Source organism: Haemophilus sp. SZY H56, from assembly GCF_054332415.1.
This window is the reverse complement of sequence record NZ_JBTGNX010000001.1, coordinates 1-115,343: the sequence shown is the minus strand read 5'-3', so window position 1 is coordinate 115,343 and position 115,343 is coordinate 1. Positions and strand designations below refer to the sequence as shown.

Here is a 115,343-nt window from a genome sequence, read left to right as displayed (position 1 = left end):
TCTGTTACATCATGGGCTTGTTGGAAAAAGTGAGGATCACCAATTTCAGCTTGAAGTGCAGTAATTTTCTCTTCCAATTCTTCCAACAATTGCGGTAGCTGTTCTAACTCACGTTGTTCTTTGTAAGAAAGTTTAACGGATTTTGGCTTTTGAGAAACAGCGTCATTTTTAACCGCACTTTCCTGTGCTTTTGGTGCTTCTTTTTTGGATTTTTGGGTCTCTTGCTCTGCTTTCATAGCAAAGTAATTAGCTTGTTGTCCTTTTGCATCAAAGAAACCGCCTACGTATTTATTCAATACGCCGTCACCTTCAAAGAAATAACACTCCGTTGCGACGTTATCAATAAACTGACGATCATGGCTGACAATCAATAAGGTGCCTTGATAATCCGTGAGAATTTCCTCTAATAATTCTAAGGTTTCTACATCCAAGTCATTGGTTGGTTCATCGAGAATCAATAGATTATTAGGTTTCAGTAATAATTTAGCCAATAACAAACGGTTACGTTCACCACCTGAAAGCGCTTTTACGGGTGTCATAGCTCGTTTGGGGGGAAATAAGAAATCCTGCAAATAGCCCAAGACATGACGTTTTATGCCATTGACTTCAATATCCTGCTTGCCATCGGCAACGTTATCCATCACCGTTTTTTCTGGATCGAGATCGGCACGATATTGGTCAAAATAAGCAATGTCTAATTTTGTACCACAATGAATGCTGCCACTCGTTGGCTTGATTTCACCTAATAAAAGTTTAATAAAGGTGGTTTTTCCGCAGCCATTTGGACCAACCAATGCAATTTTATCGCCACGTAAAATGGTCGTGCTGAAATCTTTGAGCAGCTGTTTGCCTTCAATCTCATAGCTCACATTTTCCATTTCAAATACGATTTTGCCAGAACGACTTGAGTTATCTAATTGTAACTTGGCGGCGCCCATCACTTCACGACGTTGGCGACGTTCTTCACGCATAGCTTTTAAAGCTCGCACACGGCCTTCATTACGCGTACGGCGCGCTTTAATCCCTTGACGAATCCAAACTTCTTCTTGCGCTAAACGCTTATCAAAAAGGTCATTTTGCAATGCTTCGACACGTAAGCTTTCCTCTTTAGCGGTGAGGTATAAATCATAGTTACCTGGATAAGACACTAATTTCCCGCGATCTAAATCCACAATACGGGTCGCCATTTTGCGGATAAAAGAACGATCGTGGGAAATAAATACAATACTTCCGGTAAATTCTAATAAGAAGTTTTCTAACCATTCGATTGCATCCACATCCAAGTGGTTGGTTGGTTCATCTAATAACAAGACATCGGGGTTACACACCAATGCACGAGCAAGAGCGGCTTTACGCAACCAACCACCCGATAAATCGGCTAATTTAGTATCAGGATTTAACTCGAGTTTTTGCAATACTTCATTGATTTTATTTTCAAACTGCCAGCCGTTGGCATGCTCTAATTTTGCTTGCACTTGTGCCAGTTGGTTAAGAGTTTGTTCACTATAATTTTGTGTCAACTCTTGCGAAATATGATGGTATTCCTTTAACAAGTCCGCTAAATGCTCAATGCCTTCTGCCACATAATCAAATACATTTCCTTCAGCATGGCGAGGCGGGTCTTGTTCTAAACGTGAAACCACTAAATCTTTTTCATACTGCACTTTGCCGTCATCCATGGTGACTTGCTGTGCAATAATTTTTAATAAAGTCGATTTACCTGCACCGTTGCGCCCCACTAAACACACGCGCTCATTGGGTTCAATATGAAGTTCAGCATGATCAAGTAAAGGATGATCACTAAAAGAAAGATAAGCGTTAGTTAAACTAATTAATGCCACAAAATTGTCCTATAAATTCAAAATATCAATAAAAATAACCGCACTTTAGAGCTGGTGATAAACCTTTAAGGCATAGGCATCTGACATGCCCGCGATATAATCACAAATAATACGTTTTTTACCCTGCTCCGGTGCATTTCTCCAACGATTAGCGGTATTCGTTGGCAATAAACGTTCTGGGTCAGACTCAAAAATCTGGAACATTTCTGTGAGAATACGTTGTCCTTTATATTCAATACGTTGCGTTTCCACATGGCGAATTACATATTTCCACACAAACTTTTTGAACACATTTAATGCCGCAATCACATCTTGTGGTAATTCTGCGTTATAACGTAACAAAGGTTCATCAAAATTGCCGGTGACTTTCCAACGCACATGGGTGATAAAGAAATTCACTAATGCCCCAATGGCATTTTTACGTTCAAAATGATGATTGGAGAACAATCGTTGGCTAACTTGCTCTATATTTTTTGCCAACCAATCTGAAGGAATTGTTTTAAGTTCAGCCAATGCTTCTTGCCACTGATGTTGATTTACTACACCAGTCACAATCGCATCTTCTAAATCATGTACCCCATACGCAATATCATCCGCCAATTCCATAATGCTGCAATCTAATGATTTAAATTGTGTTTTTAAAAACTCAGCAGGATTTGACCGCACTTTTTGAAATGAACCAAACAAAGTGCGGTCATTTTCAGAAAGGTTTTGCAACAACCAAGTAAACATTGTGACGTCATCACGGAATAACCCTTTTCCAGGCTTCCAATCGCTAATTTTGACATAACGCGGATCAGCGTTTTCAGTATGCGGCAACTGGGCATATTGCGGGGAAGATAAGTCTAAAATATTCGGATATTTCACCACACCTAAAATAGCACGACGCGTTAAATTCATCCCTGCTGTTTCAGTATAAGGCTCGAGTTTAGTAATAATACGAAATGTCTGCGCATTGCCTTCAAAGCCGCCATGATTACGCATCATATAATTGAGCGCCACTTCCCCACCATGACCAAACGGTGGATGACCAATATCATGTGCAAAGCACAAACTTTCAATTAAATCATTGCTTGGTAATAAAGGCTTGAGTTGTTTCTGTAATTCACTTTTTTCGATATGAAGCTGGTCTGAAATAGCAACATAACTTTCCGCAAATTTTAATTGGGAAACCAGGCTGCTACCGATTTGTGCCACTTCAAGGGAATGAGTTAAACGAGTACGATAAAAATCATTTTCACCCACCGCGTGAATCTGTGTTTTGGCTTGTAAACAACGGAAAGCAGCAGAATGTAAAATCCGCCCGCGATCACGACGAAATGGTGGTCGGTGATCTTTTTCGCGAGGCGGATCAGGAAGGAAACGTTCAGTCCAAAAATCAGCTAATTGGGTTCTCATAAAAATAAACGAATAACATGGAATACTAAGGGGGCTAAAATTGAGCTCATAATACCGCAAAGTACCAAAGAAATCGAACTATAACTCCCCGCTTTCGGATCAGCTTCCATACAGCTTACTGTGCCGAGTGCGTGAGAAACTGCACCAACAGATAACCCCACCGCTTCTTGTTGTTTGATACCGAGTTTTTTCAAGATGAGATAACCAAAAACCGAACCTTGCAAACCTGCAACAATCACGCCTACGGCTGTAACGGCTGGAATACCGCCTAAATGAGAAGACACTTCCATCGCAATTGGCGTGGTAATTGATTTGGGTAATACGGTCGCCACCATTTCAGGACTCGCTCCTAAAATAATTGCCAAAATAGCGCCAGTAAACATAGAAAGCAAAGAAGCTAATATCACCACAGAAAGAATGATTTTCCACTGTCTCGCGATTTGTTGAAGCTGCTCATACAATGGCAAGGCAAGCGCCACAATACTTAAACCAAGCAAATTATTAATTGGTGTATTCCCCGCCATGTAATCATCATAAGAAATATCCCCAATTTCTAAAATCAGCACGAGAATTGATACCGTTAGGACGAAGGTATTGAAAATCATAGATTTCCAACGTTTACTAATTTGCAATGCGAGCCAAAATCCGAAAATCGTTAAACCGGTATAAAGATAAATTGCATATTGCATAATGAAACCTTACTCTGCTTGAATATTACGTTTTTCTAATACTTTTTGACGTTTATGGGTAAAGGATTGTTTGTAAAACAAATAATTCCCAAGAAATGCGATAATGAAGAGCGTCAGAAAAGTACTAAGAATATTTGGAATAAGTAAAATTTTCCATTGAGCAACAAGTAAATCATAATATTTAATAATGCCTACACTCACCGGCACAAAAAGTACTGCCATGTAACGAATCAATAGACTAGAACCCAAATAAATCCATTCCAAGCGAATGATACGAGTGGTTAATCCGATAAAAAGTATCAATAATCCCCAGATGCTGCCAGGAATTCCAACGGGTACATAGTGCGAAATCAAATTGCCGAGTAGCAACATAATGTATAAAATCACGAGTGAGCGAACAAGTTGAACGCCTTTTTGGAGTAACATATTTCCTCTTTCAACTTATTTAACAATAATTCAAATTTATTTTACGCTTTTTTTGTTAGAATTACCCCCTCTTTTTAGTTAAATTTTGCGATATAGATCAAAGAAATTCAAAATGATTAAGAAATTCTTATTATTTTTAACCATAATTTTGACCGCACTTTGGGGTCAATTTTCAGTCTCTGCGGAACGCCAAATGGCGTGTTGGGTGGTGGGTGTCAGTGATGGCGATACTCTAACTTGTCTCTTACCCACTAAAAAACAATTCAAAGTACGATTACAAGAAATTGATGCCCCTGAGAAAGGTCAGGCATTTGGTAAGAAAGCCAAACAATATCTTTCACAGCTTGTTTTCAAACAAAATGTGACGTTGTCAGTTTCTGGTTATGATCGCTACCAACGTATTTTGGCAACGGTTTATCTACAAGAACAAAACATTAACTTAGAAATGGTGAAAAATGGTATGGCGTGGGTTTATCCGCAATATGCTAAAAATCCAATCTACTTTCAGGCACAAGATTTTGCCCAACAACAAAAAATCGGCTTATGGCGAGATCCCACCCCTATTGCCCCTTATGAATGGCGTAAACAGAAAAAAACACTCAAACACGGAGATAACCATGGCTTTTGATTATCAATCATTTAAAAATGAATTCCCTTATTTTAAATCGCCAAATGCCGTGATTTATTTGGATAATGCAGCGACGGCATTAAAACCTCAAGCACTCATTGATGCAACGACTACATTTTATCAATCGGCAGGCTCCGTACATCGTAGTCAGTACGAAGCGGCACAGACAGCACAATATGAAAATGCTCGTCACCTAGTTAAAACCTTAATTAATGCAGAAGATGAAAAAGCGGTAATTTGGACGTCTGGAACAACTCATAGCATTAATTTGGTTGCCAACGGTTTACTCCCCTCTTTACATGCGGGAGATGAAATCTTAATTAGCCAAGCAGACCATCATGCTAATTATGTTACTTGGCATGAAACAGCGAAAAAATGCGGAGCGAAAATTGAAGTGCTGCACATTTCGGATAATTGGTTAATTGATGAAAATGCCTTGATTGCAGCATTGAATGAAAAAACTAAGTTAGTAGCACTCAATTTTGTCTCCAACGTAACGGGAACGGAACAACATATCCAGCATTTAATTCAACTAATCCGCCAACATAGCAATGCGCTCGTTTTAGTAGATGCCGCTCAGGCTATTAGCCATATACAGATTGATTTACAGGCATTAGATGCGGATTTTATTGCCTTTTCTGCACACAAAATTTATGGACCAAACGGCATTGGTGTATTAAGCGGAAAATTAAGCTCGCTTTCCCTGCTACAACCACTTTTTTACGGTGGAAAAATGATTGACCGCGTATCCCATGAATGTATTACCTTTGCCGATTTACCTTATCGATTAGAAGCCGGTACACCAAATATTGCGGGCGTGATTGGCTTTGGTACAGTGCTAGATTGGCTCAAAAAATGGGATTTTCAGGCTGCCGAGGCGCATGCTATTGAGCTTGCCGAGCAAAGTAAAGTGCGGTTGAAAAACTATCCAAATTGTCGTTTATTCAATTCACCACAACCGAGTTCAGTAGTTTGTTTTGTTTTTGATGGGATTGCGGCATCCGATCTTGCTACGCTCCTGAGCGAACAAAAAATTGCGTTGCGAGTTGGCGAACATTGCGCCCAACCTTACTTAGCCCGTCTTGGTGAGCGTACTACATTAAGACTTTCTTTTGCGCCTTACAATAGCCCGCAAGATGTGGATGCTTTTTTTGCGGCATTAGATAAATCCTTAGAGTTATTAGCATGCTAGAAAACATTAAACAGGCAAAAAATTGGGAAGATCGTTACCGTTTCATTATTCAAGCCGGTAAGCATCTTCCTCAACCCTCTCCAGATGAATTAGCTCAAATGCAATCGATTCAAGGCTGCGAAGCAGGGCTTTGGTTTAAGACCATTCCACAAAATGACGGCACGTTTCAATTTCAAGCTTACAGCGAAGCGCGCATTATGAATGGTTTGTTATGGTTGTTGTTACAAAACATCAATGGACAAACCAATAATCAACTACAACAATTTAATATTCGTCAATTTTTTGATGAGTTCGGTATTGCCTCTCGCTTAAGTGAAACTCGCTTGAATGGTTTAAAACAAATCGAAGAAATATTGCACAATCTGTAATTATGTATCTGATCGAACCCTTTTTTAAATTAGGCGCCTTAGAAAATGATATCGGCCAACAAAGCCGTTTGCTCAATGCAGTCATCGACCAATGGCGTTATAACGGACAAATTATCGGCCGTGAAATCCCGCTTTATTTAACAGAAGAAGAGGGAGAACAAGGTTTTGCGATGCGCGTCATTTGCCCTGAGCAAGATAGCCTTTTACCCGAGAATAATAACCAAACTGTGAATCTGGCGATGGAAAATGCTGAAAAGTGCGGTCTACATTTTCAAGGTTTCCAAATTATTGCCGATGATTTAAATGCAGACAGCACCGCAGAATGTAGCCAACCAGCATGGCAGATTCTCTATACTACACATTTGCAATCTAGCTCCCCCTTGCATAGTGGAGATGATTTTTCTCCAATTCCGCTCTATAAACAGCTAAAAAATCAACCTCATTTAAGCCAAGATTTGATTAAATGGCAGGAAAATTGGCAGGCTTGCGATCAGCTGCAAATGAATGGTTCGGTTTTAGAAAAAGAATCGTTAAACGAAATCGCCGAGGTTAATAGCACGCTCAGCAAACATGGACGCTACCTTGCTACTGAAATTGAAAAAGAAAGCGGCATACCGACCTATTATTATTTATACCGTGTCGGAGGCCATTCTTTAAAATCGGAACAGCAACGCTGTTGCCCGCAATGTGGTGGAGATTGGGCATTAAACGCGCCGCTATTTGATGTGATTTACTTTAAATGCGACCAATGTCGATTAGTCTCGAATGTGTCGTGGAACTTTTTATAACGCTTTCGTCATTTAGGAAAACAAATGAATTATCAAGATAAAAGTCTTCAATCTTTAAAACTCGGTCAAGCAACAGAATATGCGGCGAATTATGACCGCACTTTGTTACAACCCGTGCCTCGTAAACTCAATCGTGATGGCTTAGGCATTACCGAACAACAGCCTTTTACTCAAGGCGCTGATATTTGGACAGCCTATGAAATTTCTTGGTTAAATCCAAAAGGTTTGCCGCAAGTCGCCATTGCTGATGTGGAAATTGATTATCGCAGTGAAAATTTAATTGAATCAAAAAGCTTTAAACTCTATTTAAACAGCTTTAACCAAAGTCAATTTGCTGATTTTGCTAGCGTAGAGCGCACGATGCGAGAAGATCTCAGTGCTTGCGCTCAAGGCGAAGTCAAAGTACGTTTACATCCATTATCCCACTATCAAGGACAAAGTATTGATACTTTCACGGGCGATTGCATTGATGATCAGGATATCGAAATCCACAGCTACGAATTTAATGCAAACATTTTGCAAAATTGTACGTCCGATAATGTGGCGGAAGAAATCTTAGTAAGCCATTTATTGAAATCTAACTGTCTGATCACCAGTCAGCCCGATTGGGGAACCGTGCAAATTCATTATGTAGGTAAACAAATCGATCGCGAAAAACTTCTCCGCTACATTGTGTCTTTCCGTCAACATAATGAGTTTCACGAGCAATGTGTCGAGCGTATTTTCTGTGACTTGATGCATTACGCTAAACCAGAAAAACTCACCGTCTATGCGCGTTATACGCGTCGTGGTGGATTGGATATTAATCCATTCCGTTCTAACTTTGAGGAAATTCCGCAAAATTTACGCTTGGCAAGACAATAAATCACAAAACAAAAGTGCGGTGAAAATCAACCGCACTTTGTGGGGTAGTGACAATATTTGCATAAAGGAAAAGAAAAAATTTGGCGGGAAAAATTTGGCTTAGGGCTTGTGTGGCGCGGAGTTGGGCGATTTTGTGGTCAAATTTATGCAAAAAATGAAAATGGTGAGAAAGGCTGTAAAATGGTTGAAAATTGGGTTTTATTTTGCATAAAAATGAACGGTGGATTTGTGGTTTTTAAACCGTTTTAAAATTTTAAAGACCATTTTAAAAAGGTTTTAAAGTTTTTAATAAATGGGTTTAAGGCAGTTTCTATGTGGAAACTGCCTTTTTTATTGGTTATTTATGGTTGTTTTGGCGCGTTTGGGTGAAATCTAGCGGTTTGTTGTGTGTGATTATGGGTAGAATTAGCGAAAATGCGCCATTATTTGGCGATATTTGAAAGGAACACTGGCATCCGTGCCGTTGTGTTTTAAAATATTAAGAAATTGCTTGTGATGCGGTTTTTGGGGATTTTACCGACATTGATGTCGGTGACATATTAGAAGTCCCGATAACCACGCACAACTTGCCCTATCACGACAAGGCTGTTTGCTTCTTCTGTGTCTAGTTTTAATGGGCGATAGGATGGGTTGTCACTAATTAGCTCTACTCCACCGTAGGTAAATTGTACTTTCTTTACCAGCATTGATCCGTTGTGGTTTAGTACAAATATTTTCCCTTCTGTTAATTCGCGCTTAGAGCGGTCAACAATGATTTCTTCGCCATCCTTCAAGGTTGGGTACATGCTCTCGCCACTTACCAAGAACATGGCGCAATCCTTCGCTTTTAATCGGCGCGATTGTAACCATGCACGTTCAACCTTGGTTGTGCTTATTTCTTCGTAACCATTATTAAACGCCCCACCGCCAGCGGATAGACGAATCTCTCGGCAGTCTTCAATCTCTGCAAAGGTTTCGTCATTGCCAGCCTGTAAATTAATGTCATGCTTTACTATCTGTGGTTTTGTATCGTCCATATCACCAACACCAAGGGCTAACCATTCAAGGTTTACGCCTGAAGCATCTGCAATTTTTATTAAATTCATTCTAGAAGGGTCCGCTTCTCCTTTTACCCAACGCGCCAATGACGCTTGGGCTACGCCAACTGCTCTAGCAAATTCACTGTAATTATTCTTAAAGCTTTTTTCTGCGATCAATTTCATGCGATTTGAGAAGTTTTCATCGTAAATGTTTGGCTTGCTCATCTTTTACGGTTTCCATTTGTTTTTGTTAATCGTAAAACAAATCCATAAGTCTTTGATTTTGTTAAAACTTAAACGTAAAGCGAAAATATTTTTAAAAAATTTAAGTTTTACGGTTGATTTGTTTAAAGTTTTACGGTTTAATACACGCACTAGGTACATAAAAGGAGGTGTATTAAATGAGTGTATTAAGCGACACAAAAAAAGCCGCAGCAAATGATTGGCATCGTGCGGATATTTTGGCGGCGTTGCGTAAAAACGGGTGGTCTTTGCGTTCTTTAGCTCAAGCAGGAAACGTGAGTTACAACACATTAAAGACCGCACTTGATAAGCCTTATCCAAAAATGGAAAGACTTATCGCTAATGCGGTTGGCGTTGCTCCTGAAGAGATTTGGGCTGCGCGTTCTCGGGAACGAATTGAACGTAACCGAAGACCTGTTTTAACGAATAAGTTTTAATCTTAAAGGAATTTAAACGTAAAAGAAACTAAAAGGATCATTTATGAATGAAATTTCTTTGAAAACGCACTATTCGGTGGCGGAGTTGTTGAAACTTAAACTTTCAACCTTACCGCAAGCACACAAAAATGTTTTAGATAAAGCAAAACGCGAAAACTGGGAGTCCCGTAAGCGCGTTGGCAAAGGTGGCGGGATGGAATATGCGCTTTGTTCTTTACCGCAGGCATTGCAAGACGAGATTCGCACAAAGTTTGCAGTATCTATTGTAAAAGCAAAACCAAAATCACTCCCAGCCGATCTCCGTCAGGTGGAATTAAAAACCTTAACGGAAAAACAACGTGAAGTAGCGGGGGCAAGAATGGCGTTAGTTGCCCAAGTGGCACAGCTCGAACAAGCTCAGCCACGTTATAAGGCGATTAAGTTCTTTTGTAAACAAATCAAACATGGTGGCATTTCCGATGATTTGATGAGATTGGTGGAAACCGCCAATAACAAGAAAGGGAAAAATCGCACTTTATCTGAACGCACTTTGAACCAGTGGGTGTTGGATTATGAAAAGGCAGATACGCCTGAAGAACGATTAAAAGCCCTCGCACCAATGCAACGGGTGGCGAAAAAGGCAGAAGAAATTGTGTGGTTGCCTGACTTTTTGGCGGTGTATCGCCAAACCAATGGAATCAATGTTGCAGAAGCCTATCACTATTTTTCGGCTGAATGGGATGCACGTTTTGCAGATGAGCCATTGCGTTTAGAGATGAAACCGAGCATTGACCAAGTTCGTGCTGCGTTGGCGAAATTGCCAAAACACATTAAAGAAATTGGTCGTAAAACAGGTTCTGAACTCCGTGCCCTTAACACTTATGTGAAACGTGACTGGAGCGTGTTGCAGGTAAATGATGTGTGGGTAGGTGATGGCCATGCGATGAAATTGAAAGTCGCCCATCCTGAACACGGTCGCCCATTTATTCCTGAGGTGACATTAATAATGGATGCATCTTGTCGTTTTATTGTGGGTTGGTCGGCAAGTTTGGCGGAAAACGTTCTAGCGGTGGCTGATGCCTTGCGTTATGGCGTGGAACGCTACGGTATACCGGCAATTTATTACTCCGATAACGGTGGTGGTGAGAAAAACTGGATGCTTGATGGTGATATTACGGGGATGTTGCCACGTTTGGGGATTAATCACCAAACAGGGATTCCAGGCAATCCACAAGGGCGTGGGATTATTGAGCGGGTTCACCAAACGATTTTATATCGTATCGCTCGCCAGTTTGAAACCTATCATGGTACTGGAGCAGACCGCGACACCATTCGACAAGTGAGCACCGCAGTTATTTCACTAGATAAGGCAAAGCGTAAAGGATCGGCTCAACTAACACCAAAACAACAATGGGCTGTGGGTAAATTGCCAAGCTGGAATCAGTTTTTAGATGCGGTTCAAGCAGGGGTTGATTGGTACAACAACGAGCATGTGCATAGTGAAATCGGTATGACACCGGCACAAAAACGCCGTCAGTTGATGGAGAAAGTGAACCCTGATGATTTGGTCTTTGTTACACCGGCAGAATCAAGAGATCTATTCCGCCCAAGCGTATTAAGAACGCCTGAGCGAGGTTGGTTGAGATTATTTAATAACTTTTACTTCAGTACGAAGTTGTTAGATGTGGATGGTATCGAAGTGCAAGCATCTTTTGATATACACGACCCAAGCCAAGTGATTGTAAGAAAAAAAGACGGCACTTTTGTTTGTTATGCCGAATTAGATGGCAATAAACGTGATGCGTTCCCAGTTGCCTTTGTTGAGAAAGTTCGTAAAGAGCGTCATGCACGCCGTGCGAAATTGAAACAAGAACAGCTTGATGAGATTAATGCGGAAATGAATCCGATTATTACGATTGAGCATCATCAATCAGGTTTTGAATTGTTGAAAACACAGGCAAAACCTAAAAATGAGAAAACGCCAATTTTCTTAACTAAAGCAGATAAAGAGGCGTGGGAACAAAGAAAAAAGTTAGTAAATGAATAAGGAGAACAAGATGAAAGCACAAGAATTAAAAGCGTTTATGGATGCGAACAAGATGAGCCAAAAACAAGTGGCGAGCTTATTTGATGTATCTATTACGACTGTTAGCCAATATATCAACGGTAAATATCCAACTGATACTAAATGGTTAGATAACAAAGTGGATGAATTATTGGCACGTCATAAGGCGAAAGTGGTTGAAGCAAAATACAACAATGCATTTGTACCCACTCAAACAGCAAAACGCGGTATGGAAATTATGCACTTTGCCCACGCAGAGGGCGAAATTAATGTGATTTATGGAGCTGCAGGATTAGGCAAGACGCAGATGCTAAAACAATATGCGAAAGAACATAGTTCAGCCATTTTAATTGAAGTTGATCCAAGCTGCACACCGAAAGTGCTGTTACGCAAGATTGCTGAAACTGTAGGGGCGACCAGTCGCGGTGTTAATAATGATGTTTTGGCAAGCATTGTGGAAAAACTCAACGGTGCGGAACGTTTGTTAATGATTGATGAGGCCGAGTTACTTTCTACCCGCTCTTTGGAATTTATCCGACGTATTCACGATTTAACAAATTGTGGGGTGATTTTAGCGGGTATGCCTCGCTTGTTGGTGAATTTAAAAGGCAAAAATAATGAGTTGGCACAGCTTTATAGTCGAGTGGGTTTTGCTTGCGACCTTGGCAATGCATTACCTGAAAGTGATTTGGCGATGTTAGCAGAAAGTGCACTTAATACGAGCGAATTTAATGCGGCTTTATTGAAAGCCTGTAAAGGTAACGCACGTCGATTAAGTAAGTTAATGCGCGGCGTTGTACGTTCGGCAGAGATTAACGAGACCGAAATTAGCGCAGAGATGATTGAACAATACAGCAAAATGTTAATTAGTTAAGGAGACGATTATGTTACAGGCAAAAACAACCAAACGCCTAAATAAAAACAACGCTTTAATGTTGGCTTATCTGGAACAAGTAGAAAAAGCAGTGAAACGTTTAAATGAAATGGGACTTACTGTGGTGAATGTGCATTTTGAAAAAATCAAACCAACCGTTCGTGTGATGGCAAATGCGGTGACAGATCGCTTAGAGCGTGAACAACGCGCTTTTGTTTATCAAGTTGGACGCGATGTGGGGAGATACCAAGAAGCACAGTTTGCAGTAGAAGGTATTCGAGTGATTTGGCGTAAGTATTTGAATTAGGAGGAGCGATGGCAACGCGTCGGCAAATTTATGCAGTCTATCGTGGCGAAGAGAATTTGGGTGACGGGACGGCAGAAGAATTAGCAAAGAAACTCAATGTGAGCGAAAAAACGATTTACTGTTCGGCAACCGCCGCCCGACGTGAACGTGATAAAGGTAAGCGGCTTGTAGTGATTAAGTTAGGAAAAGAGGAAATCTAAATGAAAGTAATGATTGAAGGTAAAGAATATTGGCGAGATGCAAAAGGCAATTTAACTCCTGCTGAGTTGGTGAAAGAAATCGACAAAGCACGTGATGCACTCGTGTATGAATGGGTTGAACGTGGTCGTGATTTAAGCAAAGCAATTAGCCATTTTAAAGAAGGCATTTTTGGTGATGTACAAGCCTTTATTGAGCTTTCTGCCGAGAAATATGGCGCGAAAGTGGGAGGCAACAAAGGCAATGTGACTCTTTTCAGCTATGACGGTAAATACAAAATTCAACGCGCAATTAACGAAAGTTTGCAATTTGATGAACGTATTCAAGCAGCAAAAGTGTTGATTGACGAGTGTTTGAATGAATGGAGCGAAGGCTCTCGCCCTGAATTGAAAGCCTTGATTGAGCGTGCGTTCAATGTGGATAAAGAAGGAAACCTCAACACCTCCCGCATTTTGGGTTTGCGCCGCGTCGAGATCCAAGACAGTCGCTGGCAAAACGCGATGCAGGCAATTAGCGAAAGCGTGCAAGTGGTAAGCAGTAAAGCTTATGTTCGCCTTTATGAACGTGTTGGAGAAACCGATCAGTATGTGCCGATTGCGTTAGATGTAGCTGGGGCTTAAAGCTTATTTAAATGCCCTTTAAATCTCCCCTAACCCCTCTTTACAAAAGAGGGGGCGGGATGAGGGGCATTAGTAATAGGTTTTAATCATTAACTAAGGAGCAATGTATGGAAAAACTACGAACCTATAAAGATTTTAGCACGTTAGCTGTTGAAATGGAGCGTGCCGGTGCATGGGCAACTGCTGAGGCTGCTTGGCAGAGAGCGGCTATTGTTGCTCGAAAAAGCGAAAATGAAGAATGGGCATTAAACCGCCAAAAGATGTGTGCGCATTATGTGCGTTATCCAAATAGAAGACCGGAGGTGAGACATGGCTAAGTATGTGGCACGCTTTTATTGTTTGGTTGAGGCAGTTGTTGAAGCTGAAAGCAATGAACAAGTGTTAGATATGTGTGATTTAAATGTGTGTGATGTCAATAAACTGCCACACACGATTACGGAAATTGATGATGTGGTTGAAGTGGAGGAAGTATGAGTGAAAAAAAAGCGCAAGTCACCGAGCAACTGGCACAGATTAGAGAGCAAATTGAAATGGCGCAGGATATGTGGCTCGATAATGACGAAATGGCATGCTTGAAGCTGTTACAAGCGGCAAGCAGAGAAATGAAAAGTGTGGCATGGCGGATTACGCCGATGTTGGGGTGAGTATGGAACAAGACAAACTACTCAGGAAAATCAAAAAATTGTTGGCATTGAGCAAATCAAATAATCCGCATGAAGCAGCAAGCGCGCTGGCTATGGCGCAAAAACTAATGGCGGAGAATCAGCTTAATCAGTCACAAGTTGAATTTAGCCAAGCCCACGCTAAGCAGAAAACCGCCATGAAATCCGCCAGATATGTACACATGCTGATCTCAGTGATTACAAAGGCGTTTGGCGTTGAAGGTTATTTATCTAACGCTTACCCAGGCAATGATTACGGCGAAAACAAAATGCACGTTGTATTTTACGGCGCAGAAGAACGCCCTGAAATCGCATCTTACTGTTTTGATGTGTTATATCGCCGATTACAAGGGGCGCGTAAAGCGTTTTTAGATACGCAAAGCAAGCATCTAAAACGTAGCACGCTGATTGCTCGGGGAGATTCTTTTTGTGAAGGCTGGGTTGTCGGCGTGAATCAAAACGTGAAACAGTTTGCAATGACACAGGAAGAAAAGCAAAAAATGGAAAGCTACAAAGCTGAAGCATTTAAAGAAGAGAAATGGAGCGAAACCAAAGTACGCGAGAAAGGAAACTCAAAAGACTACGGTTTGGCGCAAAGTGCAGGCTATAAACAAGGAAAGGAAGTTACGCTGAATCACGGTGTAAATGGGAAAGAAACGGTTAAGTTGGGGGTGAGAAAATGAGTGACAAAATTTATGAATTTAGACAAGTTGAAGACTTTTTGCAGTTAACCGAAGAACAGTTTAATCGTTTCTTGCCTGATTTTATTCATTGGTTTGCTATTCGCAAAACATTTATACAAAAGAAACAAGTCGCTATCGAAGAGCTTGGTGTTGTTGTGCAGGTTAATCCGGAACCTGTTATTAAGTGGAAGGATGATGGAAAAAATGGGGTTGATGGTTACGAAGTAACGATTAGACACCATCAACATGGCGAAAATGATGTAAAAATCAAGGTAAGAAAAGAAAAATAAAACCCATTTACAGCCCATTAAATCTCCCCTACCCCCTCTTTACGAAAGAGGGGAATGAGTTAGATAAAGTGGGCTGAATAATGTGTTTTAAATCAAGTTTAAAGGAGTTTTAAAAGTGAAATTATGCCGTTGCCCGGTTTGCCATAGTGACATCCATTTGGATGCGCTGTTGGAAGATGATGCTGGGCGAGAGATGTTGGGGATTATTACTAATTTAAAAGGCAATAATGCCCGTGCGTTGGTGAGTTATATTGGGTTGTTTCGCCCTGAAAAATCTGCGCTATCTAATGGGCGTGCGTTGAAATTAATGCAAGAAGTATTAGAGATGTATCAACCTAGTCCATTATTGGCTCATGCGTTGAATGAAACGGTGCAAGCAGTGATGAAAAACCGTCGGGAAACACGCAATATTCAAGCTCTAGCGAATCATAACTATTTGAAGAAAGTGTATGAAGGGGCGAAACCGTTGTTTGCGGTGGTTCGTAATGAAGGCAAAGCCGAAATGCAAAGTACGGTAAAACAGGAAGACAACAATCGCATGGCAGCGATTCAGTATATTGAACGTTATGCTTCTGTTGGGCAGTTGCAATTTGTGGAAAATATGCCTGAGTTTGCGGTTTGGAAAGCCTGGAAAGAGGAACAGGAGAAAGGTTATGCAGCGTAAATCATTAATTGCGAAAATCCATATTGGGAAAAATCAATTGGGGCTTGATGATGAGACATATCGCAGTTTACTTGCCAATGCAACAGGCAAAACCAGCTGTACAGAGATGAGTGACGGTGAATTACACCAAGTCTTGAATGTGATGGCTCAGAAAGGTTTTAAATCCAGTTCAAGCTTTTGGGGAAATCGGCCGTCACCAAGTGAAGATAAGAAAATTTATCTCGCTAAAATTACTGCACTTTTAATCAAACATAACTTACCGAAAGAATATGCCGATGGTATTGCAAAACGATCTTTTAAAGTGGATTTTATCCATTGGTTACGTCCGTGGCAGTTAAAGAAAGTCGTGCAGATGTTGTCAGTGTATGACCGGAATAAAAAGACGTTGTAAGATGAAATTATCAGGTGTAAATTAAAGGCTCTTTGGAGCCTTTTTTATTGGATTTTTTATGAAGAATTTATTTGTGATTATATTGCTTGCCAGCTCTTTTGCTGTCAATGCAGGGGTGTTTGACCATGCAAAAGAAGAAATTAAAATGTTCAAAGATTATCCGTTTGATATTCATAAGAATGATTTTTTAGAGCGATTCAAGTATTTTGGAAAATGTATGGCTTATTCCGAATCTAGAATTTGTGCTCCTGAAGGATATGAATCGCTTTATGGAGCAAAATTTAATATAGTCATTACTTTAGATAAAAATAAAACAAATGGAGTTATTCTTCGTCTAACCGATGCAAGTATTGCAAGAGCTGATTTTTGGGAATTATTTCGAGGATTAATTAAATCAGGTTTTTCTCTTTATCAAGTTGAGGATAAAAATGGTATTGCAAATCGTTTTGACGATATTTTAGCATCAACTAAAACAGGACAGAAAATAAATAATGTTGATTCAAAATTAGATATTCTAGAATCAAAAGAGCGTACATCTCAAAAACTCTTTTATGTAGAAACCGATAAGTTGAATTCAATTTTGAAGTCAGGGCAAAGATTTTCTTCATCAGAAGATATAATTTCTAGACTTCCAAAAGATACAAGATTTATTGAAATGGACGTAATGAGTTTTCACGGTCAGAGTTATTCAGTTGAAATAAAAATATCATTGCCTAAACTGGAAGTTACAAAGGCAGATGACCGCCCTATTGAAAAGTTTTAGTCAAATCCCACTTCGGTGGGATTTTTTTTATCTTTTTTATGCAAAATACCGCCTTTTTCAAATTTCCGTGTGAGAATGAGCAAAAAATAACATTGTGGAGGTGATTATGGTGGAGAATTTGGAAGATGTAGCGGAACTTCTGCCGGAAACTGTACAACAGATGGTTGATTTAGTTGGGTTTCCTGCTGTTGAAAAAATCATTACAAATTTTGGTGGGGCAACCTTTCGATTTACCGATGGAGCGCATTATTTCCCTAAGCTCAAAGCATTAATAGGTTTGGAAAGTGCGGTGAAATTACGCGAAGTTTTTAGAGGTGAATGGGTTTATATTCCACGCTGTGAAACGGCTTTGCGAGTGTTGCGTAATTATCGCTTTAAGGCTGATTTTGATTATTTAACCCAACATTTGAACATATCAGGACGCATGGCCATGCTTGAACTTTGTCCTAAATATCAATTATCGGATCGCAGTGGTTGGGAAATTTTAGCACAAGTACGTAAGCCTGAGGAATCCAGTAATTTTGCCTTGTTTTAGTGCTGAAGTTGCTCCACTCTTCATCTTACTCTCTTTTTTCGATAATACCCTTAATCATTAATAGATTAAGGGTATTTTTTATGTCTTTAAATTTTTCACAGATTTTCAACCGTTTAATTGGTCATGAAGGCGGCTACGTTAATGACCCAAGAGACCCAGGAGGTGAAACCAATTGGGGGATCACTAAACGTACTGCTCAGGCAAACGGTTATCAAGGTAGTATGCGAGCAATGACGCGTGAGCAAGCTTATAAAATCTACTACTCCGCATTTTGGCTACGTTATCAATGCGACAAAATGCCAGAAGCGGTGGCTTATCAGTTTTTTGATGCTGCGGTAAATCATGGATTAGGTAATGCGAGTCGTATGTTGCAACGTGCAGTCGGTGTTGTTGATGACGGTGTGATTGGCAATATGACGATTGCCGCTATTAAAAAAATGGCGATTTCTGATGTGATTATGCGTTTGAACGCTGAACGCCTTGAGTTTTATTGCAAACTCAGCACTTTTACGACATTTGGTAAAGGCTGGGTTCGTCGCGTGGCGGGCAATCTTAAATATGGAGCAATTGACAATGAAGTTTAAATTTTTAGGCGTGTTTAAACGTGTTTTTAATTGGTTACAAAACCGAGTTTTGACAACCAGAAAACTCCCGCAAAATCGACCGCACTTTTATAGTAAAAACGCATGGAGCTATGCCTTTCGTGGGAAACCCACTCCAGCTGAAGTGATTATGTGGAGATTATGTCAATGAATAAGTTTTTTGAATTATTTACCAATAGTGATGGTCGTGCGAGTACGACAGGTTTTATTCAGTTTTTCGGTTTCTTAGTCATGGCCGGTGTGCTGATTTATGCCGTTTATCTTGACCGTTCTACGGTCACTGACTTGTTTTTTTATTTTGCTTGTTTTTGCGGTGGTTCGGCTGCAACCAAGGGTGCTGTAATGGCATATCAAGCCAAACAAAACAAGCCAGAAGAACAGATTACAGGCGAAGTTTATGTCGAACCGGAACAAACGGATAGACCAAGGGGGATTTAATGACGTTACAGATGATTTTAATCGGCTCAGGTACTGCGCTGGCTATTTGTGGTTATGTGGTATTTAAGCTCAAACGTGCAGGGCGTGAAATTGACCGATTATTAAAAGATAACGAGCAGTTGGTGCGTGAAAAAGCAGTCTCCGATACGCAGGTGAAACATTATGAAACGAGAAAACAACATGAAGAAAACAGTCGTAATGCTGACCGTGACACTCTTATTGATGGGTTGCACAAGTCAGGGGATCTCCGTGATTAATGCAAGCTGTGCCGGTTTCTCGTTGATCTCTGCAAGCCGTCAAGATACGACAGAAACCTTGCGTCAAATTAAAGTGCATAACGATACATATCGAACTATTTGTCAGCGAGGTGAAAATGGAAGTACACATTAATGGGATGATGATTTTTAATGGGTTGGTATCTGTTGCGGTGTTCTTTATTGGTGTGTGGTTTAAGAAATTAGACAGTGAGTTTAAAAGCCTGCATGACGAAGTTAAAGAAGTCAAGCGCGATTATGTCTCAAAAGAAGTGGCTAGTATCACCAATCAAAGCATTTTAGATAAATTAGGGGCAATTTCTGAGCAATTGCAGTCCATTACGAAAAAATTAGATAACAAGGCAGATAAATAATGTCAGCAAGAGATCGGAAACGCTTAGAGCAATTAACCGAAAGCGCACAAACAAATGCAAAACTAGATGAAATTTTAGATTTGACCCGTGCAGTCAATCATAAAATCGACCGTTTAGATGGGCGTGTGGATGATATTGATGTCCGTTTAGCTAAGGTAGAAAACAGTATGGCTAAATTGGGTGTGCGATCCGCTTTAGTTGGCGGTCTGGGCGGTTTATTGGTATCGGTTGGATTTGAGCTAATCAAAGCCAAATTAGGAGGCTAGTGAATATGGCACATGATGAAAAAACCAAGGCAGATGTGCGCCGTTATTATGTGTTTGATTGCTTAACGCTGGAATCAGCCGCAGAAAAAGCCAAAGTGTCCTATAACACTGCTCGACGCTGGAAACGTGAAGCTGAAGCTCGCGGCGATAATTGGGACAAAGTGCGTGATGCATCAACAATGGCAAGTGGAAAGGTTGAAGATGTTGCTCGTGGTATGCTTACCACCTTTGTGCTTTATTTTGAAAGTACCATGGATGAGTTGCGTAAGACCGAAGACTTGCCTGTTAGTGAGAAAGCAAAACTGATTCAAGGCTTGGGTGACAGTTACTCGAAAATGGTGGCGAGCAGTAAGCGGTTGTTGCCTGAAGTGTCTGAGTTGGCGACAGCGTGGAAAGTTATTGAGATGGTAACTAATCTAATCAAAACTAAACATTCTGATTTATTGCCTACCTTTTTGTCTGTTTTAGATGACTTAGAAAGCATTGTTAAGCAGGAGTTTAAATAATGGAAAAGCAAAATCAAAGCATTGTGCATAAGCATTACTATTTTCGCTGGATTGTGCAATTTGTCTGCATTGTATGTGCTTTTAAGTTAATGGCTGCCGGTATCAAAGGTTGGGGCTGGCTTTTATTTATTGCGGTAATGTTATAGATGAAATACAAAGATTTCGAAAAACAGCTCGAACAACTACGTGCTGAATTACAGCGCAATATCGAAGCGAATTTTGAAGGTTGGGATGATAAACCGCATGCGATTGCAGAGCGTCGTAAAAAAGTCTTAGATAAAGAAAAAGGGTTTGAATATTTTGTTCAAGCCTATTTTCCGCATTATGTACGTTCTCCACATAAATCCCAGTTACACGAATATCTGTTTAAAAATCTTCCGCTTTCGGTTGAAGAAACAGATAAATCCGTCCGACAAGCTATTGCCGCACCCCGCGGTGAGGCGAAATCCACTATTTGTACGCAATTATTCCCGCTTTGGTGCATGGTATGTAACCTTAAAAATTACATTATTATTGCTATGGATACCAAAGAGCAAGCCTATGGCATGTTAGAAGCCATTAAAGTTGAGGTTGAGTCAAACCCAAGACTTGCTATTGATTTCCCCGAACTTACGCCGGGCAAAGTTTGGCGTGCCGGTGCAATTCTTACGTCTAAAGGGCAAAAAGTGGAAGCGGTCGGTGCTGGGCAAAAGCTACGTGGACGTCGCCATGGAGCTTTTCGTCCTGATTTAGTTGTATTAGATGATATAGAGAACGATGAAACTGTTCAAACACCTGAACAGCGCAATAAATTACACAACTGGATTTTAAAAGCCGTTCTAAAACTTGGTGCCGCCGGTGAGAAATTTGACGTAATTTACGTCGGCACTATTTTGCACTATGACAGCGTATTGAACCGAATTTTAAATACTAAAGGCTGGAGAAGTGTCCGATTTAAAGCCATTTTGCGTATGCCGGACAATATGACGTTATGGGATGAATGGGAAAACATCTATTTGTCTGAAGAAGGCGACGACGACACCTTATCTGACTTATTTTATCAACAGCATAAATCGGAAATGGATGCTGGTTCCGTTGTGTCATGGCTTGCCCGCCCAATTTTATATTTAATGAAAGAACGCGCCAAAGACGGACATTCGGCATTTGATTCCGAGTATCAAAATGACCCGGTCAGTGGCGATGACGCGATTTTTGCCAATAGTCTCCATTATTGGACAGAGTTACCTAATAACTTGATTTATTTTGGTGCGGTTGACCCATCACTGGGTAAAGCAGGTGCAAGCCGTGACCCGTCTGCGATTTTGGTTGGCGGCTATCACAGAGAAACTGGCAAATTGTATGTAGTTGAAGCGCAGATTAAAAAGCGTTTACCCGATTTAATTATTGAGGACGTTATTCGCCTACATACACAGTATAACTGCCATCGTTGGTTTGTAGAGACAGTACAGTTCCAGGAATTTTTAAAAACCGAGTTGGTTAAACGTTCAGCTGCGCGCGGGAAACCTGTGCCTGCTACGGCAACAAAACCCAATAGTGACAAAATGCTTCGCATTGAGAGCTTGCAACCGCATATTGCCAATGGGTTAATTTTATTACACCGCTCACAATCCACCCTTGAATCACAGTTAAGACATTTTCCAAAAGCTGATCATGATGATGGCCCAGACGCACTGGAGATGCTATGGCGTAATGCAGTAAGTAGTTCTGCGGTGATTGAATGGATAAGTATTAGTGAGTTAGATGATAGCGAGTGGGATGAAGATGAATCGGATCTTTATTCTGTGTGGAAACAATAAGGTGAATTTATGGGATTGTTAGACAAATTTAAAAACCTTTTAAAAGACAATGAGACAGAGCCTACGCAAACTGATGATGCGGAAGTTACCGCTACAGGACGAGTGTTAGACGATCATCCTTCAGCCAAAATCACACCATCAAAATTGAAACAAATTTTAGATGATGCAGAAAATGGTGATATTCAGGCTCAGCATCAGCTTTTTATGGATATTGAAGAGCAAGACAGTAGCATTGCGGCAAACATAATGACACGTAAGCGTTCAGTGCTTACGCTTGATTGGCGTATTGTCGAACCACGTAATGCAACACCTGCAGAAGAAAAATTACAAGCAGAAATTGACGAGCTATTTTACCAGTATCCTAACCTTGAAGATTTATTTATGGATCTCATGGATGCGGTCGGGCATGGTTTTTCTGCGCTCGAAATCCAATGGGCACAAGTGAATGGGAAATGGATACCAAAAGGCTTTAAACCTTGCCCTCAGTCTTGGTTTAAATTAGATAAGCACGATAATTTGTTATTACGTACACCAACTAATCCAATGGGCGAACCTTTACGACCATTCGGCTGGGTGGTACATCGCCATAAATCACGTTCTACACAACTTGCACGAGATGGGTTGTACCGCACATTGGCATGGCTTTATATGTATAAGCATTATTCGGTGCGTGACTTTGCCGAGTTTTTGGAACTCTATGGTATGCCTATTCGTATTGGTAAATACGGTGCAGGCGCGACAACAAGTGAAAAGCGCACACTGTTACGTGCACTTGCAGATATTGGTCACAATGCCGCAGGCATTATGCCTGAATCCATGCAGATTGAACTTCACAATGTAGCAAGTGCTGGAGCTGCATCAGGTAACAATCCATTCTTACAGATGGTAGATTGGTGCGAAAAATCTATTGCGCGTTTGATTTTGGGGCAAACTTTAACGTCTGGGGCTGATGGTAAAAGCTCCACCAATGCGTTAGGTAATGTGCATAATGAAGTGCGTCGTGATTTGATGATTAGTGATGCAAAACAGATTGCACAAACTATCACTCAACAAATCATTTTGCCGTATTTGCAGATTAATATTGATCCGAATATTGCCCCTTATCGTGTCCCTTATTTTGAGTTTGATACGAAAGAATATGAAGATTTATCCGTATTTGCGGATGCAATCCCTAAACTTACCGGCATTGGCGTTCAAATTTCAGAGAGTTGGGTGCGTGATAAATTAGGTATTCCTGAGCCACAAGAAGGAGAACTGATTTTAAGCACACCACAAGGCGAGAAAACGGACGAGAAAACTACCGCGCTTTCTGCAGTGTTTAACCACGGTAAAGGCTGTACTTGCGGTTGTCGTTCTGCTGCGTTGTCGGCTAAAAATGGAAAAAAGGACGAACAAGATGAATTGGACGGTTTGATTGATGATGCAATGGTTAATGCAGATTTTAATCAACAGCTTGATCCTATGATGAAACAAATTGTAGGCGTGGTTATGGCAAGTGAAAGCTATGACGATGCACAGGAAAAACTAATCGCACTTTATCCTGATTTAACCAGTGAAAGCCATCAGGCCTATTTGGCAAGTGCGGTATTTTTAGCTGATTTATTAGGAGCTGCCAATGCCGAGCGCACCTAAGTTTGCCATTGGCGTAGAACCAAAACAAGCCATTGAGTTTTTACGCCAAAAGAAAATGCTGGCGGGCAAGGTGTTCACCAAGGAACTGCACGATAGCGCCTTGGCGCGTGCGACGACCATTGCACGCCTTTCCAGCCTTGAGATGACCAAGGATATTTACCAATCTTTAGAAACCGCTATGCGTGAGGGCAAAGGCTTTCATACTTGGAAAAAAGAACTGGTAAGTGAATTTGAACGTAAAGGCTGGATTTTTGGGAAAGATCCGTCTATTCGTGGTATTGATGGGCATTTATTGGCTGATCCAAAAACGGGTGAATATTTTGGCACACCGCGTCGGTTAAATACGATTTATCGTGTCAATATGCAGTCAGCTTATTCGGCTGCGCGTTATCAACGCTTGCGTGATAACGTGGATAATCGCCCTTATTGGCAATATTCCGCCGTGGGTGATGCGCGTACTCGCCCTGCCCATTTAGCATTGAGCGGTAAGGTGTATCGTTATGATGATCCGTTTTGGGCGACATTCTATCCGCCTAATGGGTTTAATTGTCGCTGTACGGTGATTGCATTAGGTGAAAGAGATTTGAAACGTCGTGGCATGGATAAGCCTGACGATAGCTCGGAATTTTTGGTAGAGGTGGAACGCCCTGAGGATAAACAAGGTAATCGAGAAAAGACGGTAGGGTTTAAATTACCTGATGGCACGGTACGCGTGACGGATAAAGGCTTTGATTACAATGTAGGGCGTATTGCGTATAAGCCGAATTTGGATCTTTATCCGGAAAAGCTAGCGCATGCGTTTGCGAAGGTGGAAATGAAAGGTGCGGAGTTTAAGCAAGATTTTGAATTATTGGCAAAGCATGTGGCCGAGATGAAACAAACGCTCACCCCTGACGGAAAAAAACTCACCACTGAGCAGATGTTACAGGTACGTGATAGCCTAACCAAAAACTTTAAATTTGCAGCAGGTGTGTTAAGCGCGGAAAGTAAGGATTTATTGAATAGTAAAACTGGCACAGTGTGGCTTTCTGATGATACTTTGATTAAGCAATTTAATAGCCGTGATGGGCAGGATTTTGGGATTGATGAGTATGCGGATTTGCCAGATATCATCAATTCTCCAGATAAAATTGTAGTCGATGAACTAGGATACCAATTTTATAAGGATGTTAATGGTAAGAAACTGCTTGCAGTATTGAAGGTTTTAAGCAAAGAACCAGAAATTTTTGTACAGTCGTTTAGATTAGTAAGTGATAAGCAATGGAGAAAGGCATTTAAAGAGTAAGCCACTAGGCGGGGCTCGAACCCACCGCACACAGTCCAAGGTACTATTTCAACCTATCGCTTGCGATCCTCGAGATTCATCGCTTTTCTAGTGGCTATGTGACTATACCCCGTTAAATTTTAAAAATCAACGATTATGATAGAAATTGAAATCAATAATGCGCAAGAAGTTGCCATTGTACTAGAGCGACTTGCACAAGCTACCACTCATCGCACCCCGTTAATGCGAAGTATTGCAGGCACAATGGAATCTGCTGTGCTGCAAAATTTTGATGTTGGGGGGCGTCCAAAATGGTTGGGGCTTAAATATCGTCAAGGTACACCGTTGGTTGATACAGAAAATTTGATGGGCAGTATCACGTCTGACTACACTAACGATACCGCTGTTGTAGGAACGAATGAACCGTATGCAGCGATCCATCAATTCGGCGGTAAAGCAGGACGTGGACGGAAAACCACGATTCCTGCTCGTCCATTCTTAAAATTAACACCTGAAGATGAAGCGGATATCATGGAAGATATTCAAGCGTATTTTCAACGTTTAATTAAATAATTCCGCTAAGCGTTCTAAATCGCACGTATAGCGGTTTTATTATTTCAAGGTATAAGTTTTCATCTTTAATTTTTTAAAACGTTTTAAAACGGTTTTAAAGCGTTTTAAAATGGGTTTGTGTTGTTTCTTATAATCTAATCTTTTATTCCTCCAATATCTACTCTTTCAAAAAATTGAAATTATGTGACCGTGCTGAAGTCGCTCATCTCTTTTTACCCTTTCTTATCAAGTATTCTGTCATCCTAGATTGAGTTTTTAAGGATGGTTTCAGATGAAATTAACAGTTGCCGCTTGTAGTTTTGAAATTGACAAAGCGAAGTATGGACGCATCCAGCTTTTGCCTTATGGCAAATTTAGAGCTACTGACGGCAGACCGACAGATGTGGAGGCATGGTATGTAACCGATACGAACGGGGCTGATGTTGTGGCATTAGCTAACAGTCAGAAAAATCCCCTACCCATTGACTACGAACACCAAATCTTACATTCCCAGCAAAACGGCAAAGAGGCGCCTAGCGCAGGTTGGATGGAATATCTCTATTTTAACCCACAAGGAATTTTTGCCGATGTCCGTTGGACGGACAAAGCTGCGGAATACATCAAAAATGGCGAATATCGTTATATCTCTGCCGTGTTTGCTTATGACACGAATGGTTATGTTCGCAAAATCTTTCACGCTGCACTGACTAACAACCCAGCTTTAGACGGCATGGACGAAGTAATGGTTGCCGCCAGTGTGCAACTTTTAAATCAACAAAAGGAAAAGCCAGCAATGGACAAAAAATTACAAGCCGCCTTGTGCGCGTTGCTTGCATTAAAAGCAGACGCCAGCGAAGCGGAAATTACCGAAAAAGTGACCGCACTTTCTGCTGCTAAAGGCGATAGTCCAGTCGCACTGTTAAATGTGTATGCCAAATTAGCAGAAAAAGAACAATCTGTAGCAGCACTCACTGCGCAGGCAGGCAAACCTGACCCAGCTAAATTCGTGCCGGTGGAACAGGTTGCCGCATTACAGGCTGATTTTAATGCGCTTAAAACATCTGTAGAAGCAGACAAGAAAGAGGCATTAATCACAGCGGCATTATCGCAAGGCAAACTGGCTCCTGCATTAAAAGATTGGGCGCAAAGTTTATCTGTTGAAGCATTAAGTGCTTACTTAGAAAAAGCACCTGCAATGGCCGCACTAAGTGGTGAGCCACAAGCAAAAGGCGCCCCAGAGCAGAAAGTGGCAGCGTTAAGTGCGGCAGAGAGTGCGGCAGCAAAAGCGTTAGGCTTAAGCGAAAAAGATTATATGGCAACCTATAAGGAGCAAAAATAATGGATAAATTCAAAAAATCGGAACTTTTAAAAGCTCTTGATGAAGCCTTTAAAAAAGACTTTGCAAGCGGTTTAAACGTGATTAATCCTCAATGGTCAGAAATTGCTATGAAGATTGCAAGTTCTACCGAAACCAATACTTATGGTTGGTTAGGGCATTTCCCAAAATTGCAAGAATGGGTGGGTAAACGTCGTTTACGCAAAATGCAAGCGCAAGGTATGCAAGTATCGAATAAGTTGTTTGAAAGCACTGTTGCTATCCCTCGCACCAATATTGAAGACGACCAGGTTGGCTTATTTAGTCCGATGGTAAAACAAATGGGACAAAGTGCGGCGGAATTACCTGATGATTTAGTATTTGGCTTAATTAAACAAGGTAAAAGCACCCTTTGCTATGACGGGCAGAATTTCTTTGATGACGATCATCCTGTTTTTGCGGAAGTCGATGGCACAGGCAATCAAACCACTCAAAGTAATATTACCAAAGGCAGTGCAGCAGGAAAACCAGCGTTTTATTTGTTGGATACGACGAATGCCGTGAAGCCGTTTATTTGGCAAGAACGCTTAACCCCTGAAATTGAGACGAAATTTGATCCGTCTAAATCTGATACGGTATTTATGGAAGATACCTATATTTGGGGTGTGCGTGCGCGTGGTAATGCAGGTTTTGCATTCTGGCAACTTGCTCACCGTGTAGAAGACAGCGAATTAACTGAAGATGTCTTAATGGGCGTGTTGGCAAAAATGAAATCCTTAAAAGGCGATGGCGGTAAATTATTGAACATTCGACCGAATGTGTTGTTAGTGCCACCTTCTCTTGAGTATGCCGCAAAAAAATTAGTAGAAGCCGACATTATCAATGGTACAAGCAATGTGTTGAAAGGGACGCTTAAAGTGATGGTGTCTTCACAGATTGTGGAGTAATCCGTCTCTTTTCTTGCCTTCCCCCCCACTTACGAGGGAAGGCAAGAAATTACTAGGAGGAAACTATGGCAAAGAAACAGCAAAACAAGACAGACGATGAAGTGAAAACCGACACGTCCGAAAATACTGCAGAAACCGACCGCACTTTAGATAAGCCGGATGACGCGCCCAAAGGCAGTGATGTGATTCATCCTATTGCCTATGCTGTGACGTTACGTGCAATTCATCCGCAAGCCTCTTATGGTCGATGTGGTTATCGTTTTAACAAGGAAAGTGCGGTAGAAATTCCGGCTGGTGATTTAACCGGTGAGCAAGTGATTATTCTTGCGGAAGATCCTTGGTTAGAGCTTGTTCCAGTGTGTGAGGAATAACGATGAATTATGCCACAGTGTCGGATTTTATTTTACGTGTTGGTGAACTCGATGCAATTGAGTTAACTGATCGTGATCGTACCGGTAGTGTTGATACAACAGTGCTGAATGTGGCGTTATCGGATAGTTCTAGCCAAATTGATGGCTATTTGTCAGCGCGTTATGAATTGCCATTACTGGATATACCGCAAAATCTTGTGCGGATTTGTTGTGATTTAACCCGCTATCGTTTGGCATCTATGTCACAGGTGGGTAATACCGATGAGATTATTGAGCGATACAAATTAAGCTTAAAAGAGCTTGAGGCGATTGCTAAAGGTCAAATTTCACTTGGTATTGCTAACTCAAACACAGAAGATGACGGCGATAATGGTGTGATGTTTACTAATCCGAAAAACAGGGTGTTTAGCCGTGATAACGAAAATCGAACAAGCACTTGTTGAGCGTCTGCAAAAAGGATTGGGCCGTCTTGTTAATACGGTGAAAAGCTACGGTGGTGAGCTAGATGACGACAGTTTATCTGTGTCTCGCTTGCCGATTTGCCTTGTCACTTTTGGTGGGGCTCGCATTGAGCGTATGAGTACCAATGCAAGACGACATCAATCTACCGCGAATTTTGTCATTATTTTAGCCGTGCGATCTTTACGCAGTAATGTCGCGGCTAGACAAGGTGGCATTGATGAGCGTGAGGTTGGCGTTAATCAGCTTATTACTGCCGTGCGTCGTTTGTTGGATGCGCAAACTTTGGGGCAATTAGTTAAACCACTAAAACCCACAAGAGTTCGCACTATTTTCAACAATGCCTTATTCAAGGGCGGAGCGATTACCGCTTACTCGATTGAATACGAAGCCGTTTATGATGATTTTCAGCCGCTTGATGATGGGTATTTCCCAGAAGCCACGCAGGATAAAACTAATCCTGACTATGTGTTTAGCGCTTATCGAGCCAAGTTATCCGATCCATTACCGTTACTTGAACAAGTTCAAGGACGGATTTATGACCCAACCACGCAGGCGGAAGAGCCGTTTAAGGTGGAAACTGAGGTAAAAAATGAAAGTTAAAGCAAGACCAGGTATTAAGGTGCCATTTGAAGCACAGCCTTATGCCTATATTGAACAAACGCCGGTTGATATTGAGCCGTCGATTTATTATCAGCGTCGTATTAATGACGGTGATTTGATTGTGATTACTGAAACACGTTCACGCAAAGAACAGGAGAAAGACAATGGCTGAAACTAACATTGATTTTGATAATATCCCGACAAGTATTCGTCAGCCGGGTGTTTATAGTGAATATAATTCGCGCAATGCGGTAAGCACGTTACCAACCAATGAGCAAAATGTATTAATTGTTGCACCAATGGTGAATGGTACTGCGCCTTTTACTGCACCTGTTCAAGTGTACTCTGATTTAGATGCTAAAAATCAATTCGGTGCAGGTTCTTGGGCTCATTTAATGACCCGTGTAGCGATTCAAAATAACCCGTTAATCCGTTTATCCGTGATTGGGTTAAAAGATAGTGATTCAGGTGTGGCTGCAACAGGCACCGTGACGTTAGCTGGTACAGCTACGCTAAGCGGTGTCGTGAAAGCTGTTATTGGCGGTGTAGATTATGCCGTTGCTGTCGCAAAAGGCGAAGCAGCGAACGATATTGCCACCCGTTTAGTCGCAGTTATTAATGCGGGCGATTATTGCCCTGCAACTGCAGCCGTGAGCGAAGGCACCATTACCTTAACAGCAAAATGTAAAGGTGTAATTGGCAATGAAATTTCAATTAATGCAGTTAGCCGCGCTGATGGTATTAGTGTGACCTCAGCTGTATTTAGTAATGGTGCAGAAAATGCGGATTTAACTGCTGCACTTGCATCTGTTGCAGGTCAACATTACCACGTCATTATTTCTCCGTTCGCTGATGATAAAAATGCAAAAGCGTTACGTGAACATTTAGACTTGGTTGCAAGCCCGGTTGAGAAAAAACCTGGTGTGGGTGTATTAGGTTTTAATGGCACATTGGCAAGCGGCACTACGTATATCGAAAAAATCAATGCAAATCGCATTACAGTGGGTTGGTATAAAGGGGCGGTGGAATCTAATGCCTTAATCGCTGCGGGATATGGGGCGGTTATTGCAGGCGAAGAAGACCCAGCTAAACCGTTAAATACGCTTGAGATTAAAGGTTTAATCCCTGTTGATGCCACCCAAACACCATTAAAAACCGAAGTCAATCAGGCGTTATTCCACGGTTTAACCCCTATTACAGTGGTAAATAATCGTGTGCAAATTATGCGTGCAATTACGACTTATACCAAGTCACCAGCGAATGTAGATGATCCAGCATGGTTAGATTTAACCACAATTCGTACACTGGACTATACGCGTAAAGCGATTGAACAGCGTATTGCATTACGTTTCCCACGTGCGAAATTATCTAATCGCACCCCACCAAAAGTGCGGTCAGAAATCCTTGATGTGCTCTATCGTTTAGAGCAACAAGAGATTTTAGAAAATGTGGATGCGAACAAGGGTAAATTGCTTGTTGTTCGCAATGGCCAAGATCCAAATCGTTTAGATACGGCAATTCCAGCGGATGTGGTAAATGGCTTACACGTTGTCGCTAACCGAATTGATTTAATTTTATAGGGGGCGTAAATGGAAAAATATGCAGGTTCGGCTGTCTTGGAAGTTGATGGTATTGAAGTTGAAATTATTGATTTAAACGTTACTAGACAGCCAGGACGAAAATTAGTAAAAACTATGAACTCAGACGGTCATGCTCGTGGATTTTCTAAAGGGATTGCGACTTGGGAGATCTCATTAACAGCTGCTCTGCCGATTGATGGGACAGAGATTGATTGGGATGAGATGAGTGATGCTAAACTCACAGTTTACCCATTAAACCAAGACGATAAACGCACCTCTTATCTCGGCTGTTTTTCTACACAAGTCGGAGAAAAATATTCCGTTGATAATGAAGCTGTGATTGATATCCAAGTGACTGCACTTAAGAAGGTGAAAGAATAATGCGTCTATTGTTAGGTATTCCTTACGGTGATAGTCGTTATTTTGACTTTGACGTGCGATTACTAACCTTGGGTGGTGAATGTGCCGCCCTTGAGAAAGTCGCCGAGCTTGGTTTAGATGAGAAAGAAAAACTCACGAAAGCTGAGCAAATGCTTGTGGACTTGGCTTATTTATCCGAGCAGATTGATATTATCGGCATTGCGCAAGATAAGCTCACGCCACAGTTTTTACTGGATAACCTTGCTACAGATGATTATGTGTTGATTACGCAAGCTATTGCTGATTTGCGAAAAAAGCACATCGACGCTGGGGAAAGCCAGAGCAAAGTCGAAGCCGAATAAAACAACAACATAGTGTGTTTGAAGCTGAGAAAAATTACCGAAGTGCGGTCATTTTATTAGCTAAATTCGGCTTTAGCGCTGCGGAGGTAAGAGCAATGAGCCATACAGAAGTGTCTGCTTGGATTGGTAGTTGGCAAAAATCTCAAGGTATTAAAACACAGGCTGAAGATGGCGATACGGTGCATTACAACCTTATGCGTCGTAAAAATAAAGGGGCGTAAGCCCCTTTTTTTGTAGATTTAAAAGAAGTTTAAAAAGGGTTTAAAAATGGCAGAGTTAAATTTAGCCATGACACTCAAGGCACGCGATCAGGCAAGCCGAGTATTCCGTCAGGCGCAATCCCAAATTACACAAAGTACACGAGCCATGGCAAGCGCCCGCGAAACATTAGGCGTGCGAAGTGAACATAAGATCCAGCAAGAGATTAATCACACTATTGCGGCTTATAACCGTTTGAAACGTAGTGGTACTGCAACCAGCCGAGAGTTAGCTCGCGCGGCTGATGCAACACGGTCAAAAATTGCGGGGCTTAATGCCGAAATGGGGAAAACGTCTTGGGGGCAACGCTTAGGTAATGTAGGCACTGCAATGGCAAGCGTTGGAGCTGGTATGGCCGCAGGTGCGATGGTAATGGCTCAACCCATGAAAAAACAAATGGATTATGACCGCCGATTGGCAATGGTTTCAAACACCGCCTTCTCCGACCGAGACGTGGCTGGGCGAATTGCCGGAAAGAAAGAATTACATGAAGCGGTAAAAAGTGCGGTAGAAAATGGTGGCGGGACGAAAGAAGAAGCACTTGATGCATTAGATAAAATGCTCGCTTCCGGTTCTGTTAAAGCTGATACAGCAATGAAATTATTGCCAACGTTACAAAAAGCAGCTGTAGGTACAGGAGCAAGTACAGAGGACTTAGCTCAAATTGCCATTTCAGCTATGCAACAATTCGATATTAGTGAAGATAAGATTGGCGAAGTTTTAGATAAAGCGGTCGCAGCAGGACAAGCCGGTAATTTTGAATTGTCAGATATGGCTCGTTGGCTGCCTAAGCAAATGGCCGCAGGTAAAGCGGCTGGTTTAAGCGGTATGAATGGCTTAGAAGCGTTACTAATGGCAAACCAACAGGCACGAGTTACAGCTGGTTCTGAAGATGAGGCAGGTAATAATTTATCTAATTTATTAGTCAAAATTTCTGCTAAAGAAACAAATGAACGATTCAGAAAACTCGAAATAAAGGGAAAAGACGGTAAAACTCATGGTATTGATTTCATCAAATCCATGGAGAATGAGAAAAAGCAAGGTAAAAATTCACTTGAAGCCTTTATGTCTATTATGGATATGGTTGTAGGACAAGATGACAAATATAAAGAGTTGCAAAAGAAATTAAAAACAGCGAAAAAGGAAGATCAAGCTGGAATTATTAAAGAAATGTCTAATTTGGTAGAAGGCACTGCTATTGGGCAAATCGTATCAGACCAACAAGCTCTGATGGCTCTATTGGGTATGCGTAATAATGTTCAGCTAGGGAAAGAGGTCCAGGAACAATTACAGAATTCTAATGGCGCTGTCGATAAATCACATGCCGTGATACAAGACACCAATAGTGCCAAATTTGAAAACGCCAAAAATAGCTTTGAATTTGCCCAAATGGAGGGAGTTAAGGGTTTTAATGATGCCCTTGGCGATGCGGCAGTCAAATTAACGGAATATGCAAAGGCTTATCCGGACCTCACAAATACCGTTGTACGAGCAGGCACTGTTATTACGGCTTTAAGTGCAGCGGCTGTTGCGGCAAGTGGTGCTTTGGCGTTGTTAGGCGGTAAGCGTGCTAGCTTCGGATTAGGAGGCGATATTGCAGATGCGGCAAGTGGTTTAGGTCGAAAAGGTAAAATCTCTAAAGGGATGAAAGGCGGAAAAGGCTTGTTATCACTGAGTAGTTTAGCATTTACTGGTTTAATGCTTGCGGCTGATCATCGCACAACTGCCGAGGCTATTGCCGAAGAAAAAGCCGAAGCCAAAACACCACAAGAAAAACAACTTGAAAACCAATTCTACGCGAAGGCTTACGGTGGCAATAAATCAACAACAAGCCATTATGCACCTCAAGGGTTTGCTTATAACAAAAATTCTGTATGGGGAATGGCAGGCCGTGCGGGTGAAGTGGCTGAAATCGCACGTAAAGATGAGGTCGCGAAGGAGCGTTTAGCACGTGGCACGCTTACACAAGCCGAATATGATGCAAGAACATCACAAAGTGCTGCAAAAATTGCCAACATGAATAATCGTGGACAAGGCTATTCTGGGTTATCCATTGCTGCCAACGATACCAACTCAACACTGAGTCAAACGCTCGGTAATTTATCGGGTTTAGCAAATTATCAAGCAGACTTTCAGCAGTTTGGTAAAACAATCAGCGACGGCTTGAAAACCGCGGTGGAAAGTCAGAATTTCACCATTCAAAATGAAATTAAAGTGGATTTAGATGGGCGGATTGTGGCTGAACAAACGTCTCAGTATCAATATCAAGATTTAAAACGGGGGTAATAGATGAAAGGTTGGACGGCGCCATTACAACGTGCTAGCTATCGTGGTGTGCGATTTGAAGTGATGTCGGTTGACGATGAGATCACTCGCGCTACAATCGAACACGCCTATCCTTTTGTGAACGGTGCGGATGTAGAAGATTTAGGATTAAATCCGTTGACCGTACGTTTGCAAGCCGTGTTTTATGGTGAAGGTTATTATACTGATTTCAAAAAATTCTTAAGTGTGCTGGGAAAACAAGGGGCGGATGTATTAGTCCACCCTATTCGCGGACGATTGCAAAATATGATTTGTACGTCGGCATTGTTCCATCATGAAGCGGACATGATTGACTATGTAGCCATTGATTTAACCTTTACCGAAAGCACCCCTGCAGAGCCGATTTTTGTGTTTGAAAGTGCATTTCTTGCTCGTCTTGATGCACTACTTACGCAACTTGAAGATTTTGTTGATGATGTGTTGGCATTGTATGGTGAGTTTATGGAGGTTGTGTCATTTGCTGCCAATATTAAGTCGCGTTTATTGGGCAGTTTCGGTGCATTATTTGGTTGTTTTGAGCAAGTTAGAAGTTTGTTTGATTTAGATAAGAATAAATATCCTATCTCTAATACTGTGTCCTCTACAGATTTTAAAGTGAAAAGCTTAAATTCGGCTCGTCATTTAGCGGCTATGTTGGAAACGGGACTCTCACAGATTATCAATCGACGAGATTTAATCACTCGTGCTAAGTTTGATGAAATGTTGCGTACCTTAAAACAAATTAAACAGATCCCCTCTGATTTGGTAACAGGTAAAAATATTAAATCAGCCAGCCAACAGGCTGTTATGAAATCGTTACCATCAGCATTATCAAATGCCGATATGCATGCGGTGTCATTGTTTATGCGGTTAGTTAGTGCGGGTGTGTTGCTTAAATCTGCGACAGAATTAATTGAAGATGACGCTTTGTTGCCGCAAGATGTGGACTACATTACCACAAAAGTGCGGTCGGAAATTTTAGAGAATTTGGCATTGCTACGCCAACAGATTACAGAAGAACAACAGCCCGTAAAAAGTGCAGGTAAGCCTAATACTGGGCTTTACACCACCGCACACCACACCATGGAACAACTTAAACAACACGCTCATCAGTTCACTCAACTTGCGATTAATGCGATTAACCGCAAACCACCTTTAACTATTCGAGTAGCCCCCATGAGCGGGACAGTACAACAAATCGCTCATGCTTTTTATGGTGATTATAAACGTGCGGATGAGTTATTGCGTTTAAATCCACAGATACGTTATCCAAATTATATTGAACAAGGTGAGGTGTTAAATAGCTATGTCAGATAATTATCCTTACGAAAATGACGTTGTCGTTGAGATTGACGGTAAGTCCCATAATAGTTGGAAAAACTATGACATTGACAGTGATTTTTTAATCCCTGCAGATGCTTTTGCGTTTGATATTGGTGTGCCGTCAGACAGTACTGTATTGCCGGACTACTCTGGGGCAGAAGTGAAAGTACGTATTAATGATACGTTAGTCATGACAGGCATTGTGGATACCGTGCAGCATGGTATTAGTAAAACAAATCGAACCTATCGACTAAATGGTAGAGATAAAGCCAGTGTGCTTGTTGACTGCTCCGCACCTATTACTAACGTGAAGGGGTTAACTGTATTGGATGCAGTAAAAAAAATTGTAGAACCGTTAGGGATTAAACAGGTGCAACTTAAAGCCGAAAACAATCCATTGTTAGATAAAGTCGATATTGATGTTGGCGAAACTGCGTGGAATGCTGCCATGCGTTGTGCTAATTCTGCTGGCTTGCACTTGTGGTTTGAGCCAAATGGCGTGCTGATTGTAGGCGGTGCAGATTACAGCACGCCACCTGTTGCAACGCTATGTTGTATGAAAGATGGTAGTCAAAATAACTTTGAGCAGGCAGATTTAAGCTTTGATGTATCAAATCGGTTTAGTGAGATAACCTTTTTAGCTCAAAGTCACGGCAAACAAGGACAAGACAACAAAAACGATCTGAAATGGGTTTATAAAGATTCGGAGATGACTACCTATAAACCTAAAACTGTAGTGGTATCTGATGTTGATAACCTTGAAGCGCTGCAAAAATGGGCAAAGAAATATATCGCCGACAGTATACTTGAAGGGTTTACATTAACGATTATTGTACCTGATCATAAAATGCAAGATGGCACATTGTGGCAACCTGGTCAGCGGGTGCATGTGATATGTGAAGAATATGATATTGATGCAATCTTCTTTCTAATGGGGCGTCGTTTCATGTTAAGTCGTCAAGGCGGTACGCAAACCGAGCTACGGTTTAAGCAAGACGGTATCTGGACACCAGACGCTTATAGTGCAAAAGCAGAAAAAGCACGTAAGCGTAAAGGCAAAAAAGGTAAGAAGAAGAATAATGGTGAACTTTGGGCATCAAATGGACAAGGTGGTTGGACGAAATGAGACGATTAAGCCAAGCTATTCAACAAAAGGCGCAAGGTGCGGTGGGCGAAATCCGTCAAGCCTTTCGCGGTGTGCTACATTTAGTGAAAAGTGCAGATAACATTCAAAAAGTGCAAGCATCTGGATTATCAGATGAAACACTTCAGGATGTAGAGATGATGCAGCAATTTGGGTTTACTTCGGTGCCGCCTGCAGATACTCAAGCAGTGATTATCCCTATTGGCGGGCAAACTAGCCACGGGATTGTGATTGCGACTGAGAACGGATCTTTCCGCGTGAAAAATCTGCAAGGTGGCGAAGTCGCTGTTTATGATGAAAGTGGCTCTAGTATTGTGTTAAAAAAGGGGCGGTTAATTGAGATTGATTGTGATGTGTTAAAGATTAAAGCGGCAAAAAAAGTGGATATATCAAGCCCACTGGTTGAAACAGATCAGGTCTTTACTGCACAAGGTCAAATTAACGGAAATGGCGGTATGGCGGTGAAAGGCGGCAGTGGTGCGAGTTTTACCGGCAACGTGAAACAACAAGGCGGAGGTTTTACTACAGACGGAGATGTGAAAGCCGGTGTTATATCATTGCGTAATCACAATCATCCTGGTGATAGCGGTGGTGAAACAGGTAAACCTAAATAAAAATGCTAAAAGGAGGTGCTGAAGTCAGTCACCTCTTTTCTTTTCTCTAAATCCCTTATCCTGTCACTATGGACAGAGAGATCAGCCCGCTTACCGGCGACTACACAAGTAAGCAAATCAGTACACTGCAAAATGCTGTGTATATCAGACTAACCACACCCTTAGGCACCTGGTGGGCAGATGGGCGTGTAGGCTCTTTGCTCCATACTATCCCGAAAGAAAAGGATTTGCGACATGTTGGGCCACTTGCTCAACAATATGCAGAAGAAGCCTTACAACCGTTGATTGATGATGGACGTGCAGACGAAATCATTGTGACTTATACACAACCCCACAACGGATTATTAATTTTAGATATATCCATTCGAGATAACCGAGGTGAAACCTATCAATTTAAACACCCGGTAAAAGTTATTTAAAAAGGGTTTAAACCATGTTTATTGTGCCAAGTTTAGATGATATTCGCCAAACTATCTTGCGTGATGTGCAATCGTTAGAACCGCTAGCTGATGTGAGTGTGGATAGCGATTATTATGCCCGTGCGAGCAGTTTAGCTGCCGTTGCTGAAGGTATTTATGCCCATCAAAAATGGATAATCAAGCAATTTTTCCCCGATACCGCTGACACAGATTTTTTAGAAAAACATGCAGGTTTGCGTGGTATTCGTCGTCGTAATGCAACGTCTGCAAGTGGTACTGGTGCAACTGTCACAGGTCAAGTTGGTGCAGAGATCAAAGCGGGTTTACAAATTAAAACCGACGATAACCGATTTTATGAGACAACCTCAAATGCAGTTATCTCAAGCAATGGTGAGACTACCGTGCCGGTACGCGCATTAGCCACGGGGGCTAGTTATAATATTACTACTGCAACAAAAGGCAGTTTTATGGCGGCTCCTGTTGGCGTGCAAAGTGATGTTGTATTAAACAATATTATTGGTGCGACAGATGCTGAAAGTGATGCATCGTTACTTGAGCGATTGCTTGAGATTATTAGACGTCCACCTGCTGGGGGAAATCGCTATGACTATCGCACCTGGGCATTATCAGTAGATGGTGTGGATGCAGCTTATGTTTATCCACTGAGACGAGGATTGGGTACGGTCGATATTGCCATTACCTCTAACAATGATGTGCCTAGTGACGAAACGGTGCAACGTTGTCAAGCTTATATTGATGATGTGCGCCCTGTGACCGCGCGTGAAAGCAAAGTGGTGAAACCTGATGTGACAAAAGTGAATTTTAATATTCAGGTGAAAATCAGTGGTGTGGCATTAAATGACATTAAAACCGCTATTCGCAATGCTCTGACTGATTATTTTAACGGTTTGATTCCGGGCGATGACTTGATTGTGTCGCAATGCGAAGCGGTGGTGAGTGATTTAATCGGCGTGGTTGACCGCCGTTTTGTTGCCCCGAATACCAACCGCAAAGCGGACGTTATCAACAAAATCGAATGGTTCCGCCTTGGTGATGTGAATGTAACGGAGATGGCCTAATGCAACATGCTAACGTGCTAAAACAGCTTTATCCGCCGGTAAGTTACAACATCAACGGAGAACATTTTATCGCACAATGCGAAGTGGACGGCAATGCGTTTGACCGTTTACAACAAAGTGCGGTGGAAATTTTAAGCGTTATCGAACCAGCCACATCAAACCAAATGTTAGCCAATTGGGAACGCATTTGTGGGATTAAAACGGATTTAAGCAAATCTTATCAAGAGCGCGTTAAACGAGTCATCGTGCAACTTAATGCCGTGGGTGGCTTGTCTATCCCATACTTTACGCGCATCGCCGAAAGTATCGGTTATCAAATCCAAATCAAAGAGTTTTCGCCGCTACAAAATGACCTGCCTAATCCCGGTGACTTAGTGAAATTTCGCAATGAGCCGCGTGAGAGCTTGATTTATATGTGGCGGGTGACGGTGTTAAACGGTGACGACAATATTGTGTATTTCCGCGCAGGTAGTTCATTTGCCGGTGATCACTTGGTTGAGTTTGGCGACCCAATTATTGAGGATTTCTTTAGAGACTTAAAGCCAGCGCACACCTACTGCTATTTTGCGTATCAATAGAGAGATAATATGAAAACGTTACTACCCGAAATTAATTCCGCTGACAAGCGCTTTCACGCTGGCAATCCCGCAACAGGTGAGCAAGGCACACGCGTGACAGACACTTGGCTTAACGACGTGCAAGACCGCGTGCGAGACGTGCAAGCCGAGGCGCATTATGTGTTGCAAAAAGCTGGGTTCCAGCCCTTAGAAAATAAGCAAACTCAGCTTTATGAGGCGATTGTTAAGATTATTGATGACAACCGAAAGACGGCAAGTTTAACTCAAAAAGGCGAAGTGCGGTTGACGAGTGATACGGGGTTAGACAGCGAAGAACTAGGATTAACTGCCAAAGCAGGTAAAAAACTCGCTCAACAGATTGCGACGGTGCAGCTTGCGTTAAATAACTATATCCCTCTTAACAAACGATCATCCGCAGTCAATAGCAACGACGAAAATAATGTAGCAACATCAAAAGCGGTTAAAGCCGCTTATGACAAAGGCGTGGAAGCGAAAAATGCGGCAGATAATGCCCAACGTACGGCAAATGATGGTGTGTCGAAAGCGAATGCAGCACAAACAAGTGCAAATACAGCAAATAATAATGCGAATGGTCGCGTGCCGAAAACAGGTGATACAACCATAAACGGTATATTGAGGGCTAAAAATACATCTGGAGGATGGAGCGCTTATCAATTTGAGACATCAGAAGGCTATTGGCAGTTAGAGGTACACCCCAATTCGCACGAAGCGGCTAATCGTCGTTTTAATATGCTGTTTAACCCTAATATAGGTAATCGTGTTTATCTATCATTCCCAGCGCTAGGAGATGACGGCGAAGTTGTTGCATACAGAAGTTGGGCGGTTAATAAAACAGGCGACACAATGACTGGTATTTTACGTACAGTAGGCATTGCATCTTCTCAATTTGGTTTCGGTTCCTACGCTCAGCAATACACTAGCGGTGCACCTTTTATGGTTGAATCTACAGGCTCAAAGGACAGAGATGCCTACCACCCGTTTGTCAAAGGTTTAGTCCGCTCAAAAGGACATTATGGCGCTGGATTTTCGTTCGGTTACACGACCAAACAAGGCAATGGGGACGGATTTGGCAGAGGAATTATTAACCTCGTTGAAGATAACGGTACAAGTAAAAATTGGGGATTTGAGCACAATGGCGACTTTAATTCCGCTGGGGATGTTCGCTCTTCAGGTGGTAAATCTCTTAACAAATCTGTATCTATAGATGATTTTTCTCATAATCTATCGAATAACGGTTGGTGTAAATTACCTAATGGGTTAATCCTTCAATGGGGAGTATCGACTAATGCAAATATTTTATTCCCTATTGCTTTTCCATCCGTTTGTTTCGCTATCTCTCATTCAAAAACAGGGGGAGGCAGAGATACACGGATTGAGAGCGTATCAAGAACAGGGTTTAAATCTGTTGCATCAGGTCAAGTAGGCACTACTTATTATATTGCTGTTGGCAAATAATTACATATCCCAGATTAATAAGGATTTAATATGCAAATTTATTATTCAGATGGCTTTTATATTGATGATATACACGGAGAAAAAATACCTGCTGAAGCAGTAGAAATTAGCCAAGATAAATATATTGAGCTACTTAACGGCCAAGCGCAAGGTAAACAAATTATCAGCAACAAACAGGGCGAGCCAGTGTTGATTGAGCTACAACCAAGCCCCGCACACGAATTAAATCTTGATACGCTCAAGTGGGAAATTTCACCCGAAAAACAAACCGTACTTTTAACAGAAAAACGTAACCGCTTAATCGAGCAAATTGACAGCCACGCGGCAACAATTTATAGCACGTGGACTCGATTCGAATCGGAATATCGTGAGCGTCAAGCAGCAGCAGAAGCGTATAAGTCCGTAAATTATGAAGGAGACTGTAGCCGTTATATCTCAGATTTCGCTCAACGCGCAAGACTGGATAACAAGACCGCCACAAACCTTATTTTGACTCAGGCGGCAGGGCTCGAAAAGCTACAAGTTGAGCTGGCTAATCAGCGCATGCGTAAGTATGAGCTCAAAGCACCTAATCTCACACTAGAGCAACTACAATCAATCTATGACGACATCATCAAACAAATGGATCATTTAATGGAGGCTTATAATAATGGCTAATGTTTATTTGGCTCTTTACAAAGGCAAAAAAACAGGGCTTAAACCCACCGCACTTTTGGCGCGTTTTTCAGACTGGCTCACCCGTAAACTGACAAAAGGGCCTTACTCTCACTGCGAGATTGCTGTTGAGCGTATTGAGTATACATCAGGTCATCACTATGAGCATGAGCTTCATTATGACTGTTATTCTTCTTCCATCCGTGATGGCGGAGTGCGTTGTAAAGAGATTGATCTCACCGAAAGAGATAAGTGGGATTTAGTCTTGTTAGAGGGAGTAAGTGAAGCGGAAGTTAAGTTTTACTTCAATTCCACAAAAGGGAGTAAATACGATTGGTGGGGCGCTATTGGCATTGTATTAGGCATCAAACACAAACGCTCTAAATACTTTTGTAGCGAATGGTGTTTCAATGCAATCTCCGGCAAAACCAAAGGTTGGCGATTTAGTCCAAATGATTTGGCAGTGATTTTTAAAAGAGGATAAATAACATGATAATCGGTGACACAATAAAATTACGTAACGGCAATGCTGGCACCATCGTCTATGAGAGCTCATTTGGCAAGCTATTAATCGTTGAGCATAGCGGTGATGAGTTACCACCTAGCCACTGGCATAATGCGGATGGTACGTTTTATGCAGATTGTACAAGTGATTTAGATGTAGTTCAGGAATAAAGACGGCGACACTATCTGTGCGGGAACACGGATAATGCCAGCTAAGCAGAATGAGCCTGCATATAGCTATATGCCGCCTACCTCGCGAGGCAGGCGGTATTTTAACAAAACCGCTAAAAATGGGAAAGTATATGCAGAATTTAAAAGAGATCCGTTGCCAATGTTGCAACAAATTATTGGCAAAAGTCGGCACAGTGAAACATTTAGAAATCAAATGTAGTCGCTGTAAAACCATTAACCATATTAATTAACTTGATTTGAGTGTCGGAGTGTCAAGAACACCGGAACGCCATAGATAAGAAGGAAAAAAAACTATGGCAAATCAAACCAAAAGAAACTTTAAGCAAGCCCCATTACCGTTTGTCGGTCAAAAGCGCAACTTTTTAAATCACTTTAAAGCGATTTTAAACGAGCAGATTCCGGGCGATGGCGAGGGCTGGACGATTGTTGATACGTTCGGTGGTTCAGGCTTGCTTAGTCATACTGTAAAACAACTCAAACCGCGCGCCCGCGTGATTTACAACGACTTCGACGGTTACGCCGAGCGCATTAAGCATATCGACGACATTAACCGCTTACGTGCGCAAATTGCGGCGTTATTAGTTGATGTCCCACGTCAAAAACGTATCACCGACAAAGCGCTCAAGGCGCAGATTATTGACACCATCAAAGCGTTTGACGGCTATGTTGACCTTGCCACGCTAACCAGTTGGCTGTTGTTTTCCGGGCAACAGGTCGGTACATTTGAGGAGTTATGTGCCAAGGATTTTTGGCATTGTTTACGCCAGTCAGACTACCCATCTGCAGACGGTTATTTGGACGGCGTAGAGGTGGTCTCAGAGTCGTTTCATACACTACTACCACGCTTCGCAGCCGACCCACTGGCGGTATTTGTTTTAGATCCACCTTACCTATGCACCAAACAAGAGAGTTACAAACAGGCGCATTACTTTGATTTAATCGACTTCTTGCGATTAATCAACATCACCCGCCCGCCGTATATCTTCTTCAGCTCAACTAAATCGGAGTTTGTGCGGTTTATTGAGTATATGCAGGAAGATAAGATTGATAATTGGCAAGCCTTTGATAATGCGCAACGAATTGTAGTCAATGCCTCAGCAAGCTATTCAGGTAAGTATGAGGATAATATGGTTTACAAGTTCTAAACTGTAAAATTTAAACGCCCTTTAATGATGATTTAAAGGGCGTTTTGTTTGGTTTAAATTTGAGGTTTATTTTGCATAAACAATTAAACTATTATGCAAAATAAATTTCGATTTTATGCAAAAAGATTCGCGAACTTATAACTTTGGGCTTTATACGTGACGCAAATCGTGAGCTTGTTGTAATAACTGACGACTTTCCTGCAAGAATTGATCGGAATACTCGCCAAACCATTCCCTCACCTGATGGAAAGCATCAATAAACCCTTGGCGATCGCTTTTTTCAAAAAATTGTAACGCTTCTTCATACGTTTGCTTCAAGCTTTCAATCACGTCTAAATTTTCTGGCTTATCCATAATAATATCGGCATAAAGTGCCGCATCCTGGGCAAATAGACGACCAATCATGGCTAATTCCAAACAATAAATCGGGGAAGATAATGCCAATAAATTGCTTAAATTGACTGGTTGTTTGGAAAGATGCAGACCATTCGCGAAGGTAGAAAAGTGACGTAATGCTTGAATGTATGTCATATTGTGGTCATGCTCTGCAGCATCAATTTGATAAATTTTTGCACCCCATATTTGAATTTGCTCTAACAACCATTCATAACGCTCACTAAAGCGCCCATCACAACGCACAACCACTTGTTTTGCCATGCTAGCAATATCGGGACCAAACATTGGATGCAGCCCAACCACTGCCCCTTTATGCACGTCTAACATTTTAGCTAATGGAACACGTTTCACAGAGGTGAGATCTGCCAGTAGCATATTTTCCGTTAAATAGGGTTTTAAACGTTCTATTGTTTCTAATGTGTGATCAATCGGCACTGAGACAATAACAACATCCGCATTCGTTAAAATGCGTTCTGCTACATCCCAATCATCTCGGTCTAAAATAGAAATAGGATAACCGGAAGCACGCAAATAACGGGCAAATAACTGCCCCATTTTTCCGTAACCACCGACAATAACAATTTTATTAATGGCTGGATTCAGGGTTTTAAAACCAAATTGATTTTCATTGGAATAAGATTCACGCATAAAGCGACGTAGCACATCTTCAATAAGCTGTGGAGAGATTCCTACTTTAGCCGCTTCTTCTCGGCGTGCTTGTAACATGGCTAATTCACGATCTGGTGAATAAATCGGTAAACCTTTTTCGTGCTTTACTTCGCCTACTTGGCTTACTAATTCGAGACGTTTAGCAAAAAGTTGAATCAGTTCACGATCGAGCGCATCAATTTCCTGACGTAAATGGTTAAGGGCATCCATAATTCACCTGTAATATCTTATTTACATGATTGCAATTAAAAGGTTACAGGTGAGATTACTGGAATTAAAAAAGAAAGACAAATAGTTAGAGAGATTGCGTAATCAAGCGTTGTGGACGAATCACATTGTTATCATCGACAAGTGCTACACCTAAAAAGATATTCTCGTCAGAAAATAACCGCACTTGACCATGTAATTTTGCTTCATTAGCAAATTTAACGCGTTGTCCAAAGCCGATACCTTTACTTTGCTCGGCATTTAGCTGTAATGCGGGTAATTTACTGACCGCTGTATCTGTCGGTAAAAGATGTTGATCAAGTGGTGCAAGATCTCCTTGCTCTGCAAGCGCCTGCAAAGCATCCCATGTCATCATCTTTTCTGTTGGATAATCTGCAACCGCAGTTCGACGTAACACTGTCACATGAGCGCCACAACCTAACACTTCACCTAAATCATCCACTAATGTACGGATATAAGTTCCTTTCGAACAATGCACTTCTAAAGTTAGAAAAGGTGCTTGATACTCGATAAAATTTAGCTCAAAAATCCTGATAGGACGGGCTTCACGTTCTACGGTAATGCCTGCGCGAGCATACTCATACAACGGTTTTCCATTGTGCTTTAATGCAGAAAACATGGTCGGTATTTGTAAAATATCACCACGAAATTGTTCAAGTGCAGTCAAAATTTGTGATGTTTCCACATTGACAGGGCGCGTTTCTACCACTTGTCCTTCAGCATCAGAGGTATCCGTACGTTCACCTAATTTTGCTGTGACCACATAGCGTTTATCCGCATCTAACAAAAATTGTGAAAACTTTGTGGCTTCACCTAAACAAATGGGCAGCATACCGGTTGCTAATGGATCGAGCGCACCAGTATGCCCTGCTTTATTCGCTTGGAATACACGTTTAACTTTTTGCATAATGTCATTAGATGACATGCCTTGTGGCTTATCTAATAAAAATACACCATCAATATCACGCCCACGCTTACGAGGTCTCGACATTAGTCATTTTCCTCAACGTGTTTTTTCTCGTCTTCACGTACCACGTTTGTCACTAAATTAGACATACGCATCCCTTCAACTAAGGATTGATCGTAGAAGAAACGAATTTCTGGCACAATGCGTAAGCGCATTGCTTTACCCACTAATGAACGAATATAAGGTGCCGCTTTTTCTAACCCTTTCATGCCTTGCTCAATTGCCGTTTCATCGTGATCGAATAAAAATGTGACAAACACTTTTGCATAAGCTAAGTCGCTTGATACTTCCACATCTGACACGGTTACCATGCCAATACGGGGATCTTTTACTTCCCGTTGTAAAATGATAGCGATTTCTTTTTGTAATTCTTGTGCAACACGATCGCTGCGTTTAAATTCTCTTGTCATAGTCATTCCTTATTTATAAAAGCCCTCATTCTACTGGAAATCATTGGATTTAGCACGCAAAAATCCCTTTTAACCCGATACTGTTTTCGATAAAATGACGCCTGATAATTTGTTTGAATATTCAAACTTCCGATAAAAATCACTTTACAGAGGGCATAATTTATGCAAGCGAGACGAGACGAGACGAGACGACCAAGATTGTCGATGAAAATCACACATTACAACAAGCATTTTTAAATGAATTAGACGAAAAACTTTGGTCATCTGCCGATAAACTGCGCCAGCAGCTTGATGCCGCCAATTACAAACACATCGTACTCGGCTTAATTTTCCTTAAATACATCTCCGACAGCTTCACCCATCAGCAAGAAAAAATTCAGGCAGAGCTTAGCGATCCCGAAAATCCACTCTATCTTGACCGCACTTTCTACGATACAGACGAAGAATATCAAGAAGCCTTAACCGTCGAACTGGAAAACCGCGACTACTACACTGCCGACAATGTATTCTGGGTGCCGCAGCAAGCCCGTTGGGACGAGATTAAAGCCGTTTCCATCTTAAACATCGGCGCAGAGCTGCCTTGGGGCGGAAAATTTTCCGGCGTAGCCAAACTGATTGACGATGCCTTCGATGCCATTGAAAAAGACAACGAAAAACTAAAGGGCGTCCTCCAACGCATCAGCGGCTATGCCGTAAACGAAGACACCCTGCGCGGGCTGATTATCCTCTTCTCCGATACCAACTTTACCCGTCCGACTTACAACGGCGAGCCCGTACATTTAGGCGCAAAAGACATACTCGGCCACGTTTACGAATACTTCCTCGGTCGCTTTGCCCAAGCAGAAGGCAAACGCGGCGGACAATATTTCACGCCGAAATCCATCGTTTCCCTGATTGTCGAAATGCTCGAGCCATACTCCGGTCGCGTATATGACCCGGCCATGGGCAGTGGCGGCTTTTTCGTGCAAACCGAACGCTTTATCACCGCTCATCAAGGCAACATCAACAACGTTTCCATCTACGGACAAGAATTCAACCCGACCACTTGGAAACTCGCCGCCATGAACATGGCGATTCGTGGCATTGATTACGACTTCGGCAAACACAACGCCGATAGCTTCACCCAGCCGCAACACATCGACAAAAAGATGGATTTCATCATGGCAAACCCGCCATTCAACATCAGCGATTGGTGGAGCGAATCCCTTGCCGATGATCCACGTTGGGCATACGGCACGCCGCCCAAAGGCAACGCCAACTTCGCTTGGCTGCAACACATGATTTACCACCTCTCGCCCAACGGCAAAATGGCATTGTTGCTGGCCAACGGCTCTATGAGCAGCCAAACCAACAACGAAGGCGAAATCCGCAAAGCCATCATCAATGCCGACTTGGTCGAATGTATGGTTGCCCTGCCTGGCCAGCTCTTCACCAACACCCAAATCCCCGCCTGTATTTGGTTTTTAAACCGCAACAAAAAGCGTAAAGGCGAAGTATTGTTTATCGATGCCCGCCAAATCGGCTATATGAAAGACCGCGTATTGCGCGATTTCACCGCTGACGACATTGCCAAAATTGCTGACACCCTCCACGCTTGGCAAACATCAGAAGGCTACGAAGACCAAGCCGCTTTCTGCAAATCCGCTACTTTAGAAGAGATTAAAGACAACGACTTCGTCCTCACACCGGGGCGCTACGTCGGCACCGCAGAACAAGAAGACGACGGCGTACCATTTGCAGAAAAAATGCAAAATCTGACCGCTCTTTTGAAGGAGCAATTTGCGAAAAGTGCAGAGTTGGAAGCGGAGATTAAGAAGAATTTAGGGGGATTGGGGTATGAGTAAAATCACTGTAAAAGAGTTTTCTACAAACTTAGATAAATTTAGAGTTCCATTATCTTCTTTTGAAAGAGAAAAAAGAAAAGGTCTTATTCCTTATTATGGAGCAGCCAAAATTATTGATTATGTTGATGGATTTACCCATACAGGATTAAGCGTTCTAATTGCAGAAGATGGTTCAGTTGAAACTAAAAATGGCTACCCAGTTGTACAATTAGCAAATGGAGAGTATTGGGTTAATAATCATACACATGTTTTAAAAGGCGGAGATGATATAGACACCACATATTTATATTATGCCTTACAGACTATAAAAGTTGCCCCATTTGTAACGGGTGCTGTTCAAAAGAAAATATCTCAACAAGCTCTAAATTCAATGGAAATTCCATATTTTGAAGATAAGACTGATAGAAAAAGAATTGTTGAGATACTTTCAAGTTTTGACGAAAAAATCCAACTCAACACCCAAATCAACCAAACCTTGGAACAAATCGCCCAAGCCCTGTTTAAAAGCTGGTTTGTCGATTTCGATCCCGTGCGAGCCAAAGCCCAAGCCCTTTCAGACGGCCTTAGCCTTGAACAAGCGGAACTGGCTGCCATGCAGGCAATCAGCGGAAAAACACCCGAAGAACTGACCGCACTTTCACAAGCACAGCCTGACCGCTACGCTGAATTAGCCGAAACCGCCAAAGCGTTTCCTTGTGAGATGGTGGAGGTTGATGGGGTTGAAGTGCCGAAGGGATGGGAGGTTAAAGCCTTAGATGAAATTGCAAATTATCAGAATGGTTTAGCATTGCAAAAATTCCGCCCTGAAGATGACGAACCATTTTTACCTGTTGTGAAAATTGCTCAATTAAGACAAGGCTATGCCGACGATGAAGAAAAAGCTAAAGCAAGTATTAAGCCTGAATGTATTATTGATAATGGCGATGTAATTTTTTCTTGGTCAGGAAGTTTATTAGTGGATATTTGGTGTGGAGGAAAAGCTGCACTAAACCAACATCTATTCAAAGTCACATCCAAAGAATATCCTAAATGGTTCTATCATTTTTATACCAAACATCATTTAACCGAATTTCAGCGTATTGCTTACGACAAAGCTGTAACAATGGGGCATATTAAACGTGAGCATTTATCTGCTGCAAAATGCATAGTACCAAATGACGAATTATTAGCAAATAAATCATTAGAAAATATTTTAGAAAAAATTATTTTTAATAGGCTGGAAAATTTCAATCTTCAAAACACAAGAGATTTATTATTGCCTAGATTGTTGAGTGGAAAGTTTTAACATGAACAAAAATACATTACCAAATGAACAAAAAGAAAGAATCATTGCATTATCCAATGCAATCTATGAAACAATAAAAATTGGACATTACTATCTTATCGAATGGGAAAAAATAATGCTTCAAGGAAATGATGATAACGGAGAAATATTTAACAAATACTATTACCCAATGGCTTATATAAGAAAAGCATATTTGGAAACTGGACTTTTAACCTTAGGAAGGTTATTTGATGGATATGATGGAATTAACTTTAAAAGTTTACGAGAATGCATTAATTCACTAAGTACTAACTATACAATTCCTTCTTTTGAAGATTTCGATAAAAAAATTAAAATCTTAAGAAAAAAACTGAAAATAATTAGAGACAAAACTATCGCACATTCAGAGGGGGTTAATCTAAATATATTTTATAAAGAAGCAAAACTTCCATTTAAATACGCTATCTACATATGTGATTCAGCAATTAAATATCTTAATTTTTTGCAACAGTATATTGAAGGAAAAAATTATCCAAACTTATCTGAAAATACTGTCGGAGTGGATATTCTTTATAGCCTTTTTAAAGATAGAGAAAATGGAAAAATCTACACTATTTCAGATATAAAAACAGCTATTGAGACAGGCTGGTGTCCAGACGATGAAACTTACTGAAAATCCCTGGGTATAAATACCCATGGTTACGCATAGTTATTCCCTGTTAGGGAACTTTATGCTAACTGCAATCCCATTGGGGTTAGACTATACTTAACCTAGAATAATTTATTACCCGAGGGAGAAAGGCAAGCGATCATTTTTTCAGAGCATTTTGCAAATGATGAGCTTTATTTCACTTCTGCCAAATCTCCCCTATCCCCTCTTTGCTAAAGAGGGGGATTTATTCAGAGGTTTGTTGACTCCAAGCGGGCGGATTTACAGAAAAATTTACTAATGAAAAACACCTAAACTAACACTACGCTCAAAACCATTCCCCTCTTTCGTAAAGAGGGGTTAGGGGAGATTTAAACCACACACTAAGGAAACCACTATGCTCAACGAAAACGACATCGAACAACTCACTCTTCAACGCCTGCAATCTCTCGGTTGGGAATATCGCTATGGTAAAGACCTGCCTGTTCATGAGGGCGAGTTTGCCCGTGGCGATTTGAGTGGCGTAGTCTTTGTTGAGCAACTGCGTGAGGCGGTGCGCAAACTTAATCCGCAACTGCCTGAAAGTGCGGTTGATTCTGTGGTGAAATCAGCGACGAAAAGCGATATCGGCGACTTGGTGGTACGCAATCAGGCGTTTTATAAACTGTTGCGTGATGGCGTGAAAGTGGAATATCAGGCTCCCAATAGCCACGGACAAAATGAGCAGAAAATCGAGATGGCGCGCTTGGTGGATTTTGAGCAGGTGAAGAACAACCGCTTTGTTGCCGTCAATCAGCTGGAAATCCGCAGCCGTAAAGAGGGCAAGCGGATTCCCGATATTATCGGCTTTGTCAATGGTCTGCCCTTGGTGGTATTTGAGCTGAAAAATCCGCTGCGTGGATCGGCGGATTTGTTGCAGGCATTTAATCAATTTGAAACCTATAAAGATGAGATTGCCGAGCTGTTTGTTTACAACCAAGCCCTGATTATTTCAGACGGCATTGCCGCACGTTTAGGCTCGCTTTCGGCAGATTTCCAACGCTTTACGCCTTGGAAAGTGGTCGATGAAAAAAATAAAAGCGCGCGCTTATATTTTGACGATGAATTGCAAAGCCTGCTCAATGGCTTACTGCAGCCTGAGGATTTATTAGACTATATCCGCTATTTCGTCTTATTTGAGCGGGATTCCAGTGGTAAAACCATTAAAAAAATCGCGGCGTACCATCAATATTACGGCGTAAATGAGGCGGTAGATTCCACTCTTTTTGCGACTTCCGAAAAAGGCGACCGCCGCATTGGGGTGATGTGGCATACGCAAGGTTCGGGTAAATCGATTTCCATGTTGTTTTATGCCGGCAAACTGCTTGCGCAGCCTGAATTGAAAAATCCGACGATTGTGGTGGTCACCGACCGCAACGATTTGGACGGTCAGCTTTTCCAAACCTTTTCTTCCGGAAAAGATTTAATCAAACAAACGCCGCAACAAGTGGAAGACCGCGATCAACTGCGCCAACTGCTTGCGCAAAATGAAGTCGGCGGCGTGTTTTTTACGACAATTCAAAAATTCGCCCTAAATGAGGAAGAAAACCGCTTCCCTGTTTTAAATGAGCGCAGCAATATTATTGTGATCAGCGATGAGGCACACCGCAGCCAATATGGCTTTACGCAAAAGCTTCATAACGGCAAGTTTCAGGCAGGCTACGCTCGCCATTTACGCGATGCGCTGCCTAATGCTTCGTTTATCGGTTTTACCGGTACGCCGATCAGCCTAGAAGATAAGGACACGCAAGATGTATTCGGGCGTTATGTGTCGATTTATGACTTGCAAGATGCAGTGGAAGATGGCGCAACCGTGCCGATTGTGTATGAAGCGCGCCAAATCCGCTTAAACGAAAAAGAACACGATGAGCTATTCAAAGAAATTGATGATTTGCTGGAAGAGGAGCAATCCCCTGCCCTGCGTTTGCAGGAAAAATTGTTGGGTTCGCAAGCCCGCCTGGCTGATTTAGCCGCGGATTTTGTGCAGCATTTTGCCAAACGCAATGAAGTCGTCGACAGCAAAGCGATGATGGTAGTTTCCAGCCGTCAGATTTGCGTGGACTTATACAATGAAATCATCAAACTGCGCCCTGAATGGCATTCAGACAATATCAACGAAGGCGCGATTAAAATTGTGATGACAGGTTCTGCTTCCGATGCGCCGGAAATGCAGAAACACGTTTACAGTAAACAGGAAAAACAAACGCTGGAACGCCGCTTTAAAGACCCGAACGATCCGCTGAAGGTTGTGATTGTGCGCGATATGTGGCTGACGGGATTTGATGCGCCTTGCTGTAATACGATGTATATCGACAAGCCGATGCAAGGGCACAACCTGATGCAGGCGATTGCGCGGGTTAACCGTGTATTCCGCAATAAAAGTCGAGAAAATGGCGGTTTGATTGTGGATTATGTTGGCATTGCCGAAAAACTCAAAGAAGCAACCCAGCAATACACCAATTCGCAAGGCAAGGGCAAGCTGACGGATAGCGTGATTGATGTGTTCTTTAAAATGAAAGAGCATTTAGAGTTCGTCCGCAGCCTGTTTGCAACGCCGGTTGAAGGGAAAACCTTTGATGTTCAGACGGCCCTAAAAAAAGATAATCCACATGATCTTTTGATGGCTATTCGGTTTGCCGCCAACCATATTTTAAGCCTCGATCAATTACCGTTTGATGGCAAAGCGCACGAGCAACATTGGTTTGATAAAAAAGAAACCGAGCCACGCAAAAAAGCCTTTTTGAAAGCGGCGGGTTTGGTGAAAAAAGGCTATATGCTGTGCGGCGCATTGGCTGAAGTTGAGCCATATAACCAAGAAATCGCCTTTTATGATGCCGTACGGGCAATTTTAACTAAACGTGAACAAAAAGGCACAGGCACAAATGAAAGACAGATTTTATTAAAAAAACTGGTTAATCAAACTGTGTATTCTGAAGGCGTGATTGATTTATTTGATCTGCTAGAAAAACCACAACCACAAATCAGTTTGCTTTCCGAGGAATTTTTACAAACAGTTAAAAATAGCCCAACTAAAAATTTATGGGTTAGCGCGATGGAGCGTTATTTGGCAAGCGAAATCAAAGCCAAATCAGGCGCGAACCTCACCTTGCAAAAAGACTTCGAGCAACGTTTGAAAGAAGCCCTAAATCAATACCACAACCACAATTTAAGCGTGGTAGAAATTTTGGATGAGCTCTTCAAAATGAGCCAAGACTTCCAAGAACGCTTAGCTTTAGGTGAAAAGCTGGGGCTGAAAAAAGAAGAACTCGCCTTCTACGAAGCCCTCGCCCAAAACCAAAGCGCCCGTGAACTGATGGGCGATGAAGTGCTTTCCAAACTAGCCAAAGAAATTACCGATACTTTAAGACGCTCAGTTACCATCGACTGGCAATACAAAGAAGGCGTTCGCGCCAAAATGCGCATTCTCGTTAAACGCGCCCTACAACGCTACAAATATCCACCTGATAAACAGGAAGAAGCGGTAACTTATGTGATTAAACAAGCTGAAGAAATTGCTGAGGATTTAACTGGTTTATAATTTTGATGCGGTTTATTTAATAACAAAAGGGCGATTAAAAACACCATGATTTTTAACCGCCCTTTATGTTGTTAAAAGTTAGATTGAACGTTTAATCTCAACCACTTCAAACACCTCAATTTGGTCGCCAACTTTTACGTCATTGTAGTTTTTAACGCCGATACCACATTCCATACCATTACGGACTTCAGAAACGTCATCTTTAAAGCGACGGAGAGATTCCAATTCACCTTCAAAGATTACCACGTTGTCACGTAATACGCGGATTGGATTATTACGTTTTACTACACCTTCAGTCACCATACAACCCGCGATGGCGCCGAATTTAGGATGTTTAAACACATCACGCACTTCAGCCAAGCCGATGATTTCTTGTTTGAATTCAGGTTGTAGCATACCACTCATCGCGGCTTTCACATCATTTAATAGTTCATAAATGATAGAGTAATAACGAAGATCAATATTTTCTGCTTCGATAATACGACGAGCAGAAGCATCCGCACGTACGTTAAAGCCAACCATAATCGCATTAGAAGCCGCCGCTAAGGTTGCATCAGTTTCAGAAATACCACCTACACCAGAACCCACTACTTTCACTTTCACTTCATCAGTAGAAAGATCTTGTAATGATTGAATAATCGCTTCCACAGAACCCTGCACGTCTGCTTTCACAATAATATTCAGTTCAGCCACATCACCTTCCGTCATATTGCTAAACATATTTTCAAGTTTCGCTTTTTGCTGACGAGCAAGTTTCACTTCACGGAACTTACCTTGACGGTGTAATGCTACTTCACGTGCTTTTTTCTCATCACGCACTACGGTTGCTTCATCACCCGCTGCAGGTACGCCAGAAAGACCTAACACCTCAACAGGAATAGATGGACCGGCTTCATCGATTTCTTGACCATTTTCATCGCGCATTGCACGAACACGACCGTATTCAAAACCACAAAGTACGATATCACCTTTACGTAAAGTACCTGATTGAACAAGAATCGTCGCAACCGGACCACGACCTTTATCAAGGTAAGATTCAATCACCACACCACTTGCCATACCGTCTTTTACAGCCGTTAATTCAAGTACTTCTGATTGAAGCAAGATGGCATCTAATAAGTCATCAACACCAGTACCTTTCTTCGCAGAAACAGGCACGAATTGTACATCACCACCGAATTTCTCAGAAATCACTTCGTGTTGAAGTAATTCTTGTTCTACGCGATCTGGGTTGGCTTCTGGTTTATCAATTTTATTCACCGCAACCACTAAAGGCGCACCCGCTGCTTTCGCGTGTTGAATCGCTTCAATAGTTTGAGGCATCACACCATCATCTGCCGCCACCACAAGAACGACGATATCCGTTGCTTTCGCACCACGTGCACGCATTGAGGTAAATGCAGCGTGTCCCGGCGTATCTAAGAAGGTGATCATTTTTCCGTCATCCATTTCTACGTGGTATGCACCGATGTGCTGAGTAATACCACCCGCCTCGCCTGCTGCAACTTTCGCTTTACGAATGTAATCAAGTAATGAGGTTTTACCATGGTCAACGTGACCCATAATCGTTACAACTGGTGCTCGAGTCACTTTTTCTGCGTTAACATCACGGTCGCCTAATACTTCTTCTTCAAGTTCATTTTCATTGCGAAGAATCACTTTGTGACCTAATTCTTCAGCCACTAATTGCGCTGTTTCTTGGTCAAGCACTTGGTTAATGGTTACCATTTCGCCCATCTTCATCATTGCTTTGATGATTTCAGTCGCTTTGGTTGCCATTTTATTTGCTAATTCTGCAACAGTAATGGTTTCACCAATAACAACATCCTGTTTTACAACCTGAACAGGTTTTGTGAAGGCTTGTTGTAATGCTGCACCTTTCTTACCATGTTTACCTTTACCGAATTTTCCGTCTTTTTGATTTTTACGGTTGGATTCGCGCTCATTTTTGCTGCCTTTCACGTCATCACGTTCTTTTTTCGCTTTGGCCACTTTATTTTTGCCACGACCTCGATTTTCGTTACGACGTTCTTCTTCATTTTCTGCTTCTAGTGCATAACGAGAACTTAAGTTGTAATCCGCATAATCTTCAGATGAAGACTCCGTTGCCGAGTTATCAGCTTCAGCGTAACGTCTTGCTTCTTCAGCAGCTTTACGCGCTTGTTCCTCAGCTTTCTGACGAGCCAATTCGTCCGCTTTACGACGAAGTTCGGCTTCTTCTGCTTTTAGCTTTTCTTTTTCAGGATCAGTCGATTTAGGTTTATTTTCCACCACACTTTGTGCTGGTTTCACTGATTTTTCTGCTTCAGATTTGACTTGTTCAGCTTTTGTTTTTTCAGCTGCAGCTTTTTCAGCGGCTAAACGCGCTTTTTCTTCTGCCGCTTTCTTTTCTGCTGCCTCCGCCTCTTGCTGTGCTTTTAATTTTGCAGCTTCTGCTGCTTTCTGTGCAGCATTAGTTGGTACCGTCCGTTTTTTACGAACTTCAACTTGTACGGCCTTTGCTTTACCACCTGCGGTCGTACCACTTACAGTTGTCTTCGTTCTGCGTTGAATACTTAGTTTTTTGGGTGCATTTGCATCTATATTTTTTACATCTTCAGTCATAATTATAAACTCCTTACTCTTCGCTGAACCAGCAAATATTTCGAGCAGCCATAATAAAATCAGCGGCTTGCTCTGCGGTTAATTCTTCGATATCAGCTAAATCATCTACTCCCTGCTCTGCAAGTTCTTCAAGTGTAGTAATTTGTTTTTCAGCTAATTTAAAGGCAATGTGACGATTCATACCTTCAAGATTTAATAAACGATCTTCAATATTCGCTTTTTTCAACGCTTCTTCTTCAGCGACAGCTTCAGCGGTAATCGCCTCTTTTGCTCGACCTTGTAATTCTTCAATCAAGTCTTCATCTTCTAAACCATCAATTGCAGTCAGTTCACTCACGGGGACATAAGCCACTTCTTCTAATGAAATGAAACCTTCATCCACTAAGATTTGAGCAAACTCTTCATCAAGCCCTAATTTATCCATAAATAAGTTTAATACTTTAGTATCTTCAGCTTGATGTCTTTCATTTAGCTGTTCAGTAGTCATCACATTTAATGTCCATCCTGTTAATTGGGTGGCTAAACGAACATTTTGACCGTTACGGCCGATTGCTTGTGCTAAGTTATCTGCATTAACGGCAATATCCATTGAGTGATTATCTTCATCCACGATAATTGAAGTCACATCAGCCGGCGCCATCGCATTAATTACGTATTGTGCCGGATTATCATCCCAAAGTACGATATCCACACGTTCACCACCTAACTCATTGGTAATCGCTTGAACGCGGGCACCCCGCATACCCACACATGCACCAACAGGGTCAATACGTTTATCATTGGATTTCACCGCAATTTTCGCACGAGAACCTGGATCACGTGCAGCACCACGAATTTCAAGCATTTCTTCGCCAATTTCTGGTACTTCAATACGGAATAACTCGATTAACATTTCAGGTTTTGCGCGAGTCACAAATAATTGTGCCGTTTTGCTTTCTGGATTCACTTTATAAAGCACACCACGAACACGATCGCCTGGACGGAAATTTTCACGTGGAAGCATATCTTCACGCATAATTACGGCTTCAGCTTTATTGCCTAAATCTAAAATAATGCTTTCACGATTTACTTTTTTCACCGTACCTGTAACAATTTTGCCTTCTTCAGAACGGAATTGCTCAACCACTTTTGCACGCTCAGCTTCACGAATTTTAGTGCTGATCACTTGGCGAGCGGTTTGCATTGCAATACGGTCAAATGCGATAGACTCAATTTGATCTTCGACATAATCGCCAAGTTGAATATTCGCATCTTCAAATTGTGCCGCTTCTAACGTAATTTCTTTTGTTGGCACTTTAACTTCATCAACAACTAACCAGCGACGGAATGTATCAAACTCACCAGTTTTGGTGTTGATTGATACACGGATATCAGTTTCATAGTCATATTTTTTCTTTGTAGAAAGCGCAATCGCACTCTCTAACGCTTCAAAAATTTTTTCACGTGGTAATAACTTCTCGTTAGATACTGCTTCAGCAGCTAACAAAATCTCTTTACTCATTTTCCTTTTTCTCCTTTAAAATTTTGCGATTACATTGGCTTTTTGAATGTTGCCAAAAATAAGAATTTGTTCCTGACCATCAACAATAAGTGTCAATATGTCATTTTCAATTTTTTCTAATTTACCTTGCCATTTACGACGATCTAAAACAGGAATACGTAAATGCACAGCAATATCCTCGCCCACATAACGTTGGAATTGTTCAAGCGTAAATAATGGACGATCCAGACCTGGTGATGACACTTCGAGGTTATATTTATCCGCAATCGGATCTTCCACATCTAAAATTGCGCTCACTTGACGACTTACATCAGCACAATCATCAACGCCTACGCCACCTTGTTTATCAATGAATAAACGTACGGTCATAAAACGACCTGCACGTTGGCATTCAATCCCCCAAAGTTCGCAGCCTAGATCTTCTACGGCACCTTGAAGCATCGCTTGCAAGTTTTGTTCTAATGTTGCCAATTTTTGCTCCTAATCTTAAAATTCAGACATAAAAAAAGGGTTAGGTTCGTCAATGAACCTAAGCCCAGTTTCTAAATTTCTCGTACAAAAAAACCCCAAACTTGGGGTTCTTTTTACTGAACTTGTTATTGGTTGCGGGGGCCGGATTTGAACCGACGGCCTTCGGGTTATGAGCCCGACGAGCTACCAAACTGCTCCACCCCGCGTCCGAAATATGCGGTGTATTATAGTATTTCAACACGGAAAGATCAAGTGATTTCTGCTCATTTTCATGAAAAGTACAATTTAGAATCCAAAACCAGTACTAAGTCCAATACCTATGCCGTTACTCCCACCTTTAGCCCCCACTCCAACAGAACATGCGCTCACAACAAGACTTAATAACATAACTAAAAATAATTTTTTCATTAATTTCCTATTTTAAATGTTCGAATAAGCGATAAATAGCCAATAAATCTGTCCGTGCAATAGGCTTAAATGGAAGTAAAACATAGTAAAGCCAACGCATTTTTTTTACATATCTAACCATAGCAATCCAATAATCTGAAGGGCAATGTAATTTATAATAATCAAATAGTGCTCTTAGTTTTTTATCATTTAAATTTTTTACTCGGCACAAACTATCTAAAAATGCCAACATATCACGAGCGATCAGCCATTTTTTATTATGGCTTTTAGAATGAGATTCAAAATCCATAAATCTCACCTTTCCTGATTGCCAAGCAATATCACGAATAGCGGGACGCCCATGAATAATACCTTTTTGATGTAATTGAATTAACGCTCGTATCGCTGTCTGCAAAATATTTTCTTTCTGTACCCAATTTATTTCATTATTATCTAACCAACAATTTAATGTTGGACCAACATCTTCAAGAACCAAATGCTCATCACTAAAGTCACATAATTTAGGTACTGGTGCGCCAATACTATTTAATTTTTGTAGAATGTAGCATTCTTCTTTAAAATGTTTCTTAGGGTAAGGTTTTAAGATTCGCCAGATACCTTTTAAACGCTCAGGTTGTTTCAACCAATAATATTTGCCCAAATACTCAAAACGAACAACCCTTTCTTCATTATGTTTTTTTAGCAATGTTTGCACATAAGCTTTAAAGGATAAGTCCATACTTTATTACCCATTTTTTTTAGTGTATAGTGAAAAATCAGGGATGTATTGTACGAAACTTTCACTTTTTTTCAATAAAGGAAACATAATGAAAACTTTTAAAATCATATTGGGCATGCTAATTTTTAGTCTATTTACGCCAACCGTTCAAGCCACCCCTTTTAGTATTAATGAACAAGAAATAAATCATTATTTGAATAAAACAGCGACTATTAATGATAGTCTTCGTATTCCAGGCTTATTTTCTGTTGATTATTCTCTGAAAGATTTAATAACACGTATCGGTCAAAATAATGATAGTCGTGTAGAAATGAGTGGTTTAGCTGATATGCTTATTCGCTTATCTGCTAAAACTTATATAGCGAAACTGCATCTAACCATTGATGCAGTTCCATACTATAATGCGAAGAATGGTGCCCTGTATTTAAAACAACTACGGATTTTACGCTGGTCAGGTGAACCTAATAATGTGATGGAGCAGCTACAAAGTGTGATGCCATTATTAAGTAGAGGAATCGCTACCTTACTCAGCGAGATACCCGTTTACACCTTAGATGAAACAGATATGAAACAAATGCTTATAAAAAAATTTGCTCGAGATATTAAGGTAGAAAAAGGGCATATTGACTTAATTGGTGGGATATTTTAACAATCGTAATAAGGGCGTTCAAAAACGCCCTTAACTATAACTCAATCACAGCCCGTAAACCTTGGATTTTACCTTGGTATTCAATATTTTCTAAATAAAAACGATAGTGATGCAATTCTGCAATTCTTGCAACAATCGATAGTCCTAATCCACTTCCTTTTTCATTTTGTCCTGCTGGTCGATAAAAACGTTGGCCTAATTTCGCTAACTCTTCAGGTTCAACGCCTCCACCATTATCTTCGATTAATATTTTGGTTCGTTGCAAAATGACTCGAACTTCTGTTCCTTTGGGGCAATATTTAATAGCATTATCAAGTAAATTGCGTAACATTTGTGACAATAAGAGTGGTTGCCCCTGTTTAATCGGAGGCGAATGCTGATAATCAAAGCTCAAATCAATTTGATGATTCAAGGCATTAAAATATAATTCGCTAACCAATGAAGTAATAATTTCTGACCAATCAATTAGAGCTTGCTCATCTAATTCATTAAGATTATCCAAGCGAGAAAGTGTAAGGAGCTGTTCAATTAATTGATTAGCACGATCGATGCCTTGAGTTAAATGTATTAATGCTATTTCACGAGTTTTTGTATCATCACCAGCTAATTGGGCAACTTCTGTTTGAATACGCAATGCAGCCAATGGACTACGCAATTCATGAGCCGCATCGGAAACAAAACGTCGCTCTCGTTCCAACTGCTCACTGGTACGTGTGAAAAATTGATTTAAGTTTTGGACTAACGGTAGAATCTCTGTTGGCACATCATCAGTTTCTAATAACGACACATCACCTGGTCGGCGAGCTTGTATGTTTCGACTCAATCGATTAATTGGTTTTAATGCACGATAAATCACAATAAACGCAACCAATAATAATACTGGTAATCCTGCAAACCAAATCCCTGTTTGGCTGAAGACCATTTTATTGACCAACTCTTCGCGGTATTCTAATTCTTGTCCCACCGCAATGACAAGTTCGCCTTTACCGACAGGTTGCCAATAAATCAGCCATTCATCGTCGTCATCTAAAATATGTTCTTTGCTAAAACCCGTTTTATTTTGAAAAATAAATTTGTCGCCATTATCGCCATCGGTTAATAGTCTTTCGCCTTTGTTAGAAAATATAGCAAAAGCTAGAGCGTCATTATCGTAATGACGTTTCTGCGGTTTAAATCCACCACGTGGAAAATTCGCATTTTCGTCCAACAATACATTTTTTAAATCAGATGTTGCCAAACGCTCAGCAAAAAGCACTTGTTGTGCATTAAACACATCTTTAGCTTCTTTTTTGACGATCGTCCATGCAACAGCTGTGGCAATGCACCACACGCAAAGTGCGGTCAAACTTAAACCGATTAAGAGACGAAAACTCAGTCGTTTATTTTTCATTAACTTGTCCTAAAGCATAGCCTACGCCATGTACAGTACGAATAAATTGTTTACCCAGTTTTTGACGCAAATTATAAATATGCACATCCAATGCACCACTACTTAATTCTTCATCCCAATTTGACAATTTTTCTTCAATGGTTGTTCGTGAAAGTACCCTCTCCTTATTTAGCATGAAAAGCTCAAGCAATTTATATTCACGCCCTGTTAATGTAATTTCATCCTCATTCAACCAAGCCTTATGTTGAGCAGGATCGAGTTTGACATTACCATGCTCAATTTGTGGTTTAACTTGCCCATAACGACGACGAATCAATGCCTGTAATCGCACCACCACCTCAGCCAAGGCAAAGGGTTTGCAAAGATAATCATCCGCACCTTGTTGAATGCCTTTAATGCGTTCATCCAACGTATCACGTGCAGTTAAGATCAATACAGGCACATCTTGATTATTTGAACGCCATTGTTTTAATACATCCAACCCATCTAACTTAGGCAGAGTCAAATCCAACACTACCGCATCATAAGGTGCACCGATTAAGGCATTTAATCCAGTTTGACCATCGGTAAACCAGTCCACGACAAAACCAGATTTTGACAAACCAATTTGTAACCCATTACCGATTAACGGATCGTCTTCTACTAATAAAACTCGCATAATATTGACCGCACTTTTATCTTTCTCAAAACGAAAAAATGGCGGGCTTTTGCCCACCACTTTAAATTATATTGAGTTATTGCGCTTTTTCAACGCTAATGACTTCAAGCTCTGCTTTATCAAAAGCTTCATTATCTAATTTACCGTAAACGCGAATTTTATCCTGAGGGCCTACATTTAAGCCATTCCAAACACGGTTTTTAATTTCTAATTTGATTTGGCCAGTACCATCAGTGAAAAGATATTCATCACCATCAACTTGTTGAGTGATTTTACCAACTAAGCTAATCATTGAGTCATCTTTCGCAGATAATGCTTGTTTAACAGTCAGTTGTTGACCTTGGTTACCACCTTGGAAGCCACCTTGTGCAGTGTTGCCATTAAAACCAGCAAATGCAGCTGAAGTAGATAAAGCTAAAAGGGTTGCTAAAGCAAATTTTTTCATCATGTTCTCCTAAATAGAATTAAGCATAAATTAATCATGTTTCAAAGCGAAGGATTATCCTCATTGCCGCCTTGTTGATGCTTATTAAACACAACAAATCTTAATAAAATCTTAAGCAACCTTAAGATTTTTAAATTTTTTTAAAATCACCAACAAAATCGCTCATTCACCCAGTTATCTTGGCGTTCTTTTTCCCATTTTGCTTTATTTTCAGGATTAGCAAAATAGCGTTCTTGCTCAACTAAACGCGCATCAAGTTTTGCTTCAGCTTCTTTTAATGCTTGTTTTCTATCTGGATGCTTGCTCGGTAATTGAGGTAAAAATACAGTCTGATACGGGTGATTTTTCGCCCAGTCAATGGCATCTTGCGCCGCCTTGTGTTGTTTGTTCAAATCACAGAACGCATACGGATTAACATGCTGTCCCACTAATTGCCCAAATGCTGTGTTATTCGATACTGTTAATTTATCTAAATCCAACACATATAACGCGGTGATTAAACGGTTTTGCCCACGATAAAACCATTTTACCGCTTCATCACGTAAGCCAAAATCATAAGCACGAGCAGAAAGTGCAAACATTGTCATCGGAGAAACAAAATCCACTTTTTTCTCAATAATATTGACCGCACTTTCAAAATCTTTTTGTGTATTTTTCAGCAATAACACATCAATATCTTTGTTAACATTAATCTGTTCAAGTCGTCCATCTCTGGCATCGTAATAAGGCTTTACATACATATCAATATGCTTAACCGGCTCTTTTGAAATGGAGCTACAAGCCGTTAATAAAAGTGCGGTTGAAATCCACGTTAATTTTAGAAAGGTTCGCATGTTCTTCCCTTATGATGACTATTAGCTCGCTATATTACAACAAAAGAGCCGTGAGTTTTACTTCTCTTTCTTCTATAATGAGCAAAATTTTGTTTTATTTTGTTTCATGAAAATCTATCTTATTCAGCGCCAAATCACCTTAAATTTCGATAACCAAACTTCTCTGCTTAACTTTTTAGAACAACATCAAATTTACCATGAATATCAATGTCGTTCAGGTTATTGTGGTTCTTGCCGCGTGAAGATCAAAAAAGGTAAGGTATCTTACGCCGATGCGCCCCTTGCATTTATTCAACCGGATGAGATTCTACTGTGTTGTTGTCGGGTGGAAAGTGATTTAGAAATAGAATTATAAATTATTCAAATCCAACACATCAGTCATATCAAACAATCCGTGAGATTGTTTTTCTAGCCATTTACCTGCACGCACTGCGCCATTAGCAAAGGTCATACGGCTTGATGCTTTGTGAGCAATTTCAACGCGCTCACCAATATCCGCAAACCAGACACTATGTTCACCCACGACATCAGAGGCACGAATGGTAGAGAAACCAATTTCATCACGTTTACGTTCGCCTGTAATGCCTTCGCGACAAAATACGCCATGCGTTTTCAAATCACGTCCAAGAGTTTTCGCAATGTGTTCGCCCATGGAAAGCGCGGTACCTGATGGGGCATCCACTTTGTGGCGGTGGTGCGCTTCAATGATTTCGATATCGCAATAATCGCCCATCACTTTGGCGGCTTTTTCTAATAGTTTAAACACCAAATTCACGCCTACGCTGAAGTTGGATGCAAATACAATGGCAATTTTTTCCGATGCGGCTTGAATTGCGGCTTTGCCTGCATCATCAAACCCCGTGGTACCAATCACCATTTTTTTGTTATGAGCGACACAAAATGCGATATGCTCAAGCGTGCCTTCCAGACGCGTGAAATCAATTAGTAAATCAAAGTTATCTTTTTCTGCATTTAAATCATCTGATACTTTGATACCTAATGCACCAATACCCGCTAGTTCACCCGCATCTGCGCCAACTAAAGAAGAACCTTTACGCTCAAAAGCAGCACCTAATTCTGCCCCTTCTGCATTATGTACGGCTTGAATTAATTGACGTCCCATTCTTCCGCCTGCGCCAGCGATCGCAATTTTTAATGTCATATTTTGTCCTTTTTTTATCAAATTAAAGCGTGTTGAACGCTACTATAAATTAAATAGATTCCGAAGAAAATAAAAATCAGCCCTGCTGCATTATCAATATAGCGACTATATTGGCTATAAAACTGTTTTGCAACAGAACGCGAGAAAAGCACTGAAATGATGTAGAAATATAAAAAGGTTTCGACGGTAATCACGGCAAGTGCGGTCAAAATTTGTGATGTTTCGGTAATATTTACTAAAACCAATGACATCACACTGCTGAAATAAATCACCACTTTAGCATTAGACAAATTGACCAATAAGCCTTTCATAATGCTTTTTAAAATCGATTGATTTGGCACATTTGCATTCTGTTTTTCATCAAAAACCGCATTGGTTTTCACTTTTGCCATTTTAATGCCGAGATAAACTAAATACGATCCGCCAAGCATCATCACAATGCCTTGAATAATTGGCATCGTGGTAAAAATAATCGCGAGTCCTAAAACGGCAGCCGTTGCCCAAATTAATACGCCTATGGTAATTCCAATCACGCCACTAATAGCTTCTCGACGAGATCTCATGGCAGAAATTCGGCTGACATAGAAAAAATCTGGACCAGGCGAAAGTAAACCAACAAGATGAATAATCATTAAATTTAGCATGGCAAGCCTACAATACGTAATATCACAATCACGATAACAGCATAGATTGCTGCTAAAACATCATCCACCATAATCCCAAAACCACTTTCCAGTTTTTGGTCAAAATAACGGATGGGATAAGGTTTTAAGATATCGAAGAAACGGAACAGTACAAAGGCAATAACAATCCAAGGCAAGGATAAAGTTGGAATTGCAGCTAGCACAATAAATACCCCAACAAATTCATCCCAAACAATGGAACCGTGATCATGAACGCCCATATCATCTGCGGTTTTTTGACATAGATAACAGCCAAGCGCAAAGCAAAGTGCGGTCAAAATTAAGAAGATTTTTAGTCCTACACAAGCTAATAATGCGGAGCCTAAAATCGTTCCAACTAAACTTCCCCATGTACCCGGTGCTGGACGAATTAATCCAGAACCAAAACCTAATGCAAGTAAATGAACTGGATTTTTTAAGCTAACTCTATCAAGTGGTGAACTATTCATTATTTATCCTTAAAATGATCGAAACCAGACGACGCTTGATAATTGATGACACGTCCATCTTTTAAAAAAGTAATCTGATTGTTATTTTGCGGAACAATTTTTCCGATACAGGTACAAGGTACATTCAACGCTTGAGATAACTTCTCAATCTCAGATTTTTTATTTGCGGGAATCGTAAAGCAAAGCTCATAATCTTCCCCACCACTTAATGCAAACGCTTCTGCTTTTTCTAAGCGATATGTTTTTTTGAGTGATGTAGATAAAGGTAAGAAGGATAAATCAATCTCCGCAGAACATTGGCTTCTCGTTAAAATATGTCCTAAATCAGCGACAAGACCATCTGAAATATCAATGCATGAATGCGCTACATCCACTAAGGCTTGACCTAATTCAACGCGTGGCGTTGGATGAAAATGACGTTTTACTAAAAATTCACTATCAAAATCGACCGCACTTTTACCTTGTAAGATCCAATTTAAACCCGCCGCGCTATCACCTAACGTGCCCGATACATAAATTAAATCGCCAACCTTCGCATTATGTCGGAATAATGCCTTTCCTTTTGGTACAACCCCTTGTGCCGTAATGGTGACAGAAAGTGGGCCTTTTGTTGTATCGCCACCAATTAACGTCACATCATATTGATTTAATGTATCAAACAGACTTTGACTAAATTGGCTTAGCCAGTTTTCATCAACTTCAGATAATGTCAGTGCAAGAGAAATCCAAGCAGGTTTAGCGCCCATAGCAGCTAAATCACTTAGATTTGTCGCGATAGCTTTATAGGCTAAATCTTGGGGGAAAATAGAAGATAAAAAATGCGTACCCTCGACCATTGTATCGGTGGTGATCGCAAGCTGATAGCCTTCTGGAATATGAGTGATCGCACAATCATCCCCAATACTGAAATCAACAAAGTGTTGATTGCCTTTTTGTATTGAGAAATATAGTCCTATAAGATCAAATTCACCTGTACTCATTTTATCTGCACACCAAAAAACAAAGGGCAGACATTTGTCTACCCTACATTTGAATAATTATTTGCGACCTAATGCAGGAGCGACTTTATCCAATACACCGTTAATGTACTTATGGCTTTCATCTGCACCAAACACTTTCGCCACTTCAATTGCCTCATTAATCGCCACTTTATACGGTACATCTGGCTCAAATTGAAGTTCGTAAACCGCTAAACGTAAAATCGCTTTTTCAATAGGATCTAATTCATCCAATGCGCGATCTAAATAATGGCTCATTGAAAAATCAACAGCTTCTACATTCGCAACAGTTTGACGGAAAAGGCGGCTAAAATAAGGTTTATCCACACCTTTTAAATCTTGATCTATAACGAAAGTGAGTTCCACTTGTTCTGGTGCGTTACCAGACAGCGCCCAAGAATATAATGCTTGAACCGCACATTCTCTCGCTCTACGACGTGGTGATACTTTTTTTACAGGTTCTTTTTTCTCTGTCATTTGAATTATGCCGCATCAATTTGTTGTAAAAGGTTCACCATTTCAAGTGCAGTTAATGCTGCTTCTGCACCTTTGTTACCTGCTTTAGTACCTGCACGCTCGATAGCTTGTTCAATATTTTCAGTGGTTAAAACACCGAATGCTACTGGGATTTCAGCTTGCATTGCTACTTGACCTAAACCGCTGCTTGCTTCGCCAGCCACATATTCAAAGTGAGCTGTACCACCACGGATTACTGTACCCAATGCTACAATCGCATCAAATTTTTTGCTTTCAGCTAAACGACGTGCTACTAATGGAAGTTCATACGCACCTGGTGCTCGAACGATTGTAATATTCTCATCTTTCACTTGGCCGATACGTTTTAATGCATCTACCGCACCTTCTAATAAACTTTCATTAATAAAACTGTTAAAACGAGCAATCACCACTGCGATTTTAGCATTTGGCGCAGCTACCGCACCTTCTAAAACTTTCATACTTTTTCCTAATCTGAATGAACAATAAATTTGACGGTGGATTTTAGCATAAAAAGAAACCCTGTGGAAATAATCCGACAGGGTTTTCTATGAGTGGAAAAGAACTTACTTCTCGAGTTTTAACGGCTCAATTTTCCAAATATTTTTCGCATATTCAAGAATCGTACGGTCTGATGAGAAGAAGCCCATATTCACCATATTTTGAATGGTACTTGCAATCCATACATCACGATCTTGATATTTTTTATCTACCGCTTTTTGCGCTTCCATATAACTGCGAAAATCAGCAAAGGATTGATAATAATCGTGGTATTGTAAACCTTGAATGAGAGAGTGATAACGGTTCGGTTCTTCTGGTGAGAAATAACCACGAATGATTTGATCAATGACTTCACGTAACTGCTCGTCATTTTGATAATAATCAAACGGACGATAACCTTCGCGACGTAATGCTTCAACTTGTTCAACCGTATTACCAAAGATAAAGATATGATCCTTACCAACGTTATCTAAAATCTCAACGTTCGCACCATCAAGTGTACCCAATGTTAACGCACCATTTAAGGCAAATTTCATGTTACTGGTACCTGATGCTTCTGTTCCTGCAAGAGAGATTTGCTCAGAAATATCTGATGCTGGAATGATTAATTGTGCAAGACTCACGCTGTAGTTCGGGATAAATACAACTTTTAAACGACCTTTTAAGCGCTCATCGTTATTGATGACATTCGCGACATCGTTAATTAAACGAATGGTTTGCTTTGCCGCATAGTAAGCCGAAGCCGCTTTACCCGCTAAAATAAATACGCGTGGCTGCCAATCTTTTTCTGTGTGTGCCAACATTTCGTTATAACGAGCAATAATGTGTAACACATTAAGCATTTGACGTTTGTATTCGTGAATACGTTTTACTTGAACGTCAAATAATGCATGCGGATCTAAATCGATGTTAAGTGTTTTCTTCACATATTCTGCTAATTTCACTTTGTTATCGTATTTGATATCTGCGACAGCACGCTTAAATTCACCTTTATCTGCAAACGCTTTAAGTTTTTCAATTTGGCTTAAATCGCAACGCCATTCAGAACCAATATATTGATCAAATAAAGCCGCTAATTTCGGATTTGCTACCGCAAGCCAACGACGTGGTGTAATACCGTTTGTCACATTGGTGAAACGTTCTGGATAGATACGCGCAAAATCAGCAAAGGTTGATGTCACCATAAGATCTGAGTGAATTGCCGCAACACCGTTCACTTTATGAGAACCTACAACAGACAACCATCCCATGCGTACTTTACGTTGATATCCTTCTTCGATAAGTGAAACACGACGGATAAAGTCCATATCGGTGGTAACATAAGTTTTTACATACTCAAGGAAATGATCATTGATTTCAAAAATCATTTGTAAGTGACGAGGCAAGATTTTCGCCATCATTTCTACCGGCCAGGTTTCTAATGCTTCTGACATTAAAGTATGGCAAGTGTAAGAGAAAATGCGACGAGTCTTATCCCAAGCATGTTGCCATGAGTAACCGTGTAAATCGATTAAAATACGCATTAACTCAGGAATGGCTAATGCAGGATGGGTATCATTCAAGTGAATCGCCACTTTATCAGCAAGATTATCCAATGTACCATGGGTTCTTAAATGACGACGGAGAATATCTTGTAAAGACGCTGATACTAAGAAGTACTCTTGACGTAAACGCAACTCACGGCCATTCCAAGTAGAATCATCCGGATAAAGGACACGAGAAAGGTTTTGGTTAGCTGAACGCGTTGCAACTGCTGCTAAGTGATCACCACGGTTAAACTCGGCTAAATCAAACACCTCACCACCATGAGCAGACCATAAACGCAACGTTGATGCTGAATCATTTTTATAGCCAGGAATCATTTGGTCGTATGCAAGTGCGGTCACTTTTTCAGCCGGATTCCAAATACATTTTTTGCCTTCAAAATAAATATGACCACCAAAATCAATACTGAAACGTTTTGATGGACGCATAAATTCCCAAGGTGCGCCTTTTTCTAACCAATCATCAGGGCGCTCAACTTGTTGGCCATTTTCAATTTTTTGACGGAACATACCGTATTCATAGCGAATACCGTACCCCATTGCTGGAATCGCTAACGTTGCCAGTGAGTCCATAAAACAAGCAGCAAGACGACCTAAACCACCATTACCTAAACCAGGATCCACTTCTTTTTCAATAATCTCTTCTAAATCAACATTTAATTCAGCCAAGGCTTTTTGTGCCACATCATAAATGCCTTCTGCGATCATAGCATTAGAAAGTGTACGGCCGATTAAAAATTCCATAGAAAGATAATAAACACGGCGAGTTTCTTCTGCACGAGATTGGCGTGCAGTCGTAATCCAACCTTCTGTCACTAAATCACGCACCGCATGGAGAGTTGCATTGAGCCAGTCACGTTGACTCGCCTCTTTTGGTGAACGACCAATTAAGAAAATTAATTTATAAACAATTGCTTTTTTCACGCCTTCAATATCAAGACTTGGTCGATTGTAGAGAAATGGCGAATCAAAATTATCCATGATCATAGAAAGTAAAACCTCAATAAAAAATCGCACAAATTTTAAGCTTTTTTATGAAAAAAACAACAAAAATTCCCCCTTCAAAGGCGATTATTTCGAAGAGAGAGTCAATCTATTGAATTATGCATTTAAAATGCCTAAATAGAGCTGCTCATATTGAGTGGCTGCATTTTTCCAACTAAAATCCTGTGCCATGGCATTATTACGAATCCTCGCCCAAACACGTTGTTTTTGCCACAAGGCAAAGGCATGCTGAATTGCACTTCGTAAATCATCAGCTTCGGCTTTCTGGAATACAAAACCTGTTGCGGTACTCGCTTCAATGGTTTCACTTGTACAGTTTGTGACTGTATCCGCTAATCCTCCTGTCGCACGAACAAGCGGCAATGTGCCATATTGCAATCCATACAATTGAGTTAATCCACAAGGCTCAAAACGGCTTGGTACTAAAATCACATCACCGCCTGCAACCATTAAATGTGAAAGTGCTTCGTCATAACCAATTTTTACTGCGATATTTTCTGGGTAACGTTGTGCTAATTGACAAATTCCCTCTTCCAAATGTTTAGCACCAGAACCGAGAATCGCTAATTGACCACCTTGTTTCACAATTTCATCCGCTGTCGCAATCAATAAATCCACGCCTTTTTGTTCCGTTAAGCGAGTCACCATCACAAATAAGAGTGCATCTGGCTGTTGTGGTAAATTGAAATAAGCTTGTAAATCAGCTTTATTTTTCTTCTTGCCCGCAATGGATTTCAATTTGTAGTGATGCTGAATATAAGCATCACAACTTGGATGCCAAATTTCTTGATCTACGCCATTTAAAATCCCTACCAACTTGCCAGCTTCACGTAAACCCGTTAATAAGCCTTGCAAGCCATAAGCAAAATCTGGTGTGGTAATTTCTTTCGCATAAGTAGGACTAACGGCTGTCACCATATCAGAATAATAAAGCCCCGCTTTCAAATAGGAGATTTGACCAAATAACTCTAAACCATTAACATGAAACATCCCTTCTGGTAAGCCAATTTCATGTAAATGGTGATGTGCGAATTGCCCTTGATAAGCAAGATTGTGAATCGTAAATACTGATTTTGCAGGACGACCTTTATTAAAGAGATAAGCTGCTGCTAAACCTGCATGCCAATCATGGGCATGAACTACTTCTGCTCGCCACCAACTGTCTAAGCCTGTCGCAAGCTCAGCCCCCACCCAGCCTAATAAAGCAAAGCGCTTATAGTTATCGGCATAATCATTGTAATCGGTATCATGATAAGGATTCCCTTCTCGCCAATAAAGATGTGGCGCATCAATTAAATAAATCCCTACGCCATTGTATTCGCCATAACGTAATACAACATGACCTGCAAAATTATCAAATTCTGTCACGACATGCGTATTCTCAATGCCCGCAGAAATTTTTGGATAAGCCGGCAATAAAATACGTGTATCAATACCAATCTCTTTTTGGGCAAAAGGTAACGCCCCTAAAACATCGGCAAGTCCGCCTGTTTTGAGTAAGGGATACAGCTCCGAGCAAACATGTAAAACTCTCATAATTTTCCTTTTATAGTTAAAATTGTGCTATCATTGATAACAGCACAATCTTTTTAATTCAATAAAATACTGTCAAAATTAACCGCACTTTAGTCCAAATGCTCTTCATTAGTGACTTCTTCACCGTGTAATCTTTTCAACATTGTCGATGTAACTAGTACAACTTTACCCGTTGAACTGACGCGGAAGCGTTTACTATCAAGGGCTTTATCCACACCGATTTCCATTCCATCTGGAATGATACAATGGCGATCAATAATACAATCTTTCAATATGCAATTTTTACCGATTTGTACTTGCGGTAATACAACACAGTGATCAACTGAAGATCCTTCATTGATTTTAATTCTGTCGAATAAAACAGAGTTACTGATTGACGCATCAGTAATCACACAACCCCCTCCAATAAGCGAGTTATCTACCGGTTTGACATTCACATTTTTATAGAAGAATTTAGATGGATAAGCTTGTACTGGATTACCACGAATTGGCCAGCTTTGATCGTAAATGTCTAATTGCGGATTTTCTGAAACCAAATCGATATTAGATTGCCAGAAGCTATCAAGCGTCCCCACATCACGCCAGTAAATTTCGCCTTCAGTGTTACGTCCAGTACAAGAACGGCTGAACGGATGCGCATAAAGCACACCTTCTTCTAAGCATTTTGGTAACACATCTTTACCAAAGTCATGTGATGTACAAGGCGTATTGACTTCTCTATCTAACATTTTGTAGAGGTATTCTGCATCAAAAACATAAATACCCATTGAGGCTAATGATGTATCTGGTTTGCCAACCATTGCTGGTGGATCTTTCGGTTTTTCAACGAAGGCTTTCACTTTAAGATTTTCGTTTACTGCCATCACACCAAATTCACTCGCTTCAGAACGTGGTACTTCAATACAACCTACTGTACATTTTGCTCCACTTCTCACGTGATCCATCAACATGACACTGTAATCTTGTTTATAAATATGGTCACCTGCAAGAATCAAAATATATTTTGGACGATAGTGATTACGGATAATCGCCATATTTTGATATACCGCATCCGCTGTACCACGGTACCATGTAGAATCATCAATTTGTTGACGAGCAGGTAGCATATCAACGAATTCACCACGCTCTTGTGGTAAGAATGACCAACCTGTTTGTAAATGGCGTAATAAAGAATGAGCGGCATATTGAGTCACGACCCCAATGCGATTAAGACCGGAGTTAATACAGTTGGAAAGCGCAAAATCAATAATGCGACGATTACCGCCAAAATATAACGCAGGTTTAGCGCGTTTATCTGTTAATTCATGTAAACGGGAACCACGACCACCAGCCAAAATAAGCACTAAAGTATCTTTAACTAATTCATATTTATTAAGATCACTTTTCATAACAAACTCCATCGTTTTCATCATCCATATGTTCCAACACTTCAAATGCTATACCGCTCACATCACATTGTTGAATCACGCTATTTTCAGTTTCGGCAATCTTTTTCCATTTACCACTTGGAAAATAAAAAGATTGCGGTTCAGTTTTTGCATTAATTAAGAAAAGATACTTGCCGTCCAACATGATTTGTAGGGCTTTGCTTTCCCGATTATGCCAATCGTCTAGGGTCATCGGGTTTCCCCCAGTATTCAACCACACGACATTTTCATCCGACCACCAAGCCTCCTGTTGCAAACTTTTAATTTTTTTTCGCAATGCAATCGTTTGCTTGGTGAAGTCAAATAAGGTTTGGTTAAAATCATCCCACTTTAACCAAGTAATTTCATTATCCTGGCAATAGGCATTGTTATTGCCATATTGGCTGTTGCCGAACTCATCTCCGGCAAGTAGCATGGGTACACCATTTGCCAGTAATAAAGAGCCTAATAAGCCTTTTTCTGATAAAATACGGTTATTTTCGACCGCACTTTGCCATTCATCTGCTAAATCCAGTTGAGAACCTTCAATTCCATGATTGTAGCTATAGTTTTCATTCCGTCCATCACGGTTCTCTTCACCGTTAGCTTCATTATATTTATGGTTATAGCTCACTAAATCTCGCAACGTAAAACCATCATGGGCTGTAATAAAGTTCAAGCTGCCATGTGGTAATCGATCTTCACGATTAAAGATATCGCTAGAGCCAGCAAAACGCTCAGCAAAGACGCCTACCTCACCACTTTGCCATAGCCAAAAACGGCACATATCATCACGGAAACGATCATTCCATTGAGAGAAATAAGCGGGGAAATACCCAACTTGATAACCGTAATGGCCTATATCCCAAGGTTCTGCAATTAATTTAATTTTTTGTAGAACGTCATCTTGTTCCATTTCCACAAACAATTTTGCATTCGGATTGAAATCAGGCGTTTCACGCCCCAACACTGTGGCTAAATCAAAACGGAAACCATCTACATGGCATTCTGTTACCCAGTAACGTAAACAATCTAATACCCATTTGCGAGTAACATCATTAGCAAGATTGAGCATATTGCCGCATCCCGTCCAGTTGAGGTAGCCTCCATGCTCGTTTTGCCAGTAATAGGTTTCATCATCAATACCACGCTGACAAAATGTAGGAAATGATTTTTCGGATTCAGCCGTATGGTTAAATACGACATCTAAAATCACTTCAATGCCCGCTTGATGCAAGGTTTTGATCATGCTCTTAAACTCATTTAAAGGCTGTTTTTGATCAGCGGCATAACTTGGTTCTAAAGCAAACATAGCTAGTGGATTGTAACCCCAATAATTACGTAATCCTTTTTCTTGCAAATGCGGTTCATCAATAAAGAAATTCACTGGAAGCAATTCAAGGCTAGTAATACCCAATGATTTAAAATACGCAATATTTTCTAGGTGTGCTAACGCTGCATAAGTACCCCGGATATTTTCTGGAATACGGGAATTTAATTGGCTAAATCCTTTGATATTCAGTTCATAAACAATGGTTTGAGCCCAAGGAATAGACGGCTTACAATCCCCTGACCAATCAAAACGTTCATCCATAATACGACCTTTAGGCGCAACTGATGCATTATCTCGTTCATCATTTAACAAGAAAATTGAGCGGGCTTCTGATGAACTCAAATCTGGTTTATGAGTGACCGCTTTCGCATAAGGATCAAGCATTAACTTTTGCGGATTGGCTAAAGTGCGGTCATTTTTGCCTGTGATTCTAAAAGCATACTCATCATTTAACTCAACTCCTTCAATTGCCACATGCCAAATATCATCGGTTCTGCTCATAGCAAAACGGCTTTCTTTGCCATCACGGAACAAGCAAAGTTCAATAGCATCCGCCGCACTAGAAAAAAGTGCAAAATTCGAAATTTTTAGTCCATTTTCCAGCGTTTGCGAATATCCCATTGGGGAAGGTTTTCCATTGTTATAAATACTAAACATCGTGTTCTTCGCTATTGTTATGCTTTATATTTTAAATAGATTGTTGCGAGTGGCGGAATGGTCACGCTAATCGAATTATCACGTCCGTAACTGGCGATCGCTTCGCTTTTCACTGAACCGAAATTACCTACATTTGAACCTTGATAATACATTGAGTCAGTATTCAAAATTTCCTCGTATTCACCCGAGGCATTCACACCGATACGATAGCCTTCACGTGGTACTGGGGTGAAGTTGCTGATCACAATAATGCGTTCGCCATTACTACTTTTACGTTCAAAAGCAAAAACTGAATTTTCCGCATCATCTACCACTAACCAATCAAAGCCTTCCGGCTCACCGTCTAGTTCAAAGAGCGGTGCATTTTTTTGATAAATTCCGTTCAAATCTTTGACTAATTGCAATACGCCTTTATGCCATAGGCCACCATGGTTTTCGTCAAGCAAAAACCAATCCAAGCTTTCTTCATAATTCCATTCACGACCTTGAGCAAATTCATTACCCATGAATAATAATTTCTTGCCTGGATAGCCCCACATATAACCATAATAGGCACGTAAATTCGCGAATTTTTGCCATGTATCACCCGGCATTTTACCGAGTAACGAACATTTGCCGTGTACAACTTCATCGTGAGAAAGCGGTAATACAAAGTTTTCGCTGTATTGATAAATCATCCCGAAGGTCATTTTGTCGTGATGGTAACGACGATAAACTGGATCGAGTTTCATATAACTTAAGGTGTCATTCATCCAGCCCATGTTCCATTTGAAATTAAATCCAAGTCCACCATTTTCTGTCGGATGAGTTACACCACCAAAAGAAGTCGATTCTTCAGCAATCGAAATAGCGCCAGGCACCTCAGAATGAATTTTCCAATTGGTATGTTTTAAGAACTCAATCGCTTCTAAATTTTCACGCCCTCCATATTGATTCGGGATCCATTCGCCTTCAGCACGACTATAATCACGGTAAATCATCGATGCTACTGCATCTACACGGATACCGTCTAGACCAAATCGTTCAAGCCAATACAGGGCATTGCTGGATAAGAAGTTTTTCACTTCATTACGACCATAGTTGTAAATCAAAGTATTCCAGTCTTGGTGATAGCCTTCTCGTGGATCAGCATACTCATATAAGGCAGAGCCATCGTATGCTGCTAAACCATGTGTATCACTTGGGAAATGTCCAGGCACCCAGTCTAAAATGACATTAATGCCTGCTTTATGTGCTTTTTCGACTAAACGTTTAAAAGCTTCTGGCGTACCGAAACGGCTGGTTGGAGAATACAAGCCTATCGGTTGGTAGCCCCAAGAACCATCGAATGGAAATTCGGAGAGCGGTAAAAACTCAATATGAGTAAAGCCCATATGTTTGACATAAGGAATGAGTTCATCAGCAATTTGGTCATAATCAAGCCAGAAATTATTCTCTAAATTACGTCGCCATGATCCCAAATGCACTTCATAAATCGAAATAGGTTGATTACGTTGGTTCGCTTTACGACGTTGCTCCGTCATTTCGACTACATCCGGTAACATACTGATTTCTGATGCGGTATCAGGACGTAATTCCGATCTGAATGCATAAGGATCGGCTTTCAAACGAAGGTTGCCATTGCAATCAATTAATTCAAATTTATAGCGTTGACCAAGGCTAGCTTTTGGTAAGAATAATTCCCACACACCACTTGCGGGATGGAAACGCATTGGATGACGGCGACCGTCCCAATAGTTGAAATCACCGACCAACGAAACGCGTTTAGCATTTGGCGCCCATACACGGAAATTCACACCTGATACACCATCACATTCGGAGAAATGTGCACCTAATACGTCATAAGGACGTAATAATGAACCTTCTGCTAATAGCCATTGGTCTAAATCATTAATCATTGAATGGAAACGGTAAGGATCTTCAATGAGATGCACATCCGATCCCCAATACACTTTAAATTGATAAGCAAAAAAGTGGTTCACGTCTGGCACAATAGCGGAGAAAAAGCCACGTTCATCCACTCTTTCTAAAGTAACCACCATGGATTGGGTTTCTTTATCAATCACTTCCACTTTATCTGCATCTGGTAATAAAGTACGGATCTCAATACCATTGTGGGTCTCATGCATGCCTAATACAGCAAAAGGATTGGCATGTTTGCCATCAAAAAATGAATTAATTACTGATTGCGCGACTAGTTTCGTCATAACATACTCCTTTATGCTTTAGAAGCTTAATTAATTTACAACCGATTGCATTTTCTCATTTGTTGAGCGACAAAAAGCATTAAACGATAATAGCTAAAAGGCAAAGCAGGCAATGAAAGTGCGGTTGAATATGGCATTGTTTTTTCAAACTGAATTTGGTTTTGCTCGTCGAGCAATTGATAACGCAAAGAAGCATCTGGAGGAGAAGAAAACGCGGTTAAATCATCATGAATGGGCTCGTTTTCAAAGGCACACATTACATCTTGGAACGGCTGATTTTGTCCAATGTTCGGCGGAAATTGCAACTGCTCGATAAAATAATCAATACTGGTTGGCGATGCATCAATCAAATGCCCATCAATATCATAATGGGAAAACGAAATGCCAAGATGTTTAGCAGATTGTTTGAATGATAAGGACATTTGCATACAACGAATAATACTTCTACATAATACTTACTAAGTATTATAAGTAAGTGCAATTGAAATACAATTACCAATATTGCAAATTGTGACCTACATCAAAAAACAAATTTCAAAAAGTATATTAGTGAAAATTTATTCAGTTTCAGTCACAAATTCAAACCAATCAATCACATCTTCTTCGTGTACGCCATCTTGAATTAAAATGCCTGCTTTTTTCACTGAGTCTGGATCGCCACTGATTAAGGGATGCCATTCGGGCAAAGGTTTCCCCTCATACAATAAACGATATGCACAAGTATTCGGCAACCAACCAAAATCAGGCAAATTCTTTTTGGTTAATTTCGTACAATCACTTTCGATTTTAAAACGTTCAGGATAATTACGACACTTCCCTGTTTCCACATCTAAGAGATTGCAAGCAATGCGTGTGTAATAGAGTTTTTCACGCTTGCCTCGCCCTTGTATGTATTTTCGATAACAGCATTTTCCGCAGCCATCACATAAGGCTTCCCATTCGGATTCCGTCATTTCAAGGAGAGATTTTTTTTGCCAAAAATGAGATTCAAATTGCATAGTCAAGCCAATAAAAAAGTGCGGTCAAAATTTACGTGATTTTTGACCGCACTTTGTTGTTTAGAATTAGAAGCCTTCTTTTAAGCTTACGGTTAAGTTAAACACTAAGTGCTCTGGACGGCTATCTTTGTTATCCGCACAGAAATAACCTTCGCGTTCAAATTGGTAACCTTTTTCTGGTTCCGCATTTGCGAGGCTTTGTTCTACAAAACCGTGTTTTACCACGAGAGAATGTGGATTTAACACGCTTTCGATTTCTTCTGCTGCACCTGGGTTGGGTACGGTGAAAAGACGCTCGTATAAACGGAACTCCGCTGGGTGATTATGCACTGCAGATACCCAATGAATTACCCCTTTCACTTTACGACCATCCGCTGGATTCTTACCTAACGTTTCTGGATCGTAAGTACAGAAGATCGTGGTGATTTCACCATTTGCATCTTTTTCGACACGTTCAGCTTTAATCACGTAGGCGTTACGTAAACGCACTTCTTTACCTAACACTAAACGTTTATATTGTTTGTTCGCTTCTTCATGGAAGTCTGCACGATCAATATAAAGCTCTTTTGTAAATGGTAATTGACGCTCACCTAATTCAGGACGATTCGGGTGATTTGGCGCTGTTAAGGTTTCTTCGCCTTCAAAGTTTTCAATCACAACACGAACAGGATCAATCACCGCCATTGCACGAGGTGCGTTTTCGTTTAAGTCTTCACGAATGCAGGCCTCAAGTGCTGAATACTCTACAACGTTATCTTGTTTAGTCACACCAATACGACGACAGAATTCACGTAACGAAGCCGGGGTATAACCACGACGGCGTAAACCTGAAATTGTTGGCATACGTGGATCGTTCCACCCATCCACAATACCATCATTCACTAATTTCAATAACTTACGTTTAGAGGTTAACGTACCTTCTAAATTTAAACGAGAGAATTCATATTGATGCGGTAATGGACGTTCAATACTGATATTTTCCAACACCCAGTCATATAAACGACGGTTGTCTTGGAATTCTAATGTACATAGAGAATGTGTAATACGCTCAATGGCATCAGAAATACAGTGAGTAAAATCGTACATCGGGTAAATGCACCATTTTTCACCAGTTTGGTGATGGCTCGCAAATTTAATACGATAAAGCACGGGATCACGCATGACCATAAATGGCGATGCCATATCAATTTTCGCTCGAAGACTTAATGTCCCTTCGGCAAACTCACCGTTTTTCATTCTTTCAAATAACGCAAGGTTTTCTTCGACACTACGATCACGATATGGGCTGTTTTTACCCGGCTCAGTTAATGTACCACGATATTCACGCATTTCATCCGGAGAAAGCTCATCCACATACGCTAAACCTTTTTCGATCAACTCAATGGCATAGCCATAAAGTGCATCGAAGTAATCAGATGCATAACGAGGTTCGCCTTCCCATTTAAAGCCTAACCATTCCACATCCGCTTTGATAGAATCCACATATTCCACATCTTCTTTCACCGGATTAGTATCATCAAAACGTAGGTTACATAAACCATTATATTCTTTTGCTAAGCCGAAGTTTAAGCAAATCGATTTTGCATGGCCAATATGCAAATAGCCGTTTGGCTCAGGCGGGAAACGAGTATGAACGCTTTTATGTTTACCTGAAGTTAAATCTTCATCAATAATTTGAGTAATGAAATTGTGTGTGCGGGTATTTTCCGCATTTTCTAGAGTGTGTTCTGTATTGCTCATAAATTTCTCAATAAATTGAAAATAATTACTCCATTCTATACGAAAAGTCAGGCGTTGTGAATTTGATCCCAAAACTAACCGCACTTTCATTGAATTAACACGGAATTTTTTAGAATTTTTAGGTCTAATTTGAAGATTTATCGTGCAAACTAAAAAGTTTACCTTTAGAATACACACCCACTGAACAAACGTTCATTTTTTATTTAGGATGACACGTCTTTATGAAAAAACGCTTTTTTATTTTACTCGGATTACTCATTGCTGCTAGTGCAGCTTATTATTTTTTCTCTAGCAATAGCAAACAAGAAACGACTTACCTGACGGAATCCATTACACGTGGCAATGTTGAAAAAACAGTTGTCGCTTCTGGTTCAGTTGAAAGCGTGAATGAAGTCGATGTCGGTGCCCAAGCTTCGGGTAAAATCACAAAACTCTATGTCAAATTAGGGCAAGAAATCAAAAAAGGCGAAATGATCGCTGATATTGATTCCACCACACAAATTAATACCTTAAACACAAAAAAGGCCGCGTTAGTTAGCTATCAAGCACAATTAAAAGCGAAAAAAACCGCTTACGATGTTGCCCTTTCAAGCTATAACCGCTTATCAAAACTTTATACGCAAAAAGCCACGTCTTTGGACAGTGTAAATACCGCAAAAAGCACCCTTGATAATGCAAAAGCTGAAATGGAAGCCATTGAAGCCAATATCAAACAAGCTGAAATTGAAGTGAATACCGCAGAAACCAATGTGGGCTACACCAAAATCACCGCCCCAATGGACGGTACCGTTATTTCTGTACCCGTTTCTGAAGGTCAAACCGTTAATGCCAACCAAACGACGCCAACAATTGTAACCATTGCCGATTTAAGCAAAATGAAAATTAAGCCTGAGATTTCAGAAGGTGACATTACCAAAGTGAAAGCCGGTCAAGAAGTGAGCTTTACTATTTTATCGGATAGCCAAACCCTGTATCACTCCGTCATTGATTCTATTGATCCAGCCAATACCACGACAAGTGATAGTTCTTCAACCTCAACTTCTAGTAGCTCAAGTAGTAGCTCAACGACCAGTGCAATCTACTACTACGCGAATGTGTTGATTGATAACCCAGATCGTACTTTACGCATCGGAATGACGACAGAAAATAACATCAAAATTGCCAACGCGAAAGATGTGTTATTGGTTTCCAATATGGCTATTCAAAAACGTGATGGCAAAAGCTTTGTCAATGTATTGAATGACAAAAATCAGCCAGAACCTCGCGAAGTTGAAACCGGTGTTCAAAATGATTTCAAAACTGAAATCAAATCGGGTTTAAACGAAGGTGAAAAAGTCATTGTGTCGCAAGTTGCGAATGGTGAACAAGTTGGCTCTATGCCTCGTGGTCCAAGAATGTTCTAAAAGTGCGGTAGAAAATTAATGAATATTATTGAAATTAAGGATCTCAACCGTTACTTCGGTGAAGGCGAAAATCGTGTTCATATTTTAAAGAATGTCTCTTTAAATATAGAAAAAGGTGATTTCGTCGCGATTATTGGGCAATCGGGTTCGGGTAAATCGACCTTGATGAATATCATCGGGTGTTTGGATTCGGCAACCAGTGGCTCTTACAAAATCAATGGTAAAGAAACCATTGAATTAAGCAAAGATCAGCTTTCAGATTTACGTAGCCAAAAATTCGGCTTTATTTTCCAACGCTATAACTTATTATCGAGCTTGACCGCTGCAGAAAACGTCGCCTTGCCTGCAATTTATGCGGGGATGTCGCAAGAAAAACGTCTTTCTCGTGCGAAACAACTTTTAGAAAAATTAGGTTTAGGCGATAAATGGCAAAATAAACCAAGCCAGCTTTCTGGTGGTCAGCAACAACGTGTGAGTATTGCGCGTGCGTTGATGAATGGCGGTGAAATTATTTTAGCCGATGAACCCACTGGTGCATTGGATTCACAAAGCGGTCAAAATGTGATGGAAATTCTGCGTCAATTACACGCAGAAGGCCACACTATTATTATGGTAACCCATGATCGCGAAATTGCCGCCAGTGCCAATCGCGTAATTGAAATTAAAGATGGCGAAATCATTGGTGATACGCAAAAAGAAGCGGTAAAAAGTGCGGTCGAAAATCCAACCAAATCTAAACCGCACTTTGGGTTCAGCAAAGATCAATTTGTTGAAGCTTTTCGTATGTCAGTGAGTGCGATTATTGCCCACAAAATGCGTTCTCTTTTAACCATGCTTGGGATTATTATTGGGATTACCTCCGTGGTTTCCGTTGTGGCATTGGGAAACGGTTCACAACAAAAAATCTTGGCAAACATTAAAGGCATTGGTACAAGTACCATGACCATCTTTAATGGTACTGGCTTTGGTGATCGTCGTGCTGAACAAATGCAAAATCTGACGATTAATGATGCCACTGCTTTAAACCAACAAAGCTATGTACAAAGTGTCACGCCGAATAGCTCATCAAGTGGCACATTAATTTATGGTAACCAGACTTTCTCCTCGACCAGTTTAAAAGGTGTGGGCGAACAATATTTTGATGTAGATGGATTAAAACTAAAATCAGGCAATTTATTTTCTGCTCAAGATGTTGCTGATAACAATCAAGTAGCCTTAATCGATGAAAGTGCAAAAAAATCCATTTTTCCAGATGAAAATCCCATTGGCAAAATTGTAATGTTTAATAAACGTCCACTACGTATTATTGGCGTGGTATCTGATAAACAAATGGGCGGAGCAAGCAGTTCACTTAATCTCTATGCCCCTTATACCACCGTGATGAATCGTATTTCGGGTAGCAAAAAAATTGGTTCAATTACCGTAAAAGTAGATGATTCGGTGAATACGACTGTTGCTGAAAAAGGGATTACTGAATTGCTGACCATGCGTCATGGTAAAAAAGATTTCTTCATCATGAATAGCGATACCATTAAACAAACTATTGAAAGCACAACGGGCACGATGAAATTGCTCATTTCTTCTATCGCCTTTATTTCACTGATCGTTGGTGGGATTGGGGTGATGAATATTATGTTGGTTTCCGTAACAGAACGGACCAAAGAAATTGGTGTGCGCATGGCGATTGGCGCGAGACAATTTAATATTCTGCAACAATTTTTAATTGAAGCTGTGTTGATTTGTTTAATTGGCGGCGTGACGGGGATTCTGCTTTCGGGTTTAATCGGTCTGCTCTTTAACGTATTTATGACTGACTTTACGATGGCATTCTCAACTGGCTCAATTGTTGCCGCAGTGGTCTTCTCAACTTTGATTGGTGTGATCTTCGGTTATATGCCGGCAAAACGCGCAGCACAATTAGATCCAATCACAGCCCTTGCGAGAGAATAAAGAAATTTTGTAAAACTCAAAAGAGCGGTTAAAATTCTTACTAATTTTTGACCGCACTTTAATTGAAAAAGAAAGGAAAAATCCATGTTAAAAATGAAAAAATTAACCTTAGCAATCGCAATGGCAACGGCTCTAGCAGGTTGTGCTAATATCGGCGATTCTTATAAAGCGAGCCAGCAGGATTACCAAAATTATTCGGAAATCACCAAACAATTTAATGTAAAAGAAAACTGGTGGGCGCTTTACAATGATTCACAATTAAATCGTGTGGTAGAACAAGCATTAGTAAATAACAAAGATTTAGCCAAAGCGTCTGTTGCCGTAAATCGTGCTCTATATAATGCAAACCTTGCAGGCGCGAATTTAATTCCGGCATTTAGCGGTTCAACCCAATCTTCCGCAAGTAAAAACGTGAAAACGGGTGGTAACTCAACCATCAGTCATAAAGGTGCATTAAATGTGAGTTATACATTAGATTTATGGCAACGTTTAGCAGATACTGCAGATGCCGCAGAATGGTCACATAAAGCAACGGCTGAAGATTTAGAAGCTACAAAACTTTCACTCATCAACTCTGTTGTAACAACCTATTATCAAATAGCCTACTTGAATGATGCGATTAGCACCACGCAAGAAAGCATTAAATACTACAACGATATTAGCAGCATTATGCAACGTCGTTTATCACAAGGTGTTGCGGACAGCGCAAGTGTAGATCAAGCACAACAAGCGGTATTGAACGCACGTAACAACTTGATCAACTATCAAACACAACGTAAAACAGCAGAACAAACTTTACGTAACTTACTTAACTTAAAACCAGAAGAAGCATTAAATATCAACTTCCCACACATTCTTAATGTAAAAAATGTAGGCGTAAATTTAAATGTGCCAATTTCTGTGATTGCGAATCGTCCTGATGTAAAAGGCTATCAATATCGCTTAAGCAGTGCATTCAAAAATGCCAAAGCAACTGAAAAAGGCTGGTTCCCTGAAGTCACTTTAGGCGGAAGTTTAACATCAAGTGGTAATAAAGTGGGCAATGCCCTGCATAATCCTATCGGAGCTGGCGTATTAGGAATTAACCTTCCTTTCCTCAACTGGAATACCGTAAAATGGAACGTGAAGATCTCTGAAGCTGATTATGAAACTGCTCGTTTGAACTATGAGCAAAGCATCACTAAAGCCTTGAATGATGTAGATACCAACTACTTCGCCTATACCCAAGCACAAAGCGCCTTTTCGAACTTGCAAAAAACTCACAGTTATAACCAACGTATCACTAAATACTATCGAGATCGTTACAATGCAGGTGTATCTGAATTACGTGAATGGCTTGCTGCGGCAAATACAGAGAAAAGCTCTCAACTTTCTATCTTGAATGCGAAATACAACATCATTCAAGCAGAAAATGCCGTATATAGCTCAATGGCAGGTTATTACTCTCGTTAAAATTCTGGTTAAGGAAGTTTCAACTTCCTTAATCTTTTTTATGGACATGAAAAATGAAAAAACAGCTGACTTTTTATTTTATTCGTCACGGTAAAACTGTTTGGAATACGGAAGGTTTAATGCAAGGGCATGGCGATTCCCCTTTAACTGAAGAAGGCGTTAATGGTGCGAAAAAAACAGGTATGGCACTTAATCATATTCCTTTCATTGCTGCTTATTCCAGCATATTGAAACGTACTATCGCGACCGCTTCTCATATTATTGGTGAACGAGATATTCCCCTTTTCCATCACCAAGGTTTAAACGAACAGTATTTTGGTTCTTGGGAAGGCAAAGTTGTCGATACGTTAAGAGAACATCCAGAATTCCAGCAACTTATCAAAGATCCCGCCAATTACAACGCTGTTTCAAATCGCGGTGAAACCTATGAGCAGCTTGCTGAACGAGCCATGAAAGCATTAGACGATATCATCAAAGTTCACAATTACGGAAATATCTTAATTGTTTCTCACGGACATACATTACGTTTATTGCTTGCTCTATTAAATGGTGCAACCTGGCAAAATCACCGAGATGAAGATAAATCAGTATCACTCATTAATGCCTCTATTAGTGTTGTTCATTATGACGATAAAAAAGGATTTGATGTTGAAAAGATCAATGAATCTCGCCATTTAGTGTAACTCAATAGTAATATATTACTAATCTATCTTTTGCTTATAGGCCTACCTTTATATCCTTGCTGATAATAAAGCAGACGTTTTTAAATTATTTCCTTTAATCTTATTGAGTTAAGGGAGCTGATTAGCGATCTTAGCTCAATAATCCATCAAATTTAATTAATCACCTAACTTTCACAGCTCTTCATAATATTATTTGTAAATCTTATGTAAACTTATGTAAATTTATGTAAAGCTATGTAAGGCTTATGTAAAGCCTTGTAATTTCATGTAAATTATACGGTAAAAACGTGTTACTTATTTGTTATATCAACTCATTCTTTATATACTAAATATATCTTTTTCAAAGATGGAGATTATTCTAAATTATTATAAAAACAATCTAAAATAACTCAAAAATTCCTCATATACATATGTGATTTTTTTAGAAAATCATACATGTTATGCAAAATAACATAAATAAACAGATTGATATATCAAGATAAAACACATAAGTTCTGTGATTTTCTCTTTTATCAGATCTTTTTTTCATTCTCTATTAAAGGATTACTATCAATGAAAAAATCTTTATCCATGCTTGCTATTGCTATAGCAGTGTCTGCTTGTACTTCTCGTGGACCTGATGGTGCACTTGAATCATGGAATAATTACAGTAATAAACCAATTAGCACTGAAGGATTAAAAGAAAATCAAGCTTTAGCTGTTTTCTATCGTCCAGCAGAATCTCAAAAGAAGGCTATTAATGTTTATGTAAATGGCGATTATCAAGCTTCTTTACTTGATCATTCATTTACTTCTATTCCTGTTTGTGCAACTAAACAATTATTTACCTCATCTGTAAGTTCTGCGACTAACTTTGGGAATAGAACTGATGGGGCACGCTATACGTTACCTGTTAACGATATTGCTTATATTCGAGTAAATGCTGATACGAATGGTAAAGCCATATTAAGTAAAGTAAGCAAAGAAACGGCAGAACAAGAGATGCAAGGGTTAAAATATGTTTCTAACACCTTATCTCGAGTTGTAACACATAAAGATTGTGAGCCAGTTATTGCAGCGAAAGACTTATCTGCTTCTGCATTATTCAAATTTGATAAATCAGGCTATAACGATCTTTTACCTAAAGCTAAGCAAGAAGTTCACGAATTTGCTGCCCAAATCAAAGCGCTTGATGCGAATCAAATCAATCGCATCGTAATTAGCGGTTATACAGATCCTCAAGGCTCTGCTGCATACAATAAGAAACTTTCTCAGCGTCGAGCTGAATCTGTTGCTCGCTTATTGAGAGAAACAGGTGTCAATGCCAAGATTGAAGCTGTCGGTTATGGCCAAGCTGACTTACTCGTTCCAAATTGTGCTGCTTTACATCCTGCTGGTCAGCAACGTATTACATGTAATCAACCAAACCGTCGTGTTGAAATAGCGGTATACGGTAAAAATTAATTAGTTTATAGGGAAACTTTATGACGACAACAGTCAAGATATTAAATGCTAAAAAAGAAGTGGGCAATTACACCATTTCAAAAGAAAATAAATTAGTTATTCAAGCTCAAGATAAGGTTAATTATCAACTTATTGATGATTCTACCGGTTTAGCTCCACAAAATATCATTACAAAGCGTGAACATAATAATTTAATTATTATGTTGGAAGATGGTGATACCAATCCAGACATCATCATTGAAAATTATTACCGTGATAATGAAGAAGCAACTAACTTAATTATTGGTCAACATGAAGATGGTAATTTGTATGTTTATGTACCAGAATCTGGCTTAAATTCTGAAGCGATCAGTATTCTTGCCGAAGAAGTCGTTGCACCACAAGCATTGGGTGGAAATGCTTTACAAGATCCATTTTGGACATTCAACCCTTGGTGGTTATTAGGTGCTGCTGCCTTAATTGGCGGTATCGCTGCACTTTCTTCCGGCGGAAGTAATGGTGGCAAAGATACCACGCCACCAAGTGCACCTGAAGTTGTTGCTCAACCTGATGGTTCAGTGACCATTACACCTGCACCTGAAGGCGATGTGGCTAAAACTACCGTAACTTATACCGATAAAGACGGTAACGAGCATACTGAAATCTTCACTAAAGATCCTGAAACCGGTAAATGGATTGATAACAATCCAGGCGATAGTATTTCTATTGACCCTGAAACAGGTGTGATTACTATTCCTGAAAAAGGTGTTAAAGATGGTTCTGATGTTGTCGTCACGAATACTGATGACTCTGGCAATGTTGGCCCTGAGACCAAAACTACCGCAAAAGATATCACGCCACCAAGTGCGCCTGAAGTTGTTGCTCAACCTGATAGTTCAGTGACTATCACACCTGCACCTGAAGGTGATGTGGCTAAAACTACCGTAACTTATACCGATAAAGACGGTAACGAGCATACTGAAATCTTCACTAAAGATCCTGAAACCGGTAAATGGATTGATAGCAATCCAGGCGATAGTATTTCTATTGACCCTGAAACAGGTGTGATTACTATTCCTGAAAAAGGTGTTAAAGATGGTTCTGATGTTGTCGTCACGAATACTGATGACTCTGGCAATGTTGGCCCTGAGACCAAAACTACCGCAAAAGATATCACGCCACCAAGTGCGCCTGAAGTTGTTGCTCAACCTGATGGTTCAGTGACCATCACACCTGCACCCGAAGGTGATGTGACTAAAACTACTGTAACTTATACTGATGAAGACGGTAACGAGCATACTGAAATCTTCACTAAAGATCCTGAAACCGGTAAATGGATTGATAGCAATCCAGGCGATAGTATTTCTATTGACCCTGAAACAGGTGTGATTACTATTCCTGAAAAAGGTGTTAAAGATGGTTCTGATGTTGTCGTCACGAATACTGATGACTCTGGCAATGTTGGCCCTGAGACCAAAACTACCGCAAAAGATATCATGCCACCAAGTGCGCCTGAAGTTGTTGCTCAACCTGATGGTTCTGTGACTATCACACCTGCACCTGAAGGTGATGTGGCTAAAACTACCGTAACTTATACCGATGAAGATGGTAACGAGCATACTGAAATCTTCACTAAAGATCCTGAAACCGGTAAATGGATTGATAACAATCCAGGCGATAGTATTTCTATTGACCCTGAAACAGGTGTGATTACTATTCCTGAAAAAGGCGTTAAAGATGGTTCTGATGTGACGGCAAAAAATACTGATGATTCTGGCAACGAAGGTCCAGAAGGTAAAGGTATGGTATATCCAGATGATTCGGATGCCGACGCAGATGCCGATGCTGACGCCGATGCCGATGCTGACGCCGACGCTGATGCAGATGCGGACGCTGATGCGGATGCAGATGCGGATGCCGATGCTGATGCAGACGCTGATGCGGATGCTGACGCAGATGCTGATGCCGATGCTGACGCAGATGCAGATGCTGATGCTGATGCTGACGCAGATGCCGATGCTGATGCGGATGCTGATGCGGACGCTGATGCTGATGCGGATGCCGACGCAGATGCGGATGCTGACGCCGATGCGGACGCTGATGCAGATGCCGATGCAGATGCGGATGCGGATGCCGATGCTGATTCGGATGCCGACGCTGATGCCGATGCAGATGCAGATGCGGATGCGGATGCCGATGCGGATGCTGACGCCGATGCGGATGCTGACGCAGATGCGGATGCTGACGCCGATGCCGACGCTGACGCCGATGCGGATGCTGACGCTGATGCCGATGCGGATGCTGATGCGGATGCCGATGCGGATGCTGACGCGGATGCCGATGCTGACGCAGATGCCGACGCTGACGCTGACGCAGATGCCGATGCGGATGCCGACGCAGATGCTGATGCGGATGCAGATGCCGACGCGGATGCCGACGCTGATGCCGATGCTGATGCGGATGCCGATGCCGATGCTGATGCGGACGCTGATGCGGATGCAGATGCTGATGCTGATGCGGATGCGGATGCAGATGCTGATGCGGATGCCGACGCTGATGCCGATGCAGATGCTGATGCGGATGCGGATGCCGACGCTGATGCCGATGCTGACGCCGATGCTGACGCGGATGCGGATGCCGATGCAGATGCCGACGCAGATGCTGATGCTGATGCTGATGCGGATGCAGATGCCGACGCTGATGCGGATGCTGACGCAGATGCTGATGCCGACGCTGATGCTGATGCTGATGCTGATGCAGATGCGGATGCGGATGCTGACGCCGATGCGGACGCTGACGCCGATGCTGACGCTGACGCCGATGCGGACGCTGATGCCGATGCTGATGCAGATGCCGACGCTGACGCCGATGCTGATGCGGATGCCGACGCGGATGTCACTCCACCAAGTGCACCTAAGGTTGTTGCTGAACCAGATGGCTCTGTGACCATCACGCCTGCACCTGAAAAGGATGTGAACAAAACAACCGTAACTTATACGGATGAAGACGGTAACGAACATACTGAAACCTTTACTAAAGATCCGAACACCAATAAGTGGGTCGATAATAATCCAAATGACAGTGTCTCTATTGACTCTGATACAGGCGTGATTACTATCCCTGAAAAAGCGGTGAAAGACGGTTCTGAAGTTACGGCGAAAAACACTGATAATTCAGATAACACCGGTAAAGAAAGTAAAGATACAGTTAAAGATCTAACGCCACCTGATGCGCCAACAGTTGTAATTAATGATGGTAATGATGGTAAGATTAATAAAGGCGATTTAGATCAATTTGATAAGGCCACAACTACAATTACCATTCCTAGCACAGCTAAAAATGGAGATTCACTGGTTGTGACGATTAACGGTTCTCAGCAAACCTTTATTGTCGATGACAATAATCGTTCTAATGGTATTACAATAACGTTTGATCCTCTTGCAAATGGTCAAAATAATACCGTAGATGCCTATATTCAAAGAGGTAATTTAAAATCAACTATTGCTACAGATAGTTCAATTACTGAGTTAAGTAATCCTGGGTTGAATATTACCGTTACTGATATCGTTGGTGTAAATCTATCTTTAGATTATGGTATCAAAGCTTCAGAATATAACACTCATATTGGTCAAGTAGATTTGTCACAGGATACCTCAGTGGCTCCTCGTTTCAGCTCTGCTGATGATAGTTTAACTGTAACCAAAAATATGGATGGTTCACAAAACTTCATCAATATGGGTGATGGTAATAACGAACTAAATGTAGGTGGTTATATATCAGGAAATACTCAAGTAAACTTTGGTAATGGTAATGATAAAGTTCATATCTCTGGTTATTTAGGCGGCTCAAGCCCGATTAACCTTGGTGCTGGTGACGATGAAATTATCGTTGATGGTAAATTACAAGGCTCTGCACGTATCAATGCAGGTGATGGTGATGATCACATTAGTGTTGGTTCAATGGTAATCTCATCAACTGCGAGAATTGATGGAGGCAACGGCCATGATGTACTGACCTTTACTGATAACTTCAAAACACCTACAAATGTTGGTAATTTACATCACATCTGTGGAATAGAAGAAATCGTTCTAGATGGTACAAACCAAACTTTATTAGGCGTAACTTATGAGAATCTGCTATCGAATAGTAAATCTCTATATATTACCGGTGATTCAAATGATACAGTTCACTTAGGTAACCAAAAAGGCAACCTAAATGACTCAATGAACGGAGCTGGCTCATACCAATGGAATGCTACTGGTTCTGTGACAAAAGGTGATCATACGTATACTGAGTATACTTTCAGTGGTGATAACAACTATAAAGTGTATATCGATACCGATATTCAAGTTGTTTAAACATCCATAAAATATCTGCAAGTCTAACATTGCTAGACTTGCAGAAAGTATTAAGAAAAGCAGAGTTTTGTTTATCAAAACCCTGCTTTTTTGCCAATTTTACGTGCTTAAAATGAATATCTTATTTTAAAGTTAAAGCAATTTATTAAAATAAGCTTATAATAACTTCGATTGTCATTTCATCAACTGAAATAGACGTATTTTCATTACCATTATTAATCATTATTTATTGTGATAAAACTATGACTTTATTTTGCTCTGATATTTCAGTGTCATCCACACATGACTTGGCTAAGATCTCCCAAAAATTATGTGAGACACTGCAAAACATATCATCCTCTACTCATAATCATCAATTGTCCAATTATTGGCTATTATCCGCAACAGATGGTATAACGCGCGCTAAAACAACAAGTTTTCAGCTATTATCTTTAGGTGAAACTGATATTACTTTTCATCTAGAAAAGCTAGCTCAAAAATTCAATGCACCATTAAGATGGTTACGTTTAGAGTGGGTAAGCTCTACACAAGAAACAACATGGGAAGCATTACAACAAGAATTAAGAAAATACAAACGTAATTATTTTCGTAAAGGTATTGCTTTTAAAGGAAAAAAATATCCATGGCTATTCTGCTCTGAAATGGAGCTCAATGCACATGCATGCTTTTATAATGGAGCTGATGTTGGTGTTGCTGAAGTTAATAAAAAGAATTTACAAGCTTATTTAAAAGCTCGGCATGGCAGCAGTGAAATGCCTGAATTTTCAGATAGCATGGAAATCCTAACTTTTTCAACGGATGGTATCTTTATGGATTTGTCCACGAAAGAACTACACCGCCTATCTACAACGCCTCGCCAACACGGTCGACGGGAACTACAACCGTTAGATAAAAATAATTTACAACCAATTATAAAAAATCTCACCACCTATTTGGGTAATCAAGTAAAGGAAAATGGCAGATTCGAATATGGTTATTTTCCTGTATTTGGACGAACTATAAACACATATAATACTTTACGTCATGCAAGCAGTACTTACGCACTAATTGAAGGTTATGAATTTTGTAGAACATATCAAACTGGAAATTTAGCTAAGCTAAAACAGCAAATCGAGGCAACATTAGAATATTTTATTAAATCTTTTATTCGTTATTATCCAAATAACTTAGCTTATGTAATAGAAATTAATAATGAAATTAAGCTTGGTGCCAATGCCGTAGCCATTTTAGCATTAGTAAAATATATTCAAGTTTTTCCTGATAGCCCAAATAACAAGCATTATCTTACTCTAGCTGAAGCCTTAGCAGAAGGAATTGCATTTATGCAACAATCCGATGGTAGTTTCGTACATATTTTAAACGCCACCGATTTATCGATTATAGCCAAAAACAGGGTAATTTATTATGATGGTGAAGCTGCATTTGGTCTGATGCGTCTATATAATCTCACTCAAAATCATCGTTGGCTAGATATTGTAATGAATGCTTTCAATTATTTTATTTCAGCAGGACATCATAAGACACATGATCACTGGTTATCTTATTGTTCTAATGAGTTAATTCAACATTGTCCAGCCGAAAAATATTTCCGCTTTGCCGTAGATAATATAAAAGATTACACCCATTTTATTGAAAAACGTATTACGACATTTCCTACCTTGCTCGAATTAAGCATGGCATTTCATAAAATGCTACTTAAACTTGATGAATTTCCACAATTTGCTCATGTACTAGATGGATTTGATGTCGGTCAGTTTTATCATGCGTTGCACACTCGAGCTAATTATCTACTTAATGGGATATTTTTCCCTGAAATAGCAATGTTCTACAAATTCCCATCCTCGATCTTATGGGGAGCGTTTATTCGTCACCATGCTTTTCGTGTCCGCATAGACGATGTAGAGCATTATTTATCGGGCTTGGTGGCTTATCATCAACTACTGTCAAATAATAACTATCCAAAATCGGCACAAAAAACAGGTACTGATTTAGTCACTCCTCATTGTAGTTTGACTGCACAAGGTGTTGCAGCAGCTACGTCTGGCAAATGGATAATTCCACCTCCAAATGATTGGCTAGCGACAGGTGTTGCAATACATACATTGGGATTTAAACCTGGCAGCTTATTAGTCGCTCGCGGTAAAAATATGGATAAAGGTTTTTTAACATTACCTTCCGTTAGTTCCCTTATTAGTAAAGGCGCTTGCGGTATTATCACTGACGATTCAACTCACTATCTAGATTTTGGTATTCCCGTATTACAAGTTCAAAATGTTCGTCAAGCTACACTTGATTTAGGCGCTTGGGCTCGCAAACATTTTTCTGGACGTGTTATAGGAATTACTGGTAGTGCAGGTAAAACAACAACAGTAGCAATGATGGCTACCGCATTAAAATCAAGCAAGCAAGTGGGCCATACAATTAAGAGTGCCAATCTCCCGATCGGTATAGCATGGAATATGGCTTCATTGCGTTCAGATCTTGATTATTGGGTGATGGAAATGGCTATCGGTCAAATGACATTAAATTCTCAAATTACTCGCCCTGATATTGCTTTGATCACCAACATTGCACCTGCTCATTTAGAGTATCATGATAATGTTGAAAATATTGCTCTAAAAAAAGCGCGTATTTTTGATGCTATGAAGCCTGGCAGTTATGCAATTATTTGTCGTGATATCAATCAATTTGACCTAATTGCTGAAAAAGCAGCACTGCGAGATTTAAAGGTTATCAGTTACGGGGAGTCAAAAAATGCCGACATGCGTTTACTCTCATATGAGAAAGGTATTGCAACGATATCCATTAATAACGAAAAGCTCTCTCTAAAACTTAAAACTGCTGGTCGCCATATGGCACTCAATGCTGTAGCCGTATTAACCGTAGCTTATCTTGAAAAATTTTCCTTGAAAGAGATTGTAGCGGCATTAGAAGAATTTGAAGCGGTAGATGGTCGAGGTAATATATTTATGAGTGAAATTGAGGGACACAGAGTAACAGTATACAATGAAGCCTATAATGCTAATCCATTATCAATGAAAGCTGCTTTAGAGGCTTTTGCCGATAATATGATAAATTCTGATCTCAAAATTCTCGTAGTAGGTGATATGTTAGAACTTGGTCATAATAGCGAACATTTACACCGCTTAATAATAGAACGGATTGCCTTATTACCGATTAAACGTATCATTTTAGTTGGAAAAGAAATGTGTAAACATGCAAAATGGCTAGAGACACAAGATAAAATTGTTCTTACCGCAAAAGATAAAATTGCTGCTACTGAGCATTTAGCGAAGATCGCTCAAACTGGAGATCATGTCTTCTTAAAAGCCTCTAATGGTGTTGGTTTACATAGTTTATTCAAGAGAATTTGATTAATCTCCCACTAAATGTGCTTAACTAAACAATAACATTAAACGCTGTATCAATATTTGTTATAAAGTAACATCAAAAAATGCGGAGTACAGCTATTCAAGTTAGTACTCCGTTTGTGGGTATCTCTTAAAGAAGAAAAACTAAACGTTTAATCGCTATCCCCTTCTGCTCAACTTCTCATATAGACGTTCAACTATCGCTAATTCCTTCAAAAAGTGCTGTCAAAATTAACTTATTAGAAAAAAGGCTATATACATAGCCTAATTTTTCATTCTATTTCACTTCTCTAAATAAAATTTCGCTTGGGATGACAGAGCCTTGCCAGTAAAGCTCAGTTGATACTTTCTCCGCTAAATCTAAGAAAGATTTCGCAATTTCACTGTCTGGTGCTGCAACTACGGTTGGTTTACCCGCATCCAAATCTTGACGAACTTGGATATTCAACGGTAATTGACCTAATACTTTCACATTGTATTTTTGTGCCATTTTTTCTGCACCACCAGTGCCAAAAATTGCTTCGTGATGGCCACAATTGCTACAAATATGCATAGACATATTTTCCACAATACCTAACACTGGTACAGACACACGTTCAAACATCGATACACCTTTCACTGCATCTAATAAAGCAATATCTTGTGGTGTTGTGACCACTACCGCACCCGTTACAGGAATTTGTTGTGAAAGTGTTAATTGGATATCACCTGTACCCGGTGGCATATCGATCACTAAGTAATCTAAGCTATCCCATAAGGTTTCATTTAAAAGCTGACTTAATGCACTACTTGCCATTGGACCACGCCAAATAGTCGCATTATCTTCATCCATTAAGAAACCGATCGAGTTTGCAGATAAACCATGCGCTTTAATCGGGGTGATATGTTGGTTATCTGGTGAAGTTGGGCGTTGATGTGGAGCGCCTAACATATGCGGAACAGATGGACCATAAATATCCGCATCTAAAACTCCCACACGAGCACCTTGAGCTTGTAAAGCTAAAGCTAGATTCACTGAAACAGATGATTTCCCTACCCCGCCTTTACCAGAGGTAACAGCAATAATATTTTTCACACCTTTTACTGCGGGTTGATTATTCGCACGTTTTAACGTGGCGATTTGATAATTCACCACCCATTTGATTTCTTTGCTATCTGTCACTTTTAATAACGTATCAGAAAGCTGTTGTTTCACTTGCTCCACGCCAGTGTTCCATGCAAAAGGCAATTGTAATTCAATACGTAACACGTCACCGCCTTTTTCTACTTTCTTCAAAGTATTTAAGGCGATTAAGTCTTTTTGCAAACTTGGATGTTGGAATTGTTGAAAAACTTGCAGAACTTGAGATTGTTGTTCCGCCGTTAAATTTTCAGAAAAAGCAGTTGCCATAATATTCCTTTAATAAATAGTGGTAGGTAGTAGAGTAAATTTGTCAGGGATATTCTACCCCTTTTACACCTCAAATGTTAAGCTAAAAGTATAACTAAACTAGAAAAAATCGCACTAATCGGGTAACATACTCGCAATTTTTGCAAAAAGAATAAGAGAAAAATAATGACAACTCAACCTCGTAAAATTTTAGTCACTTGTGCATTACCTTATGCAAATGGCGCCATTCATTTAGGCCATATGTTAGAACATATTCAAGCGGATATTTGGGTACGTTTCCAACGTATGCGTGGCAATAAAATTCATTTTGTCTGTGCTGATGATGCGCACGGTACACCAATTATGCTTAATGCCGATAAATTAGGCATTACACCAGAAGAATTAATTGCAAAAGCAAAAGCTGATCACATACGTGATTTTGCAGGTTTCAATATTAGTTTTGATAACTATCATTCCACTCACAGCGAAGAAAACAAAGAGCTTACCGCAGAAATTTACAATAAACTCAAAGCTAATGGCTTTATTAAGAGTAAAGTTATTTCTCAGTTATTCGATCCTGAAAAAAATATGTTCTTGCCTGATCGTTTTGTGAAAGGCACTTGCCCGAAATGTAAAGCAGAAGATCAATACGGTGATAACTGTGAAGTTTGTGCTTCCACTTATAGCCCAATGGATTTAATTAATCCACGTTCTGCAGTGTCAGGAGCAACACCAATCGTCAAAGAATCTGAACATTTTTTCTTTGACTTACCCGCTTTTGAAGGCATGTTAAAAGAATGGACTCGCTCTGGCTCACTTCAACCTGAAATTGCAAACAAAATGCAAGAATGGTTTGAAAGTGGCTTACAACAATGGGATATCTCTCGTGATGCACCTTATTTTGGTTTTGAAATTCCAGGTGCAAAAGATAAATTCTTCTATGTTTGGTTGGATGCGCCAATTGGCTACATGGCTTCTTTCAAAAATCTCTGCGATCGTGAAGGCATTGATTTTAATGAATTCTGGGCAGAAAACAGCGATGCAGAACTTTATCACTTTATCGGTAAAGATATCGTGTATTTCCATAGTCTGTTCTGGCCAGCAATGCTAGAAGGGAGCGAATACCGTAAACCAACCAATGTGTTTGCACACGGTTATGTCACCGTAGATGGCGCCAAAATGTCAAAATCACGCGGTACATTTATCCAAGCCAGCACTTATTTAAATCACATTGATCCTGAATGTTTACGTTACTACTACGCAGCGAAATTAAACGATCGCATCGAAGATCTCGATTTCAATTTGGAAGATTTCGTTCAACGTGTAAACACAGATATCGTTAATAAATTAGTCAATTTAGCGTCTCGTAATGCGGGCTTTATCACAAAACGTTTTGAAGGCAAATTAGCAGAGAAATTAGAAGACGAGGCGCTTTTCAATGAATTCACCGCACAAGCTGAACAAATCGCTACTTATTATGAAAGCCGCGAATACAACAAAGCGATTCGTGAAATCATGGCATTAACCGATAAAGCCAATAAATATATTGATGAAAAAGCCCCTTGGGTCATTGCAAAAGAAGAAGGCAAAGAGGCAGAATTACAAGCGGTTTGCTCAATGGGTATCGAGCTTTTCCGTGTATTAATGTCTTACTTAAAACCGGTTCTTCCAAAACTGGCTGAACGTGCAGAAGCGTTCTTACAAACAGAACTAACTTGGAATAATATTGCACAACCACTATTAGGTCATCAACTTACGCCATTTAAAGCGCTTTTCTCGCGTTTAGAGAAAAAACAAATTGATGCTGTTGTAGAAGAAACTAAAGCACTTTTCGCTGAAGCAAATAGAGCGACAGAAAAAACAGCGGCAAAACCAACCGCACTTTCAAATGTCGAACCGATTGCTGACACCATTACCATTGATGATTTTGCTAAAATCGATATGCGTGTGGCAAAAGTACTGAAGTGCGAAGCCGTACCAGAATCAAACAAACTCTTACGTTTTGAATTAGATTTAGGTGACCATACTCGCCAAGTGTTCTCTGGCATTAAAGCGGCTTACAACAAACCTGAAGAATTAGAAGGTCGTTTTGTTATTGTGGTTGCAAATCTTGCACCGCGTAAAATGAAATTCGGTGTATCGGAAGGGATGATTCTTTCTGCTGGTACTGGCGGAAGTGATTTATTCTTACTTTCAGCTGATAGCGGTGTTACTGCGGGTATGCAAGTAAAATAATTTAATATTTAGGCGACTTCGGTCGCCTTTTTTATTGCCAAACAGAATCAAATACCCTACCATATCAATCAGCTATTTATCATGCAAATTAACAGGAATTCATTATGACAAACGAACTTATCTGCTATAAACAAATGCCGGTTTGGACAAAAGATAAATTACCTAAAATGTTCCAAGAAAAACACAATACTAAAGTGGGGGCTTGGGGAAAACTCACCGTACTAAAGGGTAAACTTAAGTTTTATGAGCTAACCGAAGATGGCGATGTCATTGCTGAACATATTTTCACCCCAGAAAGTAACATTCCGTTTGTCGAGCCACAAGCCTGGCACCGAGTTGAAGCACTTTCTGATGACTTAGAATGTACGCTTGGTTTCTATTGCACAAAAGAAGATTACTTCAGCAAAAAATATAATATGACTGCAACGCACGGTGATGTAGTTGATGCGGCTAAAATTATTAAGCCTTGTAAAGTGCTAGATTTAGGCTGCGGACAAGGTCGTAATTCCCTTTATTTAAGTTTAAAAGGCTATGACGTAACCTCTTGGGATCATAACGAAAACAGCATCGCCTTCTTGAACGAAACTAAAGACAAAGAAAACTTGAATATTAAGACTGCTGTTTATGATATTAACACTGCCAATATTCAAGAAAACTACGACTTCATTTTATCTACCGTGGTATTTATGTTCTTAAATCGTGAGCAAATTCCTGCCATTATTAAGAATATGCAAGAACACACCAACCCAGGTGGTTATAACTTAATTGTAGCCGCGATGTCTACGCCCGAGGTGCCTTGCCCACTCTCCTTCTCATTTACGTTCTCGGAAGGTGAGTTAAAAGAATACTACAAAGATTGGGAATTCTTAGAATATAACGAAAATATGGGCGAATTACACAAAACTGATGAAAACGGCAATCGCATTAAATTAAAATTTGCGACAATGCTAGCAAGAAAAAAATAATTTGCTAATTTAGAAAAGAAAATGACCGCGCTTCGTCAAATAAAGTGCGGTCATTTTTTATAAAATTTTTTTATTACTCTTCAATAGAACGTAATAATTCGTTGATACCTACTTTACCTAAAGTTTTTGCATCAACTTTTTTCACAATCACTGCACAGTATAAGCTGTATTTACCACATTTAGATGGAAGGCTACCTGATACCACTACAGAACCAGCAGGAACGCGGCCATAGAATACTTCACCTGTTTCACGATCGTAGATCTTCGTTGATTGACCAATGAATACGCCCATAGAGATCACACAACCATCTTCCACAATCACACCTTCAACAACTTCAGAACGTGCACCGATAAAACAGTTATCACCGATAATGGTTGGGTTTGCTTGTAATGGCTCTAACACACCACCGATACCTACACCACCAGATAAGTGTACGTTTTTACCAATTTGTGCACATGAACCAACAGTTGCCCATGTATCGACCATGGTACCTTCACCTATGTATGCACCGATATTGACATAAGATGGCATTAATACACAGTTTTTAGAAATGTATGCGCCTTTACGTACTGTTGCAGAAGGTACGACACGGAAACCTTCTTGAGCAAAACGCTCTTCGGTATAGTCAGCAAACTTCAATGCCACTTTGTCATAGTATTTTGTTTCTGCTCCATCAATAATTTGATTATCATTGATACGGAAAGATAATAATACGGCTTTTTTCAACCATTGATGTGTCACCCATTCACCATCAATTTTTTCTGCAACACGGTATTTACCGCTATCTAATCCTTCGATCACTTCTTCGATTACTGCACGAGTTTGTGCATCAACAGTTTTAGGTGTGATTTCTGCACGTTTTTCAAATGCTGCTTCAATAATTTGTTGTAAATTTGACATTTTGCTTCCTATTGTCGATATGAAATAACGGTTTATAGTTTTATCATATTTTTGACTTTCAAGCAAAACAACTACGTTTTCTTTTGATTTCAAATATAAAAAAAGCGAACCTAATGGCTCGCTTTTTTCTAGTTCTTGTTTACGTTAGTTTATAACAGAAACATTTAATGATGAACCACCAACGATTCTTACGCGACGACCCGCTTTAAAGTTAGGATCTGCTTTTTGAACGACTACAATTTCTTCGTTATTATCTTTTCTGATAACAAGTTCTGCGCCATTCACTTGACTCATTTTTTCTTCAGCCTTACTACCGAGCATTGCACCACCAATTGCACCAACCGCTGTTGCAATAGCTTGGCCTGTACCGCCACCAATTGTACTACCCGCAATACCACCTAGTGCGCCGCCACCAACAGTACCAATTACGCCAGGATTATCGGCTTGAATTTTAACTGGACGAACAGAAACAATCGTACCATAGCTAATTGAACGCGCTTCTTTCGCCTGCCCAGCTTCATATACATCACCACTAAAAATATCGGTATTAGCACAGCCAGTTAAACCAATAGACATCATAAGTGCTAACGCCACTGTTATTTTTTTCATAAAACTACCTTCTAAAATTTAATTAAATTGGATTTCTTGGAGACCACGTCGAAATATTTTTTACGCCTTGCCTATCTCCAGAGACTTTCGCACAGACTCCTGTTACTAGAGTTGAATCGTATTTTTGAACGATTACTTCTGTTTCGCCTTCTTGCTTGTATGAACAATCATTCTTTCGAAGGGTTAATTTTATATCATTCCCCTGAGCTTCAGTAAAAATAATTTGTCCTTTATACGTATACTCATCTTTTTTTAATTGAGATGAACATGCAAATAAACCTAAGCTAAATAAAACAATTAATGCTAAGGCAACTTTTTTCATTATATTAACCCTCAAGTATTTTCTTTATCGCATAAGGATGAACCTTTATGCAAACGTAATTTTCTGTTTTATCAACAAAACTTACTGCAATGGATGGATTAGGCAATTGCTCCCCTTCCACTTTAGGCTCACTCACTTTCATGGTTAATTGAGTTATTTCCTTCCATAAAAAAGTATTATAAATCCGATTAACCCAACTCTCCACAGATTCATTAAGTAAAAACGGCATTACAATCTCAATATGTTCCCAAGTTTCTTGGGGATATTGTTTATTTTTAGGGAAAGGTAATTCAATAACATCGACAGGTTGACCAATAAAATTAACTGGTTCATCTAATTCAATCAAATAGATAGGACGATGATTGACGATATTACTGCTTAAAATTTTACCGTACTTTAATAATTCTGTCAGCCAATTTTTTGCTTTTTCTTTACTATTTGCTCTTAAAGCTAAATGATCAATTTGGTAATCGGTTAAATTAATTTTCATTACAGCAGCTAATTGTTGAATTTTTTCCTTAAACGAAGGTAACTCTTGATAAAGTGCGCTCGATTTTTCCATTAAATTTGACATTTTCTACTACTCTTACTTTGAGAAATCTATAAACAACGGTATCATAGCCGATTATTTTCATTATTCAATTTCAAGATTAGGAAAAACCGTGAATATTCAATCTATTTTATCCGATAAAATTAAACAAGCGATGATTGCAGCTGGTGCAGATGAACAATGTGATGCACTTATTCGTCAATCTGGTAAACCGCAATTTGGTGACTATCAAGCAAACGGCATCATGGCTGCTGCTAAAAAACTAGGTTTAAACCCACGTGAATTTGCACAAAAAGTACTTGAGCATTCTAATCTTTCTGATGTTGCCGAAAAAACTGAAATTGCTGGCCCAGGCTTTATCAATATTTTCTTAAATCCAACTTGGTTAGCGAATAATGTTTCTGCCGCATTAAAAGATCAAAATCTTGGTGTAAGTGTAAATGAAAAACAAACCATTGTAATTGATTATTCTTCACCAAATGTTGCGAAAGAAATGCACGTAGGTCACTTACGTTCTACCATTATCGGAGATGCCGTTGTTCGTACCCTTGAATTTTTAGGTCATAACGTTATTCGTGCGAACCACGTAGGCGACTGGGGTACCCAATTTGGTATGCTCATTGCTTATCTTGAAAAAATGGAAAATGAACATGCGAGCGAAATGGAACTTCAAGATCTTGAAGCGTTCTATCGCGAAGCGAAAAAACACTATGATGAAGATGAAGCTTTCGCTGAAAAAGCACGTAACTATGTGGTGAAATTGCAAAGTGGAGATGAATATTGCCGCACGATGTGGAAAAAATTAGTTGATATCACCATGCAACAAAACCAACGCAACTATGATCGCTTAAATGTCACGTTAACCGAAAAAGATGTAATGGGTGAAAGCCTTTACAACCCGATGTTACCTGCTATCGTTGAAGATCTAAAAAAACAAGGTTTAGCCGTTGAAGATGAAGATGCATTAGTAGTTTATCTTGATGAATTCAAGAATAAAGAAGGCGAAGCAATGGGCGTTATCGTTCAGAAGAAAGATGGTGGTTTCCTTTATACCACTACTGACATTGCTGCGGCTAAATATCGTTATGAAACCTTAAAAGCGGATCGAGCATTAGTGTTCTCAGATACTCGTCAAAGCCAACACATGCAACAAGCTTGGTTAATTACGCGTAAAGCAGGTTATGTGCCAGACAGCTTCTCACTTGAACATAAAAACTTTGGCATGATGTTAGGTAAAGATGGTAAACCATTCAAAACTCGTACTGGCGGTACAGTAAAATTAGCGGATTTATTAGATGAAGCGATTGAACGTGCAACTGTATTAATCAACGAGAAAAATACCAATTTATCTGACGATGAAAAAACAGCGGTTATTGAAGCGGTTGGTATTGGCTCGGTGAAATATGCAGATCTTTCTAAAAACCGCACGACTGACTATGTATTCGATTGGAACAATATGCTTAGCTTTGAAGGTAATACTGCGCCTTATATGCAATATGCTTACACGCGTATTCGTTCTATCTTCAATAAAGCAGATGTGAATCCAACCGCACTTGCCGAAGCTAAGATTCAGCTTTCTGATGAAAAAGAACGTGCATTGGCCATCAAATTGCTTCAATTTGAAGAAGCCGTTCAAACAGTGGGCAAAGAAGGTACACCGCATGTGCTCTGTGCTTATTTATATGAATTGGCAGGTGTGTTCTCCTCATTCTATGAACACTGCCCAATCTTAAATGCAAAAGATGAAAACGTAAAATTAAGCCGTTTAAAACTCGCTTCTCTTACAGAGAAAACCTTAAAACAAGGTCTAGAGTTATTAGGCATTAAGACAATTGAAAAAATGTAAAAAAGTCGATACAAAAAGCTAGCTGCACCCGAAAAAGTTGAACTAAATAAATCAACAAATGAGGTGCAGCCCTTATTATAAAGAAACTCTATAACAGAATTTTAATTATGGTCATCTGTCCATTCACAGTTTGTTATTTATATGTAAATAATAAGGATATCGAGTATATGATGAAGTGATTTAATTTTTAAGTAGAGTTAAAAATAATATATTGTTATGAATAGCTAATAGAAACATAATTGATAGAGTTGAGAGTTGTTTAACTCATTATCATCATCAATATATTCAACTAAAATTAAAGGAACTGACTTCGATATCATATCATCAGTTCCTAATAAAGATCACTCATTTAGAGCTACTCTTTTTCTTTATCAATCAACAATTCGTAAATGAGATGCTGATTTTTGTATTTTATTTTTAAGTCTAGGCTTATCTACAGCTTCAGAAAAGCTTAAGGGCTGTTCAGATATTGGCTCTCGGTTTAATTCATCGTAAATTTCTTCTGCCTCAAACATTACACCATCACCATTTTCACGAGCGTAAATAGCTAAAGCCGCTCCCATCGGAATATATAACTCACGAGAAATACCTTTAAAACGTGCATTAAACTGAATAAAATCATTCGTTAATTGTAAATTTCCTGTCGCTCCAGCTGAAAGATTTAAGACAATTTGTCCATCTTTTACATATTCTACAGGCACATTAGTACCATAATAATTGGCATCTACAACTAAATATGGTGTGAAATCGTTATCCACTAACCAATCATAATAGGCTCTTAGCAAATAAGGTCGTTTTGGAGAAGATAAATTGGCCATTATTTGTCATCCATTAAATTTTTAGGCGCAGCTTCACCCACTGATTGTAAGAATGAGTCATGGCTAAACACACGATCCATATAACCTTTAATTGCTTTGCTTCCTGTACCAGTAAACTCAACACCCATATTACGTAATTTCCAGAGTAATGGTGCAATATAACAGTCTACTAAACCAAACTCTTCACTCATAAAATAAGGCGTTTGTTGAAAAATTGTAGATACCGCTAACAATTCTTCTTTTAGCTGTTTTAACGCTTCTTCACGCTCAACTCCAGTACCTTTTTCAGCAATTTCTAATGTCGGATACCAATCTTGCTCAATACGTAACATCAACAGGCGGCTCTTAGCTCGAGCTACTGGGTAAACTGGCATTAGTGGCGGATGTGGAAAACGCTCATCAAGATATTCCATAATAATACGTGAGCTGAATAATATTAAATCACGATCTACTAAAGTCGGTAGTGTACCGTAAGGATTTAATTCCATTAAATCTTCTGATAATGCTTGCAAATCCACTTCCTCGTTTTCGTAAGCAACTCCTTTTTCAGCTAAGACAATCTTAACCTGATGACAGTAAATGTCATTTTTATTTGAAAAAAGAGTCATTACTGAACGTTTATTCGATGCATTGGACATTTATTCCTCCGAAGATCCAAAATAATCTATATACTTCTACTTAAAATTGACGACTATTTTAACATAAATGATAGACAAATCGCCAATAATTTCTTATTTTCACTTTAAAATCAAACGGTTAGATAGCAAAATGAAAAATCAAAGAACGGTGATTTTTATTTAACTTACTTTTTACAAGCATAAAAAAAGCAGAGATTGCTCTCTGCTTTCTTGAAACGATAATAAAAATTAACGTTTGGAGTATTGTGGACGACGACGTGCTTTGTGTAAACCCACTTTTTTACGCTCAACGCGACGTGCGTCACGAGTAACGAAGCCAGCTGCACGAAGAGCAGGACGTAAAGTCTCATCATATTCCATTAATGCACGAGTGATACCGTGACGGATTGCACCCGCTTGACCAGAAATACCACCACCTTTAACAGTGATGTATAGGTCTAATTTATCAGTTAATTCCACTAATTCTAACGGTTGACGTACGATCATACGAGCTGTTTCGCGACCGAAATATACGTCTAATCCACGTTGGTTAATAGTGATTTTACCACTGCCCGGTTTGATAAATACACGAGCTGAAGAGCTTTTGCGGCGACCTGTGCCGTAGTTTTGATTCTCTGCCATTTCCTAAACCTCGTGATTAAATGTCTAATACTTGTGGTTGTTGTGCTGCGTGTTGGTGTTCTGCACCCGCATACACTTTTAATTTACGGAACATTGCACGGCCTAATGGACCTTTTGGCAACATACCTTTAACCGCAATTTCAATCACCGCTTCAGGACGGCGAGCGATCATTTCTTTGAAAGTCGCTTGTTTGATACCACCTACATAGCCAGTGTGCCAGTAGTAAAGTTTATCTGTTTCTTTACGACCAGTTACTGCCACTTTATCTGCGTTGATAACAACGATGTAATCGCCAGTATCTACGTGTGGAGTGTACTCAGCCTTGTGTTTACCACGAAGACGACGCGCTAATTCAGTAGCTAAACGACCTAAAGTTTTACCTGTCGCATCTACCACATACCAGTCACGTTTTACTGTTTCTGGTTTTGCTACAAAAGTTTTCATTAATTAATTACCAAAATATAAGTTTGATACCCAGTGTTCCATATTGATTGAAACACAACCATTAATCTTAATCTCCACCCCTTCGAGTGTGATCTCGATAAAATAATACACAGTGGGAATCTGTGTATTTACAGGGTCGGCATATTATACCTATTTTCAATAAAAATGCTAACTTTTTGTTCAAAAAACTCATTTTATTTATAGAACACAAAAATAAACATTAATTAATTTCATGATTTTTATGAAACAATTGAAATTGACGCATGTTTATTCTTATCTCATGATAAATGCATTCTAATAAAAATATGAGAAAGCATGCTATGAGCTACGCAAAAGAAATTGACACATTAAACCAACATCTTGCCGACATTAACAAAAAAATCAATGTATCCTTCGAGTTCTTTCCTGCTAAAAATGAAAAAATGGAAAGTATGCTTTGGGATTCTATTCATCGCTTAAAAGAATTAAATCCTAAATTTGTTTCCGTAACCTATGGCGCAAACTCTGGTGAACGTGATCGTACACATAGCATAGTAAAAGCCATTAAAGCAGAAACAGGTTTAGAAGCCGCTCCTCATTTAACGGGTATTGATGCGACACCTGAAGAATTAAAAGAAATTGCAAAAGATTATTGGGATAGCGGTATTCGTCGCATCGTCGCATTGCGTGGTGATGAACCAAAAGGTTATGAAAAGAAACCATTCTATGCAGCTGACCTAGTTGAACTACTCCGCTCCGTAGCTGATTTTGATATCTCGGTTGCCGCATATCCAGAAGTTCACCCTGAAGCAAAATCAGCGCAAGCAGATTTAATCAATTTAAAACGTAAAATTGATGCCGGTGCCAATCATGTCATTACTCAATTTTTCTTTGATATTGATAATTACCTTCGCTTCCGTGATCGCTGTGCGTCTATTGGCATTGATGCTGAAATTGTACCTGGCATTCTCCCTGTAACCAACTTTAAACAACTTCAAAAAATGGCATCGTTTACGAATGTAAAAATTCCAGCATGGTTGACTAAGGCTTATGAAGGATTAGATGACGATCCAACGACTCGTAATCTTGTTGCAGCAAGCATCGCAATGGAGATGGTAAAAATTCTTTCTCGTGAAGGCGTAAACGATTTCCACTTTTATACATTAAACCGTAGTGAACTGACTTATGCGATTTGCCATACATTAGGCATTCGCCCTAAGTCTAATTAAATATTCGGCTAAACTAAATTCAAGCTATAGATAGAATTCTCCTACGTAACCCTCTTTTCAGGGACATCATAAAACCAGCACCTAATTATTGATATTTATTCAAGATTAGGTGCGTATCAGTTCTGAATTGAAGTTTTTAATATACATCCTCTTTTTCCCTTGCTTTATTTTTACCTAGCACAACATCTTTCATTACCGTCAGCAATTCTTTTTGAACATGAGAAAGCTTTGGCTTTTCTGCTTTATCAAATGCAAGAGGACGACAAAACTCCATCGCCTTAATGCCCAATCGAGCCGTCAATAATCCCACGCCAATCCCCTGTGCCGCTCGTGCAGAAAGTTTTGCAGTAATATTTTGAGAAAGCCAATCCATTCCTAAGCCTTGCACAATCTCCGTTGCCCCTGCAAAAGCAAGATTCACTAACACCATTCTGAGCAAACGAAGACGGGTAAAATACCCTAGCTCAATCCCATAAATCGCCGCAATTCTATTGATTAAACGAATATTTCGCCATGCAATAAAAAACATATCAACAACAGCTAAAGGACTGATTGCCACAATCACAGCGGATTCTGCTGCCATTTTAGTAATCAGTTTTTTCGCTTTTTTATCAAAAGACTGTAACACTGTTTGACTAAATAAATGGGTAACTTCGCGAGCAGAATAACTTTCATTAAGCTGCTTTTCCCATTGGACAATTGCAGGATGTTGCGAATCCAATTTTAAGGTATCGGCAATCGATAAACACAAAGCTTTTCCTTTCTCACTATCCTGTTCAGAAAAAACTTGATGATTTTCGACCGCACTTTCACCAATTAATCGCTGACTTTGTTCTTGTAAATTCAAACGTTTTTTAAGTTTCACCAAACGTCGCCATTCTGCGATGATTTCAGATAAACCAAACAACACAACGATAAAACTCACCAAGGCAAAAGCAAGATAAATCCATTGTTGGTTTTGATAACTATCCCAAATCCATTGAACAGATTGTGCAACCGTCGCCCCTAAAAATAAAAGTGCGGTCAATTTCAAAGCCGTTTTCCAACCACTCGATTTAGGCTTCACAATTTGCTCAAATTGCTCATCCAACAACTCCCCTTCTAAAGGTTCGTTATCAATGGTGGTTTCAACATTATGAAATTCTTGCTTAGGCAGAATTTCTTCCTCTTCGGGTTGGTGAGATTGTGTGAAAATTTGTTTTGTCATTTTGTATTGATGAATGATAAATATGGGTAAATTCTAATGCAAAATGATAATAATCTCACCTTAATATTGAATTAATTTTTAGACAAAATTAGAGAAATAGCTGAAATAAAACAAGAGATTTTGCATTCGCCACAGCCATTACATAGATCGGGAACTAATGATAAATCGGCTCGAATAGCCTTTTGAGAACAACTTTCTCGACAAACATCGCAAGACTGCCCTTGAAGTGTAATACAGTCTTTTCCAAATTTTGGACGAAGTCCTGTATCAGCGGGAAAATAGGGATAAAGTGCATGGGTTTGACATGCCTCTGCACATTTACCACAGAGATCACAAGCCATATACTCAATATCTAATTCAGTTTTGTTATGCACAAGACGCAATAAATTATTGGGGCAGGCTGAAACACAATCACCACAGCCATTACAAACAGCCAAAAACAAATCTTCTCGAGCTGAAAATGGCGGTCGATGAACTTTACGGATTTGCTTTTCTTGCGGCACCTCCGTTGCACCAAGCACTCCTCTAAATAACCCACGCCGAGATATATGATGATGCGTTAAATATGCTTGATAATAAGCTTCGTCTTTACAATTTGTACTCATAGCATTAACGATAAAAACGAACGTCTGGCACCGAAAGACTTAATTTCTGTTTCCAATCATCGAGTGTAATTAAGGTAAGTTGCGCTAAGCCTTGATAAAACGGATGATTTTCAACATTCGCCAATTTAGTGAGAAAGTATGGCGCCCAAGTAAATAAATGCTGGCTTAAAAACTCGACTAATAAGTGTGGTCGAGTTTCTACAAGATATGCCGCCAACATCAGCATTAGTCCAATATGATCCTCTGGCTCATCTTGCTTTGATTGGAAAGCAATTTGGTGATTTTTTAAGAAATCACGTAATGCTAGTAACGAATTACCAAAAATCACACATTCAGGATCTAGATAAACAGACCCCCAAGGAGGAGCAAGCAATTCATTTGGGCCAATAAAGAGATTTTGATATTGCTCTGTAAGATCTTGTTTTAAACCATGTTTAATAAGTGCGGTCAATTTTTCGTTTGTTTTTTCCTCCAACGGAATTTCCCATTCTTGCGTCCAATTAGGTTGGCGAAAGAACTCTAGGACACTGGCAATACGTGAATCACTTGGTTCATAATAAAAGGATGAACCAAGTAGACGCCCATAAAGGGAAATTTGGTGGAATGTATTTTGCATAAAATCTCCGAAAACCTAACCGCACTTTATTTCAATATTAGCTGCCAATCGCCATACCGTAAGTCATATGTAATCCATAAAATAATGCACGTCCAATACCTTCAGCAATCAAAGTTAAAACTACACCACACCATAACAAACTAATATTTTTAGTACGGAATAATAGGAATGATGTAATAGCTAACAAGCATAAACGTACCGCTGTCATCGACGCATAATCTGGTACGAGAGCTGAGGCATTTTGAATGGCACTATGTATACCTTGTAAATTAAAGCCTTGATATATACAAACCACGGCAGCACATAACACTGCAAGTGCAAATAAACCAGGTACAAAGTTAAGTTGGTAGCTTCGTTGTTTATTTGACATTAAAAGTGCATAGGCTAATGCCAAACCACCTAATGCCACAGTGAGATAGAATGACCAAGAAGTTAAAACGGTATTCCAAGTAGGCACACTAACAATATGATAAACTTGATTCATCATATACATAAAGCAAAGCCCAGTAAGTGCGGTCAAAATTCTCCACACATTTCCAAGGAAAGCAGGCATTTTACCTAAAATTGCAATCACCCAATATAACCCAGCCAAGCCAAAGAATACTGCACCAGCAGCGATCTCATTACTCATCGTCGATTCACCGACACGATTAAGTGAATTAAATGCGCGCATCGGTGTTCCGAGATGCATGACAGAGGCAATAAAACATAAACCTAAAATAACTAAAATTACAAACATCGCTTTATGAATGTAAGTTAGACTTTTCTCATTTTTTTCACCCAGTAGCACGAAAGTAAAAATAAGCCAAGCTCCGACCGCACTTTGAGCTAATACTGTGAAAAAGACTAATGGAAGTTCATGTAATCCAGCGTTCATCTTACACCTCTCTTGGATTGCCTAAGAATCCACTTGTGTCACCACTTGGACGGGAATTTTTGTTTGGTTTCACCACTAAATTTGGATGAGTAATCTCTGCTGGTGGTAACGGCGCAATGGAAGCTTGGTCGCCGTATTTAGCTCGCAACTCATCAATCGGTGCAAAATCAAGAGCTCGCAATGGACAAGCATCAACACAAATTGGTTTTTGCCCTGCTTGAACTCGAGAATAACATCCATCACATTTTGTCATATGACCTTTTTGAGCATCATATTGTGGTGCATCATAAGGACATGCCATATGACAATAGCGACAGCCAATGCAAGTTTCTTCATTTACGATAACAAAACCATCTTCATTTTTGTGCATTGCTCCCGTTGGACAAACTGCAGTACACGCTGGATTCTCACAATGGTTACAAGAGATAGACATGTAATAGGCAAATACATCTTGATGCCAACAGCCATCCGATTGCTGATTCCAAGTTCCCCCTGTATACTCATAAATCCGACGAAAATTTACGTCTGTACCTAAATCTTTGTAATCTTTACAGGCTAATTCGCAAGTTTTACAGCCTGTACAGCGATCTGAATCAAAATAAAAACCATATTGTTTCATACTTCACCTCCTACAAGCGTTCCACTTGAACCAAATTAGAATGTTGCGGGTTACCTTTTGCCAACGGTGATGGTCTTTGGGTAGTCAACACATTAACGCAACCTGAATGATCTATGCGATCTTTATCTGGTGCATACCATGCACCTTCACTTAAGGCAACGACTCCTGGAATAATACGCGGAGTGACTTTTGCATGGATACGCACCTCACCACGATCGTTAAAAATACGAATCATATCGCCATTTTTAATACCACGAGGTTCAGCATCAATCGGATTCATCCATACTTCCTGTGGGTTTGCTGCTTTTATAACATCAACATTACCATAGGTAGAATGGGTTCTTGCTTTGTAGTGGAAACCGCTGAGTTGTAGTGGATATTTTTCCATTAATGGATCACCATAATGTTCAAAACTTTGTGCATGAACAGGTAAAGGATGAATCACTTCATCTTCCGCTAACTTCCAAGTTTTAGCAATTTCAGCTAAACGTGAAGAATAAATTTCAATTTTTCCTGATGGTGTTTTTAGCGGATGTGCTTCAGGATCATCACGGAAATCCTTGTATGCAACTTTAAAACCATTCGGATCTACTTTTTTTGAAAATACCTTGTTGTCTAAACTCTTCGAAGGTTGGCAATTCTGGCAGTTTTTCACGAGATTGCTCATAAATGTATCGCAACCATCCCTCTTGTGTTCGACCTTCAGTAAATTTATCTTTTACCCCCATTTTATCAGCCAGATCGCTCAACATATCGTAAATAGTGCGACATTCAAAAGATGGCTTAATGACTTGATCGGCAAAAATCACATACGCCATATTCGCAACGAACGCATCTAATGCAAAATCCATTTGTTCGGAAGTCGTACAATCTGGTAGCAAAATATCACTGTATTTCGCAGTAGAGGTCATGTGATTATCTATCGTGATGATCATTTCGCACTGACTTTCATCCTGCAAAATATCATGTGTGCGATTAATTTGTGCATGTTGATTGATAAGGCAATTACTAGAATAGTTCCAAATTACCTTAATTGGGGCCGATAATTTATCTACACCTCGAATACCATCAGTAAGTGCGGTCATTTCTGTGCCTCGAAAAATCGCATCAGTCCACATAAACATTGGAATACTTGCCTTCACAGGGTTTTCTAAAGTCGGCATACGCACAAATGGGATACTATATGCGCTTTCACGAGCGCCCGTATTACCACCATGGATACCTACATTACCCGTTAAAATAGGTAACATAGCAATAGCACGGGAAATCAACTCTCCATTACTACGGCGTTGTGGTCCCCAGCCTTGAGAAATAAACGCTGGTTTAGTACTACCGATTTCACGAGCAAGTTTAATAATCCGATCTACTGGAATACCTGTAATTTTCGATGCCCACTCTGGCGTTTTGGCAATACCGTCATCTCCTTCACCTAAAATATAAGCTTTATAATGACCATTTTTTGGCGCATCTGCTGGTAACGTTTTCTCATCATAGCCCACACAGTATTTATCCAAGAATGGTTGATCAACTAAATCTTCGGTGATCATCACATATGCTAGTGCAGAAACTAATGCAGCATCGGTACCTGGACGAATCGGTATCCATTCGTCCTCACGTCCCACTCCAGTATCAGTATAACGTGGATCAATCAAAATCATTTTTGCATTGGAACGCTGTTTTGCTTGTTCAATACAGTAAGTTAATCCACCTCCACTCATACGAGTTTCACTTGGGTTATTACCGAATAACACGATTAATTTGGTATTTTCGATATCCGCCATTCCATTGCCTAGAGCCCAACCACCACCATAAGTGTAATCTAACCCCACTGCAATTTGTGCGGTACTATAATCACCATAATGATTTAAATATCCACCGATACAGTTCATAAAACGCGCAAGCATTGTAGATGCTGGTGGCCAAGATTTGGTCATTGTCCCACCAAGCGTGCCTGTTCCATAGTTTAAATATATGGATTCATTACCATATTTAGCTATATTGCGTTTAAGTGCATCGGCAATTTCCGTCAGTGCTTCATCCCAGCTAATTCGTTTAAATTTACCTTCTCCTCGTTTACCTACTCGCTTCATAGGATATTTCAAACGATCTGGGTTATACACACGGCGTCTCATAGAACGTCCACGTAAACAGGCCCGCACCTGATGATCAAGATTATAAGTATCTGTTCCAGTATTATCTGTTTCTACATATGTAATCCGATCATCCTTAACATGCATACGTAATGGACAACGACTCCCACAGTTTACAGTGCATGCACTCCATACCACTTTTTCTTCACTTTCTTGCGTATTTTTTGGTGCATCAGCAGCCATCACATTAAAAGGTAATGTAATATCTGCTACCGCGACAGCCGTACCAATAGATGACGCCTTTAAGAAACTTCGGCGATTTACTTGATTAAAATTACTCATAATATCGTCCCCCCACAGTCAGATTGAGTAATCATTGAAATAAGTTAATTAATAACATCTTTCATATGTCAAAATATTGACTCCAATCACATAATCAAAAATAGGTATACCTTAACTAGCGATAATATGATCTAAATCAAAATGAAATAATGATAACTATTATTAATCATTTAGTTATTACTTCGTCTAAATCATCAATTGACTTTATCTTTAAAAATCTTTTACTATAGGCTAATCCACAATTAGTTTATCTAATGTGTTAAGTTTTAACTGTTAACTAACTAGAAGAATCTTTTCATGAAGAAACTTATCGCCACTGCGGTGCTCTCCGCATGTTCTATGGCTTACGCCAATACCGACATTCCAAACTACAATACCGATTCTCATCTGTATGAATTCACTCAAACTTATGATTTAGTTGCGCCAAAAGGTTCGCAAGGACAAGCGAATCTGTGGGTGCCTTTACCATTTAATGGTGAGTATCAACAGGTAAAATCTATCCATTTTGAAGGTAACTATTTGGATGCCTATGTGACAGAAAACAACAAATATGGTGCGAAAACGCTCTTTGCGACTTGGGATAAAGATGCACAAAAACGCGATTTAAAAATCACAATGGTGATTGAAACCAAAGATCGTGAACCAATGGTTAAAGGTGCATTAGAAAATTACAAACCACCAAAAGATATTCACTATTCTGTTGATGTACAAGAATATTTAAAACCGACTCAACATATTAAAACTGATGGCATTGTGAAACAGTTCGCCGATAAAATTGTGGGCACTGAAACTAATCCATTGAAAAAAGCTGAGTTGATTCACCAATGGATCGTCAATAATATGGAACGTGATAATTCCGTTTTAGGCTGTGGCGATGGTGATGTAGAAAAAATTCTGACCACTGGTGTGTTAAAAGGTAAATGTACTGATATTAACTCTGTTTTCGTTGCACTTGCTCGTGCCAGCGGTATTCCTGCTCGTGAAATTTTCGGTATTCGTTTAGGTGCAGCGGATAAAATGGGCAAATACTCCAAAGGTGCATTCGGTAGCGCGGACGAACATGGCGTAGCAAACGTAAGCGGTGGTCAGCATTGTCGTGCTGAGTTCTATCTTGCGGGATTCGGCTGGGTGCCTGTTGATTCTGCAGACGTGGCCAAAATGCGTTTAGCAGAGAAAAAATCGGTTGATGATCAGGATACACAAGCCGTTGCCAAATACTTATTCGGTAACTGGGAAGCAAACTGGGTAGGATTTAATCATGCTCGTGATTTCGATTTATATCCACAACCAGAACTTGCTCCACTCAACAACTTTGGCTATCCGTATGCTGAAGTGGGCGGCGACCCGTTAAATTCCTTTGACCCGAAAGAATTTAAATATGACTACATCTCTAAAAAGCTCTAATAAATCTTTTTGGGTTGCGATTGCCACCGCACTAAGTGCTGCGGTGGCATCAACCTTGTGCTGCATTGCGCCTTTAATCTATTTAGTATTTGGCGTGTCATCCACATGGTTGATTGGCTTGGGTGAATATGATTATTTACGCATTCCTATGCTTATCGTTTCATTATGCGCCTTTGCCTACGGCTTTTGGTTGCTGATGTTTTCAAAAAAAATCATTTGCAGCAAATACATTTCCCGTAAAAAGCTCATTGTTTTGTATTGGATTGTATTTATCGTCATGCTCTTTTTCTTAACTTATCCAACCATTTTACCGTGGATTTTAGAGCTTTCTAATTAGGAACAAAAAATGAAGAAATTAACGACCACACTTTTGCTTTCATTATTCACTTTATCTATCGCACAAGCGGAAGAAACAAAGCAACTTGTGCTAAAAGTGAATGAAATGAACTGCCAGCTTTGTGCTTATTTAGTGAATAAAGAGTTACGCAATATTGATGGCGTGATTTCCACTAAAGCCTCCATTAAAGATAGAACTGTGACTGTTGTGGAAGATCCAAAAGTTGCTGATGAGCAGTTAATTAATGCAATTCATAAATTGGAATATACGGCGGAAGTGGTTAAGTAACCTGATAAAAAATAAAAGTGCGGTCAAAATTGATCTGCACCCCAAAAGTTGGACTCAACAAACCAACAATTGAGGTGCAGATTTTTTATGGGTAAACACTAC

121 protein-coding genes, 1 tRNA gene and 1 pseudogene (1 of these 123 running past the window's edge) are annotated in these 115,343 nt (G+C 40.1%); 76 read left to right on the top strand and 47 right to left on the bottom strand.

The annotated features are described in order from the left end of the window. The 4 genes in view from ACXVWP_RS00615 to ACXVWP_RS00600 are tightly spaced (at most 45 nt apart) and all read right to left on the bottom strand, a layout consistent with a single transcriptional unit that may run on beyond the window. Positions 1 to 1,841, bottom strand: the 5' portion of a protein-coding gene (locus ACXVWP_RS00615) for an ABC transporter ATP-binding protein (protein ID WP_289901742.1). It extends 103 nt beyond the left edge of the window; 1,841 of the gene's 1,944 nt are visible here — the first part of the coding sequence; the start codon lies at positions 1,839 to 1,841; its stop codon lies off the left edge, out of view. A 45-nt stretch (positions 1,842 to 1,886) separates the two neighbouring features. Continuing rightward, the gene (locus ACXVWP_RS00610) at positions 1,887 to 3,239 is read right to left on the bottom strand and encodes an anti-phage deoxyguanosine triphosphatase (RefSeq protein ID WP_289901741.1); all 1,353 of its coding nucleotides are present in this window, start codon (positions 3,237 to 3,239) and stop codon (positions 1,887 to 1,889) included. After that, entirely contained in the window at positions 3,236 to 3,931 is a 696-nt protein-coding gene (locus tag ACXVWP_RS00605) for a CidB/LrgB family autolysis modulator (protein ID WP_289901791.1), read from the bottom strand. The genes ACXVWP_RS00610 and ACXVWP_RS00605 overlap by 4 nt, the downstream gene beginning before the upstream one ends. A 6-nt stretch (positions 3,932 to 3,937) precedes the next feature. After that, positions 3,938 to 4,354 (bottom strand): CidA/LrgA family protein, encoded by a 417-nt coding sequence (locus ACXVWP_RS00600; protein WP_289901740.1) that lies wholly within the window; start codon positions 4,352 to 4,354, stop codon positions 3,938 to 3,940. 112 nt (positions 4,355 to 4,466) lie between these two features. On the opposite strand from ACXVWP_RS00600, the gene ACXVWP_RS00595 reads away from it, so the two are divergent. From ACXVWP_RS00595 to ACXVWP_RS00570, 6 genes are read left to right on the top strand one after another with little or no spacing between them, the layout of a single operon-like run. Next, the gene (locus tag ACXVWP_RS00595) at positions 4,467 to 4,982 is read left to right on the top strand and encodes a thermonuclease family protein (protein WP_289901739.1); all 516 of its coding nucleotides are present in this window, start codon (positions 4,467 to 4,469) and stop codon (positions 4,980 to 4,982) included. Beyond that, positions 4,972 to 6,174 (top strand): cysteine desulfurase, encoded by a 1,203-nt coding sequence (locus ACXVWP_RS00590; RefSeq protein WP_289901738.1) that lies wholly within the window; start codon positions 4,972 to 4,974, stop codon positions 6,172 to 6,174. The genes ACXVWP_RS00595 and ACXVWP_RS00590 overlap by 11 nt, the downstream gene beginning before the upstream one ends. Then, entirely contained in the window at positions 6,168 to 6,542 is a 375-nt protein-coding gene (locus ACXVWP_RS00585; RefSeq protein WP_289901737.1) for a SufE family protein, read from the top strand. The genes ACXVWP_RS00590 and ACXVWP_RS00585 overlap by 7 nt, the downstream gene beginning before the upstream one ends. A gap of 2 nt (positions 6,543 to 6,544) precedes the next feature. Beyond that, entirely contained in the window at positions 6,545 to 7,330 is a 786-nt protein-coding gene (locus ACXVWP_RS00580; protein WP_289901736.1) for a Zn-ribbon-containing protein, read from the top strand. Between the two features lie 24 nt (positions 7,331 to 7,354). After that, on the top strand, positions 7,355 to 8,194 hold the full coding sequence (gene queF / locus ACXVWP_RS00575; RefSeq protein ID WP_289901735.1) for an NADPH-dependent 7-cyano-7-deazaguanine reductase QueF: 840 nt from the start codon (positions 7,355 to 7,357) through the stop codon (positions 8,192 to 8,194). A 57-nt stretch (positions 8,195 to 8,251) separates the two neighbouring features. Next, positions 8,252 to 8,443, top strand: a complete 192-nt coding sequence (locus ACXVWP_RS00570) for a hypothetical protein (protein ID WP_458473140.1) — start codon at positions 8,252 to 8,254, stop codon at positions 8,441 to 8,443. A gap of 290 nt (positions 8,444 to 8,733) precedes the next feature. Here ACXVWP_RS00570 and ACXVWP_RS00565 read toward each other — a convergent pair whose 3' ends face one another. Continuing rightward, positions 8,734 to 9,438: a LexA family transcriptional regulator gene (locus ACXVWP_RS00565; protein ID WP_297567968.1), complete on the bottom strand. Its 705-nt coding sequence runs from the start codon at positions 9,436 to 9,438 to the stop codon at positions 8,734 to 8,736. Between the two features lie 176 nt (positions 9,439 to 9,614). On the opposite strand from ACXVWP_RS00565, the gene ACXVWP_RS00560 reads away from it, so the two are divergent. From ACXVWP_RS00560 to ACXVWP_RS00315, 50 genes are all read left to right on the top strand, one after another. Beyond that, positions 9,615 to 9,893 carry a helix-turn-helix domain-containing protein gene (locus ACXVWP_RS00560; RefSeq protein WP_005698104.1) on the top strand — a complete coding sequence of 93 codons (279 nt, stop codon included), beginning with the start codon at positions 9,615 to 9,617 and terminating at the stop codon, positions 9,891 to 9,893. A 43-nt stretch (positions 9,894 to 9,936) separates the two neighbouring features. After that, positions 9,937 to 11,919: a Mu transposase C-terminal domain-containing protein gene (locus ACXVWP_RS00555; protein WP_297567970.1), complete on the top strand. Its 1,983-nt coding sequence runs from the start codon at positions 9,937 to 9,939 to the stop codon at positions 11,917 to 11,919. Between the two features lie 10 nt (positions 11,920 to 11,929). Next, positions 11,930 to 12,811 (top strand): AAA family ATPase, encoded by an 882-nt coding sequence (locus ACXVWP_RS00550; RefSeq protein WP_297567971.1) that lies wholly within the window; start codon positions 11,930 to 11,932, stop codon positions 12,809 to 12,811. A 10-nt stretch (positions 12,812 to 12,821) separates the two neighbouring features. After that, a complete protein-coding gene (locus ACXVWP_RS00545; protein ID WP_297567975.1) occupies positions 12,822 to 13,118 on the top strand; it encodes a hypothetical protein in 297 nt (98 codons plus the stop codon). Between the two features lie 8 nt (positions 13,119 to 13,126). After that, positions 13,127 to 13,318, top strand: coding sequence for an HTH domain-containing protein (locus tag ACXVWP_RS00540; RefSeq protein ID WP_005698001.1), 192 nt, complete (start codon positions 13,127 to 13,129; stop codon positions 13,316 to 13,318). After that, entirely contained in the window at positions 13,319 to 13,936 is a 618-nt protein-coding gene (locus tag ACXVWP_RS00535) for a DUF3164 family protein (RefSeq protein WP_297567979.1), read from the top strand. A 107-nt stretch (positions 13,937 to 14,043) separates the two neighbouring features. Then, complete coding sequence (locus ACXVWP_RS00530; protein WP_049368128.1) at positions 14,044 to 14,253, top strand: ANR family transcriptional regulator; 210 nt, start codon at positions 14,044 to 14,046, stop codon at positions 14,251 to 14,253. Next, a complete protein-coding gene (locus ACXVWP_RS00525) occupies positions 14,246 to 14,410 on the top strand; it encodes a hypothetical protein (protein ID WP_165816493.1) in 165 nt (54 codons plus the stop codon). The genes ACXVWP_RS00530 and ACXVWP_RS00525 overlap by 8 nt, the downstream gene beginning before the upstream one ends. Continuing rightward, positions 14,407 to 14,580, top strand: a complete 174-nt coding sequence (locus ACXVWP_RS00520) for an FMN-dependent NADH-azoreductase (protein WP_297567984.1) — start codon at positions 14,407 to 14,409, stop codon at positions 14,578 to 14,580. Before ACXVWP_RS00525 ends, ACXVWP_RS00520 begins: the two co-directional genes overlap by 4 nt. Positions 14,581 to 14,582: 2 nt before the next feature. After that, complete coding sequence (locus ACXVWP_RS00515; protein ID WP_297568155.1) at positions 14,583 to 15,281, top strand: DUF2786 domain-containing protein; 699 nt, start codon at positions 14,583 to 14,585, stop codon at positions 15,279 to 15,281. After that, positions 15,278 to 15,571 (top strand): hypothetical protein, encoded by a 294-nt coding sequence (locus ACXVWP_RS00510; RefSeq protein ID WP_297567985.1) that lies wholly within the window; start codon positions 15,278 to 15,280, stop codon positions 15,569 to 15,571. The genes ACXVWP_RS00515 and ACXVWP_RS00510 overlap by 4 nt, the downstream gene beginning before the upstream one ends. A gap of 115 nt (positions 15,572 to 15,686) precedes the next feature. Further along, positions 15,687 to 16,235, top strand: coding sequence for a hypothetical protein (locus ACXVWP_RS00505; protein ID WP_297567987.1), 549 nt, complete (start codon positions 15,687 to 15,689; stop codon positions 16,233 to 16,235). After that, a complete protein-coding gene (locus ACXVWP_RS00500; RefSeq protein ID WP_297567988.1) occupies positions 16,225 to 16,626 on the top strand; it encodes a gp16 family protein in 402 nt (133 codons plus the stop codon). Before ACXVWP_RS00505 ends, ACXVWP_RS00500 begins: the two co-directional genes overlap by 11 nt. A 58-nt stretch (positions 16,627 to 16,684) precedes the next feature. Further along, a complete protein-coding gene (locus tag ACXVWP_RS00495) occupies positions 16,685 to 17,389 on the top strand; it encodes a hypothetical protein (protein WP_297567990.1) in 705 nt (234 codons plus the stop codon). Positions 17,390 to 17,495: 106 nt separating this feature from the next. Continuing rightward, complete coding sequence (locus ACXVWP_RS00490; protein WP_297567992.1) at positions 17,496 to 17,924, top strand: Mor transcription activator family protein; 429 nt, start codon at positions 17,496 to 17,498, stop codon at positions 17,922 to 17,924. Positions 17,925 to 18,004: 80 nt separating this feature from the next. After that, on the top strand, positions 18,005 to 18,508 hold the full coding sequence (locus tag ACXVWP_RS00485) for a glycoside hydrolase family 108 protein (RefSeq protein ID WP_297567993.1): 504 nt from the start codon (positions 18,005 to 18,007) through the stop codon (positions 18,506 to 18,508). Positions 18,509 to 18,673: 165 nt separating this feature from the next. Then, positions 18,674 to 18,964, top strand: a complete 291-nt coding sequence (locus ACXVWP_RS00480) for a DUF2644 domain-containing protein (protein ID WP_297567995.1) — start codon at positions 18,674 to 18,676, stop codon at positions 18,962 to 18,964. Next, positions 18,964 to 19,221 (top strand): DUF2681 domain-containing protein, encoded by a 258-nt coding sequence (locus ACXVWP_RS00475; RefSeq protein ID WP_005698000.1) that lies wholly within the window; start codon positions 18,964 to 18,966, stop codon positions 19,219 to 19,221. The genes ACXVWP_RS00480 and ACXVWP_RS00475 overlap by 1 nt, the downstream gene beginning before the upstream one ends. Beyond that, entirely contained in the window at positions 19,214 to 19,354 is a 141-nt protein-coding gene (locus ACXVWP_RS00470) for a hypothetical protein (protein ID WP_005698102.1), read from the top strand. The genes ACXVWP_RS00475 and ACXVWP_RS00470 overlap by 8 nt, the downstream gene beginning before the upstream one ends. Further along, complete coding sequence (locus ACXVWP_RS00465) at positions 19,338 to 19,592, top strand: hypothetical protein (RefSeq protein ID WP_005698034.1); 255 nt, start codon at positions 19,338 to 19,340, stop codon at positions 19,590 to 19,592. Before ACXVWP_RS00470 ends, ACXVWP_RS00465 begins: the two co-directional genes overlap by 17 nt. Further along, positions 19,592 to 19,858, top strand: a complete 267-nt coding sequence (locus ACXVWP_RS00460) for a hypothetical protein (protein WP_005698137.1) — start codon at positions 19,592 to 19,594, stop codon at positions 19,856 to 19,858. The genes ACXVWP_RS00465 and ACXVWP_RS00460 overlap by 1 nt, the downstream gene beginning before the upstream one ends. A gap of 5 nt (positions 19,859 to 19,863) precedes the next feature. After that, entirely contained in the window at positions 19,864 to 20,364 is a 501-nt protein-coding gene (locus tag ACXVWP_RS00455; protein ID WP_297568002.1) for a DUF1804 family protein, read from the top strand. Continuing rightward, positions 20,364 to 20,510 carry a hypothetical protein gene (locus ACXVWP_RS00450; RefSeq protein WP_297568004.1) on the top strand — a complete coding sequence of 49 codons (147 nt, stop codon included), beginning with the start codon at positions 20,364 to 20,366 and terminating at the stop codon, positions 20,508 to 20,510. The genes ACXVWP_RS00455 and ACXVWP_RS00450 overlap by 1 nt, the downstream gene beginning before the upstream one ends. Continuing rightward, positions 20,511 to 22,160 (top strand): phage terminase large subunit, encoded by a 1,650-nt coding sequence (terL, locus tag ACXVWP_RS00445; protein WP_297568006.1) that lies wholly within the window; start codon positions 20,511 to 20,513, stop codon positions 22,158 to 22,160. A 9-nt stretch (positions 22,161 to 22,169) separates the two neighbouring features. Then, positions 22,170 to 23,792 (top strand): DUF935 domain-containing protein, encoded by a 1,623-nt coding sequence (locus ACXVWP_RS00440; RefSeq protein ID WP_297568008.1) that lies wholly within the window; start codon positions 22,170 to 22,172, stop codon positions 23,790 to 23,792. Beyond that, positions 23,776 to 25,077 (top strand): phage minor head protein, encoded by a 1,302-nt coding sequence (locus tag ACXVWP_RS00435; RefSeq protein WP_369866513.1) that lies wholly within the window; start codon positions 23,776 to 23,778, stop codon positions 25,075 to 25,077. Before ACXVWP_RS00440 ends, ACXVWP_RS00435 begins: the two co-directional genes overlap by 17 nt. A gap of 135 nt (positions 25,078 to 25,212) precedes the next feature. Beyond that, on the top strand, positions 25,213 to 25,629 hold the full coding sequence (locus ACXVWP_RS00430) for a phage virion morphogenesis protein (RefSeq protein WP_297568015.1): 417 nt from the start codon (positions 25,213 to 25,215) through the stop codon (positions 25,627 to 25,629). Positions 25,630 to 25,900: 271 nt separating this feature from the next. Further along, on the top strand, positions 25,901 to 26,947 hold the full coding sequence (locus ACXVWP_RS00425; protein ID WP_297568021.1) for a phage protease: 1,047 nt from the start codon (positions 25,901 to 25,903) through the stop codon (positions 26,945 to 26,947). Continuing rightward, complete coding sequence (locus ACXVWP_RS00420; protein ID WP_297568027.1) at positions 26,947 to 27,870, top strand: Mu-like prophage major head subunit gpT family protein; 924 nt, start codon at positions 26,947 to 26,949, stop codon at positions 27,868 to 27,870. The genes ACXVWP_RS00425 and ACXVWP_RS00420 overlap by 1 nt, the downstream gene beginning before the upstream one ends. 65 nt (positions 27,871 to 27,935) lie before the next feature. After that, the gene (locus ACXVWP_RS00415; protein ID WP_005698069.1) at positions 27,936 to 28,241 is read left to right on the top strand and encodes a hypothetical protein; all 306 of its coding nucleotides are present in this window, start codon (positions 27,936 to 27,938) and stop codon (positions 28,239 to 28,241) included. A 2-nt stretch (positions 28,242 to 28,243) separates the two neighbouring features. Then, a complete protein-coding gene (locus ACXVWP_RS00410) occupies positions 28,244 to 28,684 on the top strand; it encodes a gp436 family protein (protein ID WP_005698155.1) in 441 nt (146 codons plus the stop codon). Continuing rightward, positions 28,653 to 29,303, top strand: coding sequence for a DUF1834 family protein (locus tag ACXVWP_RS00405; protein ID WP_297568029.1), 651 nt, complete (start codon positions 28,653 to 28,655; stop codon positions 29,301 to 29,303). Before ACXVWP_RS00410 ends, ACXVWP_RS00405 begins: the two co-directional genes overlap by 32 nt. Then, complete coding sequence (locus tag ACXVWP_RS00400; RefSeq protein WP_297568031.1) at positions 29,293 to 29,475, top strand: DUF2635 domain-containing protein; 183 nt, start codon at positions 29,293 to 29,295, stop codon at positions 29,473 to 29,475. The genes ACXVWP_RS00405 and ACXVWP_RS00400 overlap by 11 nt, the downstream gene beginning before the upstream one ends. Continuing rightward, on the top strand, positions 29,468 to 30,883 hold the full coding sequence (locus ACXVWP_RS00395) for a phage tail sheath subtilisin-like domain-containing protein (RefSeq protein ID WP_297568053.1): 1,416 nt from the start codon (positions 29,468 to 29,470) through the stop codon (positions 30,881 to 30,883). The genes ACXVWP_RS00400 and ACXVWP_RS00395 overlap by 8 nt, the downstream gene beginning before the upstream one ends. Positions 30,884 to 30,892: 9 nt before the next feature. Beyond that, entirely contained in the window at positions 30,893 to 31,264 is a 372-nt protein-coding gene (locus ACXVWP_RS00390; RefSeq protein ID WP_297568056.1) for a phage tail protein, read from the top strand. After that, a complete protein-coding gene (locus tag ACXVWP_RS00385) occupies positions 31,264 to 31,605 on the top strand; it encodes a hypothetical protein (protein WP_297568059.1) in 342 nt (113 codons plus the stop codon). Before ACXVWP_RS00390 ends, ACXVWP_RS00385 begins: the two co-directional genes overlap by 1 nt. A gap of 95 nt (positions 31,606 to 31,700) precedes the next feature. Beyond that, the gene (locus ACXVWP_RS00380; protein ID WP_257006138.1) at positions 31,701 to 31,826 is read left to right on the top strand and encodes a hypothetical protein; all 126 of its coding nucleotides are present in this window, start codon (positions 31,701 to 31,703) and stop codon (positions 31,824 to 31,826) included. A 46-nt stretch (positions 31,827 to 31,872) separates the two neighbouring features. After that, complete coding sequence (locus ACXVWP_RS00375; RefSeq protein ID WP_297568062.1) at positions 31,873 to 34,149, top strand: phage tail tape measure protein; 2,277 nt, start codon at positions 31,873 to 31,875, stop codon at positions 34,147 to 34,149. A 3-nt stretch (positions 34,150 to 34,152) separates the two neighbouring features. Next, the gene (locus ACXVWP_RS00370; protein WP_369866508.1) at positions 34,153 to 35,484 is read left to right on the top strand and encodes a DNA circularization protein; all 1,332 of its coding nucleotides are present in this window, start codon (positions 34,153 to 34,155) and stop codon (positions 35,482 to 35,484) included. Next, positions 35,474 to 36,616, top strand: a complete 1,143-nt coding sequence (locus ACXVWP_RS00365; protein ID WP_297568068.1) for a phage baseplate assembly protein — start codon at positions 35,474 to 35,476, stop codon at positions 36,614 to 36,616. The genes ACXVWP_RS00370 and ACXVWP_RS00365 overlap by 11 nt, the downstream gene beginning before the upstream one ends. Further along, complete coding sequence (locus tag ACXVWP_RS00360; protein WP_297568071.1) at positions 36,613 to 37,248, top strand: phage baseplate assembly protein V; 636 nt, start codon at positions 36,613 to 36,615, stop codon at positions 37,246 to 37,248. The genes ACXVWP_RS00365 and ACXVWP_RS00360 overlap by 4 nt, the downstream gene beginning before the upstream one ends. A gap of 68 nt (positions 37,249 to 37,316) precedes the next feature. Next, positions 37,317 to 37,667, top strand: coding sequence for a phage GP46 family protein (locus ACXVWP_RS00355; protein WP_288668863.1), 351 nt, complete (start codon positions 37,317 to 37,319; stop codon positions 37,665 to 37,667). A gap of 14 nt (positions 37,668 to 37,681) precedes the next feature. Next, positions 37,682 to 38,746: a baseplate J/gp47 family protein gene (locus tag ACXVWP_RS00350; RefSeq protein ID WP_297568076.1), complete on the top strand. Its 1,065-nt coding sequence runs from the start codon at positions 37,682 to 37,684 to the stop codon at positions 38,744 to 38,746. Next, on the top strand, positions 38,746 to 39,324 hold the full coding sequence (locus tag ACXVWP_RS00345; protein WP_297568080.1) for a YmfQ family protein: 579 nt from the start codon (positions 38,746 to 38,748) through the stop codon (positions 39,322 to 39,324). Before ACXVWP_RS00350 ends, ACXVWP_RS00345 begins: the two co-directional genes overlap by 1 nt. A 9-nt stretch (positions 39,325 to 39,333) precedes the next feature. Beyond that, positions 39,334 to 40,800: a phage tail protein gene (locus tag ACXVWP_RS00340; protein ID WP_297568083.1), complete on the top strand. Its 1,467-nt coding sequence runs from the start codon at positions 39,334 to 39,336 to the stop codon at positions 40,798 to 40,800. Between the two features lie 30 nt (positions 40,801 to 40,830). Continuing rightward, on the top strand, positions 40,831 to 41,457 hold the full coding sequence (locus ACXVWP_RS00335; protein WP_297568085.1) for a hypothetical protein: 627 nt from the start codon (positions 40,831 to 40,833) through the stop codon (positions 41,455 to 41,457). Next, positions 41,450 to 41,938 carry an enoyl-CoA hydratase gene (locus tag ACXVWP_RS00330; RefSeq protein ID WP_297568088.1) on the top strand — a complete coding sequence of 163 codons (489 nt, stop codon included), beginning with the start codon at positions 41,450 to 41,452 and terminating at the stop codon, positions 41,936 to 41,938. The genes ACXVWP_RS00335 and ACXVWP_RS00330 overlap by 8 nt, the downstream gene beginning before the upstream one ends. A gap of 5 nt (positions 41,939 to 41,943) precedes the next feature. Then, complete coding sequence (locus ACXVWP_RS00325; RefSeq protein WP_297568092.1) at positions 41,944 to 42,129, top strand: hypothetical protein; 186 nt, start codon at positions 41,944 to 41,946, stop codon at positions 42,127 to 42,129. Between the two features lie 131 nt (positions 42,130 to 42,260). Next, on the top strand, positions 42,261 to 42,380 hold the full coding sequence (locus ACXVWP_RS00320) for a zinc finger domain-containing protein (protein ID WP_081281225.1): 120 nt from the start codon (positions 42,261 to 42,263) through the stop codon (positions 42,378 to 42,380). A 63-nt stretch (positions 42,381 to 42,443) separates the two neighbouring features. Then, positions 42,444 to 43,295, top strand: a complete 852-nt coding sequence (locus tag ACXVWP_RS00315; RefSeq protein WP_297568096.1) for a hypothetical protein — start codon at positions 42,444 to 42,446, stop codon at positions 43,293 to 43,295. A 150-nt stretch (positions 43,296 to 43,445) separates the two neighbouring features. Here ACXVWP_RS00315 and tyrA read toward each other — a convergent pair whose 3' ends face one another. From tyrA to rbfA, 3 genes are all read right to left on the bottom strand, one after another. Further along, positions 43,446 to 44,570, bottom strand: a complete 1,125-nt coding sequence (gene tyrA, locus ACXVWP_RS00310; RefSeq protein ID WP_297568099.1) for a bifunctional chorismate mutase/prephenate dehydrogenase — start codon at positions 44,568 to 44,570, stop codon at positions 43,446 to 43,448. An 85-nt stretch (positions 44,571 to 44,655) separates the two neighbouring features. Continuing rightward, positions 44,656 to 45,579, bottom strand: a complete 924-nt coding sequence (gene truB, locus ACXVWP_RS00305) for a tRNA pseudouridine(55) synthase TruB (RefSeq protein ID WP_289901733.1) — start codon at positions 45,577 to 45,579, stop codon at positions 44,656 to 44,658. Next, on the bottom strand, positions 45,579 to 45,965 hold the full coding sequence (gene rbfA / locus ACXVWP_RS00300) for a 30S ribosome-binding factor RbfA (RefSeq protein ID WP_289901732.1): 387 nt from the start codon (positions 45,963 to 45,965) through the stop codon (positions 45,579 to 45,581). Before rbfA ends, truB begins: the two co-directional genes overlap by 1 nt. A 113-nt stretch (positions 45,966 to 46,078) precedes the next feature. On the opposite strand from rbfA, the gene ACXVWP_RS00295 reads away from it, so the two are divergent. From ACXVWP_RS00295 to ACXVWP_RS00280, 4 genes are all read left to right on the top strand, one after another. Further along, positions 46,079 to 47,809 carry a class I SAM-dependent DNA methyltransferase gene (locus ACXVWP_RS00295; protein WP_458473130.1) on the top strand — a complete coding sequence of 577 codons (1,731 nt, stop codon included), beginning with the start codon at positions 46,079 to 46,081 and terminating at the stop codon, positions 47,807 to 47,809. Then, positions 47,802 to 49,094 (top strand): restriction endonuclease subunit S, encoded by a 1,293-nt coding sequence (locus tag ACXVWP_RS00290; protein ID WP_297568106.1) that lies wholly within the window; start codon positions 47,802 to 47,804, stop codon positions 49,092 to 49,094. Before ACXVWP_RS00295 ends, ACXVWP_RS00290 begins: the two co-directional genes overlap by 8 nt. A 1-nt stretch (position 49,095) precedes the next feature. Beyond that, positions 49,096 to 49,746 (top strand): AbiU2 domain-containing protein, encoded by a 651-nt coding sequence (locus ACXVWP_RS00285; protein WP_297568108.1) that lies wholly within the window; start codon positions 49,096 to 49,098, stop codon positions 49,744 to 49,746. A 373-nt stretch (positions 49,747 to 50,119) separates the two neighbouring features. Continuing rightward, complete coding sequence (locus tag ACXVWP_RS00280) at positions 50,120 to 53,299, top strand: type I restriction endonuclease subunit R (protein WP_297568111.1); 3,180 nt, start codon at positions 50,120 to 50,122, stop codon at positions 53,297 to 53,299. 78 nt (positions 53,300 to 53,377) lie between these two features. Here ACXVWP_RS00280 and infB read toward each other — a convergent pair whose 3' ends face one another. From infB to ACXVWP_RS00250, 6 genes are all read right to left on the bottom strand, one after another. Beyond that, positions 53,378 to 55,903 (bottom strand): translation initiation factor IF-2, encoded by a 2,526-nt coding sequence (infB, locus tag ACXVWP_RS00275; protein ID WP_297568114.1) that lies wholly within the window; start codon positions 55,901 to 55,903, stop codon positions 53,378 to 53,380. Positions 55,904 to 55,916: 13 nt separating this feature from the next. Then, positions 55,917 to 57,404: a transcription termination factor NusA gene (gene nusA / locus ACXVWP_RS00270; protein ID WP_297568117.1), complete on the bottom strand. Its 1,488-nt coding sequence runs from the start codon at positions 57,402 to 57,404 to the stop codon at positions 55,917 to 55,919. A 15-nt stretch (positions 57,405 to 57,419) separates the two neighbouring features. Next, positions 57,420 to 57,875 (bottom strand): ribosome maturation factor RimP, encoded by a 456-nt coding sequence (gene rimP / locus ACXVWP_RS00265; RefSeq protein WP_297568120.1) that lies wholly within the window; start codon positions 57,873 to 57,875, stop codon positions 57,420 to 57,422. 129 nt (positions 57,876 to 58,004) lie between these two features. After that, positions 58,005 to 58,081: transfer RNA gene (locus ACXVWP_RS00260), tRNA-Met, on the bottom strand. Positions 58,082 to 58,160: 79 nt separating this feature from the next. After that, on the bottom strand, positions 58,161 to 58,283 hold the full coding sequence (locus ACXVWP_RS00255; protein WP_289901726.1) for a hypothetical protein: 123 nt from the start codon (positions 58,281 to 58,283) through the stop codon (positions 58,161 to 58,163). Positions 58,284 to 58,290: 7 nt separating this feature from the next. After that, positions 58,291 to 59,001 (bottom strand): RIO1 family regulatory kinase/ATPase domain-containing protein, encoded by a 711-nt coding sequence (locus ACXVWP_RS00250; RefSeq protein ID WP_289901725.1) that lies wholly within the window; start codon positions 58,999 to 59,001, stop codon positions 58,291 to 58,293. 88 nt (positions 59,002 to 59,089) lie between these two features. Between ACXVWP_RS00250 and ACXVWP_RS00245 the strand changes: the two genes are divergently transcribed. Next, the gene (locus ACXVWP_RS00245; protein WP_297568124.1) at positions 59,090 to 59,650 is read left to right on the top strand and encodes a DUF1439 domain-containing protein; all 561 of its coding nucleotides are present in this window, start codon (positions 59,090 to 59,092) and stop codon (positions 59,648 to 59,650) included. A gap of 34 nt (positions 59,651 to 59,684) precedes the next feature. Here ACXVWP_RS00245 and qseC read toward each other — a convergent pair whose 3' ends face one another. From qseC to ACXVWP_RS00225, 4 genes are all read right to left on the bottom strand, one after another. Beyond that, positions 59,685 to 61,040, bottom strand: a complete 1,356-nt coding sequence (qseC, locus tag ACXVWP_RS00240; RefSeq protein ID WP_297568127.1) for a quorum sensing histidine kinase QseC — start codon at positions 61,038 to 61,040, stop codon at positions 59,685 to 59,687. After that, entirely contained in the window at positions 61,030 to 61,698 is a 669-nt protein-coding gene (locus tag ACXVWP_RS00235) for a response regulator (protein WP_289901722.1), read from the bottom strand. The genes qseC and ACXVWP_RS00235 overlap by 11 nt, the downstream gene beginning before the upstream one ends. Before the next feature lie 76 nt (positions 61,699 to 61,774). Next, the gene (locus tag ACXVWP_RS00230) at positions 61,775 to 62,143 is read right to left on the bottom strand and encodes a NirD/YgiW/YdeI family stress tolerance protein (protein ID WP_289901790.1); all 369 of its coding nucleotides are present in this window, start codon (positions 62,141 to 62,143) and stop codon (positions 61,775 to 61,777) included. Positions 62,144 to 62,289: 146 nt separating this feature from the next. After that, entirely contained in the window at positions 62,290 to 62,976 is a 687-nt protein-coding gene (locus ACXVWP_RS00225; RefSeq protein WP_289901721.1) for a hypothetical protein, read from the bottom strand. Between the two features lie 106 nt (positions 62,977 to 63,082). On the opposite strand from ACXVWP_RS00225, the gene yfaE reads away from it, so the two are divergent. Next, complete coding sequence (gene yfaE, locus ACXVWP_RS00220; protein WP_289901720.1) at positions 63,083 to 63,331, top strand: class I ribonucleotide reductase maintenance protein YfaE; 249 nt, start codon at positions 63,083 to 63,085, stop codon at positions 63,329 to 63,331. Here the strand turns inward: yfaE and dapB are convergent. The 14 genes from dapB to glnS all read right to left on the bottom strand — a co-directional run bounded on the left by dapB (position 63,326) and on the right by glnS (position 79,690). Continuing rightward, on the bottom strand, positions 63,326 to 64,138 hold the full coding sequence (gene dapB, locus ACXVWP_RS00215; protein ID WP_289901719.1) for a 4-hydroxy-tetrahydrodipicolinate reductase: 813 nt from the start codon (positions 64,136 to 64,138) through the stop codon (positions 63,326 to 63,328). The two genes, yfaE and dapB, sit on opposite strands and share 6 nt — an antisense overlap. Positions 64,139 to 64,155: 17 nt before the next feature. Continuing rightward, positions 64,156 to 64,782, bottom strand: a complete 627-nt coding sequence (locus tag ACXVWP_RS00210) for a LysE family transporter (protein WP_289901718.1) — start codon at positions 64,780 to 64,782, stop codon at positions 64,156 to 64,158. Continuing rightward, complete coding sequence (locus tag ACXVWP_RS00205; RefSeq protein ID WP_369866504.1) at positions 64,776 to 65,270, bottom strand: phosphatidylglycerophosphatase A family protein; 495 nt, start codon at positions 65,268 to 65,270, stop codon at positions 64,776 to 64,778. Before ACXVWP_RS00205 ends, ACXVWP_RS00210 begins: the two co-directional genes overlap by 7 nt. Next, entirely contained in the window at positions 65,270 to 66,250 is a 981-nt protein-coding gene (thiL, locus tag ACXVWP_RS00200) for a thiamine-phosphate kinase (RefSeq protein WP_289901717.1), read from the bottom strand. The genes ACXVWP_RS00205 and thiL overlap by 1 nt, the downstream gene beginning before the upstream one ends. A 57-nt stretch (positions 66,251 to 66,307) precedes the next feature. Next, positions 66,308 to 66,745, bottom strand: coding sequence for a transcription antitermination factor NusB (nusB, locus tag ACXVWP_RS00195; RefSeq protein WP_289901716.1), 438 nt, complete (start codon positions 66,743 to 66,745; stop codon positions 66,308 to 66,310). Between the two features lie 5 nt (positions 66,746 to 66,750). Then, on the bottom strand, positions 66,751 to 67,224 hold the full coding sequence (gene ribH / locus ACXVWP_RS00190; RefSeq protein WP_005695997.1) for a 6,7-dimethyl-8-ribityllumazine synthase: 474 nt from the start codon (positions 67,222 to 67,224) through the stop codon (positions 66,751 to 66,753). Positions 67,225 to 67,329: 105 nt separating this feature from the next. After that, on the bottom strand, positions 67,330 to 69,795 hold the full coding sequence (locus tag ACXVWP_RS00185) for a glycogen/starch/alpha-glucan phosphorylase (protein WP_297568133.1): 2,466 nt from the start codon (positions 69,793 to 69,795) through the stop codon (positions 67,330 to 67,332). 114 nt (positions 69,796 to 69,909) lie between these two features. Continuing rightward, complete coding sequence (gene glgA, locus ACXVWP_RS00180; RefSeq protein WP_289901714.1) at positions 69,910 to 71,349, bottom strand: glycogen synthase GlgA; 1,440 nt, start codon at positions 71,347 to 71,349, stop codon at positions 69,910 to 69,912. An 89-nt stretch (positions 71,350 to 71,438) separates the two neighbouring features. Further along, on the bottom strand, positions 71,439 to 72,737 hold the full coding sequence (gene glgC, locus ACXVWP_RS00175; protein WP_289901713.1) for a glucose-1-phosphate adenylyltransferase: 1,299 nt from the start codon (positions 72,735 to 72,737) through the stop codon (positions 71,439 to 71,441). Further along, complete coding sequence (gene glgX / locus ACXVWP_RS00170) at positions 72,727 to 74,745, bottom strand: glycogen debranching protein GlgX (protein ID WP_297568137.1); 2,019 nt, start codon at positions 74,743 to 74,745, stop codon at positions 72,727 to 72,729. Before glgX ends, glgC begins: the two co-directional genes overlap by 11 nt. Before the next feature lie 17 nt (positions 74,746 to 74,762). Continuing rightward, positions 74,763 to 76,952, bottom strand: coding sequence for a 1,4-alpha-glucan branching protein GlgB (gene glgB / locus ACXVWP_RS00165; RefSeq protein ID WP_289901711.1), 2,190 nt, complete (start codon positions 76,950 to 76,952; stop codon positions 74,763 to 74,765). Positions 76,953 to 76,987: 35 nt separating this feature from the next. Further along, positions 76,988 to 77,380, bottom strand: a complete 393-nt coding sequence (locus tag ACXVWP_RS00160; RefSeq protein WP_297568140.1) for a 4-alpha-glucanotransferase — start codon at positions 77,378 to 77,380, stop codon at positions 76,988 to 76,990. A 129-nt stretch (positions 77,381 to 77,509) separates the two neighbouring features. Then, entirely contained in the window at positions 77,510 to 77,950 is a 441-nt protein-coding gene (locus ACXVWP_RS00155; protein WP_289901709.1) for a YcgN family cysteine cluster protein, read from the bottom strand. Positions 77,951 to 78,016: 66 nt separating this feature from the next. Further along, positions 78,017 to 79,690 (bottom strand): glutamine--tRNA ligase, encoded by a 1,674-nt coding sequence (gene glnS / locus ACXVWP_RS00150; RefSeq protein ID WP_289901708.1) that lies wholly within the window; start codon positions 79,688 to 79,690, stop codon positions 78,017 to 78,019. 221 nt (positions 79,691 to 79,911) lie between these two features. On the opposite strand from glnS, the gene ACXVWP_RS00145 reads away from it, so the two are divergent. From ACXVWP_RS00145 to ACXVWP_RS00115, 7 genes are all read left to right on the top strand, one after another. Next, positions 79,912 to 81,093 carry an efflux RND transporter periplasmic adaptor subunit gene (locus ACXVWP_RS00145; protein WP_289901707.1) on the top strand — a complete coding sequence of 394 codons (1,182 nt, stop codon included), beginning with the start codon at positions 79,912 to 79,914 and terminating at the stop codon, positions 81,091 to 81,093. Between the two features lie 18 nt (positions 81,094 to 81,111). After that, on the top strand, positions 81,112 to 83,043 hold the full coding sequence (locus ACXVWP_RS00140) for a MacB family efflux pump subunit (RefSeq protein WP_297568145.1): 1,932 nt from the start codon (positions 81,112 to 81,114) through the stop codon (positions 83,041 to 83,043). An 84-nt stretch (positions 83,044 to 83,127) separates the two neighbouring features. Then, entirely contained in the window at positions 83,128 to 84,495 is a 1,368-nt protein-coding gene (gene tdeA / locus ACXVWP_RS00135) for a toxin/drug exporter TdeA (protein ID WP_289901705.1), read from the top strand. A gap of 53 nt (positions 84,496 to 84,548) precedes the next feature. Continuing rightward, positions 84,549 to 85,178: a histidine phosphatase family protein gene (locus ACXVWP_RS00130; protein ID WP_289901704.1), complete on the top strand. Its 630-nt coding sequence runs from the start codon at positions 84,549 to 84,551 to the stop codon at positions 85,176 to 85,178. A 552-nt stretch (positions 85,179 to 85,730) separates the two neighbouring features. After that, a complete protein-coding gene (locus ACXVWP_RS00125) occupies positions 85,731 to 86,621 on the top strand; it encodes an OmpA family protein (protein ID WP_289901703.1) in 891 nt (296 codons plus the stop codon). Between the two features lie 20 nt (positions 86,622 to 86,641). Further along, the gene (locus ACXVWP_RS00120; protein ID WP_458473127.1) at positions 86,642 to 90,958 is read left to right on the top strand and encodes a hypothetical protein; all 4,317 of its coding nucleotides are present in this window, start codon (positions 86,642 to 86,644) and stop codon (positions 90,956 to 90,958) included. A gap of 242 nt (positions 90,959 to 91,200) precedes the next feature. Continuing rightward, positions 91,201 to 94,332, top strand: a complete 3,132-nt coding sequence (locus ACXVWP_RS00115; protein WP_297570061.1) for a UDP-N-acetylmuramoyl-tripeptide--D-alanyl-D-alanine ligase — start codon at positions 91,201 to 91,203, stop codon at positions 94,330 to 94,332. Between the two features lie 274 nt (positions 94,333 to 94,606). Here ACXVWP_RS00115 and apbC read toward each other — a convergent pair whose 3' ends face one another. Beyond that, the gene (gene apbC, locus ACXVWP_RS00110) at positions 94,607 to 95,719 is read right to left on the bottom strand and encodes an iron-sulfur cluster carrier protein ApbC (protein WP_289901700.1); all 1,113 of its coding nucleotides are present in this window, start codon (positions 95,717 to 95,719) and stop codon (positions 94,607 to 94,609) included. A 165-nt stretch (positions 95,720 to 95,884) separates the two neighbouring features. Here apbC and metG point away from each other — a divergent pair, with 165 nt between their 5' ends. Both metG and tehB read left to right on the top strand, forming a co-directional pair. Continuing rightward, positions 95,885 to 97,933, top strand: a complete 2,049-nt coding sequence (gene metG / locus ACXVWP_RS00105) for a methionine--tRNA ligase (RefSeq protein ID WP_297570058.1) — start codon at positions 95,885 to 95,887, stop codon at positions 97,931 to 97,933. A 104-nt stretch (positions 97,934 to 98,037) separates the two neighbouring features. Next, complete coding sequence (gene tehB, locus ACXVWP_RS00100; RefSeq protein WP_297570056.1) at positions 98,038 to 98,898, top strand: SAM-dependent methyltransferase TehB; 861 nt, start codon at positions 98,038 to 98,040, stop codon at positions 98,896 to 98,898. 73 nt (positions 98,899 to 98,971) lie between these two features. Here the strand turns inward: tehB and dapD are convergent, their stop codons facing one another. The 4 genes from dapD to ACXVWP_RS00080 all read right to left on the bottom strand — a co-directional run bounded on the left by dapD (position 98,972) and on the right by ACXVWP_RS00080 (position 101,304). Then, entirely contained in the window at positions 98,972 to 99,799 is an 828-nt protein-coding gene (dapD, locus tag ACXVWP_RS00095; RefSeq protein WP_289901697.1) for a 2,3,4,5-tetrahydropyridine-2,6-dicarboxylate N-succinyltransferase, read from the bottom strand. Between the two features lie 144 nt (positions 99,800 to 99,943). Then, positions 99,944 to 100,408 (bottom strand): outer membrane lipoprotein, encoded by a 465-nt coding sequence (locus tag ACXVWP_RS00090; protein WP_049355522.1) that lies wholly within the window; start codon positions 100,406 to 100,408, stop codon positions 99,944 to 99,946. A 22-nt stretch (positions 100,409 to 100,430) separates the two neighbouring features. Next, positions 100,431 to 100,730 (bottom strand): hypothetical protein, encoded by a 300-nt coding sequence (locus tag ACXVWP_RS00085; protein WP_289901696.1) that lies wholly within the window; start codon positions 100,728 to 100,730, stop codon positions 100,431 to 100,433. Between the two features lie 4 nt (positions 100,731 to 100,734). Beyond that, a complete protein-coding gene (locus tag ACXVWP_RS00080; protein ID WP_289901695.1) occupies positions 100,735 to 101,304 on the bottom strand; it encodes a VOC family protein in 570 nt (189 codons plus the stop codon). A gap of 88 nt (positions 101,305 to 101,392) precedes the next feature. Between ACXVWP_RS00080 and argS the strand changes: the two genes are divergently transcribed. Next, positions 101,393 to 103,126 carry an arginine--tRNA ligase gene (gene argS / locus ACXVWP_RS00075; protein ID WP_289901694.1) on the top strand — a complete coding sequence of 578 codons (1,734 nt, stop codon included), beginning with the start codon at positions 101,393 to 101,395 and terminating at the stop codon, positions 103,124 to 103,126. A gap of 371 nt (positions 103,127 to 103,497) precedes the next feature. Here argS and ACXVWP_RS00070 read toward each other — a convergent pair whose 3' ends face one another. The 4 genes from ACXVWP_RS00070 to rplM form a co-directional block, all read right to left on the bottom strand. Continuing rightward, positions 103,498 to 103,944, bottom strand: a complete 447-nt coding sequence (locus tag ACXVWP_RS00070; RefSeq protein WP_126471568.1) for a ClpXP protease specificity-enhancing factor — start codon at positions 103,942 to 103,944, stop codon at positions 103,498 to 103,500. Then, on the bottom strand, positions 103,944 to 104,582 hold the full coding sequence (gene sspA / locus ACXVWP_RS00065; protein ID WP_126471570.1) for a stringent starvation protein SspA: 639 nt from the start codon (positions 104,580 to 104,582) through the stop codon (positions 103,944 to 103,946). Before sspA ends, ACXVWP_RS00070 begins: the two co-directional genes overlap by 1 nt. Positions 104,583 to 104,810: 228 nt before the next feature. Continuing rightward, on the bottom strand, positions 104,811 to 105,203 hold the full coding sequence (gene rpsI / locus ACXVWP_RS00060) for a 30S ribosomal protein S9 (RefSeq protein WP_049355528.1): 393 nt from the start codon (positions 105,201 to 105,203) through the stop codon (positions 104,811 to 104,813). A gap of 16 nt (positions 105,204 to 105,219) precedes the next feature. After that, positions 105,220 to 105,648, bottom strand: a complete 429-nt coding sequence (rplM, locus tag ACXVWP_RS00055; RefSeq protein ID WP_049355529.1) for a 50S ribosomal protein L13 — start codon at positions 105,646 to 105,648, stop codon at positions 105,220 to 105,222. Positions 105,649 to 105,968: 320 nt separating this feature from the next. Here rplM and metF point away from each other — a divergent pair, with 320 nt between their 5' ends. Continuing rightward, positions 105,969 to 106,856, top strand: coding sequence for a methylenetetrahydrofolate reductase (gene metF / locus ACXVWP_RS00050; protein WP_289901693.1), 888 nt, complete (start codon positions 105,969 to 105,971; stop codon positions 106,854 to 106,856). A gap of 136 nt (positions 106,857 to 106,992) precedes the next feature. Here the strand turns inward: metF and ACXVWP_RS00045 are convergent, their stop codons facing one another. The 6 genes and pseudogenes from ACXVWP_RS00045 to ACXVWP_RS00020 form a co-directional block, all read right to left on the bottom strand. Beyond that, positions 106,993 to 108,063 carry a TIGR01620 family protein gene (locus ACXVWP_RS00045; RefSeq protein ID WP_297570131.1) on the bottom strand — a complete coding sequence of 357 codons (1,071 nt, stop codon included), beginning with the start codon at positions 108,061 to 108,063 and terminating at the stop codon, positions 106,993 to 106,995. A 71-nt stretch (positions 108,064 to 108,134) separates the two neighbouring features. Then, positions 108,135 to 108,668, bottom strand: coding sequence for a ferredoxin-type protein NapF (gene napF / locus ACXVWP_RS00040; RefSeq protein WP_297570130.1), 534 nt, complete (start codon positions 108,666 to 108,668; stop codon positions 108,135 to 108,137). A 4-nt stretch (positions 108,669 to 108,672) separates the two neighbouring features. Next, complete coding sequence (gene dmsD, locus ACXVWP_RS00035) at positions 108,673 to 109,284, bottom strand: Tat proofreading chaperone DmsD (RefSeq protein WP_297570128.1); 612 nt, start codon at positions 109,282 to 109,284, stop codon at positions 108,673 to 108,675. 37 nt (positions 109,285 to 109,321) lie between these two features. Beyond that, entirely contained in the window at positions 109,322 to 110,161 is an 840-nt protein-coding gene (locus ACXVWP_RS00030; RefSeq protein WP_297570125.1) for a dimethyl sulfoxide reductase anchor subunit family protein, read from the bottom strand. A 1-nt stretch (position 110,162) separates the two neighbouring features. Continuing rightward, a complete protein-coding gene (locus tag ACXVWP_RS00025; RefSeq protein ID WP_297570122.1) occupies positions 110,163 to 110,780 on the bottom strand; it encodes a DMSO/selenate family reductase complex B subunit in 618 nt (205 codons plus the stop codon). A 10-nt stretch (positions 110,781 to 110,790) separates the two neighbouring features. After that, positions 110,791 to 113,212 (bottom strand): annotated as a pseudogene (locus ACXVWP_RS00020) (DMSO/selenate family reductase complex A subunit). Between the two features lie 297 nt (positions 113,213 to 113,509). Here ACXVWP_RS00020 and ACXVWP_RS00015 point away from each other — a divergent pair. The 3 genes from ACXVWP_RS00015 to ACXVWP_RS00005 are packed head-to-tail and all read left to right on the top strand — an operon-like array spanning position 113,510 to position 115,241. Beyond that, on the top strand, positions 113,510 to 114,616 hold the full coding sequence (locus ACXVWP_RS00015; protein ID WP_289901691.1) for a transglutaminase-like domain-containing protein: 1,107 nt from the start codon (positions 113,510 to 113,512) through the stop codon (positions 114,614 to 114,616). Continuing rightward, positions 114,591 to 114,953, top strand: a complete 363-nt coding sequence (locus ACXVWP_RS00010) for a mercuric transporter MerT family protein (protein WP_005695901.1) — start codon at positions 114,591 to 114,593, stop codon at positions 114,951 to 114,953. The genes ACXVWP_RS00015 and ACXVWP_RS00010 overlap by 26 nt, the downstream gene beginning before the upstream one ends. A gap of 9 nt (positions 114,954 to 114,962) precedes the next feature. Then, a complete protein-coding gene (locus ACXVWP_RS00005; RefSeq protein WP_289901690.1) occupies positions 114,963 to 115,241 on the top strand; it encodes a heavy-metal-associated domain-containing protein in 279 nt (92 codons plus the stop codon). The last annotated feature ends 102 nt before the right edge of the window (positions 115,242 to 115,343 follow it).

What these genes read in the sequence shown, in the direction of transcription:
- glgC (WP_289901713.1), bottom strand. Translation starts at nt 72,737, where the DNA reads ATGAAAAGTGATCTTAATAAATATGAATTAGTTAAAGATACTTTAGTG.
- ACXVWP_RS00160 (WP_297568140.1), bottom strand. Translation starts at nt 77,380, where the DNA reads ATGCAAATGTCCTTATCATTCAAACAATCTGCTAAACATCTTGGCATT.
- ACXVWP_RS00460 (WP_005698137.1), top strand. Translation starts at nt 19,592, where the DNA reads ATGTCAGCAAGAGATCGGAAACGCTTAGAGCAATTAACCGAAAGCGCA.
- ACXVWP_RS00465 (WP_005698034.1), top strand. Translation starts at nt 19,338, where the DNA reads ATGGAAGTACACATTAATGGGATGATGATTTTTAATGGGTTGGTATCT.
- ACXVWP_RS00015 (WP_289901691.1), top strand. Translation starts at nt 113,510, where the DNA reads ATGAAGAAACTTATCGCCACTGCGGTGCTCTCCGCATGTTCTATGGCT.
- ACXVWP_RS00030 (WP_297570125.1), bottom strand. Translation starts at nt 110,161, where the DNA reads ATGAACGCTGGATTACATGAACTTCCATTAGTCTTTTTCACAGTATTA.
- ACXVWP_RS00600 (WP_289901740.1), bottom strand. Translation starts at nt 4,354, where the DNA reads ATGTTACTCCAAAAAGGCGTTCAACTTGTTCGCTCACTCGTGATTTTA.
- ACXVWP_RS00385 (WP_297568059.1), top strand. Translation starts at nt 31,264, where the DNA reads ATGCGTCTATTGTTAGGTATTCCTTACGGTGATAGTCGTTATTTTGAC.
- rplM (WP_049355529.1), bottom strand. Translation starts at nt 105,648, where the DNA reads ATGAAAACTTTTGTAGCAAAACCAGAAACAGTAAAACGTGACTGGTAT.
- tdeA (WP_289901705.1), top strand. Translation starts at nt 83,128, where the DNA reads ATGTTAAAAATGAAAAAATTAACCTTAGCAATCGCAATGGCAACGGCT.
- ACXVWP_RS00355 (WP_288668863.1), top strand. Translation starts at nt 37,317, where the DNA reads ATGGACAGAGAGATCAGCCCGCTTACCGGCGACTACACAAGTAAGCAA.
- ACXVWP_RS00415 (WP_005698069.1), top strand. Translation starts at nt 27,936, where the DNA reads ATGGCAAAGAAACAGCAAAACAAGACAGACGATGAAGTGAAAACCGAC.
- ACXVWP_RS00245 (WP_297568124.1), top strand. Translation starts at nt 59,090, where the DNA reads ATGAAAACTTTTAAAATCATATTGGGCATGCTAATTTTTAGTCTATTT.
- ACXVWP_RS00535 (WP_297567979.1), top strand. Translation starts at nt 13,319, where the DNA reads ATGAAAGTAATGATTGAAGGTAAAGAATATTGGCGAGATGCAAAAGGC.
- ACXVWP_RS00025 (WP_297570122.1), bottom strand. Translation starts at nt 110,780, where the DNA reads ATGAAACAATATGGTTTTTATTTTGATTCAGATCGCTGTACAGGCTGT.
- ACXVWP_RS00400 (WP_297568031.1), top strand. Translation starts at nt 29,293, where the DNA reads ATGAAAGTTAAAGCAAGACCAGGTATTAAGGTGCCATTTGAAGCACAG.
- ACXVWP_RS00350 (WP_297568076.1), top strand. Translation starts at nt 37,682, where the DNA reads ATGTTTATTGTGCCAAGTTTAGATGATATTCGCCAAACTATCTTGCGT.
- ACXVWP_RS00410 (WP_005698155.1), top strand. Translation starts at nt 28,244, where the DNA reads ATGAATTATGCCACAGTGTCGGATTTTATTTTACGTGTTGGTGAACTC.
- infB (WP_297568114.1), bottom strand. Translation starts at nt 55,903, where the DNA reads ATGACTGAAGATGTAAAAAATATAGATGCAAATGCACCCAAAAAACTA.
- sspA (WP_126471570.1), bottom strand. Translation starts at nt 104,582, where the DNA reads ATGTCCAATGCATCGAATAAACGTTCAGTAATGACTCTTTTTTCAAAT.
- ACXVWP_RS00490 (WP_297567992.1), top strand. Translation starts at nt 17,496, where the DNA reads ATGGTGGAGAATTTGGAAGATGTAGCGGAACTTCTGCCGGAAACTGTA.
- ACXVWP_RS00255 (WP_289901726.1), bottom strand. Translation starts at nt 58,283, where the DNA reads ATGAAAAAATTATTTTTAGTTATGTTATTAAGTCTTGTTGTGAGCGCA.
- ACXVWP_RS00395 (WP_297568053.1), top strand. Translation starts at nt 29,468, where the DNA reads ATGGCTGAAACTAACATTGATTTTGATAATATCCCGACAAGTATTCGT.
- ACXVWP_RS00545 (WP_297567975.1), top strand. Translation starts at nt 12,822, where the DNA reads ATGTTACAGGCAAAAACAACCAAACGCCTAAATAAAAACAACGCTTTA.
- glnS (WP_289901708.1), bottom strand. Translation starts at nt 79,690, where the DNA reads ATGAGCAATACAGAACACACTCTAGAAAATGCGGAAAATACCCGCACA.
- nusB (WP_289901716.1), bottom strand. Translation starts at nt 66,745, where the DNA reads ATGACAGAGAAAAAAGAACCTGTAAAAAAAGTATCACCACGTCGTAGA.
- apbC (WP_289901700.1), bottom strand. Translation starts at nt 95,719, where the DNA reads ATGGCAACTGCTTTTTCTGAAAATTTAACGGCGGAACAACAATCTCAA.
- ACXVWP_RS00425 (WP_297568021.1), top strand. Translation starts at nt 25,901, where the DNA reads ATGAAATTAACAGTTGCCGCTTGTAGTTTTGAAATTGACAAAGCGAAG.
- ACXVWP_RS00005 (WP_289901690.1), top strand. Translation starts at nt 114,963, where the DNA reads ATGAAGAAATTAACGACCACACTTTTGCTTTCATTATTCACTTTATCT.
- qseC (WP_297568127.1), bottom strand. Translation starts at nt 61,040, where the DNA reads ATGAAAAATAAACGACTGAGTTTTCGTCTCTTAATCGGTTTAAGTTTG.
- ACXVWP_RS00120 (WP_458473127.1), top strand. Translation starts at nt 86,642, where the DNA reads ATGACGACAACAGTCAAGATATTAAATGCTAAAAAAGAAGTGGGCAAT.
- ACXVWP_RS00595 (WP_289901739.1), top strand. Translation starts at nt 4,467, where the DNA reads ATGATTAAGAAATTCTTATTATTTTTAACCATAATTTTGACCGCACTT.
- ACXVWP_RS00440 (WP_297568008.1), top strand. Translation starts at nt 22,170, where the DNA reads ATGGGATTGTTAGACAAATTTAAAAACCTTTTAAAAGACAATGAGACA.
- ACXVWP_RS00520 (WP_297567984.1), top strand. Translation starts at nt 14,407, where the DNA reads ATGAGTGAAAAAAAAGCGCAAGTCACCGAGCAACTGGCACAGATTAGA.
- ACXVWP_RS00430 (WP_297568015.1), top strand. Translation starts at nt 25,213, where the DNA reads ATGATAGAAATTGAAATCAATAATGCGCAAGAAGTTGCCATTGTACTA.
- ACXVWP_RS00250 (WP_289901725.1), bottom strand. Translation starts at nt 59,001, where the DNA reads ATGGACTTATCCTTTAAAGCTTATGTGCAAACATTGCTAAAAAAACAT.
- ACXVWP_RS00550 (WP_297567971.1), top strand. Translation starts at nt 11,930, where the DNA reads ATGAAAGCACAAGAATTAAAAGCGTTTATGGATGCGAACAAGATGAGC.
- ACXVWP_RS00540 (WP_005698001.1), top strand. Translation starts at nt 13,127, where the DNA reads ATGGCAACGCGTCGGCAAATTTATGCAGTCTATCGTGGCGAAGAGAAT.
- ACXVWP_RS00010 (WP_005695901.1), top strand. Translation starts at nt 114,591, where the DNA reads ATGACTACATCTCTAAAAAGCTCTAATAAATCTTTTTGGGTTGCGATT.
- ACXVWP_RS00480 (WP_297567995.1), top strand. Translation starts at nt 18,674, where the DNA reads ATGAATAAGTTTTTTGAATTATTTACCAATAGTGATGGTCGTGCGAGT.
- ACXVWP_RS00290 (WP_297568106.1), top strand. Translation starts at nt 47,802, where the DNA reads ATGAGTAAAATCACTGTAAAAGAGTTTTCTACAAACTTAGATAAATTT.
- ACXVWP_RS00115 (WP_297570061.1), top strand. Translation starts at nt 91,201, where the DNA reads ATGACTTTATTTTGCTCTGATATTTCAGTGTCATCCACACATGACTTG.
- ACXVWP_RS00340 (WP_297568083.1), top strand. Translation starts at nt 39,334, where the DNA reads ATGAAAACGTTACTACCCGAAATTAATTCCGCTGACAAGCGCTTTCAC.
- ACXVWP_RS00140 (WP_297568145.1), top strand. Translation starts at nt 81,112, where the DNA reads ATGAATATTATTGAAATTAAGGATCTCAACCGTTACTTCGGTGAAGGC.
- ACXVWP_RS00580 (WP_289901736.1), top strand. Translation starts at nt 6,545, where the DNA reads ATGTATCTGATCGAACCCTTTTTTAAATTAGGCGCCTTAGAAAATGAT.
- glgA (WP_289901714.1), bottom strand. Translation starts at nt 71,349, where the DNA reads ATGAGAGTTTTACATGTTTGCTCGGAGCTGTATCCCTTACTCAAAACA.
- ACXVWP_RS00230 (WP_289901790.1), bottom strand. Translation starts at nt 62,143, where the DNA reads ATGAAAAAATTTGCTTTAGCAACCCTTTTAGCTTTATCTACTTCAGCT.
- dapD (WP_289901697.1), bottom strand. Translation starts at nt 99,799, where the DNA reads ATGTCAAATTTACAACAAATTATTGAAGCAGCATTTGAAAAACGTGCA.
- rbfA (WP_289901732.1), bottom strand. Translation starts at nt 45,965, where the DNA reads ATGACAAGAGAATTTAAACGCAGCGATCGTGTTGCACAAGAATTACAA.
- ACXVWP_RS00515 (WP_297568155.1), top strand. Translation starts at nt 14,583, where the DNA reads ATGGAACAAGACAAACTACTCAGGAAAATCAAAAAATTGTTGGCATTG.
- ACXVWP_RS00510 (WP_297567985.1), top strand. Translation starts at nt 15,278, where the DNA reads ATGAGTGACAAAATTTATGAATTTAGACAAGTTGAAGACTTTTTGCAG.
- ACXVWP_RS00530 (WP_049368128.1), top strand. Translation starts at nt 14,044, where the DNA reads ATGGAAAAACTACGAACCTATAAAGATTTTAGCACGTTAGCTGTTGAA.
- ACXVWP_RS00435 (WP_369866513.1), top strand. Translation starts at nt 23,776, where the DNA reads ATGCCGAGCGCACCTAAGTTTGCCATTGGCGTAGAACCAAAACAAGCC.
- thiL (WP_289901717.1), bottom strand. Translation starts at nt 66,250, where the DNA reads ATGAGTACAGGTGAATTTGATCTTATAGGACTATATTTCTCAATACAA.
- tyrA (WP_297568099.1), bottom strand. Translation starts at nt 44,570, where the DNA reads ATGGATGCCCTTAACCATTTACGTCAGGAAATTGATGCGCTCGATCGT.
- ACXVWP_RS00390 (WP_297568056.1), top strand. Translation starts at nt 30,893, where the DNA reads ATGGAAAAATATGCAGGTTCGGCTGTCTTGGAAGTTGATGGTATTGAA.
- ACXVWP_RS00590 (WP_289901738.1), top strand. Translation starts at nt 4,972, where the DNA reads ATGGCTTTTGATTATCAATCATTTAAAAATGAATTCCCTTATTTTAAA.
- queF (WP_289901735.1), top strand. Translation starts at nt 7,355, where the DNA reads ATGAATTATCAAGATAAAAGTCTTCAATCTTTAAAACTCGGTCAAGCA.
- ACXVWP_RS00285 (WP_297568108.1), top strand. Translation starts at nt 49,096, where the DNA reads ATGAACAAAAATACATTACCAAATGAACAAAAAGAAAGAATCATTGCA.
- ACXVWP_RS00565 (WP_297567968.1), bottom strand. Translation starts at nt 9,438, where the DNA reads ATGAGCAAGCCAAACATTTACGATGAAAACTTCTCAAATCGCATGAAA.
- ACXVWP_RS00325 (WP_297568092.1), top strand. Translation starts at nt 41,944, where the DNA reads ATGATAATCGGTGACACAATAAAATTACGTAACGGCAATGCTGGCACC.
- ACXVWP_RS00360 (WP_297568071.1), top strand. Translation starts at nt 36,613, where the DNA reads ATGAGACGATTAAGCCAAGCTATTCAACAAAAGGCGCAAGGTGCGGTG.
- glgX (WP_297568137.1), bottom strand. Translation starts at nt 74,745, where the DNA reads ATGTTTAGTATTTATAACAATGGAAAACCTTCCCCAATGGGATATTCG.
- ACXVWP_RS00235 (WP_289901722.1), bottom strand. Translation starts at nt 61,698, where the DNA reads ATGCGAGTTTTATTAGTAGAAGACGATCCGTTAATCGGTAATGGGTTA.
- metG (WP_297570058.1), top strand. Translation starts at nt 95,885, where the DNA reads ATGACAACTCAACCTCGTAAAATTTTAGTCACTTGTGCATTACCTTAT.
- ACXVWP_RS00560 (WP_005698104.1), top strand. Translation starts at nt 9,615, where the DNA reads ATGAGTGTATTAAGCGACACAAAAAAAGCCGCAGCAAATGATTGGCAT.
- ACXVWP_RS00365 (WP_297568068.1), top strand. Translation starts at nt 35,474, where the DNA reads ATGTCAGATAATTATCCTTACGAAAATGACGTTGTCGTTGAGATTGAC.
- metF (WP_289901693.1), top strand. Translation starts at nt 105,969, where the DNA reads ATGAGCTACGCAAAAGAAATTGACACATTAAACCAACATCTTGCCGAC.
- ACXVWP_RS00610 (WP_289901741.1), bottom strand. Translation starts at nt 3,239, where the DNA reads ATGAGAACCCAATTAGCTGATTTTTGGACTGAACGTTTCCTTCCTGAT.
- ACXVWP_RS00375 (WP_297568062.1), top strand. Translation starts at nt 31,873, where the DNA reads ATGGCAGAGTTAAATTTAGCCATGACACTCAAGGCACGCGATCAGGCA.
- ACXVWP_RS00205 (WP_369866504.1), bottom strand. Translation starts at nt 65,270, where the DNA reads ATGAATAGTTCACCACTTGATAGAGTTAGCTTAAAAAATCCAGTTCAT.
- ACXVWP_RS00475 (WP_005698000.1), top strand. Translation starts at nt 18,964, where the DNA reads ATGACGTTACAGATGATTTTAATCGGCTCAGGTACTGCGCTGGCTATT.
- ACXVWP_RS00495 (WP_297567990.1), top strand. Translation starts at nt 16,685, where the DNA reads ATGAAGAATTTATTTGTGATTATATTGCTTGCCAGCTCTTTTGCTGTC.
- ACXVWP_RS00455 (WP_297568002.1), top strand. Translation starts at nt 19,864, where the DNA reads ATGGCACATGATGAAAAAACCAAGGCAGATGTGCGCCGTTATTATGTG.
- yfaE (WP_289901720.1), top strand. Translation starts at nt 63,083, where the DNA reads ATGAAAATCTATCTTATTCAGCGCCAAATCACCTTAAATTTCGATAAC.
- tehB (WP_297570056.1), top strand. Translation starts at nt 98,038, where the DNA reads ATGACAAACGAACTTATCTGCTATAAACAAATGCCGGTTTGGACAAAA.
- ACXVWP_RS00185 (WP_297568133.1), bottom strand. Translation starts at nt 69,795, where the DNA reads ATGATCATGGATAATTTTGATTCGCCATTTCTCTACAATCGACCAAGT.
- ACXVWP_RS00080 (WP_289901695.1), bottom strand. Translation starts at nt 101,304, where the DNA reads ATGTCAAATTTAATGGAAAAATCGAGCGCACTTTATCAAGAGTTACCT.
- ACXVWP_RS00330 (WP_297568088.1), top strand. Translation starts at nt 41,450, where the DNA reads ATGGCTAATGTTTATTTGGCTCTTTACAAAGGCAAAAAAACAGGGCTT.
- napF (WP_297570130.1), bottom strand. Translation starts at nt 108,668, where the DNA reads ATGAGTACAAATTGTAAAGACGAAGCTTATTATCAAGCATATTTAACG.
- nusA (WP_297568117.1), bottom strand. Translation starts at nt 57,404, where the DNA reads ATGAGTAAAGAGATTTTGTTAGCTGCTGAAGCAGTATCTAACGAGAAG.
- glgB (WP_289901711.1), bottom strand. Translation starts at nt 76,952, where the DNA reads ATGACGAAACTAGTCGCGCAATCAGTAATTAATTCATTTTTTGATGGC.
- ACXVWP_RS00585 (WP_289901737.1), top strand. Translation starts at nt 6,168, where the DNA reads ATGCTAGAAAACATTAAACAGGCAAAAAATTGGGAAGATCGTTACCGT.
- ACXVWP_RS00380 (WP_257006138.1), top strand. Translation starts at nt 31,701, where the DNA reads ATGAGCCATACAGAAGTGTCTGCTTGGATTGGTAGTTGGCAAAAATCT.
- ACXVWP_RS00210 (WP_289901718.1), bottom strand. Translation starts at nt 64,782, where the DNA reads ATGCTAAATTTAATGATTATTCATCTTGTTGGTTTACTTTCGCCTGGT.
- ACXVWP_RS00145 (WP_289901707.1), top strand. Translation starts at nt 79,912, where the DNA reads ATGAAAAAACGCTTTTTTATTTTACTCGGATTACTCATTGCTGCTAGT.
- ACXVWP_RS00345 (WP_297568080.1), top strand. Translation starts at nt 38,746, where the DNA reads ATGCAACATGCTAACGTGCTAAAACAGCTTTATCCGCCGGTAAGTTAC.
- ACXVWP_RS00450 (WP_297568004.1), top strand. Translation starts at nt 20,364, where the DNA reads ATGGAAAAGCAAAATCAAAGCATTGTGCATAAGCATTACTATTTTCGC.
- ACXVWP_RS00225 (WP_289901721.1), bottom strand. Translation starts at nt 62,976, where the DNA reads ATGCGAACCTTTCTAAAATTAACGTGGATTTCAACCGCACTTTTATTA.
- terL (WP_297568006.1), top strand. Translation starts at nt 20,511, where the DNA reads ATGAAATACAAAGATTTCGAAAAACAGCTCGAACAACTACGTGCTGAA.
- ACXVWP_RS00090 (WP_049355522.1), bottom strand. Translation starts at nt 100,408, where the DNA reads ATGAAAAAAATAACAGTGGCGTTAGCACTTATGATGTCTATTGGTTTA.
- truB (WP_289901733.1), bottom strand. Translation starts at nt 45,579, where the DNA reads ATGTCGAGACCTCGTAAGCGTGGGCGTGATATTGATGGTGTATTTTTA.
- ACXVWP_RS00280 (WP_297568111.1), top strand. Translation starts at nt 50,120, where the DNA reads ATGCTCAACGAAAACGACATCGAACAACTCACTCTTCAACGCCTGCAA.
- ribH (WP_005695997.1), bottom strand. Translation starts at nt 67,224, where the DNA reads ATGAAAGTTTTAGAAGGTGCGGTAGCTGCGCCAAATGCTAAAATCGCA.
- ACXVWP_RS00130 (WP_289901704.1), top strand. Translation starts at nt 84,549, where the DNA reads ATGAAAAAACAGCTGACTTTTTATTTTATTCGTCACGGTAAAACTGTT.
- ACXVWP_RS00155 (WP_289901709.1), bottom strand. Translation starts at nt 77,950, where the DNA reads ATGCAATTTGAATCTCATTTTTGGCAAAAAAAATCTCTCCTTGAAATG.
- ACXVWP_RS00320 (WP_081281225.1), top strand. Translation starts at nt 42,261, where the DNA reads ATGCAGAATTTAAAAGAGATCCGTTGCCAATGTTGCAACAAATTATTG.
- ACXVWP_RS00555 (WP_297567970.1), top strand. Translation starts at nt 9,937, where the DNA reads ATGAATGAAATTTCTTTGAAAACGCACTATTCGGTGGCGGAGTTGTTG.
- ACXVWP_RS00045 (WP_297570131.1), bottom strand. Translation starts at nt 108,063, where the DNA reads ATGACAAAACAAATTTTCACACAATCTCACCAACCCGAAGAGGAAGAA.
- ACXVWP_RS00125 (WP_289901703.1), top strand. Translation starts at nt 85,731, where the DNA reads ATGAAAAAATCTTTATCCATGCTTGCTATTGCTATAGCAGTGTCTGCT.
- dmsD (WP_297570128.1), bottom strand. Translation starts at nt 109,284, where the DNA reads ATGCAAAATACATTCCACCAAATTTCCCTTTATGGGCGTCTACTTGGT.
- ACXVWP_RS00085 (WP_289901696.1), bottom strand. Translation starts at nt 100,730, where the DNA reads ATGAAAAAAGTTGCCTTAGCATTAATTGTTTTATTTAGCTTAGGTTTA.
- ACXVWP_RS00070 (WP_126471568.1), bottom strand. Translation starts at nt 103,944, where the DNA reads ATGGCCAATTTATCTTCTCCAAAACGACCTTATTTGCTAAGAGCCTAT.
- ACXVWP_RS00500 (WP_297567988.1), top strand. Translation starts at nt 16,225, where the DNA reads ATGCAGCGTAAATCATTAATTGCGAAAATCCATATTGGGAAAAATCAA.
- rpsI (WP_049355528.1), bottom strand. Translation starts at nt 105,203, where the DNA reads ATGGCAGAGAATCAAAACTACGGCACAGGTCGCCGCAAAAGCTCTTCA.
- ACXVWP_RS00525 (WP_165816493.1), top strand. Translation starts at nt 14,246, where the DNA reads ATGGCTAAGTATGTGGCACGCTTTTATTGTTTGGTTGAGGCAGTTGTT.
- ACXVWP_RS00420 (WP_297568027.1), top strand. Translation starts at nt 26,947, where the DNA reads ATGGATAAATTCAAAAAATCGGAACTTTTAAAAGCTCTTGATGAAGCC.
- dapB (WP_289901719.1), bottom strand. Translation starts at nt 64,138, where the DNA reads ATGACATTAAAAATTGCGATCGCTGGCGCAGGCGGAAGAATGGGACGT.
- ACXVWP_RS00335 (WP_297568085.1), top strand. Translation starts at nt 40,831, where the DNA reads ATGCAAATTTATTATTCAGATGGCTTTTATATTGATGATATACACGGA.
- ACXVWP_RS00370 (WP_369866508.1), top strand. Translation starts at nt 34,153, where the DNA reads ATGAAAGGTTGGACGGCGCCATTACAACGTGCTAGCTATCGTGGTGTG.
- ACXVWP_RS00315 (WP_297568096.1), top strand. Translation starts at nt 42,444, where the DNA reads ATGGCAAATCAAACCAAAAGAAACTTTAAGCAAGCCCCATTACCGTTT.
- ACXVWP_RS00485 (WP_297567993.1), top strand. Translation starts at nt 18,005, where the DNA reads ATGTCTTTAAATTTTTCACAGATTTTCAACCGTTTAATTGGTCATGAA.